We start from the raw sequence: 81,286 nt of genomic DNA on the forward strand, positions 1-81,286 counted from the left end.
TATACTGCTCAGGAATTAGATGTCGACTGGTGTTTCGCTGATCCCTATAGTGCATGGCAGCGAGGAACAAATGAAAATACCAATGGATTGATCAGACAATATATTAGAAAAGGCAGTGACTTGAATGACTATACGGATGCATATATTGCAGAAATTACTCAACGATTGAATCATCGTCCAAGAAAAAGACTCGGCTTTAAAAGTCCGAGTCAGGTATTATGGCAACAACATGGTGTTGCACTTCAAATGCTAATCTAAGATGAATATAAGCATCCGGTGAACCCCAGTTTTTCTTACTTAGCAATACCAGGATACTGTCCAATTTATTAGGCCTTAATATAAATAATTTTCTTATGACTCACTTCTTTAATTCAGTTTGCTTCTTCATGACTGCTGCTTTTGCATTTTTCTTAGCTTAAGTCTCAAAATCATTTTCAGTCCGAAAATCGCTCTGAATTGATCTTGAGGAATGTAGAAAAGTAACATGGTGGGAGATAAGTTGCAATTTCTTTGTTGATTTTAAAGAAAAAATTCTAATCCGTAATTCAGGGTTAATCTCCTATTCTAACGTGCAATTCGAACTTCACCTTCTATCCCCTTTGGGCTGAATACGATTTGCCATAATTGTAATTCTCGTGCACGAAATGCTCCTGCACAGGCATTTAAGTAATAATTAAACATTCGCTTAAAGCGGATACTATAATTGGCTTCAATTTCTGGCCATGTTTGAATAAATCTTTCCGACCAAGCCCGAAGTGTTAAGTCATAGTCGGTACCAAAATTATGCCAATCTTCCATAATAAATTTGCCACTACTAAAATGAGCAATTTTTTCAATTGAGGGTATGTATCCATTGGGGAAAATATATTTACTTATCCAAGGATCAGTACTGATTCTTGTTATATTAGAACCAATGGTGTGCAATAAAAACAATCCATCAGCATTCAAATTACGTTGTACGACTTGAAAATAGGTGTTGTAATTTTTTAACCCTACATGCTCAAACATGCCTATTGATGCAATACGATCGAAGCGATCATTTAAGTTGCGATAATCCATGAGCAAAATTTCAACATCGAGTCCTTTACATCGCTCAACTGCTAGTTTTTGTTGTTCTTTAGAAACGGTAATACCTGTAACCGAAACCTGATAATTTTTAGCTGCATACTCGGCTAACCCTCCCCAACCACAACCAATATCTAATAATCGCATACCGGGTTTCAAGTCAAGTTTACGACAGATTAAATCGAGTTTTTGTTGCTGGGCTTGGAAAAGATTATCGGTATTTTTCCAGTAGGCACAGGAATATTGCATAGATGGATCAAGCATATGGGTAAAAAGATCATTGCCGAGATCGTAATGTTCTTCACCCACCTTCCATGCTCTTTTTTGAGTCTGTAAATTTCTAATTCGAGCAATCGCAATTCTGAGGATATCTTTTAAATTGTGCGGTAATTTTTCATCTAATTTGGCACGTAAAATTTTATAAAATAAAATATCCAACCTGTCGCAATCCCACCAGCCATCCATATAACTTTCACCCAGACCTAATGAGCCTTGCTGTAAGACACGGTTATAAAAATTATCATTATGTATGTGTATGTCATAAGGCTGGTCACCATTAATATGAATACCCGCTTCATCCAATAATTTTACCAACATATCTCTTAGGCCATCGTTTTTATGCCCAACATAGATATTCATATTCACTCCTATTTATTCTATTTTTTTTGAGTTTTATTAAATAGTTATTTAATTCTAGATTGTTCAACCTCTTGTGAAGTTAATTCCACATATCAAATCAAGCTTATTTTTTTAGCAGCAATTTATCAGCCATTTGAGAATCCGGACTTTGCGCTCTGAAGAGATTAGGTAATCATTGCAAAATTTTGGCTCTTAGACTGTTTTTCTAATGTTAAGAGATGGGGTTTCTATTGTAAGTAATTTATTAAAAAAGGATTTTCTCATCAATAGAGTCAGCGTCTGCTGAATCAGCGACCTATTTTTTAATTTTGATCGGGTTTGGCTCTGGTTCGGCTTTTTTCAAGTTAATTTCTTGGCCGCGATTCGCGGTTAACTCAATTTTCAATCATTATTAAAAATGAGCCTCATAAAAAAGAGAGTGGATAAAACCACTCTCTTTTTAATTGTCTGAATCAATAGTTACTGTATGTCTAAAGACTGAATACGCTTCTTCATCCGTGGTTTATATAGCAATTGATAAGTTACCCCAAGAATTATTAACCAAAGCGGACTAATCATTAGGGCTTTTAAAGTATCAGCCTCTAAACTCAAAATAATTAAAGCAAACAGCATGAAAGCTAAAATAATATATGACATCCATATCCCACCCGGCATTTTGAAAGTCGATTTGGCATGCAATTCAGGACTACGTTTTCTATAGCGAATGTAGCAGACCATGATCAGGCTCCAGATACTAATGAACAGGATTACGCATAATGAACTGGCCAAGGTAAACGCTTCAATAGTATTCGGTATGAAATACTGCAATGCTGCGCCCGCCATAATAAAGCAGCAAGAAAAAATAAGTCCTTTGGCTGGAACTGCACGTTTGGACAACTGGCTTAGAGTTTGCGGTGCCTGACCATCTTTGGCCAAACCAAACAACATCCGGCTGGTAGAGAAGACGCCACTATTCATGGAGGACATCACTGAAGATAAAACCACCAGATTCATAATAATGGCAGAGGTTGGAATTCCAGCATGCAGGAATAAAGTCACAAATGGACTCTGATCTCCGGGAATCTGGTTCCATGGTGTAACTGACATCACTACAAAAAGGGACAGAACATAAAATAGAATAATTCGCGTCGGAATTGCATTAATTGCTTTAGGCAGATTCTTTTCAGGATCTTTAGTTTCCGCTGCCATGGTTCCAATCAGCTCTACCCCGACAAAGGCAAATAGTGCAATCTGGAAGCCGGCTAAAAACCCGCTTGCGCCTTTCGGGAACATGCCACCATGTGACCAGACATGACTAAAGCTTGCTACAGCACCTTGCGGTGGCTGGAACTGCATGAACACCATATATCCGCCAATACCAATCAAGCCCAAAATGGCTAAAATTTTAATCAGCGCAAACCAGAATTCAATTTCACCAAACAGTTTTACGGTCAGCAAATTAATACCTAACACCAACAGTACACAGCCTGCACTGATGGCGGCCTGCCCCATAGGGGTAAAAGCTTCTCCAGCCGGCAGCCAAAAACCGAGATAATTGATAATGGCAGCCAAATCCGCAATACCAACTAACACCCAGCCCAGCCAATACGACCAGCCGATATAATAACCCGCAGCCGGGCCAATCAGATCATGCGCCATATCGATAAAGGATTTGTAATGCAGGTTGGAAAGCAAAATTTCACCTAATGCGCGCATCAGGAAAAAGAACATCGCACCAATAATCATGTAGATGATCAGAATAGACGGTCCAGCCAAGGAAATGGTTTTCCCGGAACCCATAAACAAACCTGTACCAATGGCGCCACCAATGGCAATCAACTGTAGATGACGGTTGGAGAGTTTCCTTTGTAATTCATGCGGAGAGGATGAATCATCCAATTGATTCGTTTTCATATTTCAACATCCTTATAGCACTGTATAAATCAGGCATTCTGAATTGAGTGAAAGCTTCCACTGCACTCAATCCTGCCTCTTGATAAATTTCTGCTTTAATCAAGACAGTTGCACTATTCCTTATCTGGTTGTGGGAGAGTATTAAAAAATAAAAGTTAAAAATTACTTTTGCGCTGCGGTCACCGCAATTTCAATCAACCAATCCGGATTCACCAGATTCGCCTGAATGGTGGCACGCGACGGCGCTACGCAGCTTTTTAGCCAATCGACCCACACTGTATTCATAGTTTTAAAATCTTCAAGGTTTTTTATGTAAATCTGCGCTGATAATAATCGTGACTTATCACTATTGGTCTGCGCCAACAAGCTGTCAATTGTGGCAAGAATATCCTGAGTTTGCAGTTCAATATCCTGTGCTGTGGTTTTTGGAACCTGCCCAGATAAATACACGACTTGATTAAAAATCGTGACTGCGCTCATGACTTCAGTACTGTTGATTTTTTGGATATCTGAATGTGACATATTAATTTCCCTATTGTGAATAACTGGATCTTGAATCAATAAACTTTTAAATTCTAATGCTCAATTTCAAATTGAACCCGAGCCGTGACTGCACACATTAATTCGTAGCCCACCGTCCCTGAACTTGCTGCCACATCATCAATGGCTAAAACCGCACCTGTTGAGGAGGTCCCCCAAAGCACGACTTCACTGCCAATTTCAGAATCGGGAATGTGGGTCAGATCAACTGCCAGCATATCCATACTGACCCGACCTAGCGTTTGGGTTCGAACTGAATTGACCAGCACAGGCGTGCCGGTTTTCGATATGCGCTGATAACCATCGGCATAGCCACAGGCAACAATGCCAATCTTTAAGGGTTCGGTAGCAATAAAATGTGAACCATAACCAATACTTTCACTGGCTTTGACTTCTTGCACAGCAATAATTTTACTTCGCAGGGACATGCTCGGTTGGAGCTGCCAGTCCTGAATGCTATGTGTAGGATAATCGGGGGAACTGCCGTAGAGCATAATGCCGCTGCGGATATAATCGGAATGTAGCTGTTGGGAATAACGCAGGATGGCGGCACTATTACTGATCGAGCATTTTCCCGGTAAATCTTTGATGATTTCTTCAAAGATCTGCTGTTGATAGAGAATACCCGGCTCACCCAAGCGTTCACCATCCGCGTCGGAAAAATGCGTCATATGCGTTACAGATTTTACACACCCAAGTTGCTTCAAACTGTGCCATGCCGCTTGATAGGCTTCAGGATTAAAGCCCAAGCGATTCATGCCACTGTTCATTTTCAGAAACACATCAAACTTTGCGGAACCTTGAAACTGCTGCAACCAGTCTATTTGATACTGACTGTGGACGGTAAAACTGAGATTTAATTCGGCACAATCATGCAAATCCTGAGCATCAAACAGACCTTCGAGAAGCAAAATCTGACCCTGCCAACCCAGTCTGCGAATACGCTTTGCTTCCGCAATATCGAGTAAGGCGAAACCATCTGCCTGTTGAAAAGCATCGTAAACACGCTCGATGCCATGACCATAGGCATTGGCTTTGACCACGGCAAAAACCTGACTGTCAGGCATCATTTGACGTGCAACCGCTAAATTATGGCGTAATGCCGGCTGATGGATCACAGCAGTAATGGGACGTGACATCTATTCATCCTTGAATATGGATTTGAGGTAAATTAAGCCGCGCTCGGATAACGCTGAATCGATAAACCTTCGGTATTAATATCGGTTTTATGATTGAGTACTAAATCACTGATCAATTTGCCTGAACCACACGCCATGGTCCAACCCAAGGTGCCATGACCGGTATTTAAAAACAGGTTACTGAAACGGGTCGCACCAATAATTGGTGTGCTGTCCGGTGTCATTGGACGTAAACCGGTCCAGAATGTCGCCTGTTGCATATCACCACCCGGGAATAAATCCTGAGTCACCATTTGCAAGGTTGCACGGCGATTTTCATTTAAGCCATGATTGTAGCCGCTGAGTTCTGCCATACCGCCGACACGAATACGCTCATCAAAACGGGTAATCGCAATTTTATAAGTTTCATCAAGTACCGTAGATTGCGGAGCAAAAGCCGGGTCTACAATTGGGATAGTGAGTGAATAGCCTTTCACTGGATAAACGGGTAAATCCAGATTCAGCGGTTTTAAGAAATCACGTGAATAACTACCAAAAGCCAGTACATAACGATCTGCGGTGAGCACTTTTCCATCTACCACCACACCTTTGATTTCATCACCTTCGACCACCAGTTTTTCAACGCTCTGGTTAAATTTAAAATCGACACCCATATTTTTGGCAAGGTTGGCTAAGGCATTGGTAAACAGGTAACAATCCCCTGTTTCATCATTCGGCAAATGCAAGCCACCCACCAGTTTATCTTGGGCAAAGGCTAAGGCAGGCTCGACTTTAGCTAAATCTTCTTTAAGCAGTAATTCATAATCCACGCCGCATTCTTTCAGTACTTGAATATCACGCTGTACAGCTTCAAGTTGTGCTTCATTACGGAAGACTTGCAGAGTGCCTTTAGAACGGTTTTCATAGTGAATACCGGTGGCTTTACGCAAGTCTCTTAAGCAGTCGCGACTATATTCGGCCACGCGTGTCATACGTTCTTTGTTAATCGCATAACTTTGCGGGTTACAGTTTTTCAGCATTTGCGCCATCCACTGCAACTGCCACATGCTGCCATCCATATTGATGGCGAGCGGTGCATGATGTTGAAACATCCATTTCACTGCTTTAAAGGGAATACCAGGTGCTGCCCATGGCGTTGAATAGCCGGGAGAGATTTGACCTGCATTACCAAAACTGGTTTCTTCTGCCGGGCCTGCCTGACGGTCTAACACAGTCACACTTGCACCTTGCTGCGCGAGGTAATACGCACTTGCAACGCCAATAACACCACTACCCAATACAATTACGCGCATTTCAAATCCCTCGAGCAACATCTAGTTTATTTACCTAGTATATTTTCGGTTTAATAGTTTTTTTCACTGTTTTATTGACTATAATCTAGGTAATTCGATGGATTTATCGTGAAAAAAATCTAAAAAAAGGAAAAAACTGATGCGTAAATTAGACCGTACCGATCATCAGATTTTAGACATCTTGCAAACAGATGGACGGATTGCGATTAGCGAATTGGCGGCTCGGGTAAATTTATCTACCACCCCCTGTTCAGAACGGGTGAAACGTTTAGAACGCGATGGCATTATCATGGGCTATTACGCACGTTTAAACCCGCAACTGGTCGATCGGAATTTGCTGGTGTTTTTAGAAATCAAATTATCTGCCAAATCGGGAGATGTGTTTGATCAGGTGGCACGTGATTTAGTGGAAATTCCGGAAGTCTTAGAATGTCATCTTATTTCAGGCGAGTTTGATTATCTGGTCAAAGCACGACTCAAAGAAATGAGTGCCTATAGACGCTTGCTGGGTGACTTATTAAAAAAATTGCCTTCGTCTGCTTCCTCGCACAGTTATATCGTCATGGAAGAAGTCAAAGAAACTTTATATCTGGATCTGGGTTGATTCAGTGAATGTTTATTTTAATTCTAGAAATTAAAAAGGATCAGCAGATCCTTTTTAGGGATTGAAAAATAAATTTTAATTTAGCGTTCAAGCTAGTTTAAATGATCCAGCAACTCGGCAAAGCTCTGTATTCTGGCTTTCGGTTTTGCTGCAGTGAGTTCCTCATCTGCACCATAGCCATATTCTACGGCGATGGTTTCGATTCCATTGTAACGCGCCCCAAAAATGTCATGTTCACGGTCTCCGACCATTAAGCATTCTTCAGGCTTTAATTGCTCTTTTTCAATAATATAAGCAATTAATTCGGCTTTATGGGTACGCTCGCCATTGAGCTCGCTGCCATAAGGATGCACGAAATATTGCAACAACTCGAAATGCTCTAAAATTTGTCGTGCATATACTTCAGGCTTCGCGGTAGCTAAAAATAAACGATAGCCTTGTTGCTGCAAGGTTTTTAAAGTTTCAGCCACATCATCAAATACATGATTTTCATATAAACCCGTGACAGCAAACCGTTCCCGGTACCCCATCAAGGCTTGTTCAGCCAAAACATCATCAACGGCCACATTTAAAATTTTTGCCAAGGAAGCTTTGAGCGGCGGGCCAATGATCCAGTCAATATTGACATCATCTGCAATCGGATGACCCACTTTATTTAAGCCATAACGTGCGCTGGTGGTAATCCCCACTTTTGGATCGGTTAATGTTCCATCTAAATCAATCAAAATATTTTTAATCACAGACTGACCCTTTCCTCTTAAATTTTTACTTCACAAATACTATCGAGACTTGGCTCAAAGTTGCCTATACTAACGCAAATTTTGTAAAGAAGGACATCATTGTGCGCCCTACTGTACTTTGCTTTTCTGGTTTAGATCCCTCGGGTGGAGCTGGCTTGCAGGCAGATATTGAAGCGATTGGTCAAAGTGGGGCACATGCAGCAATTGCCTGTACTGCCCTGACCATTCAAAACTCGCAACAGGTGTTTGGCTTTGAAGCAACTTCAAAAGAATTACTGCTGGCTCAGGCCAATGCAGTCGTGAATGATTTACCGATTAAATGCGTTAAATCTGGCATGTTAGGTACTACAGATAATATTGCAGCTTTAGCCGATTTTTTACGCGAACATCCTGAATACCTCTACGTTCTTGATCCGGTGCTGGTCGCCAATAGCGGTGGCTCACTGGGTAATCAAGAAACACTGGTAAAAGCTTTTATAGAGTTGATTCCGCTTGCCACAGTCCTTACCCCCAATACGGTAGAGCTTCGTGCATTAACTGGCGTTGAAGACCTTGATCAAGCGACCGCCAAGCTGTTTGAAATGGGTGCCAAAGCCGTGTTAGTTAAAGGTGGACATGAAAACACCCCAGACTATATCCGCAATGCTTTATATATAGATGGCAAGCTGGTTTCTGAAACCCAATGCCCTCGCCTTGAAGGTGAATACCATGGTTCGGGTTGCTCACTCGCAAGTTTCATTGCCGGTCGTTTAGCGCAAGGTGATGATTTGAAACAAGCGGTAAATCATGCTGAAACCTGGTTGTTTGGAGTACTTAAAAAAGCCGAAATACCTGTACCAAACGGACAACGAATTCCTAAGCGTTTCTAAAAAACATGAATGATAAACCTGATCATCAACTGCTTTATATCCTTGGAGATCAGGTTTTTTGTATTTACTTTTAGTGGCTAAACTCTGGATTTTATGAGGCCACTAAAAAATAAGACATGAATGAAATATGCTTTATGATGTTCATCATTTAAAACTAGACTATAAGTTCTTTAATCTTGGTCGTTGATCCATTTTTTTTGACTGATTCTATGCCTTTCTCACGTGATTGCTCACTTGAATAAAATCGACTGCGTCCAATAATCTGATAATTCACAGCTTTTAAATTGAAATAAGGCTTACCATTTTTCGCTTCTAAGCGTTCGTAATGGCTGTCATTTACGCTATTTCTCCGAACTGATTCAATGCCTATATGTACGGAAGATTTTGCCTTATATAATTCACTGCTCAGAATCACTTCGCCATTTCCAGCTTTTAACACAAAGCGATATTGTCCATCATCTGTTTTATTAATCTCATACCATCCCGCCATATATAAACCTTTCTTATTATTTTTAAATTTATAGGGAAATTATAGTCTTAGTTCTAAAAAATATTATTGTTTTATAAAATATAAATAATTATTAGTTTTTAATAGGGTTATTTTGTAATCAAAAATGGTTATGGTTAGGTTCAATAAAAGTTCATTCTACACAACTAAATTTGGCTTAAATCTCTTAAATAAAAAAACAAAGATCAAGAGAATAAAGGAATATCTAATCTCTTGATCCCTACTCAGATCTAGATAATTTTCTTGGAATAAGTGGCTTTCTGCATTTCTAAAATTTCCACACAAATCTGTAAGCTCACTTGGCTTTGTTTGGGTAAGTACTGCTCGAGTGTGGTTAATAACAATTGTGAAATTTCCTGTTGTAATTCCACACTGCGACCAGTCAATAAAGAAACTTTGGCATGTACATAAGCTTGTGAAGCATCTCCCGCACCAATCACATAATCGTGCTGGCAAATGGCACGACTTTTGACTTCATTCGCAGAACCTACATAGGCGCCATCTAAGAGAGCTTGATTTAAAGCCAGCAGGAGAGGCTTGGTTTCCAGGTTTTCAATATTGTCTGAATATTCAAGGTGGATATGGGGCATAATAAAAATTCTTTAAAATGATTTCTAGTGTTATACCATGCCATTTTCTCAATCATAAAGGCAATCAATGTTTAATCAACAGTGCCGATGTTTATAAAAGAAATAATAAGAATAACTGCCGCCTTTTAATAAAACTAAATCTAAAAATATCTATCCACAAAAATAACGGTTCAAAAATTAATTCCAGCCTCATAAAAAAGCCCTAGCATTTCAGCTAGAGCTTTTAAATTTCTATCTGTGTGAATTAAGCTTTTTTCACAAATTCAGATTTTAATTTCATTGCCCCAAACCCATCAACCTTACAATCAAGATCATGGCCATCGCTTGAGTCAGGTAATAAACGTATGTTCTTTGCCTTGGTTCCCACTTTAATAACAGATGAAGAACCTTTAATTTTCAAATCTTTAATTAGGGTAACAGTATCGCCATCAGCCAGGACATTACCATTTGAGTCTTTAATAATGGTTGTTTGCTCAGCGCTGCTTTCATCCTCTTTCCACTCATAAGAGCATTCTGGACAAATCAGCAAATCGCCATCTTCATAGGCATATTCTGAATTACATTTGGGGCAATTTGGCAAAGACATAAAAAACCTCAAAAAGTCTACTATAGCATTTTATAAACCAATCTCTTGCTTAAAACCCTATTTATTTTATGGAATAAAAGCAGGTAAGATGAATATCAACCTTGTTCCAAAACCTGTTTAAGTACAATTACATGGTTATATTCTTCACTTTTGGCAGCAGTAATTAAAGTCACTGGTTGCTGCTGAGCCATCTCTCGAATTTGCTGCAATATTTCCGGTTGCTTAATCAATTCTGCCTTATAGCAGCGTTGAAATACTTCCCAATATTCTGGATCATGCGCGTACCATTTTCGCAGTTCAGTCGACGGTGTAATTTCCTTGGGCCATAGATCAATTTTAGCATTTTCCTTTTTGAGGCCTCTGGGCCAAAGTCGATCGACTAAAATTCGTTTGCCATCTGAGGCTAAGACTTTAGCATAGGCACGTTTGATCTGAATTTGCGTCATCTATATTGCATTCATTTCTATTAATCTGGTATTTCAGGAGTAATTAATAAAGTGAGCAGTTGCAAAGATTCCTGCCATCCTAAATAGCAGGCTTCGACTGGAATCACATCGGGTATACCCGACTGGGTGATATTCACTTCAGTGCCTACAGAAACAGGATTTAATTGAATAATGACTTCAATTTGACCGGGTAAATTTGGATCATCAAACTGGTCGGTATAACGCAATAATTGGTTTGGAATCAGTTCATGATAAGTTCCACCAAAGGACTGGCTTGAACCGGTAGAAAAATTATTAAAGGACATTTTATATGTTCCACCGACTTTAGCTTCGAGATGATGAACTTTGGCAGTAAAACCATTCGGCGCCATCCACTTGACTAAGGCATCAGGATCAATAAATGCCTTAAATACCCGTTCAGGGGGCGCGTTAAATACACGGTGAATTTTGACAGTATTAGGCATTTCTTATTCCCGGATTTTTATTGTTTTGTTTCTTCAGTCTACTGCAGTCGCTACATAAATCTGTATTGCTTTGGTAGGAGTCTGATTATTTTTTTCATAAACAAACAGATGAAATTTACCCACTTTTTATTATTAAAAAGTACAGATGAACGAGTTTAACTGCCCAGTTTCCTTGATCATTTATAAGTCTAAGCGATAGCATTCGTCAGCTAGACAAACCCTGTATAGGCTCTGCTTGTTGTAACTTGGAAATTTCTTCTAACTTTTGGGTTTGTGCCTTGTCACTACTCAGGGTCTGAATTAAATCGTCTGCAAGCTGGTTCAATAAAAGCAAATCATCTTCACTCATCTGCCTTACCTGTTTATCCAGAATACATAAACTGCCTAACACCAAGCCTTGCTTATTGCGTAAGGGTACACCTGCATAAAACTTAATTTTATTTTTATTCAACTCTGGATTATGGCTAAAACGCGGATCCCGGTCTATATCCTCAATAATCAGTGCTTCATTTTGATGAACCAAATGGGTACAAATAGATTCCTCGCGAGGAATGCCAGCTTCTATCGGATTCTGATTTTCATCTGCCAGTGGACTGGCTGGAGTATTCACCCATTTTTCATCGACCAGGGAAATTTGCGCATATGTCACATTAAATGCCTGACAAGCTTCTTCAATATATTGCTGATAAATTAATAAAGTTTCAGGTTCAAGTAATTGTAATTCATGCAAAGCTGCCAAACGTTCTGGTTCATTTTCAGCAAGCAATTCACGTGCAGGGTTTTCACCGTGTTGTAGCATGAGAGCATCAATGCTCAACATCAATTCGTTCACTGTAGAGACTACGGCATCCGGTTGGAAACGGTTTTGAATTTCTTCCCTCAATTCATCGCTGGTATTGCCCCATGTGGCAAAAATAATTTTTGTATTGGGTAACTGTTTACGGATGCGATGATTCAGTAATCGAATTTGCGCCAAAGGCTGTTGATGAAATATAGAAATGCACATCACCTGAATATCTTGTGGCACTGACTCAAGCACATCTGTTTTTGATTGAATCAGTACTTCACTATGACTTTGCGCTGCAATTTTTCTTAAGTTTAAACCATGGGCCAACATAGAAGATGCCAGCACATCAATTTCCCAACGTGCACCCAGGCAAATGACTTGTACTGAATCATTTGTCTTTGGACTTGGATACTTGTTTTGAAAATCATGATTAAACAATTTCAAACCTTGGTGCATCCTTAAACGATGCTCCGCGCTTGCTTCAGTACTATGTCCTTGGGAAAATAAACGAATTGCGGGAATGGCAACATCATCATAAAAGCTTATGACCTTACGAACGACGACTTCTTCACTGGGCTTTTTCGGTAATTTTTGTTGAATATAATCCTGTGCAACTTCAAGCGCATCATCTACATCATCCGCAACCAAACGCTGGTAAAACCGTTCCGGTGGCGTCAGTACCGGTTCACTGCCAATCAGAATTTTAATAAATCCCAAAGCCGGAATATAATTGGACAATACCAATAAACATGCTGTCACTGGAGTCGAGAGAATCAGGCCAGCTGGCCCCCATAAGGTGGTCCAGAATGTTGCTGCTAGAATAATCGCCAAAGTGGAAAGACCGGTACTTTCTCCATATAACCACGGCTCAATCATATTGTTACTAATCAACTCAAGTAACAGAATCAGCCCAATGGTCCATAGCACCATATCCCAGCCCGGATCGACTGCAAATGCCAAAGTAATGGGAAATAAGGCCGAGATCATTGGACCGACATAAGGAACGAAGCGCATGCCTATAGCCACAATCCCCCACATAATTGCAGCAGGCACACCAATCAGCCATAAGCCTAATGCCATAGGAAGACCATAAGTGACATTCACCAACAGTTGCATCCGCAGATAGGTTCCGATCCGGTCTGCTGCTTCATCTAATGCATCTGTACCGACATTTAAATTGCCACCCAGCAATTTCAATAGACGGTCATGCAAGTCTTTACGGCTCAGTAAAATCAGCACCACAAACAGAAAAACAATACCGGCAGTCGCCAAAGGACTGAGGATTTTTGATCCCCACTGCAGAGCCGCTTCAGCGTCACTTTGTTGCTGCCCCACCACCTCTACCTGTTGTACATCCTCTTTTTTATTAACCGGAGCCACATCCTGTATTGAACTTTCCACCGTATCAATGGTCTTGATAGCACCGTCCCATACACTTGGCCCAGAAGTAAAACTTTTTACCGAATCGAGTTTGTGTTTAATGGTGTCCTGATATTGGGGCAACTCCTGACTTAAATTCCCCAATTGATAACCAAGATAAGTTGCGGCCCCACCCAAGACACTTAAGGCAAATAGCACCACCAGTGCAATCGATGGCAGTTGCGGTAAGCCCCATTTTTTTAAGCGTGCCACTAAAGGTTCAAGTAAAAATGCCAAGAGCACCGACAGCGCCAAAGGAATTAAAATATCTTTTCCAAAGTAGAGGGCTAAAATAATCAACGCAGCAATCACAAATCCCGCCATTACACGTAAAATATGCTGGGTTTGAGTTTCATCATTTACTGGAGGCAATGGAGATTCTGAATTTAGAGTTTTTCCCTTATTCACGTTAATATCCTTATTATTTTTTATCCCTACCTCTCTATTTAAGATTTTTTTGTGCTGAAATTCTAGAGAGTTACTGTAAATAAAAGCCTTTTCTCTCACCTCATTTTTAGTTAAAAGGCATTATTTTTGCCAAATCTGGAAACATAAAAACACCCTAACCATTTGCATCGTCAGGGTTGCTTGGTCTTTCACTCAACAAGCGGAAATTTGACTTCAGCTTTATTTGAATTCAGACACTATATTTGGACTATTATTCAGTGATTTGAATTAGCTTTGAAGTTCATCTTCCAAGTCTTCGTCGTCATAGACATAAGCCATACAACCCCAGCCATCATATTCACCGCCGTGTTGTTCAGCTATTTTAGTGAACCATTCCTCAATATCGACAATGTCTGAATAGTCAGGTTCCATATACACATAAATAGTGATAATCCACTCTAACGTATCGGCTTCTTCATCTTCAAACAGACTGATTTTCTGTTCTTCTTTCAGCAAATAAAGTGCACATTTTTCGGCTTGTTCTTGGGTTTGAAAAGCAATAGAAAATTCAATTTCATGTGCTTCAGTCAGGTCATCGCCATCTTCAGCCATTTGCCAAAGTACGTTACCATTTTCGTCATCTGGGAATTGTTCAAAATCGCGTGTCATGGGTATTTCCTTATCGTAATCATTTAAATCTGTAATATTGTACCCAGATTAGCTCAAGTTTGTTTCATTTTAGCGATTCAAAAGATTCTTTCTCTTGCTCATTCGTTAAAGTCACTTTCCGTTTTATCCGTTCAAACTGGTATTTACTTCTTCATCCCTGCAGCATCTGTACCTGCACTGGGCTTTGTTACTTTCGTTATTTTTCTTTCACCCAATTTATTGCACGGTAAAACCATACTGCTAAAATAATTATTGTGATGACCCTTATAAGAGATAGGTAAATCATTATTATTATCCAAAAAAAACCCCACCCTACAGTAGTCATTTTTGATCAATTTTCAATCACTGAAACAAGAGATATTATTTCTATTTTTATCGGATAAAATTAAGAAAAAACACACTTTTAAAGTTATTAATGATTTAAAAATATTTTAAATTTGCTTATTAAGCATCCACAATCCCAGTCCGTAGAACAGTGTTTACTCCAACCAATGCATCCTAGACCAGCTATAATTCCTGTCATACGGGGTTGTATTTTGATTCCTAGATCAGAAAGGTACATTTCCTTTAATTTCAACATTCGCTCCTGTAAAGGGTTGCTTAAATGCCAAATAACTCGCATGTAAAGCCATACGTTTTAATGGGCTTTGGTAAGGTTCGGGGTGATACAGCTTATCGCCAGTAATCGGATGTCCGATATATTGCATATGCACCCGGAGCTGATGCGAACGTCCGGTAACAGGAGTGAGCAATACACGGCTAATATCTTCAGCTTCCGAATAATCCAAAACCTGATATAGGGTTTTGGCCGCTTTGCCCAATTCAAAATGCACCATTTGACGGGGACGGTTTTCCCAATCTGTAAGCAGTGGAACTTCGACACTTCCCTCACCCGCAAGCTTGCCTTGTACCAAAGCGATATAGTTTTTTTGTACGGTACGCGCCTGGAACATTTTACTGACCGCGACTTCTGCATCCCGGTGTTTGGCAAACATAAGTATGCCTGAAGTTGCCATATCTAGACGATGGGTGATTTTGGCGTGAGGGTATTTTTCCAGAACACGTAAATAGGCACTGTCCTGATGTTCAGGCAAACGCCCCGGTACGGACAACAACCCTGCAGGTTTTTCGATGACCACCAGATCTTCATCTTCATAGACAATAGCAAGCGGTTCTTGCGGTGGCATATAAATAAAGTTTTTGTTAATGGGCATGTGCGGATAGTGTTTGAGAGAATGGGCGCAAAATAACAAGGTGAGATAATGCTGTCAATCCAACTTCAACCTAGGGCTAAAATTGAATTATTTATTGTTTGCACCTGATTTTCCAAATGCAGGTTTAAGTTGATCTGAGAGATCATCTTCAATCAATTGCAGTACTTGATTTTCTACCTCATATTGCTGAATGGTAATTTTAAACTGACCCTGAAACCATTGATTTAAATGCAATGCATAAGTCCCTTTGTGACCTAGTCCCAAATGTTGTTTCAGCCGATTTTTAAGTCCGGTAATTGATGACCCCACATACATGACTGCGCAAGGTGCATTTAATTTTGCACAAGCATGGGTTGCCTGTTCTTTAAAAGTAAGAAAATGATTAAATGTCTGGTTAATATCGCCGTCTACTTGTTCAATGATATAAATTGCTTTAGAGATTTTGGGTAAATCATCCAATGTTGAAAATATAAACTCCTGAACAGGTAGAGCTGTTTTTGCAATGTAGCACTGTTGAATAAGCGTATCTAAATAACCCATATGATTTTATTACAATACAATGATTTATTTAATATTTTAGCAGCTAAAAAATAGAATTTAACGGTATTTTTTATTTTAAAATTTCAAAGGATTAAGTAAAATTCTACTGAAATTTTATCCAAACTCCCCCTTCAATCATCCCGTTCACATACTTCTATCCATTAATCTGCAAGATAATAATCAACCGTTGAAACCACGCGTACTTTTTTCAAATACGGCGTATTACTGTCTCGGTCTTCAATACTGAACAAGCCCTGATTGGCTGACTTAATTTTACCTAAACCGCTTTTAGAATCAGCAGCAAATTTTTCCGCAACACTGCGGGCATTTTCGGTGGCTTGTTCAATCATGGCAGGTTTGATGTCATTAAGTTTGGTAAATAAATATTCGGTTCTTTGCCCAGAATCATCTCCGCCAAAGGCAATGCCTTTTTTACCTAAAGCCACCAAGCGACTTTGTGCAGCACGTACCGCATCTATTTTGTGGGTATATACAGTTATAGTTTGATGTGCGGTATAACGGAGTGCAACATTTTCATTACCGCCATATTGCTGGGCATATTTATCCGTTGTACTGGGTGAAGCGGTAGTAATTTCCTCGGCAGTAAAACCTTCATTTTTCAAGAATGCCTGAATTTGCTGAGTGTTTATTTCCATGCTGTCGTACAACTGAGTCAGGTCCTGGCTGGCAGAGCTAAAGCGAATGGGCCAAACCGCTACATCGGCTTTCACTTCGCGTTCAGACAAGCCTTTGACCGAAACAATACGTTCATATTGTTTAATTTTCAGTGCGCTGCTGCCTAAAATCCATCCTGCAATAATCATCCCTAGGCAAATAAAAACGCCTAAAATAAGTGCGGGTTTGAACTGATTCATTGGACTAAATTCCTTTTTAGCATGACTTTAATTTGAGTTTTACGGTGGTTATTTTTATCGCATCAGTAGGAAAGTATTAATTAAATTATTGTGATAGTGGTATGTTTGACTGTGTACTTAGATGTTGAAATACAGCGTTAAATTTTAACTTTTACCCATAAAGTATAAAGCAATCAAAGGCACTAAGTTAAACAGTAGAATACCTACTTTATAGACCGCCATTCCCCCATAATGAATTGCATCAAAAGTCGCATCTGACAGATTGAACCATTTTCCATGGACTTGTTTAATCCAGTCACGCGCAAAAATAATAGCCAAAAACCAGATCATTAATATGATGTAATTGATGAGTACTGCGGAAAGCAAAAAACGACACCAAAAATCAAGATTCATATTGATTCTCTACGTGGTAGCTCATGATTTCTAAAATAACAGATTTAATATGCTGAAACGAGTTGCTGATTTGTATCTACATTATCAGGGTTAAAGTCTATTGCAGGTTTATGATTTTTAATTTTTTTATATTTTAATTGTTTTTTATTCGCTAGAAAATTCTTGAGGGTGTTAGGGAAAACATAATGTTTAACTTCAACAATTATAGCTTTGTAAGCGATAACCTTATGCCTATAAACTTGTGATCTATAGCGTCCTAAGCCGAATCGAGACCTTTTGGGTAAGTACTACACTCACGTTATACGTAACTAGTAGCAATCTACTCTTTTCGATCCCCGTCACACCCTTGAGATATAATTTAACAAGTTAGGCTCGGGATTAATTTCCTAAGATTTGTCTATTTCAAATTATTTTAGGAAAATTTCCCTTCAATAGCGTATTAAAAAGAATTTTTTATTAAATTTAAGTACATTATGGTTTTTTATTACGGTTTAATTAAGTTTATTGAAATTAATTTCAGGCTATTTTTCCTGTAAAAAATATGGTGCATAAAAAAACCTGCCCAATGGCAGGTTTTTTTATGCACGTTAAATCAGTGATCGTGATGTAAATACTCAGGTTCTTTCGGTAGAGCAAAACTACACAAGAAGCAAATTACCAGCATTACCACGACATAAACAAAGAAGAGATTTTCAATTCCGGCATCTTTAAACTGTAGCGCTACAGCAGGCGCCGTTCCACCAAATATCGCATTACCTACAGCATAAGAAAAGCCAACACCGAGTGCACGTACATGCGGTGGGAACATTTCCGCCTTAACCAGACCACTAATAGAGGTATAGAAACTTAGCAGCATCATCATAAAAATTAGCAACAAGGTCACAATGACTGGCGAATAGCTAAAGTATGGCATGGCAATCACCATCACTGGATAGATAAAGATTGCCACGGACGCACTGAATGCCAACATTGCAGCACGACGCCCAATACGGTCAGAAATCGCACCAAAAAGTGGTTGTGCCACCATAAATATAAACAGGGCCGCAGTCATCATGTAACCAACAGTTCTACCCTCAATCCCCAAATTGGTCATATAGGTTTTTGAGTAAACGGTCAGCACATAAAAACTTAAAGAACCTGCGGATGTATAACCGACCACCAGCAAGAAGGTTCTCCAGTGCTTTTTAAATAACTCACGCAAACTTCCCGCTTCTTCTTTACCTTCGTCTTTTTTGGACAAAGTCTCCTCTAAGCGACTACGTGCCAGCAATGAAATAATGGCAGCAACACCACCCACTACAAATGGAATGCGCCAGCCGCCATCCATTAACTGTTGTTCAGTCATTAGCATCAGCAAGATAACGCCCAATAAGCTTGCTAATAACTGCCCGCCAGATAAAGTCACATACTGGAATGAAGCAAAAAAGCCACGTTGCCCTTTGAGTGCAATTTCGCTCATATATGTTGCAACTGCGCCATATTCACCGCCTACCGATAAGCCTTGTAACAGACGTACCAAAAGCAACAAGAACGGTGCAGCCATACCCACCTGCTCATAGGTCGGTAATAAAGCAAACAAGAATGAACTGACTGCCATTAAACTAATGGAAATCACCATCGAGTTTTTACGACCATGTTTATCGGCAATACGTCCGAAAATCCAGCTCCCAATAGGGCGCATAAAGAAACTGGCAGCAAAAACACCCCAAACGTAAACCCCTTGGGCTGAAGAACTCATATCTGGTGCAGTTAACGCATGCTGAAAATACATGGCAAAAACAGCATAAATATAGAAGTCAAACCATTCGACCAAGTTACCCGAAGAAGCTCCTATAATCCCTCGAACGCGTTTGCTCTTCTCTTCTTTACTATAAACTATCTCACTCATTGCTGTTCCTTTGTCCCATTTATAATTATTGACAGAGCATGACTCCCACAATAACTTGAATTTTCCACTTTTAATTTTACAGTTCAATAGTAAATTACATTTAAGTCAAAACTCTTTACTTAAATATTGGCTTACTGGATTAACCCATATTTCTTTTAGATAAAAATTTTGAATACTGAGGCTGTAGAGCGAATCTGCTCGATACTTTACATATAGATAAGTATCTAACTCCTATAAAATTAAATGAATTTTTTAGTTGTATTTCTATGAATGAGAATGGGCACTTTTCAGTGAAGATAAATAATCTTGTATAGAATTTATTGATTATTCTAATTTTAGCAGCGAAAGGATAGTTAAATTTAACTAAGGCTCAGTTAAAAATAAACAAACAGCAAAGCCTGTTTAAATCTAAGAAAAGTAAATGCTGTGATACCGGTATTTAAATGAAGTAACAGGCAAGTCAGCTATCTAGCAAATAAATGACGGGTATGCTGATTGATATAGGCATTTAAGCCATCCCCATACTGGGCCAGTTGTTTCATGTTCTCGACATGCTGATAGCCTGCACTGGTATAACTATAGGTATAAGTTTTTGATCTTTTCTTGAATTGAACCCGAATAAACTCATTGCCAATTTCATAGTTGGCCACACCGGAGTCGTGATTAAGGTCAAGATAATGTTCCAAATGAGCAGCCCTGAAAACCGTGAATTTCTTGTTTTATATGGGGTGAATTGATCATTTTTCAAACAAAAATAGCGAATAAACACATATGCTGAAGTAATAAAAAAGCCCTATTGAGTAATAGGGCTTTTGTTCAAAACAGAGGGTAGCTGTTTTTATATGTGCTGCTTAGGCAATTTTGTTGTTAAATATATTGCCAAGGCATTTGGTACACGGGGGTAAACGATCTGTACCAATTTCTAAGTAAGTGCGTTTTCCGCACTGAACACAAAAATAGAAGCCTGTTCCGGGTTTTTCGCCAGCAGTAACCATTTTTGTTCTCCATGGGTTTTAGAAATGGTAGAACCAGTATATCCTTATTATGATGAATGTCTATTGTCCATTTCGACAGATGATAGTGGCGTTTGGGCGAAGTTTTCTAACTGTCATTACTCGCTTTTGCAGGAGTTATAGAATCAATAACATCTTCGACCTTGTTCACTATTCTTTCTCCAACCTTATTCAGACCTGTTTTTTCTATAACCTCATGAGTAGGACTACCATGATTTACAGAATCAACCAATCTCAATGGTGCTTCTTCAAGCCTAGTCAATGCAACATTAAATAATCGAGCCTCAAACTCTTCATCGATTTTTGCAGCTTCTTTTTTATACCCTTCATATGCTTTTGCTACTGATGCCTTGAAATCATAATCTTCTGCTAATTTGAAACGTTGACTAATTTGTTTCGTCGCTAACCAAGCAAACCACAAAGGCGCAATAACACTCGTCATTGATAAAATTATTTGTATCCAAATGATCCCCCAATTTAAATTCTGAGATAATAAGGAACTCGTTAAAATTTGTATTCTTTCGTGCCCAATCCAAGCGCCTACGGCTAGAGCAAATAATAATCCGCCAACCCATAATCTCATTGAATTTTTAAGATCTTTTGCTCTTTGATCAAAAGCTGAAGCTAACCCTTTTGTGGTTGTTATTCGGTATGCATCTTCACAATTCTCTATTAACTTTTTAGCTTGTTTATGTAATTCATTAATAGATTTAAGTTGTGCTTCTACAGAGGCTTTATGTTCAGTAATCTTTTTTCTATCAAAAGATGAGTCTTCATGAATTTCTGAAATTTTTATTCTAGCTTCTTTTAAACTTTGTAAATCAGTGGGTAACGATTCTGCTGCCTCTGTAGCTTCTTTTATTAAATCAATTTGTTGTGATAGGTCATCTTTATTAGGAATAAGATTATCTAATTCCGTCTGAATCCCCCTTAATCTACGGTTAAGTGCAGGTGGCAATGCTTTAGAATCTTGTAAAATTTCCCATGAAAATAATGGCTGAATAACTTTTTCAACTCATTGTAAGGTTGATAGATAAGCTGGTATAGCCTGATTACCATGTCCATTAAACATATAAGGAATTGTATCTGAATACATAACCTGTAAACGTGTAGGTATCAATGATATTAATTCGACTAATTCAGCATCGATAACTTTAATTTCAGAGTTTCGGATGCTCATCGATAAATTTTTAGGAATATTTGCTAAATCATGTCTCGTTACCGCAGGATGATGCCATCCAAAAACATTTTTTAAAACTTGATCATCATTCCATGACTTTAAAACAACTTGCGATAGCTCATCTAAAGCATCACATAGCTTAATTAAGGTTTTATCCATATCTCCCCCTCTTTAATCGTATAATTTTTTTACATTTCGCATAATATAAGAATTTAGCCCATTACCACTCTTAGCTAACACTTTCATTTTTTCTATATGAAATTGACCTGCTTTATAATAACTATAAGTATAAGACCTAGCAGTTCCTTGAAACCAAACAGTTATATACGTACTTCCAATTTCGAAATGAGTAACATTTGAATCATTATCTATGTCTTTATAAATTTCCAAACTTAGCCCCCCTTAATAAAAAACCCCACTTCACAGTAGGGTTTTTTTACAACAATATCAATAACTTTTAGTCTATGTTTATGAAGTATGGCAAGCCGCTGCACACCAATAACAACCATTAATTCTATTGCTAGGCCAATTCGATTTAGCTTGAGCAACCGCTTGCTGACAATTAGAAAAATTGCCTAGTTCAATTTGATTCTCTGCAGCCGGCAGATAGCTACAACCTTTTGTGGCATTGTGTACTTCATGATCACCACTAGATTGTGAGTTCTTATTAATAATATATTTATCCATTGACTTTCCCCATTCAAAAAATTTAAGTGACATTAAAAATAAAGCCATATTAATAATATGGCTTTATTGGTTAAAAATCAAACACCTTTATAAATAGTTAATTACGCCACTTGCCCTTCCAAAAAGTCCTGTGCAAAGCGTTGCAATACACCACCCGCTTCATACACATGCACTTCTTCTTCGGTATCCAAACGGCAGGTTACCGGCACTTCAGTAATCTGATTCTTGCCATCATCTGTGGCACGTTCAATCACTAAAGTTAAGGTTGAACGTGGCGCAATATTACCAATCACGCTATATAGCTCAGTACCATCCAGCTTCAATGTTTTACGGTCTGTGCCCGGTTTAAACTCAAGCGGCAATACACCCATGCCGACCAGATTGGTACGGTGAATACGCTCAAAACCTTCTGCAACAATCGCTTCTACACCAGCTAGACGCACACCTTTGGCAGCCCAGTCACGGCTTGAACCCTGACCATAGTCTTTACCGGCAATCACAATCAAAGGCTGCTTACGGTTCATGTAAGTTTCAATCGCTTCCCACATACGCATTACTTCGCCTTCCGGCTCTACACGCGCTTTCGAACCTTGCTTAATTGTACCGTCGGAACGAACCACCATTTCATTAAACAGTTTCGGATTCGCCAGTGTCGCACGTTGTGTAGTCAGGTGATCACCGCGGTGCGTCGCATAAGAGTTAAAGTCTTCTTCAGGCACACCCATTTTTTTCAGGTATTCGCCTGAAGCACTGTCGAGCACAATCGCATTCGATGGAGATAAGTGGTCGGTGGTAATGTTGTCACCCAAAATTGCCAGCGGACGCATATTTGCAAGTGTACGCGGTGCAGCCAATGCCCCTTCCCAATACGGCGGACGGCGAATATAGGTACTTTGCGGACGCCAGTCATACAGTGGACTGACTGTCTTTTCATTCTTGCCTAGATCGAACATTGGAATATAGACTTGACGAAACTGTTCAGGCTTCACTGACTTTTGCACCAAAGCATCAATTTCAGCATCGGATGGCCAAATGTCTTTTAAGTAAATTGGATTACCGTCTTTATCGTTGCCAAGTGAATCTTTTTCGATGTCAAAACGAATAGTGCCGGCGATTGCATACGCAACCACGAGCGGCGGTGATGCCAAGAATGCCTGTTTTGCATAAGGATGGATACGACCATCAAAGTTACGATTACCCGATAACACCGCAGTTGCATACAGGTCACGGTCAATAATTTCTTGCTGAATTTTTGGGTCTAACGCACCAGACATCCCGTTACAGGTGGTGCAGGCATAAGCCACAATACCAAAGCCGAGTTTTTCTAAATCGTGCAATACACCCGCCTCTTCAAGGTAAAGTGCTGCCGTTTTAGATCCTGGTGCAAAAGATGATTTCACCCAAGGTTTACGGGTTAAACCCAACTCGTTTGCCTTACGCGCAAGCAAACCTGCTGCAACAGTATTACGCGGGTTTGATGTATTGGTACAAGACGTGATTGCAGCAATGATCACTGCACCGTCCGGCATTAAACCATCGGTACGCTGCTCAACCACGCCGGCAATGCCTTTTTCTTTTAAGTCAGCTGTAGATACACGTGCATGCGGATTCGATGGCCCGGCAATATTGCGGGTCACAGTCGACAAGTCGAAACGCAGTACACGCGGATATTCTGCTTGTTTCATTTCGGATGCCCAAAGCCCAATTTCTTTGGCATAGGCTTCAACCAGTTTCACTTGTTCTGCTTCACGACCAGTCAAGGTCAGATAATCAATGGTGTTCTGGTCAATGTAGAACATGGCAGCCGTTGCGCCATATTCAGGAGTCATGTTGGAAATCGTGGCACGATCCCCCACCGACATGCTGTCCGCACCTTCACCAAAGAATTCAAGATAGGCACCCACGACACGCTCTTTACGCAAAAATTCAGTTAGTGCCAATACGATATCGGTTGCAGTAATACCGGCTTGACGCTGACCGACCAGTTCCACACCAATAATGTCTGGCAGACGCATCCACGATGCACGGCCCAGCATCACATTTTCAGCTTCCAAGCCACCGACACCAATCGAGATTACCCCCAAAGCATCGGTATGCGGAGTATGCGAGTCTGTTCCTACGCAGGTATCTGGATACGCCACGCCATCACGGTTTTGAATCACCGGAGACATTTTTTCCAGATTGATCTGGTGCATGATGCCGTTGCCCGCAGGAATTACATCGACATTTTCAAAGGCTGTTTTGGTCCACTCAATAAAGTGGAAACGGTCTTCATTACGACGGTCTTCAATGGCACGGTTTTTCTCAAAAGCATCAGGATCGGAACCGCCATACTCCACTGCCAATGAGTGGTCAACGATGAGCTGTGTAGGAACAACTGGATTTACCTTGGACGGGTCTCCGCCCTGATCAGCAATCGCATCACGTAAGCCAGCCAAGTCGACCAGTGCGGTCTGACCCAAGATGTCATGACAGACTACACGTGCCGGATACCAGGGAAAGTCGTGATCTTGTTTACGTTGAATAAGTTCTTTTAATGACTGCTCTAAAATGGCTGGGTCACAACGGCGTACCAACTGTTCTGCAAGTACTTTAGAGGTATAAGGAAGTTTGGCATATGCGCCTGGCTGGATATCTTCTACGGCTTGGCGCACGTCAAAATATTCGAGCTGGGTGCCTTGCAGTAGTTTACGGTAGTTGTTGTTCATAGCTTACCTGCCTCTTAAATCATTTTTTTACTGCGTAATTGTTGTTGACTAGTCACACTCGTTTGTTAGCATTGTACGCTGTGAAAAAGCCATTTCCCAAATCACATATATTTCAAAAGCTTAGGTATAAAATTGGCATTTTAGAAATATTTAGTTACATAAAATTTAGAATATTTGCCCTAAATGTGCTTTTTTTTGCAAAATAGCGGAAAATACAGCTAATTCTTTAGTATTAGATCCAGTATTGGTGGCCAATAAATGAGTAATCCAGCTTTCTCCTTATTCACGCTAAACGGTGTGGATGCGCAAAAATTCCTTCAAGGTCAAGTGACTTTAAATACCGAAGCCTTAACAGAAAACCTAACTCGATATACAGCAATCTGTAGTTTAAAAGGTCGTATTCAGTTTGGTTTATGGCTCAAAAAAATTAATCCGGAAAGTTTTGAAATTGTTGTGACTGCCGATCAAGCCGAAGAGTTTGCCAAGCATATTAAAAAGTTTGGTGCATTTTCTAAAATGAAGCTGGAAGAAGTCGGTTCAGTGTTCCCTACTCTAGATGGCGACAGCACTAATTTTTCTGCGGCTGAAACTGATATTGCAGTATGGCAACTGCAAGCGATTGAATCCGGTCAAGCCTGGATTGAAGCAGCAACGGCGCATGAGTTCCAACCGCAAGAATTACGTTTACACCAACGTGAAGGCGTGCATTACGACAAGGGCTGTTATATTGGTCAGGAAATCATTGCGCGCCTGTGGTTTAAAGCCAAGCCTAAAAGCTGGTTACATTTGGTTCAAGGTACAGGTGCAACACCTGCTTTGGCAACAAAGTTAAATAATGATGTTGAAGTGGTAAACAGCATTGCGATTGATGGCGGTTATAAAGCTTTAGTGGTCGCTAAACCTGCAGCACTTGAAGAACTAGGTTTAGCCGTTTTAGATTTACCAGAGGCTTTAAAAGGCGATGTGGCACGTCCGTAATAATATTCAAGTTTACTAACTCCATTAAAAAAGCCTCCCAAATCGGAGGCTTTTTAAAATCATAAATTAAAATCGTGAAAAAGTTTGTTCATGTCTTTAATGACATACTCTTTAAAATGAAATGCACGCGCATGTTTTGCATCAATACGTGCCGTCTTACCCTCATGTTCAAAGATATAAACACGGTCGTCTTTGCTCACCAAAAAGTTTTTGCCTAATCTCATTAACAATGCATCAAATTTATCTTCATCCGGAATGCTTTCATCCAGATTAATCTGATCATATGCCCGTTTAATCGCTTTGATGAACATTCATATACTCACAATTTTATTCAGCCGCGATTTAAACAAACATTGAGGAAAAAGCAAAGTGCTGTTGATTTCGTGACGCCTTTTTTATGTCATGAAATTTTACTTAAACTAAAACTTTAACTTTAACTTTAGAAGAGCAATTCACGTTAATACAAAAAAGCCTTAAGGCTGATTTAAGCTACTCATTATTTACTTAAGCCCTTGCTCTGCAAATATCAAAAAAAATTGTTGCAGTACACAAATCATATATTTACATTCACACAATTAAACTTATGATGTTGTATTGAGTCTTCCACATACATTCTTAAACACATAAATGGAATTATGTGATTGTTTATAAAAAGGTTATTAAACTATGAAAAAAATTATACTTGCCAGCATCATTGCGCTGTCTTCACATCTTGCAATGGCAGAGATGGCAACAAACTCTGTTGATCCTGCATTTGCTAAAATTGAAACATTAATCAAATCCAATAATATGAAGGATGCTTACCAAGAATTGGAAAAATTGGCCAAAACGGGGAATGCTCAAGCCATTTATAACTTAGGCTATCTGACTCAAACCGGTCAAGGTACAGCCAAAGATGAGAAAAAAGCCATTAAGCTGTATGAAGAGTCTGCAAGCAAAGGCTATCCTGTTGCCAACTATGTATTGGGTAAAAATTACATGGGTGGAACTCTAGGTCTTAAACAAGATACTAAAAAAGCCAAACAGTATCTAGAAAAAGCCTCTAATCAGGGTTTTGCTGATGCGACTGTCGATTTAGCCGTTTTACTTTTTGCTGAAGGTACACCTGCTTCAGAAAAACTGGCATTGCACAAATTAGATCCTTTAATTAAAAAAGATAACTATCAAGCAATTCATGCCAAAGCGTTATATGACATTAGTTTGGGTTTTAAAAATAAAAATGAAGCACCCATTAAACAAGGTTTAAAAAGCATTCAAGAGTTGGCGCAAAAAGGCTATATTCCAGCCTTGATGGCCGTGGGCAATATGTTTGCAAATGGCAAAATCGTGCCGCAAAACTTGCCTGAAGCGAAAAAGATATTCTCTGCGCTAGCAAAAGAAAATATACCGCAAGCCAAAGAATCTTTAGCAGTAGTGGATAAAATGATGGCTGAACAAGCAAAAGCTCCTGCAAAGGCTGAAAAGAAAAGCTAAGTTTTCCTCATAAAAAAAGCCCTCAGTTAGGGGCTTTTTTATTGCCGTTATCATCATTTACCACCAAATTGCAATTAGACCACTCAGCAGCATAAAACCCAATATTGTACTGAGCATTAGAGCGCTCAGTGCTTTATCACCAAGTCCATAGTTCTGTCCCAAAATACCGAACGCAATCGGCATGGGTAATGCAGCAAGCAATGTGCCGGCATACAGCATTTCCTGACTGACATTGGGTGAAATACTCAGTAAGGCAAAAATAGTCAGTGGCATCAGTACAATTTTTATTAGCACCAAAGTCATGCTCTGTAAATCTACAGCTTTTAAACTCATTCCAACCAGACTTCCCCCAATGACAAATAAAGCAATCGGAGATGCCGTTTTGCCTAACATCTCTAAAGCCTGAGCAATGGAAGATGGAAGTTGGATCTTCAAGATCACACATAACATGCCAAACACGATCGACAGAATAACCGGATTTTTAATGACGTTATATAAAGTCTGCTTGAGCAACTGAGATTTCGCCCGATGTTGATGAATACCTGCTTCAGCAATAATCAGGGTCAAAGTCATAATTAGCAGATTTTCAATAATCAGGGTCAAGGAAAGATAAATTGCTGCATGCTGTCCAATCAACATCATAAGTATGGCTGTACCAATAAACCCGGTATTGGACATGGATGCGCCCATAGACAATACGCCAGATTCGGTCAAACGACATTGAAAATATTGACGGTACAACAAAAATGCAAAGGCAAAAACAAGCAGTGATCCCCCGCCATAAGCGATGAAATAACTGGGATGCCAAATTTCATCAAAACGCTTACTGGATAAGGCTTGCAATAAAAATGCCGGCAAGGATATTTTAAAAACAAACTGACTTAAACCTTTTATATGCTCGGCTAAAATAAATTCGAACTTTACGCAGATAAATCCCAATAGAAGCAGCAGGCAAATCGGTAAAATTACACTTAAAACCACAACTGCTCCTTGTTTTTAAATCAAATTATTTCAGCTCAATCACTACCATTTGAACCATTCAATTTTGGTTTTGAAAAGGTTTAAACAGTGATTTCAAACCATGCGGCTGACAGCGCAAATATTGCGGTGAAATTTCAATATGTGCATCCAATGTCGCAGCAGCATGCCAAGGCCAACGCGGATCGTAAAGCATGGCACGTGCAAGACCAATGGCGTCTGCTTGTCCGGTTTGTAAAATATGTTCAGCTTGCTGCGCTTCAGTAATCAGTCCTACTGCAATGACCGGAATATGAACCACTTTCTTTATTGCTTCAGCAAAAGGCACCTGATAGTTGGCACCAATTTGAATCTGTTGCTGGGCATGCAAACCACCACTGGATACGTGAATATAAACTGCCCCCAACTGCTCTAGAGCTTTGGATAAACCGACCGAAGATTCCACATCCCAACTGTCTTTTCCATCGATCCAATCGGTCGCCGAAATACGCACCCCGACCGGATAATCTGCAGGTACTGCATTTTTTATGGCTTGCAGTACTTCAAGCGTCAAGCGAATCCGGTTTTCAAAACTGCCCCCATATTCGTCATCCCGGGTATTGGAGAGTGGTGACATAAACTGGTGCAGCAAATAACCATGCGCTGCATGTATCTCAATTATATCAAAACCTGCATCCACGGCGCGTACGGCTGCATCAGCAAAGTCCTGAATCACTTTCTGGATTTCATCTTTACTCAGCGCATGCGGTGGGTGATCAGTTGGATTAAATGGCAAATCACTGGCAGAAACAGTTTGCCAGCCGTGTGCTTCTTCCGGTTTAAATTGGTCTTTTCCAGCCCAGGGTTTATCGGTAGATGCTTTACGGCCTGCATGCGCCAATTGAATACCAAAAGGCATAGGAGATAAAGATTTTACTTTAGCCAACAGCGCTTTTATTTGAGCACGTTGCAAATCATTCCAAAGCCCTAAATCTGCATAACTGATTCGCCCTTCAGGCTGAACCGCAGTGGCTTCAATAATGCATAAACCTGCACCCGACAAGGCATAGTTCGCCCATTGCTGTTCGTGCCAATAGGTCACTTCCCCTTGTTCAGTTGCTGAATACTGACACATGGGTGCAATCACGATTTTATTATTAAGTTTTAATGTTCCAAACTGAATATTTTCAAATAATAAAGCCACACTTTCTCTCCTTAAAATGCTTTAGTAACACTTAAACCTGCGCTCCAGTTCGCACCATCCGCAGGTTCAAAGAAACGACCATTGCCATCATTGACAATGACTGAGCCTACATACTCTTTATCAAATAAATTATCGACCCGGGCAAAAGTCCGCACTTTCCAGTCTGCATTTTTCCAAATATAACCCACATTGACACTGGTTACGCTATAGCTTGGTGCAGCATCAGAATTGAGATCATCGACATATAATTTGTCAATATAGCGAACATCTAGCCCAGCGTTAAAACCAGTTTCCGGCTGCCAGCCCAAAGATGCAAAAGCCTGATTTTTAGCTACACCTGGAATGTAATTCCCTTTCGCTACTACCTTTGCAGGGTCAGTATTTGGGATATCGGCATCAAAAGTTGCATCGATAAAACTATAACTTGCTTGCGCAGTTAACTCACGCCATAGCTTTTTATTCCATGAGAGTTCCACACCTTGTCTTAGCGTTTTATCGGCATTGCGGAAAGTATTCCGTCCATTGTTCGATTCAGCTGAAACGATGTCGTTGTGCGTTTCACTTTGGAAAATAGCAGCAGTAAAATTACCGAAACGATTTTGAGATTTTAAGCCCAGTTCATAGTTATCACTGGTCGCAGGGTTTAAGTCAAAGTTAATTCCCGATGTCGCCACTGTTGGATAAGCCATTTCAGTAAAAGTCGGGGTTTCAAAACCTTTGGCATAACTGATATAGGTCGAAAATTCTGGAGTAATGTTCCAGGTCAATGCGGCAGAAGGTAAAAATTTTTGATAATCCGTTTTACCGCTGTCGTCTCCATTATCTGTGACAATATAATGATCTTTAGATTCATAATGCACATTGCTATAACGTAAGCCAGTATCTAATGTCCAATTGGGTAAAAAATCCCAAGAGGCTTGCAGATAAGGGTCTAAATTCCACAGCGTATTATTTTCATCACGACGTAATTGGCCTTTTTGGCCTTTATTAATATCTGAAGCAGGAGTATCAGCTGCGGTTCTAGTAAAGTTTTCATAACCTTGACGATCTTCGGTCATTGCATCAAAAGCAAAACCGGCGGTAAAACGTGTATTGGGTAATAAGTCTTTAGCTGTCCAACGCAAATCAGTACCGTAATAATCACGGCTAAAATCGATCACTCCACCGGCATGTGTTGCGCTATTGCGTTGTGCTGTATTTGGTATTGATTGGTATTGAACAACTTCTCGGTGTCCTATATAAGCCATACCATACAATTCATGTTGGTCATTTAAAGGCTTAGTCCAATTCAATCCTGTTTGAGTTTGATTGATTTCCTTACGAACATTGTATTCATTAACAATATCGGCAACCTGCTTAGGATTAGCTTTCCATTGCGCTCGGGTCAAGCCCTGTGGATCATCAGCGTTAATATCCACATGATTCACAATCCAGTTCAGTTTAGAACCGTCATCTAAATCCCAAGTCAGTTTGGCATTGCTTAATACTTTTTTGGCAGCGCTATGCTCACGATAACCATCGGTATCAAAATAAGATGAACTCACTACATAACTTGGCTCACTGGCTTTATCTGCCCCACCTTGCAAGACAATATCCGTACGACCTTTGTTATGACTCCCCAGCGAGTAGCCTAACTGGATAGAGTCACGGCCCTCGCCTTGTTTAGTGGTGGTTAAAATCGTACCACCCGAAGAGTTACCATAAAGTGATGAAAATGGTCCACCCAAAACTTCAATATGATCCAAGCTGCTTAAATCAATATTCGAGGTTTGTCCCTGACCATCAGGCATAGTTGCAGGAATGCCATCCACATATAAACGTATGCCCCGCACCCCAAAAGTTGAGCGTGCGCCAAAGCCACGCATCGAGATTTGTAAATCTTGGGCGTAATTTTCACGGTTATTCAGTTGTAAGCCAGGCACACCTTTTAAGGTTTCAGATAAATTAATGCCCAGATTATTTTCATTGTTGTTCTGATCAACTCGATATACCGAAGCTGGTGTTTGCAACCAGTCTGTATCAGTACGTGTTGCTTCAATTTTTAAGGTAGGCAACAAAACAGGTTCCGTAGAACCTGCTTCAGCATAAAGGTTTTGGCAGATGCATGCCGTCAGGCAAAGTAAAGTCATATTGATGGGCATCAGGTGATATTTACCTTGCATGGGGACTCTCTATGTCATATTAAAATACTACTTTAGAGCTTAAACCAAGAACCAAGGCATCGTCCACGTTATTTGTAGTGCCTGGGTTAATAACATATTGAATATTCGGACGAAGCATTAACCATTTGGTTGGGTAATAGCTATAGTTCAATTCAACATTGTATTCGGCACTGGCATTAAATGCAGGATGAGGGATACGGTCATTTACATGTACACGGTTTATCCCCAGGCCTAAAATGTCATTAGGTTGAGAATCCAGTAAACCAATATATTTCACCCCGATTTGTTGTGAATTATCGACTTTATTGGTGGTACGGTCATGCCAGGTAAAGTTGGCAAAGCTATGCAAGCCCTGTTTACCCGAACCTGTCGAGGTCAATTGCTGTTCGACTGCCAACCAGCCAGCATAAGTACGATCTTCGCCCATTGTGCCTTTAGCATAGGCAACATTATATTGATTCTTAGCTTCATCGGCCGTGTTGTATATACCACCTACCCGGTAGCTGCCCGGCAAACCGTTCACAAATGATTTCGGCTGCCATACTACTTCCACGGGAATAGTCACACCATCGGCATGATCAGTATCCAAGTTCCAGCCATGACGTTCCAAGGCATTTTCAGGGTTATATTCATACACACCGACTTGAGTAAATACTTCAGGCGTTACCTGATATTTCAGACGGCCACCCCATTGTGAAACAGGCGTGTTCATCCAGATATTACCTTGCCATTTCCCCATTTGCGCCGCACAAAATGCTGTGCTCTGGAAATCACACGCCATCACGTTAAAGTCCATTCCTAAACCTAAACGACCGACTTTGACACTCACGCCTTGCGCTTTAAAATTCTTTTCAATCGACAATTCACTTAAACGTGTTTTTTGGTTACCACGGCCAAAGTTCGCCTGAACATTGGCAAGTTGCGGCACCTCACCCTGCAAATCATCGACTGTGGTATTTTGTCCTTGACGTGCACTCATCACAGCACGAATTGTCACCCCATCCCAGCCTGCAAGTTTTTCCATATCGAAAGTTGAGCCTAACCATAATTGGCTCGCTACAGTCGGATCATTGCCATCATCACGACCGCCATCGGCTAAATAGGCAACATCAGCAGCAATATTGGCATCAAATTTCATGCCTCTAGCTGCAAGTTCAGTACGTTTACCGTTCCAGTCACCTAACAAATACTGACCATTTAGGTCAAATGCTTCAACAGCTTGAGTTTGGGCCATGGCAACCATCATCAAAGTTGGTAACAGAGCTAGACTAAATTTTTTCATAAGGAAAACCACAGCAACATTTAGAGACTACAATTCAAAGAAATTGCATATATTGTGTGAAAATTACATAATTTATAAACATTAATCTCATCAATTTTTTTATCATATAAAAAACAAAAAGTTATATATAAAGTAAAATAAATAACAATTAGTTTAATATAAATTAAATTTATTAATAATTTTCAATAATTTAATGAAAAATCAATTTTAAAAAATAACTATCTATAATAAAAATGGAATTTAAAATTAGACTAAAGGGTATATGTTTAATCAATTTAAAAGAAAGGTATTTAGAAGATAAATCACAAATCTCACAGATTGGAATTCAAAATAAAAACTTGCATTCACTACCTCGTAACCCGATATTAGCTTTATCTACTCACACTAAAATCCAACATGCCTGAATTACCTGAAGTCGAAACCACCAAAACCAGTTTATTACCTTTAATTGACCAAAAAGTCTTAAAAGTTGAAGTGCATCAGTCTAGTTTACGCTGGCCTATCCCTGAAAATATTCAGAAATTGAAAGGACAAAAACTGCTTAAGCTGACCCGACGTTCTAAATATATTTTGGCAGAGTTTGAGCACGATACTATGCTCTGGCATTTAGGCATGTCGGGGAGTTTCCGTCTTTGCGATGCCCATACGGAATTACGCAAGCATGATCATTTAATTATTCAATTTGAAGATATCGAACTGCGTTATCACGACCCGCGCCGTTTTGGCTGTATTTTATGGCTAGATCCCAACTCGCAAAGCAAACTGATTGATACTTTAGGCCCTGAACCTTTAAGTGATGCCTTTAATACGGATTATTTAGCGGAAAAATTTAAAAAGAAAAATGTCGGTGCCAAAGTGGCGATTATGGATAATCATATTGTTGTCGGCGTAGGCAATATTTACGCAACTGAGAGTTTGTTTAATCTCGGTATTCACCCTGCCCAGCCCGCTTCAAGTTTAAATCGCACACAAATTGAAAAACTGGTCATCGAAATTAAACGTATTTTAAAACAGGCGATTGATTTAGGGGGCTCTACCCTGCGTGACTATAGTAATGCGATGGGTGAAAATGGTTATTTCCAGCAAACCTTGTTGGCCTATGGGCGCGCCGGTGAAATGTGTATTAACTGCGAAAGCACTTTAGAAAATTTAAAGCTTGGACAACGTGCCAGTGTATTTTGTCCGCAGTGTCAGCCTTTAAAAAAAGTTAAAATAGTAACCAAGACACCCTCTAAAGTGAATAAAGCATGAAATCTGCCATCGTCCGTCATATTTTAGTCAAAGATAAAGAATTGGCTGAACAGCTGAAAAAGAAAATTAAAGCCGGTGCAGATTTTGCCAAAATTGCCAAACAGCATTCAACTTGTCCGTCGGGTAAAAAAGGTGGTGAACTGGGTGAAATTAAAAAAGGTCAGTTGGTTGGCCCAATTGATAAAGCTGTTTTCACTTTAGCTGAACGTGAATTACATGGCCCGATCAAAAGTCAGTTTGGCTGGCATTTATTGGAAATTAAGTTCCGGATGGATTAGCAATCTATGTTGCTCCTTCCTACTTTTAGGAGGTGAGGAATATATTCCGCAAGGGGATGGAGGTGATTTACCATTATAGAAAACTCACCTCTCCCCAGCGCTCACTTGCGCTGCGTTTTAAAAGAGTGCTTTAAAACTTGCTCAAGAGAGAGAATAAATAAGGTATAAAAAACGGCGCATTTAGCGCCGTTTTTTATGAATAAAATTAAAGTTGTGGACGTTTTTTCAATTCATCACGAATTTCACGCAGTAATTCGATATCGGCGGGTGTTGTCGGAGTTTCCTCTACCGGGCCTTCTTGTTTACGTAAACGATTCATAAATTTAACCAGCAAAAATACCACCCAGGCCAAAATTAAGAAGTTAATTAAAATCGTTAAGAAGTTACCATAAGTCAGAACATTTACACCCGCCTTAGTTAAAGCATCTAAAGATTGTAAATTATCGGGGTTCTTGCCTAATACGAAGAATTTTTGCGTAAAATCGACACCACCACCAGTGATCACCGTGATTAAAGGCATAATAATGTCTTTAACCAATGAGTCAATAATCTTACCAAAAGCACCACCGATGATGACACCAATGGCTAAATCCATCATATTGCCTTTAATGGCAAATTCTTTAAATTCTTGAACAATACTCATGTCTGTCTCCAGTTTATCTTTAAAGCTATTCTTTATTAATATATTTTGGGAACTGTATGATGCGGTAGTGCATTTATAACAGCTTATAATTCCTTCTAATTTACTCGGAATTATTTATGTTGAATATATTGAATTGCCAATTGTAAACAAAAAAAATGCTACCAATAAATTGATAGCATTTTTTCAATCATTTAATTCAGTTCAAACTGATTAAATCATTATTTACCAGAACGGTTACGTTTACGTTCGTTCTCAGTCAAGTAACGCTTACGGATACGAATTGACTTAGGAGTTACTTCAACTAATTCATCATCTTCAATGAATTCAAGCGCTTGTTCAAGCGTGTATTCAATTGCAGGTACTAATGTTAACGCTTCATCTGTACCAGATGCACGTACGTTAGTTAACTGTTTCGCTTTAGTCGGGTTAACTGTCATGTCGTCAGAACGTGAGTTAATACCAATGATCATACCTTCGTAAACTTCTAACTGTGGTTTAGCGAATAGACGACCACGGTCTTGAAGAGTGAACAGTGCATAGCCAAGGCAAGTACCTTGAACCATAGAAATCAACACACCATTTTGACGTTTCGCAACAGTACCTTGTTTCATTGGACCGTAGTGCGAGAAGCTTGACGTCATGATCCCTGTACCAGAAGTCATGGTCAGGAATTCTGAACGGAAACCGATCAAGCCACGTGAAGGAACAGTTGCTTCAATACGGATACGGCCTTTGCCGTCAACTTCCATATTGGTCATTTCGCCTTTACGGTGACCCATTTGTTCCATTACAGAACCTTGGTGTTGTTCTTCAACGTCGAAAGTCACGTTTTCGTACGGTTCTTGTTTTACACCGTCAACTTCTTTCAAGATTACTTGCGGACGAGATACACCCATCTCGAAGCCTTCACGACGCATGTTTTCAATCAGAACTGAAAGGTGAAGTTCACCACGGCCAGATACTTTGAAACGGTCTGGAGAATCAGTATCTTCAACACGTAATGCTACGTTGTGAATCAATTCGCGGTCTAGACGTTCACGGATATTACGTGAAGTAACGAATTTACCTTCTTTACCAGCAAACGGTGAGTTGTTTACTTGGAATGTCATGGTTACTGTAGGTTCGTCTACAGACAATGGCGGTAAAGCTTCAACATTTTTAGGATCACAAATTGTGTCAGAAATGTTAAGTGCATCAATACCAGTTACACAAACGATGTCACCAGCATTTGCTTCTTCAATATCTACACGGTCTAAACCATGGTAACCCATAATTTTTAAGATACGACCGTTACGAGTCTTACCTTCTTTATCGATTACAGTAACTTGCGTATTTAATTTTACTGAACCACGTTGAATACGACCCACACCGATAACACCTACGAAGCTGTTATAGTCAAGTGAAGACACTTGCATTTGGAATGGACCATCAACGTCAACTGCCGGCGGTTCAACGATGTCTACGATTGTTTGGAACAATGGAGTCATGTCATCAGCAAGTTCTTCTGGAGAAGGACCTGCAACACCACGTAAGCCTGAAGCGTAAACAATTGGGAAGTCTAACTGTTCGTCAGTAGCACCCAGGTTGTCGAACAAGTCAAATACTTGGTCAATTACCCAGTCTGGACGCGCGCTTGGCTTGTCTACTTTGTTAATGATTACGATTGGCTTTAGACCGCTTGCAAAGGCTTTTGATGTCACAAAACGCGTTTGTGGCATTGGACCTTCTTGAGAGTCAACAAGAAGCAATACACAGTCAACCATTGACATTACACGTTCAACTTCACCACCGAAGTCTGCATGTCCCGGGGTGTCCACGATGTTAATGCGATATTCAGTGTTTGTACGCGCATCTAACCATTTAATTGCAGTGTTTTTTGCAAGAATGGTAATACCACGTTCACTTTCAATAGCGCCAGAATCCATGACACGCTCGATCTCACCCGCGCGATCACCGAGAGCACCTGATTGTTGCAAAAGTTTGTCTACAAGAGTGGTTTTACCATGATCGACGTGCGCAATAATGGCGATGTTACGGAGAGTTTTAATATCTGACATGTATATTCGATGCATATTTAATTTGAGGGCAAATTATACAGAAAAATACAAAGTTTTAGTAGTGACAGTTCAGTGACAGTTACAAGTTTTTTTGACAAATCAGGCTTTTTTTCATTTGTAATGTCCTGTAACTCGATTAGAATAACGGCAAATTGCTGCTGTACCTTCTTACATGTCTGATTTAAATACCCCTCCCGAACAAAAAGAGCGCCTTGATTTGGTCTATGGATTGAATGATCGCCCTCAACCCGTCATCGCGTTTTTGGCTGCACTGCAACATTTACTTGCAATTATTGTCCCGATTGTCACGCCCGGTTTGCTGATTTGTTTAGCCCTCGGTGTTTCAAAAGAAGACACCAATATGATTCTTTCAATGTCATTGGTGATCTCGGGCATTGCCACCTTTTTACAATGTAAGAAGGTCGGTCCTTTTGGGGCAGGTTTGCTGATTGTTCAAGGTACCAGCTTCAACTTTATTGGCCCAATTATAGGGATTGGCTCGGCAATGGTCGCTGCGGGTACCCCGGTTGAAGCCGTCATGGCCTCTATTTTTGGTGTGGTGATTGCTGGCTCATTTATTGAAATGGGTGTTTCACGCGTCTTACCTTGGGTGAAAAAGCTCATTACTCCGCTTGTTACGGGTATTGTTGTTCTGCTGATTGGTTTGACCTTGATTAAAGAAGGTCTAATTAGTATGGGGGGCGGTTATCAGGCAATGAGCGATAAAACGTTCGCTAACGCTGATAACCTGATCATGTCATGTAGCGTTCTGGCGGTTATTATTATTTTGAATCGTATCCGTATTACTTGGGTAAAAAGCTCGGCGATTCTAATTGCTTTAATCATTGGCTATACCCTTGCAGGCTTCATGGGACATCTTGATTTTTCCGGCTTAAAAGATGCACCAATTGTTCAAATTCCGACCCCGATGCACTTTGGTTTAAGTTTCTCCTGGAGCTTGTTTATTCCAATGGCATTTATTTATCTGGTAACGTCGCTAGAAGCGATTGGTGACATCACCGCAACTTCTAAAATTTCAAACCAACCGGTAGATGGTCCGAAATGGATGGAACGTATTAAAGGTGGTGTACTTGTAAATGGTGCAAACTCTTTCTTAGCCGGTATTTTTAATACTTTCCCAAGTTCTGTATTTGCACAAAATAACGGTGTGATTCAACTGACGGGTGTTGCCAGCCGTTATGTCGGTATCTGGATTGCAGCTTTATTGGTGATTCTTGGATTGCTTCCTGCGGTTGCGGGTGTCATTCAAGCGGTTCCTCAAGCCGTGTTGGGTGGTGCTGTTATGGTAATGTTTGGTGCTGTTGCAGCTTCTGGGATCAATATCCTTTCAGGTGTGCAACTTGACCGTCGTGCGTTATTGATTATTGCAATCTCACTTGCCCTCGGTTTGGGGGTTGCACAAGTGCCACAAATTCTTGAACACTTGCCTGAATTATTCCGTAACATCTTCAGTTCAGGTGTGGCTACAGGGGGTATTGCAGCATTGTTATTAAATATTATTCTTCCTGAGTCGAAGAAATAATTTCATTTCAGCATCAACTCTGCCCAGCATTGTCTGGGCAGAGTTTTTCAATGGCGAGATAAAAAAATGGATCCAAGAAGTGAAGTTGTCATTCGACAGCATGAATATCTTTCAGGACGTATATTGTTGGTTAATGCACCAACAGATGACTTACTTTCCAATTTAGAGAAAGACATTACTCCCTGTTTATGGACATGGAATTATAATGAATTTCAATATTTTCAGTCACAACAAGCCAATGTCCATTTTGGTGTCGACCTTCCTGAGGCTGATTTTGATCAAGCGATCATTTTTGTGCCGAAGTCAAAAGAATTATTAAATTATATCTTACACAATGTCGTAAGCCGTTTAAGTTTAGGTTCTTCTATCTTTCTGGTTGGTGAAAAAAAAGCCGGTGTCGAACGCGCAGCCAAACAACTGCAACCTTATGGCAAAGCCCTTAAACTCGATAGCGCACGTCATTGTCAAATGTGGCAACTCACCATTGAATCAACAGTGACTGCGAAAACTTTGGCAGATTGGGCGCAGCAATATACGGTCGCGACGCCTAGAGGTGATTTAACCATCTGCGCTCTTCCGGGTGTATTTAGTCAAAATCGCTTAGATCTAGGCACAGCCGTATTGTTGCCTTTTTTATCGCAAGTGACTTCAGGTAAAATTGCTGACTTTGGCTGTGGTGCGGGGGTAATCAGTGCTTATTTAGCTAAACTGAATCCTAAAAACCGAATTTTCGCGATGGATGTCGATGCCTTTGCGTTGGCGTCTACCCGAATGACCTTTGAAAAAAATGATCTTGCACCAGAACAACTTGAAATTACCGCAGTGACAGGTATTGAGGATGCTCCTCTCTTCTTGCATGCCATCGTCAGCAATCCCCCTTTCCATCAGGGTATTCAAACCAATTACAACGCCAGTGAAAGTTTATGCAAAACTTCACGACGTCATTTAAAATCGGGCGGCGAATTATGGATTGTAGCAAACCGCTTTTTAAATTATCCATTATTAATTGAGCAGAATTTTGGTCAGTGTACAACCAAAGCCGATCAACAAGGCTTTAAAGTGTTGTTCGCCAAAATGCAAAAAAATGTTAAGGAACAATGATGAGCGAAACAGATCAACCCCACCTGCAGCGTAAGCTTGGTGCTCGCCATCTCAATATGATTGCCATTGGCGGTTCCATCGGTACAGGATTATTCTTGGCTTCTGGTGCAACCATTGCAAATGCAGGTCCTGGCGGCGCATTACTTGCTTATGCCCTAATTGGTTTAATGATTTATTTCTTAATGACGAGTTTGGGCGAGTTGGCCACACACAACCCCACTTCAGGTGCATTTTTCACCTATGGGACTAAATATGTGGAAGGTGGTTTTGGATTCGCTTTAGGCTGGAACTATTGGTACAACTGGGCCATCACCGTTGCTTTTGAACTGGTTGCGGTACAGTTTATTATGAAATTCTGGTTCCCTGATATTCCAGGCTTCTACTGGAGTGCCATTTTTCTGGCCATTATTTTTGGTATTAATGCCCTGACGGTCAAAGGCTTTGGTGAAACTGAATTCTTATTCTCTTTGGTCAAAGTCATTGCGATTATTGTCTTTATCATTATTGGTATTGCCATGATTGCCAAAATCATGCTGACCCCGGATATGGTCACTTTCTCCAACTGGACTAAAGGTGATGCACCGTTTGTTGGCGGCTTACAAGCCATGATTGGTGTGGCCATGATTGCCGGCTTCTCGTTCCAGGGAACCGAGATGGTGGGGGTTGCAGCGGGTGAATCTAAAGATCCTAAAAAAACTATCCCTGTTGCCATCAAGCAAATTTTCTGGCGTATTTTATTGTTTTACGTAGTGTGTATTTTCATTATCGGCACCTTAGTTGCTTATGATGATCCACGTTTATTACAAGCCGCTGCCAGTGAAAATATCACCCTTTCACCCTTTACATTGTTGTATGAAAAAGCAGGTTTTGCCTTTGCTGCAGGTTTAATGAATGCGGTGATTCTGACTGCAATATTGTCTGCAGGTAACTCAGGTATGTATTCATCTACGCGTATGCTATTTGATATGGCACGTCAGGGACGCGCACCGAAATGGTTTGCTAAACTCGACCCTCGTGGCGTACCGATGAATGCGCTTTATGCCACCACTGCAATTGCTGCACTCTGCTTTTTGACGACATTTATTGGCGAACAAGAAGTGTTTAACTGGCTGCTGAATATGTCCGGGATGTGTGGTTTTATTGTCTGGTTAGGTATTGCCATTTCACATTACCGTTTCCGTAAAGGCTATTTAGCACAAGGCTATAAACTTGAAGATTTAGCTTATACAGCCAAGTTTTTCCCTTTTGCACCATGGTTCGCCTTCATTCTCTGCTCGATCATTATTCTAGGTCAGAACTATGAAGCATTGATTGGTGGAAAAATTGACTGGTTAGGTTTGCTTTCAACTTATATCAGTATTCCGCTCTTTCTTGTGATCTGGTTAGGGTATAAATGGAAACATAAAACCAAACTGATTCCATATCAAGAAATGGATGTTCAACCTGTAAATGTAGAACGTGATTGAGCTTTTATTTAAAAAAACAGCCTTAGGGCTGTTTTTTTATACTACTGTCCTTGCCACTTGAATGCACTTTTATAATACCGAACCTGCTGCAAAAAATTGTTTTAAAGCAAAACTAACTTCATTCTTATGCGTAGTACACAAACCATGTGAAGCGCCTTTAATTTGCTCCTCTACGCCGTGCTTTAAAAGTTTTAATGTGTGTTGACTACAAATTTCTGGAGGTACAATTTCATCTGCAGTCCCATAAAGCACCAAAGTCGGCACCGTGATCTGTTTTAAATCTTCGCGCAAATCTGTTTCTGAAAAAGCCTCAATACAATCATAATGTGCTTTGATCGACCCCTGCATAGCGATACGCCAAAAATTTTGCACTACACCTTCAGATTTTTTATTGAATAATTTGTCGTAACCATAAAACTTCTTAGCAAAATCCAGATAAAAATCAGCTCTGTTATCCAATAAATTTGCACGCATTTCATCAAATACTTCTGGATCAACTCCGTCTGGATAATCCTCTCGCTTAATCATTAAAGGAGTTACAGCAGCAATTAACGCAAGCTTAGTGACCTTCTGCTGTCCATATTTTGCCGTATAACGGGTGACAACTGCTCCACCGGTAGAATGCCCAACTAAAGCAAAATTATCTAAATTCAAATGTTCAATCAATTGATGTAAATCTTTTGCATATTGGTCAATAGTATGTCCAGCCCATGGTTGACTTGACCGCCCATGTCCACGCCGATCAAATGCAATGACCCGATAGCCATGTTCAGCTAAAAATAACATTTGGTCTTCAAAAGCATCACTGGATAAAGGCCATCCATGTGAAAAGACAATTACAGCACCCTCCCCCCAATCTTTATAATAAATGGAGCTGCCATCTTCAGTCGTTAGCATCTGTGTCATTGCTTACCCTGTTTTTATTGTATAGGAATATTTATTAGAACAAGATAAAAATAAAACAGTGTATTAAACAAGTTATGCTTATGTAGCGAGTATAAAAAAAGCAGCCCTAAGGCTGCTTTTTTCAGATCAGATCAATAATTAATTATTGAGCTTGAGTTGGTTCAGCAACAACTGTGCGGCTACCAGAAATTGTCGCGAATACACGACGGTTCATAGCACGGCCTTCTTTAGTGTTGTTGTCAGCAATCGGTTGATCCCAAGCGAAACCTTGAGTAGACAAACGAGCTGGATCTACATTGTATTCATTTACAAGTGAAGATTTAACAGAGTTAGCACGAGCTAAAGATAAACGTTCGTTCAATGCACGTGGACCAGTGTTATCTGTATGGCCTTCGATGCGAGCAGTAGCGTTTGGATATTCAACTAACTTCTCAGCAACTTTAGCAATTTCTGGTTTGTACTGATCTTTGATGTTTGATTTGTTTGTATCAAAGAACACACGAAGTTCCATGTTAAGGTCTTCGGTCAACTCTTGTGGAGCTGGTTGAACTGGAGCTACAGGTTCAACTGGCGCAACTTCAACTACAGGAGCAGCTGGCTTCAAGTGACCACCAAGAACTACGTTAAGACCAGCTAAAGCTGTATAGTTCCAGAAATCTTCATCGATGTTATAGGTAGCACGAGCTTCAGTACGAAGAGATAAAGCATCGTTTAAGCGCCAGAAAGCACCAAGACCAGCATTACCTAAAGTACCTTCTTCTTCAAGACCACGTGTATCACGACCAGCAGCACTATCAAGCTCATATTTATAGTGACCAGCACCTAACAATACATATGGCTTGATTTTGCTGTCGTAATTTTTAGTGATCAAATCAGAAGTAGCATAGAAGTTACCATTGATTTGAGTTTGTTTATATTCACCCTGGTTGAAATCTGAATCACCTTTAACTTGGTTATATTCAGCTTCAAAACCTAACCATGGAGTTAATTCAACACCAAGTGCAGCACCAACGAATAAATCGTCTTGAAGCTCTTGGCCACCATTTGTTAGGTTGCCACGGCTGTTATTGTGTTGAGTGTCTTGGAAAGTGTAACCAAGCATTAATGGTGTAATAGTTACGCCAGCGTTAGCAGCAGCTAAAGGTGCAGCAACGAGCATTGCTAATGCAATACGACTCATTTTCATGGAATTATCCTCCAGAGATAACAATTGTTGTTCAAGCTCAAGCCTAAATTTGGGCTATCCTGAGATAGGCTTTCCAATACCCCAGTTTTATTTTTAAGCCATTCACTTTGAATCATACAAACACTTTATTTTTTTTCCAAGTGCTTGATAATTTTAATCAAGTAAATTATTGACAAAATTACTTACAATTTCCGTTGTAATTCGGTAATTTTTTACTCAATTTATTCTTATGAATAGCTTATTGTCACTTGCTAAATTATTTTAACAGCTTTCTTAAAAGTTGAGTAATAAATATTAGCTTTAAAAAACCATTAAAAAACAAAATATTAATAACACAAATAACTAAAATAATATATTACAAGGTTAATTTAATGATTTCCAAACAAAAAAATGGTTTTACGCTCGTTGAACTCATCGTTACGCTCGCTATTTTAGCGATTATGACGACCATCGCTTTACCTTATTTTCACGACATAATGGCAAGACAAGAAGTCAAAAATATTACAAACAAATTGATTTCAAGTATTCAATTAGCAAAATCCCATGCTGCCATACATCACACCAATGTCGTGCTCTGTCCTAGCCAAAATAAAGTGAGTTGCCAAGCAAGTCATTGGAATTCAGGTTTTATTGTTTTTTTAGATAGTAATAAAAATAGACAGGTGGATGCGGATGAAAAAATTGTCTTTACGGAATCAACTGAGCTGAAATATGGAAATTTAGATTGGAGAGGTACGTTAAGGACGCCAAGTGTAACTTTTCAAGCTGAAAATGGGCTTCCGAATGGATCAAATGGCAGTTTTTATTATTGTTCTCATTATCAACAAACTCACTATAAAATTTTATTGAGTAGGATGGGACATACCCGTATTGAGAATCCACTCACTTGCTAAAAACTTATCAGTCTAAAGGCGTAGAACAAACAGACTTTATTCCTGTTCATTTTTCCATATACTGCTTATGTTTGTAAAACAATCCCCTAAAAAGTAAATCTCGGAGAGAACAAAAATGACAGACATCGTAATTGTAAATGGCGCACGTACAGCTATGGGCGGTTTTCAGGGTAGCTTAGCGGGTTTAACAGCGCCTGAGCTTGGTGCAGCTTCAATTAAAGAAGCAATTGCGCGTGCAGGATTACAACCAACGGATGTCGAAGAAGTCATTATGGGCTGTGTACTCCCTGCCGGTTTAAAGCAAGGCCCTGCGCGTCAAGCAATGCGTCAAGCCGGTCTGCCTGATTCAACTGGAGCAGTCACCATCAATAAACTCTGTGGCTCGGGCATGAAAGCTGTCATGCAGGCTGCCGATATGATCAAAGCAGCTTCTGCTGAAATTGTGGTGGCTGGCGGTATGGAATCAATGAGCAATGCACCTTATGTGTTGACCAAAGCACGTGCAGGCTATCGCATGGGCCATGGTGATGTGAAAGATCACATGTTCCTCGATGGTCTAGAAGATGCTGAAACAGGCCGCTTGATGGGTTCATTCGCTCAAGACATGGCAAACAATAAAGGCTATACCCGTGAACAAATGGATGATTTTGCCATTCGTTCTTTAAAACGTGCTCAGACTGCTATTACTGAAGGCTATTTTGCCGATGAAATTGTTCCAGTTACCGTGAAATCTCGTAAAGGCGATGTGGTTGTAGATAAAGATGAGCAACCTTTTAATGCCAATATCGATAAAATTCCAACTTTACGTCCTGCATTTGCAAAAGACGGGACAATTACTGCTGCAAATGCCAGCTCAATTTCAGATGGTGCTTCTGCCCTAGTATTGACCTCTTCAGAACATGCTACGGCAAAAGGTTTAAACCCTTTGGCAAAAATTGTGGCATATGCTTCGAATTCACAACATCCTTCTGAATTTACTATTGCTCCTGTAGGTGCAATTCAAAAAGTTCTAGATAAATCGGGGTGGAAGGTTGAGGATATTGACCTATGGGAAATTAATGAAGCCTTTGCAATGGTAACGATGTGTCCGATCGACGAATTCAAGTTAGATCCTGAGAAAGTGAACATCAATGGAGGAGCATGTGCTCTCGGTCATCCTGTCGGATCTACTGGTTCGCGTATAATCTTAACCTTAATCCATGCGTTGAAACGTACAGGTGGCAAACGTGGTATTGCGGCACTGTGTATCGGTGGCGGTGAAGCAACTGCTGTGGCGATTGAATTGCTTTAACTTCCTTGCGAAGCAGTGTTCCTCATCTCTCCCCTAAGGAGAAAGCATAAAAAAATCTCTCCACTTGGAGGGATTTTTTTATGCTTACACTTTTTCATATTTTTATTATCAAAATTTAAGCTTAAGCCTGCTAAATTAAATCTGAACAAAACAACAAAAACAGGCTTTTCCATGCAACTCAATCATTACCTCAACTTCCAAGGTGAAACAGAAGCTGCTTTCAACTTTTATAAGTCAGTTTTTGGTGGCGAATTTTCGAATCTTACCCGTTATGGCGAGCTACCTGCTGAAGAAGGTGTTACGCTTTCTGAAGCGGATAAAAATCTTATTCTGCACGTTTCGCTACCCATCAATGAATTTACAGAACTGATGGCATCCGATACCAATGATCAATTCTGTGCGCAAAAAAACACTGTTTTCACTAAAGGCAATAATCACTATATTTCGATTAATCTAAATGCCGATGAACAAGTTGAAGCACAACGCTTGTTTGAGGCTTTATCTGTCAATGGACAACTAGAAATGCCCTTGGAAAAGACGTTTTGGGGTGCGTTATATGGTGCATTTACAGATCAGTTTGGGATTAAATGGATGATTAACTGTCAACTCGAAGCAATGTGAGATTAAATTCCTCTAAATATCAGACCTAAAAAAGCCGGAATTACTCCGGCTTTTTTTAATTTTCACGGCAACTTAATTCAAATTAAGCACCTGTTTGATAACGTGCTTGTGCAACGGCAGTAGATGCTTGATACGGATTTTTAAAATCATTTAAGCCTTCAGCCGCTTCCAAAATATCTTTACCTTCTTTAACCACGAAAGTATCGAAGCCTGAACGTTTTAAATAGTTCAACACATCTTTAAAGATATCGCCAGTCGCGCGAAGTTCGCCTTGATAACCTTGACGACGCAACAAGGCTGCAAATGAATAACCACGGCCATCATTAAAGCCTGCAAACTCGATAAAGATTGCATCTAACTGGTCAAGCGGGAATTCATTGACTTCAGGAGAAGCATCAACAGTAATGTACAAAGCTTTTTTGCCAGATACATTTGCCAATTGATCAAGCTGTTCTACAGTCAGAACCACGTCACCTTGCGGTAAAATCCCATCTTCACCAATCAATTGATAAGTGTTGTCTGCAATCGTGCCATCTTTAGAGAGCACTTTTAGCGCAGTATTAAGCATATGCACGCTCCTTAAACGGTTGAATGCCAACACGACGGTAAGTTTCGATAAATTCTTCCCCATCAGCACGCAAATCGAGATAAGTATTCAAAATTTCTTCTACTACATCCGGTACACGATCCGCTGCAAATGATGGCCCCAAGATATCACCAATTGAAGCATCATGATCGGCATTCCCACCTAAAGTAATTTGGTAGAATTCAGCGCCTTTTTTATCAACACCTAAAATACCAATATTACCAACATGGTGATGACCACAGGCATTCATACAACCTGAAATATTCAAGTCGATGTGACCGAGGTTATATACGGTATCTAAGTCATCAAAACGACGCGAGATCGCTTCAGAAATTGGAATTGATTTTGCATTTGCCAGCGAGCAGAAGTCACCGCCGGGGCAGCAAATGATGTCCGTTAAGAAACCAATGTGTGCACGTGCAAGGTTGTTTTGCTCAAGAATTTGCCACAATTCAAACAAGTCTTTTTGCGGAACATCAACAAGCGAAATATTTTGTTCATGTGTGGTACGAAGTTCACCGAAAGTGTACTTGTCTGCCAAATCAGCAATCAAATTCATTTCTTCAACGGTCATGTCACCTGGTGCAATACCAGCACGTTTAAGCGAAATCGTTACAATACGATAGCCTTTTACTTTATGTGCATTGGTATTGATATTGAACCATTGCTTGAATTTTGGATGCGCAGCAAACTGTTCAGTGAAGTCTTCATCTGCATAAGCTTGATAATCAAATGGCGTGAATTCTTCATCCAGCTTTTTCAAGATTTCAGGCTGAATTTTCAAAGTCTGAATAGTATGAGCAAATTCGGCTTCGACTTTTTCAGCAAATACAGCAGGCGTTAAAGCTTTCACTAAAATTTTGATACGTGCTTTATATTTGTTGTCACGACGGCCATGCAAGTTATAGACACGAAGGACGGCTTCAAGATAAGCAATTAAATCTTCGCGTGGCAGGAAGTCACGAATAAAGCTGCCAATGACTGGGGTACGGCCCAGACCACCACCGACTTTAATTTTATAGCCGATCTCGCCTGCTTCATTTTTCACGATATACACACCGATATCATGGAATGAAACCGCTGCACGGTCTGTTTCAGCCAATGCAGACACCGCAATTTTAAATTTACGCGGCAAGAAAGCAAATTCTGGATGGAAGGTTGACCATTGACGAATCAATTCACAGGTTGGACGCGGATCGGCAATTTCACCAGCAACCACCCCTGCATACTGGTCAGTTGTGGTATTACGAATACAGTTACCCGATGTTTGAATGGCATGCATTTGAACTGTTGCCAGTTCTGCCAACATGTCAGGTACATTTTCTAGTGCAGGCCAGTTAAACTGAATGTTTTGACGTGTTGATACATGTGCATAACCACGGTCATAGTCTTTAGCCAAATCCGAGATTTTACGGAGCTGGTTCGAGTTCATCAGACCATAAGGCACAGCAATACGTAACATTGGCGCATAACGTTGCACGTATAAACCATTTTGGAGACGTAGCGGACGGTATTCATCTTCCGTCAATTTACCCGCTAAATAACGTTCCGTTTGGTCACGGAACTGTGCAACACGTTCATTGATCAGTTGCTGATCGAAATCAGTATATAAATACATGGCGTACAGCTAGTAGGTTCATTATAACGGCTGACAGCATAACGAGATTTAACCTATCAACAAAATGCGTTTTTTACATATTTAATAGCGGTTTTATTGATAAGCATGTCTGGATTTCACTGATATAGCCACTTACAGCCGAATCCTGCTACTTCTAATCAGATTTGATGTTGTTTTCACTTGTTTATCATTATTTTTCATATAGAAAATAATTTTTGAAATTCTCCCCTGTAAATACTCCTATTTTTATATGAAAAATTTAAGTTTTTTAAAATGATGAAATTAATCCATAAAAAAAGCCTGATGAATCAGGCTTTTTATATTTTAATGATTATTTCTTTTGATCAGGTAAAGCATAGGCTACTAAATAGTCGCCCATTTTTGTCCCGAATGAACCATGCCCACCGGCCATAATCACAATATACTGCTTACCGTTGATTTCGTAAGTCATTGGAGTTGCCTGTCCACCTGCTGGTAAGCGTCCTTCCCACAACTGATCACCATTGGTCACATTAAAGGCACGAATATAGTTATCTTGCGTACCCGCAACGAACATCACGTTACCCGCGGTAGAGATTGAACCACCCAGACCCGGAACACCAATTTTAACTGCGGGCAACTGGAACAAGTTCGGCAAGCTGTCACGGATTGTACCAATACGTTTTTTCCAGACCACCTCATGGGTATTCAGATCCACACCCGCTACAAATCCCCAGGCTGGCTGTTTACAAGGTAAACCCAGTGGTGACAGGAATGCTTTAATTTCCACACCGTAAGGCACGCCGTACATCGGTTGAATCCCCGCTTCTGTACCCGCACCTTTCGCGGTTTGTTTGCGGTTTGGATCTTCAGGAATCAGTTTAGACACAAATGGCAAGCCGATTGGATTCATCAACGCAACCTGACGGTCTTGGTTGACAGACATACCGCCCCATTCAAATACACCTAGATTACCCGGGAAAACCAGAGTACCGTTTTCAGAAGGTGGGGTATAAATGCCATCGTAGTTTAATGACTTAAAGTAAACGCGACACATCAACTGGTCAAACATGGTTGCGCCCCACATTTGCTTGTCGGTCAATTTATCTTGTGGCGCAAGATCAAAATCAGAGAATGGCTGAGTTTTAGAGTAGAACTCGCCTTTGGTTTGTGGACCACGTTTCACAGTTTGTGGTACAGCACGCTCTTCAATCGGAACGATTGCTTCACCTGTACGACGGTCTAGAACGAAGGCATTTCCTGTTTTAGTCAACACATAGATTGCAGGAACAATATTGCCTGATTTATCTTTGATGTCAGCTAGAGATGGCTGTGATGGCACATCCATATCCCACAAATCGTGATGTGTGGTTTGGAAATTCCAGACCAATTTACCTGTAGATGCATTCAATGCAAGCATTGAGTTTGCATAACGCTCAGCAAGCTCAGTACGGTTCCCCCCCCAGATGTCCGGCGTACCCACACCTGTTGGTACATATACAATGTCTAGTTTTTCGTCATAAGCCAGAGGTGCCCAGGCATTTGGTGAGTTTTGAACATATTTTTGACCCGGAGCCGGGATGAGATTCGGATCTTCTGCGCCGGTATCAAATACCCAAAGAAGCTCACCGGTGTTTACGTCATAACCACGGATTACACCAGAAGGTTCTTCGGTTGAGTAGTTATCAGTTGTTGAACCACCAATAATGATGGTGGTACCGGTAATCACTGGCGGTGAAGTTGGGATGTAGCCACCTGGATACGGGAATGGCATATCTTTTTGAAGATCGACTTCACCATTTTTACCAAAGTCGGTACAACGCTGACCATTGTCTGCATTGATTGCCACAAGACGACCATCATTCACAGGAAGAATGATTTTACGTGGGCAAAGTACAGAGCTTGATTTTTTACTTTCTAAACTTTTTGCGAATTGAATCGTGTTGTTCGCATCAAAATAAGATACACCACGACATGTTAAATGCTGGAAGGTGTTATCCGCTTTCAACTTCGGATCGAAACTCCATTTTTCCTTACCTGTCGCAGGATCAAGTGCAATCAAACGTTGATGTGTAGTACACATAAACATGTTGTTGCCAATTTTAATTGGCGTTACCTGATTGGTGGTTTCGCCTGAGTCCTTATCGGTTTTCATTTCACCAGTACGGAAGGTCCAGGCAACTTCTAAATCTTTAACGTTATCGCTGTTAATTTGATTTAACGGAGAATAGCGCACACCAGCTTGAGTACGACCATAAGCAGGCCAGTCTTCAGGGGCTACACCAGTAATGGCTTGCGCTTGTTTTGGCTGTGCAGTTTTAATTTCACCCTTAATTTCTTGTGGATCATTAAAAATTGCATAAATCATCACTACAATGGCGAGGATTAAAGTACTCGCTAAAGCAATTTTAGCTGTTTTCGCCTCAGCAATTCCGCGAGAAACTGCCGGAATCAATAACCATAAACCCAGTAAACCTAAAATATCGAGACGTGGTGCAAGTGCCCAGAAGTCAGTACCTGCTTCCCAAACACCCCAGATAACTGTACCCAGCATTAATGCGGCATACACCCAAAATGCTTTGGAATCCGATTTCTTCAGAAGAACCGCTGTTGCCAACAACAATAAACCGGCAATGATGTAATAAATTGAACCGCCTAGCACTGCTAGCCAGATACCGCCTATCAGCAGGATCAACGCAAATATCGCCAAGATAATGACGCTAAATGTACGCATTCCCGTTCCTGTAGATGGATTATTCATATTAACCACCTTAATCTTTAATTTTTAGTAAGGTTAATCAAAAAGATTCTTCACAACCCTTTTGATTAACCGTATGTACATCAGCTACAAAAATCAGACTCTTTAAAAAAAATTAGAGGTAATCACTGTTGATGATGACCTCTCATTTTTTAAGGCTCTGAATCACCCCTAGAAAGCAGTTTGGAATTTGACTCCGCCAACCCAAGCATTTTCACCGTTTTTATATGCACCAACATGACGAATATACTGAACGTTTGGACGGATCGTTAACCAATTGGTTGCATGTAAACCGTAATAAACTTCTGCATCAATTTCCTCACTACGTTGATCATTCAGACCATCATTCATATTGATACGTGCAACACCAACTGCAATTTCATCTTTAGGACGAGAATCTATTGCACCTTTATAAACAAGACCTAGGTTTTGCATATCGCTTACAGCATTTGTATCTGAATCATGAACGGTTAAATTCACGAAACCCGTTAAGCCACGAGAAGCATCCCCTTTATGTGCGATCAGCTGTTGTTTCACAACTACCCATCCGCCTTGCTTATGTGAAGTTTGTAGAGGCTGGCTAATTTCTTGCGCGTCAGCAGTGCTGTAGTAATAACCGGCACGGTATTCACCCGGAAGTTTTTGCTCGCCAACTTTTGGTGTCCAAACTAATTCTGCAGGAATAATTGCACCATTAGAACCATCCGTGCTCAGGTTAAAACCTTTGCCGCGTTCTAAATTTTCAGGGTTATATTCGTATATACCGACTTGTGCATAAACGTCTGGAGTGACATTGTATTTCACACGTGCAGCCCATTGTGATACAGGCCAGTTGTACCATTGATCACCCACCCAGTTCCCCACTTGTGAACCACAAAGGGCCAGGTTTTGAAAATCACAGTCAAAGCTATTGAAGTCTTCACCTTCACCGAAACGACCGACTTTAATATCCAATTTCTGCTCTAAGAATTTTTTCTTGATCCAAAAATCAGTTAAACGCCAAGTTTGACCACGGCCCCACACTTCTTGTGTAGAACTTAAATGACCACTTGCTACACCAGTCGATTGACCATTTAAAGCATCGGAAGTATTAGACAGTGAATGACCATTACGCTCAGTAATGTTAATTTGAGCTTCAGTATCTTTCCATCCAGAAATCTTTTCCAAGTCTAAGTGCACACCAATTGCAAACTGGTCTGCGTATTCAGTTCCGTGACTTGAGGCATATTTTGCATTGAGTAAAGTTGCCATTTCACCCGTGTAACCGAAGCTGAAATCGTAGCCTTGTTTTTGCAGTGTAGTACGCTGACCGTTCCAGTCACCGAGCATCCTCGGACTTTCTGCATCAAATGCATCACTTGCATGTGCTGCCGCAATACCAGATAAAAAAGCAGTTAATGCAACTGAAACCGCCTTTACTTTAGGGGATAAGTGCATATAAGTAACCATAATTTATTTATATGTATTTTGTATATGTTACGCCTATTTTATGTGAGACTGGTCAATTTTTTCTTCACATTCTTTTAACTTTTTGATTAGAGGTTTTTAACCATTTGATAAAATAAGAGAAAAATAATCACCATTTTCCTTCCCCGAGTCGCTGTCCAGCGAATTTATAGACATTTTCTGATCGGGAGAACTTAATTGGACAACTTAACTGTTGCTCTGTCTGTTCTGAATTTGTATCCAAAGGTACTTCAACTGTCCATTGTCGTTGCTTGGCAAGTTCAGAATGTAGTGCTTCATCCAAATGCAGTACAGGCTCAACACAAATGTCTTGCGCTGCGAAAACCGTCTGCCACTCAGCAAAATCTTTAGATTTTATTTTGTCCTGAATCGCTTGCTTAACCATTTTTCGATCTAACTCATCGAAAGAAGCACCTTTTTCTAGAAGGACTGGAAGTTCTAAAATTGTGGCCAAGCCGGACATAAATTGCGGTTCTAAACTCCCCACAGACAAATAACGGCCATCTTGAGTCTGATAATAATCATAAAAAGTACCCCCATTTAAATGCCCTCTTTCCGCAGACTGTTTGCTTTTTCCAGCCAGTGATGCGGCGGCTGCCATATTATTTAAGGTGGCCACACAGTCGGTCATCGAAATATCAATATATTGTCCCTGTCCGCTACGTTGACGTTCAATTACCGCAGACAGAATTCCGATTACTGCGTGTAAAGAGCCCCCGGCAACATCTGCAATTTGAATGCCCATCGGGGGTGGACCACTGTCTTGCCGACCGCTATGACCTGCAATTCCAGACAGCGCAAGATAATTGATATCGTGGCCGGCTTTATCTTTATAGAGTCCGGTTTGCCCATAACCGGTAATGGAGCAATAAATCAGTCGCGGATTAATTGCGGCAAGGCTTTGATAATCCAAGCCGAGCCGTTGCATTACCCCGGGTCTGAACTGCTCAATCACAATGTCAAATTCAGAAATTTTCTGTTTAATGGACGCAATGTTGTGAGGATCTTTTAAATCCAGCGCTATGGATTGTTTATTTCGATTCAAATAACTATGCGCAGTCGCTTGTCCATTGGCATAAGGTGGCAATAAACGGATTAAATCCGGACGTGTTGGCGATTCCACATGAATAACCTCTGCACCCAAGTCAGCTAAATATAATGTCGCGAACGGTCCTGGCAAAAGGGTAGAAAAATCGAGAACTTTTAATCCTTTTAAAGCAGCTTCCATGTAATTTTTACTCTTTTATGTTGATTTTTTTCCCATATTAGAAATATAAATGCAACAAAACAATGTCATGTTCAGCCATTTACCTTGATCATTTCGGCAATTTAATATGTAGATAAGGTAAAATATATATTGTAAATTGCCACCCAAACATTTTTTAGTGTCATTTAGGTCAACTACAAGTGAATATAAAATTAGGTCAACTGCCAGTGAATATAAAAGATAAAGAAACTGAAGACTTTAATATAAGTCGCGATACAATTAGTATCCACTTCGTAAATGCGGCTTTAACAGGCGTAAAACGTCTAGGTATGGACGTCGAAACTTTATTGTCACATGTAGGCATTGAACCCGACTTATTACGTCAACCTAAAGCACGTATTTCTCCTGAGCAATACACCCGATTTGTCAAGATGTTATGGATGGTGACTCAAGACGAACATATGGGCTTTGATATACAGCCACGTCGCTTGGGCACTTTTGCCATTATGTGTCAGTTGATTATTCACGCGAAAACGCTAGGAGACGCTTTAGATCTTTCTGCACAATTCTATAAACTGTTTGGTGATGAATGGTCGGTGACTATAGAACGTGATAAACACGAAGCACGTCTGGTTCCTCATGTTCCCCAAAGCATGGATCCCGACCATTTCATTACCGAAAGTATGTTGATGATTTGGCACGGTTTAGCTTCTTGGCTAATTGAACGCCGTATTCCACTAGAACGTGTGCACTTCGGCTATCCACGCCCTGCACATGCCGATGAATACGATGCACTGTTCTTTGCCCCGGTGATGCAGTTTGATGCAGCACGCACCGAAATTACCTTTGCAGCTGATTATCTGGATTTACCACTGCGTCAAACTGAAGAGAATCTGGAAGAATTCTTAAAAGCCGCACCGGCTCAATTACTGGTTAAATTCAAAAATACCAACTCTTTAACTTCACGTATTCGTGACGTCCTCAAGAGCCAAATTGGTGAAGAAATGCCAACCTTGAATGATGTGGCGTCTATGCTGTACTTGTCGCCACAAACTTTACGTCGTCGTTTGGCTGCAGAAGGCAAAAGCTATCAAGGTGTTAAAGATGCATTACGCCGTGATGCTGCCATTCACCTTCTACTTAACCCAGGTTTAACCCTGGAAGATGTTGCACAACAAGTCGGTTTCAGTGAAACCAGTACTTTCCACCGTGCATTTAAGAAATGGACTGGAGTAACACCTGGACTGTATCGCCAATTACACGGCTATCATTAATCATTTAGCTGCATAACAGTTTCTCCGCCCAGACTAAATGTCTGGGCTTTTTTATTGGCTAAAAAACTCATTTGATCTGATCCGTTCTTGTCATTGCACTTCAAAAATTAATCATTACACTCGAAAAGTATAACAATTTAAAAGTCATAACAAGGGAACAGCTATGAGCGAGGCCTACATCATTGATGCCATTCGCACACCACGCGGAAAAGGAAAAAAAGAGGGTTCGCTGTATCAAGTGAAACCGATCACATTACTCACTACCTTACTGAATGAACTGAAAGACCGTCACCAGCTCGACACCTCTAAAGTCGATGATATTGTGCTGGGCTGTGTAACCCCGATTGGTGATCAAGGTGCGGATATTGCCAAAACAGCTGCGATTGCCGCAGGTTGGGACAATGATGTGGCGGGTGTGCAAATCAACCGTTTCTGTGCATCTGGACTTGAAGCGGTGAATATGGCAGCCATGAAAGTCCGTTCCGGTTGGGAAGATATGGTGGTGGCGGGTGGTGTGGAATCGATGTCACGTGTGCCAATGGGTTCAGATGGTGGCCCTTGGGCACTGGATCCAGAAACCAATATGGCATGCGACTTTGTTCCGCAAGGCATTGGCGCTGACCTGATTGCGACCATTGACGGCTATACGCGTTCAGAGGTCGATACATTCGCAGCTGAATCACAACGTAAAGCTACCGCAGCTCAAGCCAGTGGCTATTTCAATAAATCGATTGTGCCGGTTAAAGACAAGGCTGGCGTGATGATTTTAGTCCAAGATGAATTTATTAAACCAACGACCACTGCTGAGGGTTTAGCCAAACTGAATCCAAGTTTTGCCATGATGGGACAAATGGGCTTCGATGCGATTGCCCTGCAAAAATATCCAGAAGTCGGGCAGATTAATCATGTGCACCATGCAGGGAATTCATCCGGCATTGTCGATGGTGCAGCGCTTGTTTTAATTGCTTCAGAAAAAGCAGTGAAAGAACAAGGTTTAAAACCGCGTGCCAAAGTTTTGGCTACTGCATTGGTTGGCTCTGATCCAACCATCATGTTGACCGGTCCTGTCCCTGCAGCACGTAAAGCCTTAGAAAAAGCTGGTCTAACGATTGACGACATCGACCTGTTTGAAGTCAATGAAGCATTTGCCGCAGTAGTGATGCGTTTTATTACTGAACTTAATGTTGACCCGGCTAAAGTCAATGTCAACGGTGGGGCTATTGCGATGGGACATCCACTCGGTGCAACTGGTGCGATGATTCTGGGAACGTTGCTGGATGAATTGGAACGTCAAGGCAAAAAACGTGGTTTAGCCACTTTATGTGTGGGTGGCGGTATGGGCATCGCAACCATTATTGAATTGGTATAAGGAGAACAACAATGAGCGCAATTCAATATGAAAAAAATGCGGATAATATCGTCATTTTAACCTTAGATTCTCCCAACCAGTCTGCCAACACCATGAATGCGGATTTCCGTGTGGCGCTGGAAGATATTGTTTTAAAACTTCAAGCAGATGCAGAAATTTCCGGGATTATTTTCCGTTCAGCGAAAAAGACCTTTTTTGCCGGGGGTGACCTGGATGAACTGATTGAGGCAGAGCCGGAGCATGCCACAGCCTTCTTCAACATGATTGAAGAGATGAAAGCCAAACTACGCTATATCGAAACACGTGGTATTCCAGTAGTTGCAGTACTCAATGGTACGGCGCTCGGTGGTGGCTGGGAACTGGCTTTGTGTTGTCACCATCGTATTGCACTGAATGACCCGAAAGCTAAATTTGGTTTACCTGAAGTGACTTTAGGATTATTACCAGGCGGTGGCGGGATCGTGCGCATGGTACGACTGCTCGGCTTGCAAAATGCTTTTCCACTGCTGATGGAAGGCAAACAGTTTACTGTCGATAAAGCCAAATCTTTAGGCTTGATTCACGAGATTGTGGAAACTGAACAAGAACTTTTAGACCAGGCGGTTACTTGGATCAAAGCCAATCCAATCTCGCAACAACCATTTGATGTGAAAGGCTACAAAATTCCTGGCGGTGATCCCAAAACACCTGCTGTTGCTCAAATGCTTGCGATTGCACCTGCCATGCTGCGTGACAAGACCAAAGGTTGCTACCCTGCCCCTGAAGCCATTATGGCAGCAGCAGTTGAAGGTGCACAGGTGGATGTCGATACCGCACTGACCATTGAATCACGTTACTTTACTTATCTGGCGACCGGCCAAATTTCCAAAAATATGATTGGCACCTTCTGGCATGGTCTGAATGCGATTAAATCAGGTGCCAGCCGCCCAAAAGACGTTGCGAAATGGAAAGCCACTAAAGTCGGTATTTTAGGCGCCGGAATGATGGGTGCAGGGATTGCTTATGCCACCGCATCGAAAGGCATTCCGGTTATTTTAAAAGATATATCAATAGAAGCGGCAGAAAAAGGCAAAGCCTACAGCCAAAAGTTGCTGGATAAAAAAGCCTCTCAAGGTCGTTTAACGGCTGAAAAACGCGATCAAGTTTTAAGTTTAATTACAACCACAGCTTCTGCGGAGGATTTGCAAGGTTGTGACCTGATTATTGAGGCGGTGTTTGAAAATCCAGAACTCAAAGCCAAGGTCACCCAGGAAGCGGAAAGTTATTTGGTAACTGGCGGCGTGATGGCATCGAATACCTCTACCCTGCCAATTACCGGACTCGCCAAAGCTTCTAAAGATGATAGCCACTTCATTGGTCTGCACTTTTTCAGTCCCGTCGATAAGATGCAACTGGTAGAAATCATTAAGGGCAAAAATACTTCAGCTGAAACTTTGGCTAAAGCCTATGACTATGTCCAACAAATTGGTAAAACCCCAATTGTGGTGAATGACAGTCGTGGTTTCTTTACCAGTCGTGTCTTTGGCACCTTTGTGCAAGAAGGTTTAAGACTTCTTGCTGAAGGCGTGCATCCTGCCAAAATTGAAATGGCAGCTCTCAAAGCGGGTATGCCTGTTGGGCCACTTGCGATTCAGGATGAAGTGTCTTTAACACTTTCTGAACATGTGGCTGCTGAGACGCGTAAAGCCCTGCAAGCTGAAGCTAAAGACCTGCCACGTTCCGCTGCGGATGAGGTGATTGAAAGCATGCTTCATCAATTCAACCGTAAAGGTAAAGCTGCGCGAGCAGGTTTCTATGAATACCCTGAAGCTGGGAAAAAACATTTATGGGCGGGTTTAAGCCACTGGAAAAAAGACATTGATATTTGCGAACAGGAAATGATTGACCGCTTCCTGTTTGTCCAAGCGCTGGATACTTTGCGCTGCCTTGAAGAAGGCGTGTTGGAGTCGGTTGTAGATGCCAATATCGGTTCTATTTTCGGGATTGGTTTTGCCCCATGGACAGGTGGAGCCATACAGTATCTGAACCAGTATGGTCTAGAAAAAGTCTTGATCCGCGCCAATATGCTTGAAGCCAAATATGGTGAGCGTTTTAAAGCGCCTCAATTGCTCAAAGATAAAATGCATTCTGGCGAGAAAATTTCATAAACCCCCTTCAGTCATAAAGCATTAACGCCCTTTCTTTGGATTGAAGATAAGGGTGTTAATGCATTCAAGGGGGCTTTTGATCATTTAGAATACTTACCTATTTTTTAAGCCTGAATATTTATACCGCTATAAACTTTGACTTCACTTAAATAGAAACCAGCTCCTTGAATTCATTTCACTCGCTTATTTAAATAATGGTTGAGTCAGTTATGAGTCGGATTTCATTCTATTCTGTGTTATAAAGTTACATAGATTCTGATTTATTTTTATCCATTTTGGTATTTTCTCATGACTGACAATTCTTCTCCTGAAAAATCACCTTGGGGCTGGAAAGCGCTGATTATTGCTTGTATTTTAGGTGCTATTTTCATGGGTTTTTTCTACCTTGCCGTAAGCAACGAACCAGATTACATGCCGAGCCAACAGCAAAAAAACACCCAACAACATGCTTTTAAAAATGCACCTGCAATGTCTGAAGAAGCTTTAGCAGAAGCTAAAAACCGTAAAGAGGCGGGTGCAGCAAAAGCCACCGCTGAAGATCATCACATGGCTGCAGAAGAACATGCTGCAATGACTGAAGCGGAAAAATCAGCTGAACATGAGTCTGGTCATTGATTCTAAGATTCCTGAAAATAAAAAAGCCACTTTTTAGTGGCTTTTTTATTTTCGACACTGAAATTTTAAATATCTAAGAGCAAGTGAATAGCAACCGCATATCGATATGCGGAATACCGCAATCCAGATATTGCTCACCTTCAACTTTAAAATCCAAGGCTGCATAAAACTGAATGGCATGCACTTGTGAAGACAACTTTAAAAATTTGCGCTGTTCATATTTGGCTTGCTGAATAATCCGCTCCATTAGCAATTTTCCAATCCCTACACCGCGATGCGACCTCAATACAGCCACACGTCCGACGCTGTTATTTTGCAATAATCGTGCTGTCGCAATCGGCTGATCTTGATCATAAACTACGAAGTGTAAGGATACTGCATCCTCAACATCCCATTCATCTTCAACCGCAATCTGCTGTTCCTGAATAAACACTTGCTCACGAATTAGTTTTGCATCATCTTGCAGCTCATCCCAACTGCCTGGACGTATGGTAAATTGGCTCATCAAAAATCATCTTCCTAAAATAAAAGCAGTCTTGCGACCGCTTGATCCATTTTAAACTGGTTTTAAATTAACACTTGCAGCCAATATCCTGCTGATCCCACTGGTTGTTGAGCAATAATTCAAGCGAATGCTTTTGAATGCCATACATCTCTTTTAGAGCGTGAATCTGAGCCAATACTGTCTGATCCGGCTCTTGATAATCTTTTCGTTTGGTCGCCAGAATCATCTTATTTTTACTGGTATGCTCGAGTGCTACAAACTCAAATACTTTGGTTTCATAGCCATAGGCTTTAAGCAATAAGGCACGAATGGTATCGGTGAGCATTTCTGCCTGTTGACCCAGATGAATGCCAAATTGCAACATCGGTTTCAGCACTTCCGGGCTTCTGAGCTGGGGACGCAATTCCTTATGACAACACGGCGCGCACATAATCATCTGTGCATTTAAACGAATACCCGTATGAATGGCAAAGTCCGTCGCCACATCACAGGCATGCAAAGCAATCATTACATCCAAGTGTTTTGGTTCATAAGTGCGGACATCGCCTTGGAAAAAGTCCAGTTGCTTAAAATTGGAAGCTGCCGCTACATTTTGACAAAACTCTACCATTTTCGGATTCAGTTCCACTCCGGTAACAAAGGGCGTTTGACCCTGCTTTTCCAGATAATCGTATAAGGCAAAGGTCAGATAACCTTTGCCCGAACCAAAATCTACCACACGCAAAGAATGATCTTGCTGTGTGATCTGCTCTAAAGCACCCGAAAAAATTTCCACAAATTTATTAATCTGTTTCCATTTACGCGCCATGCTTGGAATAATTTGCGCTTTCGCGTTAGTAATGCCTAAAGGTTGTAAAAAACAACTGTCTTGATCGACATAGCGATGTTTGGTGCGGTCATGTCCGTGCTGATTTTCTATATTCTGGGGCCTTGATGCAGATTTATTTTTACTCACCGTCAACAGGGCTTTTTTCTTATTCTTTTTGAGTTGTAGCTCTTCTTCATTGGTAAAAAGATTGGCTTGTTTACATTGGACTAATAAATCCTGAACCAGCTGGCTGGCTTCTGTTAAAGGATAGTTTTTGGTGACATCCTGAGTCTTGTAACGATACAAACAACTTAAAACCGGCTGCCCTTGCAGTGAAATGACTCGCAAGATCATTTTCTCCAGATTTTCAAGTTCGCCTTTATACTGGCTAAGAATCATTCGATCAAAACTTTGTGTTTCAATGGCTTGCTGAAAAGCATCTAAGAATTGTTGTTCCTGAATAAAAGGAGAAGCCAATTGAGACATATAGATCACTCGAGTAAATTAAGTGGTCAGTGTAAAACTTCTTACTTTAAAGGTAAAACTTCATTACTATACAAGTGTATTTTTAATTATAGAAAATAAGCAATGAGCATATCTAACTTGCAGACCTACGATCCACATGAAGAAAAAATAAATGCGATCAGTCATGCACTTGGCGCAGTTTTGGCAGCTGTTGCCAGTATTTTCATGCTGATTAAAGGTAGTTATTTGCCGCTTGGGCAGTTTATTGGCTTATGTGTCTATGCCCTGAGCCTGATTTTACTTTTTGCCGCCTCAAGCCTATACCACTATGCTGAATCGCCGCAGCGTCGCGGCTGGTACAAAAAACTGGATCACACCGCAATTTATTATTTGATTGCTGGAACCTATACCCCCTTCTTGTCTATCGCGATTCCCACAGCAAAAGCGCAGTATCTATTAATTGCACTTTGGGTGATTGCGGGAATTGGTACACTATTCAAGTTAATTTTCATTCATCGTTTCCAGAAGATTTCACTTATCGCCTATCTGGCTATGGGATGGCTTGCATTACTGGTCATGGATGATATGCAACGCTTTTTAAGCGATCAAGCATTAACCTATCTCATCATTGGTGGACTGGCCTATACCATTGGTGCATTGTTTTATGCATTAAAAAGAGTAAGATATACGCATGCTATCTGGCATGTTTTTGTATTGATTGGCGCTGGATCACATTTCTTAGCGATCTGTCTTTACGTGATCTAACCCTCTATTTCTGCATTTTTTAGTAACCCTAAATCCGTAGACATGAGCCGGTATTTCGTATTTTTTTAAGAAATTACGCCTTTTTTAAAAAGATTACGCTTTTAAAACTAAGCTTTTTTATTTTTAGTAAGTGTAAGGTTTCTTATGGCGTCATCAAATTCTATACCTGCTTCGGAAGAAGTAGCGACAAATTCAAAATTCCGCGTACTGACTGCAAGTCTTGTTGGTACCACAATCGAATTCTTCGATTTTTATATTTATGCCACTGCGGCAGTCATCATTTTTCCGTATTTGTTCTTCCCGGCAAGTACCGATCCAATGACTGCAACCATTCAATCGCTTGCAACTTTTGCGATTGCCTTTATTGCCCGTCCGATTGGCGCGGCACTGTTTGGGCATCTGGGTGACCGGATTGGGCGTAAAGCCACATTAGTCGCGGCACTCCTAACTATGGGTATTTCTACCGTATGTATTGGTTTATTACCGACATACGCTCAAATCGGTATTGCAGCTCCCCTATTGCTTGCACTTTGCCGTTTGGGTCAAGGTTTGGGTCTAGGGGGTGAATGGTCGGGTGCCGTTCTGCTCGCAACGGAAAATGCGCCTGAAGGCAAACGTGCCTGGTATGGTATGTTCCCGCAACTGGGTGCACCCATCGGCTTTATCTTGGCTACAGGTTCGTTCCTTACTCTGGGTGCATTCATGTCTGAAGCAGACTTTATGCAATGGGGCTGGCGCATTCCGTTTATCTCAAGTTCATTATTGGTGATTGTCGGTTTATGGATTCGTTTAAAACTGCATGAAACACCCGCGTTCCAAAAAGTATTGGACAAGCAAAAAGAAGTTAGTATTCCATTTAAAGAAGTAACCACTAAACATTGGCGTATGCTGATTTTAGGCACGATTGCGGCAATCTGTACTTTCGTTGTGTTCTACTTGACCACAGTATTTGCATTGCAATGGGGTACCAAACAGCTCGGCTATAGTCGTGAAGAATTCTTACAACTACAGCTGGTTGCGACCTTGTGTTTTGCTGCATTTATTCCGCTTTCTGCCGTGTTTGCAGAGAAGTTTGGTCGTAAAACCACCTCTATTGCAGTGTGTATTGTATCTGCCATTTTCGGTCTTTTCTTTGCCGATATGCTGGAATCCGGAAGCACGCTCGTGGTATTTTTATTCTTATGTATTGGTTTAGCGATCATGGGTTTAACGTATGGCCCAATCGGTACCGTACTTTCTGAAATTTTCCCGACCTCAGTTCGTTACACCGGTTCTGCATTAACCTTTAACCTTGCAGGTATTTTTGGCGCCTCTTTCGCACCACTAATTGCGACCAAGCTTGCGACCACTTATGGTTTATATGCGGTCGGTTATTATTTGACTGCGGCATCTATCTTGTCACTTTGTGCATTCCTGCTCATTCGTGAAACCAAAAATGATGATGTAAACAATCAGGTTTAGTTTCATCAAAACATAAAAAACCAGCGTGATGACGCTGGTTTTTTATGTTGTTTTTTTAGATCTGTTCATCACTTAACATTTCCTGATAAAGCTCTTCAAATACCTTTCGATCGCCCCCCGCATTGTAATAACTCGGCACAATGTAAGTCACAAGTTGACGGTATCTTTCCGTTGCATACAAATGATCCAGGAAAGCTTCCACATTATTTTCATCAATAGCAAATGCCGTAATCAGTTGCTGAAACTTTTGATAAAACCTGCTGGCAAATGCGGGTGTGTTGACCACATCGCTTTCGGCTTGTTGAAAAGCCTGTTCTAGAGCAATCAAACCCGCTTCAAGCTGCGCCGACTGAGGTTCTGTTAAAGAAAAAAACTGACCGACCTCTTCTGCAAAAGACATACCCTTCTCCTATTTTGTTCTCATTGTTATAAATCAATCTTATTTTACGCTATGTCAAAATTGTTCCAGTAATCGATCTTCAAGCTTTAAACCAGCTCAATGATATCAATTGTCGGCGGTACCCGAAAACGAAAGGGCACTCCGACCATTCCTGTCCCAACCGTGACAAATACATCTGCCTGTTCATGCTGATATAAACCTTTCTTATGTCCCAGTATAGACACTTTTTTCATAATGTAATTGGTCAGCCAAGGCAGCTCAACTTGCCCGCCATGCGTATGTCCAGACAGCATTAATGGCCGTGTTGGCAATTGCGGCACCATATCCACAGTGTCGGGATTGTGCGATAAAATCACCCAGGGTTTATCTTGAGGCAATTCAGGCATAAAACGCATATCAGTTTTGCCTGCCCATAAATCACCTACCCCCAACAAACGAAATTCATCAAATTCCACCATCTGTCCTTCAATATCAATCACATCATTGACCTTTAAGGCATGTCTTAATAATTGCTGAATCGGGGGGCCAGGATATTGTTCATCATGATTGCCATTAACAGAATAAACCGGTGCATTAATCTGTTTTAAAATCGCCAGTTCATCTGCCAATTTATTTTCAGGTTCATAAGTCCAGTCCCCTGCCACCACCACCAGATCAGGATTCTGCTGGTTAATTTTCTCGACAATAATCTTCAATTGGCGTTCATGCCCCGAAAACAGACCAATATGTAAATCGGCAATCAAGGCCAGTTTGACCGGACGCTGCATGTTCTGCTCTGGATTCAACTGATATTGCAGGGTCTTAACCATCACATGCTGCGGTTCAATAAAACGTGCATAAATCAGCACACCACTCAGCAGGAAAATAAAAATAGCTTCATGAATGGAGTAATAGGCACTCCAACCGGCATAAATACTAAAGAAAAATAAAGGAATCAATAAATAAGATAGATAAAATGCCAATAAATGTACAAAAGCTTTGAACGGATGAATAGTTTCAGTACGCGTTTGACTCAGCCATGCCTGTGCCACCCCCCAAACTCCAAGCACAAAAAAAATCATATAAAAATAAAAAACAACCGCGTGTGTATCCCACATAATAATTTCTCTAACGATAACGAAGACATGACATCATTCATCTATTCTCATATTTATCTTTTCACAGCTGGCAATTATACTCAAACCAAATTTTGGTATTGTTTATAACTTATGGCGCAATCTTCCTCTGCTAAAACTCAATCAGATACTTATAAATTGCGTAGCTCTATCTCCACTAAAACTGCAGTATTATTAAGTTGTAGCATGATTTTGGGGGTTCCCGCCTGTAGTACCCTGCCGAAACAGATACCACAACCGATTGAATATGCGTTTGATACTGAAACCAAACAAACTGCATTGGCGCAAATCGTTTTACCGTTACGAGAGCAAAATCCCAACCTTACCGGTTATCGGGTTTTATACGACCCCTTGGAGGCTTTAACGGCTCGTATACATCTTATTGATAAAGCAGAAAAAACTTTAGACTTACAATACTATATCTGGGATAACGATAGAATTGGCGCACTCGCATTGGATTCTATTATCAAGGCAGCTGACCGTGGTGTAAAAGTCCGTTTGTTGATGGACGACAACAATGCCAAAAAGATGGAAGGTATTTATCTAGCCCTTGATCAGCATAAAAATATTGATGTCAGGTTATATAACCCTTACCGTTTTAGACATTACCGTGCCATGGATATGGTGCTGGATCTAAAACGTATTAACCGCCGTATGCATAACAAAAGCTTTATTGCAGATAACCAGATTGCTTTAATTGGCGGTCGCAATATGAGTAACCACTATTATAACGTCAGTGACAATTATCAGTTTTCTGATGTTGATGTGATGCTGGTAGGCTCTGCATCAGATGAAATCATTCATTCGTTTGATGAATATTGGAATGATGATTATGCATTTCCAGTTAAGCAAATCGTTAATTCAAGACATTATTCCTTACGTTTTGAGGGTTTAAAACAGCAGCTGGATGAACACTCTCAAAGTATTAATGTTCAAAACTATCTAAATTTAGCCAATCGATCACACGCCTTTGAACAATGGCTCAATAGTGGTATCCAACTTGACTGGGTCAAAGCTGAAGTGGTAAATGATTCACCGAGTAAAATCAGAGCTAAGGCGAAAAAAGAGCAACATCTGAATTTTCAACTGTTGAAGCATTTAGAAAAACCGGAACAAAGTGTCGATATTATTTCAGCTTATTTCGTCCCTGAAAAAAAAGGTGAAAAGGCGCTGAGTGAGCTGGCTCAAAACAATATTCATGTGCGGGTACTCACCAACTCTTTTAAAGCCAATGATGTCTCTTTAGTGCATGCTTTTTATAGCAAATATAGAAAAAATTTGTTAAAGGGTGATGTCGAGTTATATGAGTTTCTGTCTGTACCTGAAACTGAAAACCTGAATGCCAATACCGATGAAATCGCGGAAAAAGCCAAAGTGAGCTTAAAAGGTTTAAGCCGTTCAAGCCTGCATGCCAAACTGATGGCAATTGATCAAAAACAGGTTTTTATTGGCTCTTTCAATTTTGATCCGCGTTCTGCGTATTTAAATACAGAAATTGGCGTATTGCTGGATAGCCCGAATTTAGCCCAGTCTGTGCACCAGACCATGGATCAGAATTTATCTAAATATGCTTACAAGCTGGTTTTAAATGCCAACAATAAAATCAACTGGAAAATTAAACGTCATGATGGCAGTACCAAAACCTATCTAAAAGAACCTAAAATGAAATGGTGGCAAAAGGCAGGTATTAAAGTGATTTCATGGTTGCCAATCGAAGGCTTTATGTAAGCCTTTGCTTTGACTGGCATTCATTTTGGTTAACCGTTCAAGTTGAACTTTTAAGCACTTTTTGCTGTAACTGCATTAAACCTTCAGCCATTTTGGTTTGAACTTCTTGGGTCAACGTTTCAACCGTATGTCCTTCAGGAGATATGGCCGGCAAGGCCATTAAATGTGCTTTCACTTTAGGCATTTCCAAGACATTTCTAACATGATCGGCAAAGCTTATCTCATTAATAAACGGCGCCACCAGATCCAGTTGTCCATGTTGATTCACATAACAAATCAAACATATTTGCACAGGGCGGTTGGCTTCAATGGCAGCACCTAAAATACGTCCATAGATTTTTTTTATTCTTGAGCCATCTGAAGTCGTTGCTTCAGGAAAAAATAATACCGGAATATCATGTTTTAAAAATTCGGTAATTTGCTGTTTAATTTTAACCGAATCGCCGGAACCTCGTTTAATAAATAGTGTTCCACCACCCTTTGCCAGTTTTCCAAGTAACGGCCATTTTTCAATTTCAGCTTTCGCTAAAAAGAAAACTCGAGCACCGGAACCCAAAACCGCGACATCTAACCAAGAAATGTGATTACTTACCCATAGCGCCGGCTCACGTGGAATGATTCCATGCACCTGAATCTCAAGGTTAAAAACTTTGCATAATTGACGGCAAAAATGCTGCACATAACGCGTATTACATGGATTATTCGGATCTTTATATAAACGGTGACGAAAAACCAGATAAAATCCTTGGGTAATTGCAGCTATAACCGCCAATAATTTTTTACTATATAAGAAAAATTTGGACACACTATTTAACGATGAAGTTTCAGATACAGAGGATTGAGTCATAGATTGGTCACTAATTACCAGATACGGCGTTTAATCATTTATATCGCATTATTCTATACTGTTCATTTTGATCTTGCATTGATCATAAAACATCAGTCCTGCTTTTTAATGAAATGCTGCAAACTAATCTACACAATACTTTTATCTAAAACAAAAATTATACGAATGAATCTACATCATTTAACAATCCTAGTATATAAAAAAATATAAATATTATCAATTATTTAAAATTAATTTATGGAGGATGTATTTTATATTTGGACAGAATATTTTTATTTATTGGAGTTTTGCTTGCGTTAGTTTGACAAGGGCGGTCTATTTTTTACTATCCGTGCTTATTTTCTACTAGAATAAAGTTTTCATTTAGTTGAGATAACATTTAGTGGAATATTTTGAGCGACATCAAGGTGGCGAACGTGCCCTATTAATAAGTGTCTCTGTACAACTTTTAGATGACCTTGATGCAGAAGAATTTCGCTTATTGGCCCAGTCCGCAGGTGCGGAAATTGTAGAACATATCACTGCTCAACGGATCAAACCGGATCCAAAACTGTTTATCGGCTCTGGAAAAGCAGAAGAAATCGCAGAGCGAGTCAAAGAATTAGAAATAGATTTGGTCATTTTTGATCATTCCCTCAGTCCTTCTCAAGAACGCAATTTAGAAAGAGTCATTCAATGCCGCGTGATTGACCGTACCCGGCTTATTCTGGACATCTTTGCCCAACGTGCCCGTACTCATGAAGGTAAACTTCAAGTTGAATTGGCACAATTGGATTATCTATCGTCACGACTGGTCGGGAGCGGTATCAGTTTAGATAGTCAAAAAGGCGGTATCGGTTTACGCGGACCAGGGGAAACACAACTGGAAACGGATCGTCGTTTACTGCGTTTACGTATTGGACAGCTAAAAGACAAACTGGAAAAGGTTCGCCAAACCCGTATGCAAGGTCGTTCTGCACGCCAGAAAGCCGCTATTCCTACAGTATCTCTTGTCGGTTATACCAATGCAGGTAAATCGACATTGTTTAACCTCTTGGCACGCTCTGACGTTTATGCGGCCGACCAACTGTTTGCAACACTCGATCCAACTTTACGCCGTTTAAATTGGGATGGGATTGGTGCTTTGGTTCTGGCCGATACCGTGGGTTTTGTCCGTAACTTAGCTCATGCCCTGGTAGAATCCTTTAAAGCCACACTTGAGGAAACGGCTGAGGCGACTTTGCTGCTGCATGTTATTGATTCCAGCAGTCCCGATATGCAGGAACAAATTGAAGCCGTAGAATCGGTTTTAAAAGAAATTGGGGTCGATGTTCCGGTACTGCGGGTTTATAACAAAATTGACCTGAGCGGTGAAGATGCCAAAATTGTGTATGCCAAACCGCATTTGCCTGATCGTGTCTATGTATCTGCACATGCCAACCAAGGTGTTGACTTGTTACGCCAAGCCGTTCAAGAATGCTTGATGGGACACTTGCAAAGTTTCGAGCTGGTGTTAAAACCCGAATATGGAAAATTGCGTACTCAACTGTATGCGCTCAATGTCATTCAAACTGAAAATCATGATGAAGATGGCAATCTGCATTTGCACGTCATTATTGCCCCACAAAAGCTGGAGCAACTGATTAAACAGGCACATTTACCGATTGATGAAATTCTGGGAAAAAAAGCCACCCAATTTAAAAAACCGCTTGAGGAATTTGAAATCAAAAGATAAATCGGTTAAAACGTGATAAGTATACTTTTAAAGTTTGGTAAAAATGGACGGAATAAAAACAATCGACTGGCCAGCATGGATTGGTACACTGGCATTGATTATCTGCTTTCGTGAGGGAGCAGTATGGTTAATGACGCAATTTAATCATCCTGAACTGGGTAATTTGGTTGGCTTGATTAGCTTATTGCTGACTCTGCTTATTTGGAGAAATGTCCACAAATTACCTGCGCGTTTAGTCGATACCAATAATAAAATCATGAAAGAAAGTGCCTTTGCTTTTTTACCTATTAGTGCAGGTTCACTGATTATGCTGGTACACATGGGAAAGGAAATTCCTGTTTTCCTGGTAGTGATGTGTATCAGTACCCTCATTCCATTATGGGTCTACGCAAAAATGGCCAAACGCTGGTTATAGAGGATATATCATGTTAGCAGTACTCTACGGTTTTATATTGACTCTTTTCGCCTATCTGATTGCCAAACCTTTAAATAAAAAGCTTCCACAAGTTCCAGTCATTGTCATCGGCATGTTTTTCATTATTGGATTATTATTTGTATTTGGGATTCCTTACGAATCTTATATGACCCAAGTCAATCCACTCTTCAATCATTTACTCGGCTATGTCACTGTTGCCTTGGCTATTCCACTTGCAGCCATGCGTTATGATGACTTACCCCTCAAGGCCATTGTCGGCATTCTGGTCTTTGCCAGTATTAGTGCAGTTGCTTTACCGATGGGACTCGCCTATTTATTGCATATGTCTGACGCAAGCATTATGGCCTTCGCAACTCGAGCGGTCACTACTCCTATTGCCATTAATATTGCTACTTTATTACATGCTCCTCTTACTCTGGTGATTTTAATTGTCATTTTATCGGGCGTGATTGGCGCAGCTTTTTCTCCATTTATTTTGCGTCATATTCACGATGAGAGAGCTTCCGGTCTGGCATTGGGCTTGGCTGCACATGCAATTGGTACGGCGCAAGCTTGGCAACGAGGCAGTGTGGCAGGACGTTACGCAGCTTTCGGCATGGCGGTGAATGCAGTTTTTACCGCAATCTGGTTACCTGCCTTCATACTTTATTTACAAAAAATGTGATGAAATAAACATTAATAAAGGATTGCTTGGTACAAAAAATAAACATAAAATGAACGTGTATTAACATTAATAGAAAGGATTTTTTAATGGGAAAATTTAAATTTTTAACGGCGTTGGTTTTTTCTTCATTAAGCGGTCTTGCTTTTGCAGAAGATATTTCAGGAATGTGGAAAAATATTGACGATAAAACAGGTTCGTCAAAAGCAATTCTGGAAATTCGCCAAGAAAACAATGGTACATATACAGCTAAAATTATAAAAGTTACACCGCGCCCAGGCTATACACCGAAAGAAACCTGCGTAGATTGTCCGGCACCTTATACCAATAAACCTATTTTAGGTTTAGATGTTTTAACGGGGTTAAAACCAGCCGGTGATAACAATTTTGTAAATGCCAAAGTTCTTGATCCACTCAGCGGCAGAATCTATAGCGGTAAGGCAAAATTAAGTGCGAATGGTAAACGTCTCACTTTACGCGGTTATGTCGGTGTATCAGCACTGGGGCGTAGCCAGACCTGGATTAAACAAGATTAAATTATGCTAAATTCAATTCAGCATAGAGGGTTAGTGTCGTACGAATGAGAGCTTAAAATTTTTGTCCAATAAGACTGCTTAATTTCGTATTTCTCCCTCATCTTGAAATAAGTCAACAGGATAATAGACTTATTTAAATAAGGAAATTTTATGAAAAAAATAGCAATTAATACTGCATTTTTTATAGCTTTATTAGGCAGTTTTCCAGTTTTTGCTCAAGAGATAACCGGTACATGGATACAAATCGATGATAAAACTGGTTCACCTAAGGCACTGATTGACATTCAGAAACAACCCAATGGATCTTATTCTGGCAAAATTATTAAAATTACGCCCCGCCCAGGCTATACGCCCCGAGAAACATGTTTCCACTGCCCGCCCCCTTACACAGATCAACCCATACTAGGCTTAGAAGTGTTTAAAGGCTTACAGCATGCCAATGGGAACAATTATGAAAACGGTCGTATCCTTGATCCTTTAACAGGCAAAACCTATGGTTTGAAAGGACGAGTTTCCGCGAATGGTAAACGTTTTATATTACGCGGTTATATTGGAATTTCTGCTTTGGGTCGTACTCAAACCTGGATTAAAAGCGATTAATTCTGACAAAAAGCCGCACGATGTGGCTTTTTATTTATCTTTATTTAAACATTTCACATTATTTTAATTTTTTATGATGCACTAGCTTGACTAATTTTTAAACGCTCATAATATGTTCTTATGGATAAAAAAATTACTCTCCACATTCAAAGGAATTGATATGAAAAAGAATATTTTTCTCGCGACTTTCGCTAGCTTATTTTTCAGTGGGAATGTATTGGCACAAGACCTGTCGGGAACGTGGCAACAAATTGACGATAAAACCGGTTCACCTAAAGCGATTATTGAAATTCGTAAAGAAAGCAATAATACTTTTACAGGAAAAATCACCAAAGTTACCCCTCGTCCAGGTTATACACCGCGTGAAATCTGTAACAAATGTCCAGCGCCTTATACCAATAAAGCAATTTTAGGCATGGATGTGCTCACCGGTTTGAAACACGTGCCTGATACAAATAATTATGAACAAGGACGTATAATTGACCCGCTTGCAGGCAAAATTTATGATGCCAAAGTTAAGTTAAGTACCAATGGTAAACGCTTAACCTTACGCGGTTATATCGGTATCTCCGCACTAGGACGCAGTCAAACTTGGCTTCGGATAGACTAATCAGAAGTTAAGCTCAATAAAAAGCCACACTAAAGTGGCTTTTTTTACATTAGTCAATAAAATGCTCTCATTTTTTGCACACTCTCCAGAATATTGACTAATTACATAATCATTCTAATATACCGACTCAACAAAAAGCATTCGGTTATGGAAAGGTATTTTTATGCAAAAGAATATATTGCTTGCAACTTTGGCGGGTGTACTTTTTAGTGGCAATATTTTTGCTGAGGATATTTCCGGAACTTGGCAGCAGATTGATGATAAAACCGGTGCTGCCAAAGCAATCATTAAAATTGATAAAGAAGCCAATAATACCTATACAGGTAAAATTGTTAAAATCACCCCCCGTCCTGGTTATACTCCCCGTGAAACGTGTAATAAATGTCCTGCTCCATATACCAATGATCCAATTTTAGGTATGGAAATCATTAAAGGTTTAAAACAAGTGTCAGGAACCAATAACTATGAAAAAGGTCGTGTGATTGATCCATTAGCAGGTAATGTTTATGATGCCAAAGTTAAATTAAATGCGACAGGCAAGCGTCTAACTTTGAGAGCCTATATGGGTATTTCAACTTTGGGACGTAGTCAAACCTGGATTAGACTTGACTAAATAAGGAATAATAAAAAAGAGCCACATCATGTGGCTCTTTTACTTTGTAAATTATCTCAACATTACATCATTGGATTATTAACTTTAAATATTTCTTTATCTTCCAGACGATAGGCAATCAACTGATTACCCCAAACACAGCCGCCATCGACATTCTGAATCTGTGGATTAATGCTTTTACCCTGTAATGCAGCCCAGTGTCCAAAGATCAATTGATGTGTTTTCGCAGCTTCCGATTCAAATTCAAACCACGGTTTAAAGCCTTGAGGCATGGGATCATCAAGTGAATCTTTAAAGCTAAACTCTAAGCGACCTTGGCTATCGGTTAAACGCATACGAGTCAAATAGTTGGTAATACAACGTATGCGTGCATTACCTTCTAGATCATCCGACCAGAGGTCAGGTTCTGTACCGTACATTTCGGCCAAGAAAGCATCGAGCACAGCAAAGTCTTCATGACTGATGATCGCTTCAACTTCTTTTGCCAAAGCAGAAGTTTGTTCTGCTGACCAGATGCATGGAATACCCGCATGAGTCAAAATAGTTTGATCATTCGGGAAAAGACACAATGGCTGTTTGCGTAACCAGTCAATTAAATCATCACTATCAATCGCATCAATCACATCACGGGTATTATCTCGATCTTTCAACTCTTTCAAACCACGCGCACAGGCTAAAAGGGTCAGGTCATGATTACCCAATACTGTTGCGGCTACTCCACCATCAACAAGTTTTTTAACAAAACGCAATGCACCAAGCGAGTTTTCACCACGTGCAACCAAATCACCTGCAAACCAGATAAAATCTTGATCGGGATCGAACTTGATTTCTTTTAGCAACGCTTTTAAGGCTTCAAAACAGCCTTGAACATCACCAATTACATAGTTATATCTAATCTCGGAGCGTGTCACTTAAGCCACCATTTGATCTGACAAAGCCACAAATTGAGCCATGGTTAAAGTTTCTGGACGAGCCATCGGATCGATGCCTACATTTTCAAAAGCTTCTTCTACCAACATCCCTTTTAAACTATTACGCAAAGTTTTACGACGTTGGGTAAAGACATGCGAAACCAAACGTGCCAAAGCTTTTTCATTTTTAGCGATCACAGGTTTCACAGCATAAGGCTCTAAACGGAACACCGCAGAAGTCACTTTCGGTGGTGGGTTAAAAGACCCAGGCGGTACTTCAAATAAAAACGTCGGTTTACAGTAATACTGAATCATCACCGATAAACGACCATATTCTTTCGTATTTGGTGAAGCGGTAATACGATCAACCACTTCTTTTTGTAACATGAAGTGCATGTCTTTTACTTTGTCACCAAATTCCAAGAGATGGAACAAAAGCGGTGTCGAAATATTATAAGGTAAGTTACCGACTACACGTAGCGGACGATCTACCTTAAATAATTCAGTAAAATCATATTTCAATGCATCAGCTTCAACAATGGTTAAACGCTCGGGATGCGGTACACGACCCGGCAACCCTGCAGCCAAATCACGATCCAGCTCGATCACAGTCAAAGCATCACATTCACCAATTAAAGGTGAAGTTAATGCAGCAAGACCTGGGCCAATTTCGACGATGTTATCGCCTGTACGTGGATTAACTGAACGGACAATTTTTGCAATGACACGTTGGTCATGTAAGAAGTTTTGACCAAAACGCTTGCGCGTGTGATGCCCTTCATCTTTTGGGTTTAAGGCATTAATTTGATACATAAAAACATTTCCAACGTGAGTAATTAAAAATCAATGGCGAGCCAAATCTAGGGCTAAATCGACAGCAACGTGCAAACTTGAACTTTTTGCCCGTCCAGTACCTGCAAGGGAGAGCGCTGTGCCATGATCTACTGAAGTACGAATAAAAGGTAAGCCTAAAGTAATGTTAATGGCTTCACCAAATCCTTGAGATTTTAACACAGGTAAGCCCTGATCGTGATACATCGCCAGAACCGCATCGGCATCTTTTAAATTTTCAGGAGTAAACAGGGTATCTGCAGGCAGGCTCAGGCTCATATTAATCCCTTGTGCTCGATAGTTTTCAAGCACCGGATTAATCACTTCGATTTCTTCCATACCCAAATAGCCATCCTCACCGGCATGTGGATTGAGTCCACAGACCAAAATATGCGGATGCTCAATTTTAAACTTGGTTTTTAAATCATGAATCAAAATATCAATCACTTGATGTAACCGTGGTCGAGTAATAGCATCTGGAACATCGCGTAAAGCGAGATGGGTGGTTGCGAGGGCAACACGCAAAGTTTTGGTTGCCAGCATCATCACTACACGTTCAACACCCGCAAACTCTTGGTAATACTCGGTATGCCCGCTAAAGTGAATGCCGGCATCATTAATAATTGATTTCTGTACCGGTGCTGTGGCAACCCCGACACTTTTACCTGACATCGCATAATCAGCGGAACGACGGAGTTGTTCTAATACATAGGCAGAATTTTCAGCATTCAACTCACCCAATACAACATCCGTATTTAATGGAATATGCTCAACATATAGCTGACCTTGGCCTGAAGATTCTAATTGACCTTCATATTCAATAATTTCAACCGTTTGATTTAGAACTTCAGCGCGTTTTTTTAATAGATTGATATCAGCTAAAACGACAATGGGACGTTCATCAATACGTATTGCCAGACTTAGGCAAATATCAGGACCAATACCTGCAGGTTCACCACTAGTGACATATAAGGGAAGCATATTCCGTCTCTTTTACGCTGTAATCTAATCTCACCATTATATACGCCTTTACTCACTCGCATATTTTGAGCCATCATCATTTTTAAGCTTAAAATATTTAGATTCAATTGAATTTTTAAGCCGTTAAAGACGTTTCATTTCCCTTTGTCGAAAAATTAAAAAATTATCTGTGGTTATTCTGTGCATGACGGTATTTTTACTATACAATATAGCGCTTGAAATTTGCTTTTTCATTTGTGGTTCTTCACGTATTCGTTTAGAATCGCGTCTCCTTTTGTTTGGACAGATTCCATAGTCCAAACCAACTATAATAGGTAGTGGTTTAATGAAAACTCTCAGCGCTAAGCCAGCTGAAGTTCAACACGACTGGTATGTTGTTGATGCTTCTGGCAAAACTTTAGGTCGTCTTGCGACTGAAATCGCTCGTCGTTTACGCGGTAAGCATAAAACTTCTTATACTCCTCACGTTGACACTGGCGATTACATCGTTGTTATCAATGCTGAAGAAATTACTGTAACAGGTAAAAAAGCTCAGGATAAGAAATACTATCGCCATACTGGTTTCCCTGGTGGTATCCGTGAGACTAACTTTGAAAAGTTAATCGCACACAAACCTGAAACAGTTTTAGAAAAAGCTGTAAAAGGTATGTTACCAAAAGGTCCTCTTGGTTATGCAATGATCAAAAAAATGAAAGTGTACGCTGGTTCTGAGCATCCTCATACTGCTCAACAGCCACAAGTTTTGGACATCTAAGGGATACAGCACATGGCTACTAATTATGGTACAGGTCGCCGTAAGACCGCAACTGCACGTGTTTTCTTGTCAGCTGGTACAGGCAAACTCGTAATTAACAACCGTTCTATCGAACAATATTTCGGTCGTGAAACTGCTCGTATGGTTGTTCGTCAACCACTTGAGCTTTTAGAAGTTACTGAAAAATATGACCTTTACATCACTGTTGCTGGTGGTGGTATTGGTGGTCAAGCAGGCGCTATCCGTCACGGTATTACTCGTGCATTGATCGCTTCTGACGAAACTTTAAAACCTGCTCTTCGTCAAGCTGGTTTCGTTACTCGTGATGCTCGTGAAGTTGAACGTAAGAAACTTGGTTTACGTAAAGCTCGTAAACGTCCTCAGTTCTCTAAACGTTAATTCGTTTACCGAAGTGGACAAAAAGCCTTGGTTTATCCAAGGCTTTTTTATGTGCTGCAAATTTATGAGCAATATCTAATTTTTTATTGCTCATGTACATCTTTACCCCATACGCCCTCATGAAACCAAAAAGATTTACTCAGATAATAATTTGCAAAACCTATTAAAATAAAAAGCATTAATAAACCCAGTTTAATTATCATATTTTCTTACTCCAGTCGTTTTTCTTATAATCTACCTCTTCTTCAGTCGATTCATCTTTTATGCTTCGTGCTTTTTAAGTTGAATTTTAGTATCCTATTCTATTCATTTTTGCTTTGTTTGGGATTATGTCCGTCGAAACCGCACCTGTTCAAGGAATTACACTCTATAGCCATGCAGATGACTTTCGTTCCCACTGGATTCGTTACGTCCTTGCCGAAAAGCAAATTAAATATCATCTGATTATTGTAGATGAAGACGATGAAGATCTCGCCAGCTTAAATCCATATAACCAAGTTCCGATGCTGATTGAAAATGAGCTTAAACTGTTCAATACCAGCATTATTTCCGAATATCTAGATGACCGTTATCGTCAAAACAAGTTGTATGCCGATGCTCCCATGCCACGTTCAGAACAGCGTCAATACATTTGGCGGTTCGAACAAGATTGGCTACAACTTGCAGATATTATGTTACGTCACTCTGACAGTTTAAATGAAAAAGATAAAGCCAAAGCGCAAAAACAACTGCGCGACATACTGATCTCCCTGACACCACTATTCCAGCATTTTCCCTATTTCATGTCAGAAAATTTTACAATTTTAGATTGCATGTTAGCGCCAATTTTTTTACGGTTACATTCAATGGGGATTGAACTCCCTAAACAACATTGCCGCCCCATTTTATTATATTGCCAGCGTATATTTACTCGTCCTGCTTTTAGCAAGTCTATGACCATGCAGGAAAAAAATAAATATCGTGAAATTTTAGTGAATCAATAGAGTATTTTTCAATGTCTGATCAGGAATTAAACCTCACTCCCACCCGACCTTATCTCGCCCGTGCAATTTATGAGTGGATTTGTGATAATAACCTTACCCCACATTTACTTGTTGATGCCACACAACCCAATACCCTGGTTCCGGAACAATTTATTCAAGATGGCCAGATTGTTTTAAATATAGCGCCTCATGCCGTACATAAATTGAATATGAGTAATGATGCAATCACCTTCTCCGCTCGCTTTGGCGGAGTTTCACGTGATATCTATGTACCCTTAAATGCAGTGATGGGCATTTATGCACGTGAAAACAGTCAAGGCTTATTTTTTGATCCAAATGAATATCAGGATATCCAAATCCCTGAAGATACTTTAGAATCGACAACACTTTCAGAAGAAGCTGAACAACCTAAGAAAAAACCGAGCTTGCGGTTATTAGACTAAAATAATATGGAGTAAATTGATGGCTTTTGATTTAGTACAATATTTTGCTGAGCAGATTAACAATCAAAAGCCTCAGCTTCTTGGACAATATTCTAGAGAAGAGAGAAAAGAGTATTTATCAGAGATAAATGCGCTCGTTTTGGGTAAACTGATTACACTTTGGCGCTCTGATGACAAAAAAGTTTATCAAGAAATCTCTTCACCTGATGAACTCTTTATTCAAGAGGTTGCGCGCCATCTAACCACTTCATCAAAAAACCAATCTACCCTGCCTAAGAATGAATTAGAACCAACGGTTACCGAAATATTAAGATTACAACTAGCTGAGCTTCATCAACTGAATGCCATTGGTAATCTTGAAGTCCGTGGATTACATGAACTCCTTTTAGGGCAAATTGAACACCTCTCGGGTCAGGCTCCTGATTGGGTTTGGTTAACAAATGATCTGTTAGAGTTGAAAGGTTCTAAACCGATTGTGCAAGAAGATATATCATTAGACTCGACAATGAAGGAGTTTAATCAAATGGTTAGTCAAAAACATACTGATGTTACTGAAGATCAACACGATGCAGTAGTAGTAGCAAATACTACAGTTCCAGTATGGGCAAAAATTTTCGAACCTATAGTTGCCATTATTATTCTGTGGATTTTATATTCTGCAGCAACTCAAATGTTCAACTAAAAGAGTTAAGAGATTAGTTTAAAAAACAAAAATCGCCTAAATGGCGATTTTTATTTGCAAATAATTCGGCAATTTAGATTTATAAATAATAAATATAGAGGATAGATATCTTTTATCAATCAAAAAATAAACGTTTTTTTCACTATTATCCATACCAAAAGATTTACCCTATTCATGCATAATCTGCGTATGAAATATATCGGCTCAAAGAAGCGTTCTGAAACACAGTTCAAGTAATACACCGGCACTCATGCTCAACCTTCTATTTAGGCGTTGAGCAACTAGAACTACATGTCCTTAACAAAGACAGATCACCTCAGAGCCAACAGCTTCATGAACTGTACGTCGTGTTGAAAACTACCTGATTCAGTCAAATCTGTTTAATCTACCGAAGAGTTTTCCTTTTATATACTTTCAACTAGAAATAAAATGCTAAGACATTGATTGGGATATTGTGATCATGGATGCCATAGAAATTTCCATCCAATGGCTTAAAAATAGAACAAAGCTATCGCGGCAAAAAAAAGCCCTATACCTTTTAAGGAAAAGCCATGATTCACTACGAGACTCAGCAAATACAGAGTTTATGTGCCAGCCGTGGTACAGTGCATGATTTCAAGCTATTCAACCCTAATTTACAGCAGATTCCTTGCAGGTTGTTTTATCCTTGCAGATAAAGGCTATCAAAGGAGTTATAAGGTGTATTCCAAGCACCTGTTGCCCTTAAAAGCCAAGACGCGGTGCAAATTGGATCCGGCGCTAAATACGGTAACCGGGAATTAAATAAAACAAGAGTAGCGATTGAACAGGTATTTGGCAGTCTAGAAACCTTCAAAATCCTTTGTGGAACGTTATCAAAACAGAGATAAAAGACTCAGTTTGAGATTCAATTTAATTGCTAAAATTTACGACATAAAACTGAGCAAAAAATGCTTTATGAAAAAGGTCTAATAATTAACAACCTCCTATATATTAATATAACCCGACTCCTGTTTAAGCCAATTACCCCAAAATTTGGATTTTCGGCTTATTTTGATCATAAAGCTAATAATATAATGAGGCATAGATTCTGGATAAATAGCCAATAATACTACGAAATGTACTGGTTAATAGGTAAAATTCTTCCTTTAACAAGCTGAATAAGGTTTCTAATTTATTGCGTGGTTTTAAATGATATTTATCTGCTTTGGATAAACTAAAAGCTTACCTATTTTTAATAGAATATTTAATTAAATCAAAATCTTGATTCTCCACTCTTCTAATTCTTGGCTGATACTACCGTAATCAGCATAGAGTTCGTCTTTGAAGCCTTCTATTCACTGCTCAACCATTTTAATACTGCTGTATGCCCATTTGATAAGATTGTACTGAGCAGATTTGCTGACTGATGCAGCTTACAGCCAAAGAACTATGGTCGAGCTTTTACCATATATTGCAAGCTGCCATGGATTTAGGACATTAAATCCTAGGATTTTTACATACAAACAGCATAGTTAAGTCGATCCCTAAATGCCTACTTTGAAGATTTTTTATCAAGACAAATATAGAGTATGCAATACTATTAATGGGCATTACTGAAATAATCTATCTACTAGTAATATGACAAGCATCTAAGCAAATGAATTTTATTACGTTTTAAGGAGAAAAAGAAAACTTTAAAGTTATTAAAATATGAACATTTATCCCCCAATAACAATGAATAAAATTTCTTCAATGACTAACAGAGAGGAACACATTCTCAAACATTTTTTGCTTTAAAAAATTTAGATAGATTGAATTCAAATTTCTGAAATAAGTCACCAATAATGTAAAACAAGGATGTATGAACTCTATATTACGTAAGGAATATGGGGGGAATAGAAATGTAGATATAGATGGTATAGTAACTTCTACTGGTATCTATTCATCTTTTTTCAACCAATTGAAATATCAAGTTAATTACACCACGAAATTAAAAGTTACTGGTTCTGCGATAGATTTTCTATTTAGTGGTAATGAATAGTTTTTCGGATGACAAATAATTGTTCATTCTTTGAACTTAATAATAAATAATTAAAAAAAATGAAGGACTTCAAATATTTGATTTAAAAAAGTTCAGATTCTGCTAGGAGTAGTCCAAAAGCTAAGGAGTGTATAGCACAATTCCTTAAGATCAATATTAATTATTTTTTTCTTAATTATTTATCAAAGCTTTAATTAATTCATTTGCACCAGCTTACAACAACCACCTATTTTAAAATGAGGTATAAAAAGTAAATTAGCGCTGTCGTCCCCCTTAACAACTTCTAGCACTTAGAAGTACCTAAGGATTAATATTGTCATTTTCTAACAGTAAAGATTTGACCTAAGAAATTCGATAGTTATTTTCTTCAATATACTTAACACAAGAAAAAGTGCTGTATCAAATTCCTTCTTTTCTTCCAGCATAAAAAAAGCCCCGCTATTGAGCGGGGCTTTTAGGGAATAATGAGCTGGCGATGACTTACTCTCACATGGGTAACCCCACACTACCATCAGCGCAAAGAGGTTTCACTTCTGAGTTCGGGAAGGGATCAGGTGGTTCACTCTTGCTATTGTCGCCAGCACAACTG

The 81,286-nt window shown here is 40.1% G+C and carries 79 protein-coding genes and 1 rRNA gene; 32 read left to right on the forward strand and 48 right to left on the reverse strand.

Translation table 11 applies throughout. The annotated features are described in order from the left end of the window. The coding region (locus E0H89_RS12540) for an IS30 family transposase (RefSeq protein ID WP_131217608.1) at positions 1-258 on the forward strand (258 nt) is incomplete at its 5' end. 306 nt (positions 259-564) lie between these two features. On the opposite strand, the gene cfa is transcribed toward E0H89_RS12540, so the two are convergent. The 5 genes from cfa to E0H89_RS12565 all read right to left on the reverse strand — a co-directional run bounded on the left by cfa (position 565) and on the right by E0H89_RS12565 (position 6,568). Beyond that, a complete protein-coding gene (gene cfa, locus E0H89_RS12545; protein ID WP_131217610.1) occupies positions 565-1,704 on the reverse strand; it encodes a cyclopropane fatty acyl phospholipid synthase in 1,140 nt (379 codons plus the stop codon). 459 nt (positions 1,705-2,163) lie between these two features. Next, positions 2,164-3,597, reverse strand: coding sequence for an amino acid permease (locus E0H89_RS12550; protein ID WP_131217612.1), 1,434 nt, complete (start codon positions 3,595-3,597; stop codon positions 2,164-2,166). 162 nt (positions 3,598-3,759) lie between these two features. After that, complete coding sequence (locus E0H89_RS12555) at positions 3,760-4,119, reverse strand: RidA family protein (RefSeq protein ID WP_131217614.1); 360 nt, start codon at positions 4,117-4,119, stop codon at positions 3,760-3,762. A 53-nt stretch (positions 4,120-4,172) separates the two neighbouring features. Next, on the reverse strand, positions 4,173-5,276 hold the full coding sequence (gene alr, locus E0H89_RS12560) for an alanine racemase (RefSeq protein ID WP_131217616.1): 1,104 nt from the start codon (positions 5,274-5,276) through the stop codon (positions 4,173-4,175). A 32-nt stretch (positions 5,277-5,308) separates the two neighbouring features. Then, on the reverse strand, positions 5,309-6,568 hold the full coding sequence (locus E0H89_RS12565) for a D-amino acid dehydrogenase (protein WP_131217618.1): 1,260 nt from the start codon (positions 6,566-6,568) through the stop codon (positions 5,309-5,311). A 139-nt stretch (positions 6,569-6,707) separates the two neighbouring features. Between E0H89_RS12565 and E0H89_RS12570 the strand changes: the two genes are divergently transcribed. Further along, positions 6,708-7,172 carry an Lrp/AsnC ligand binding domain-containing protein gene (locus E0H89_RS12570; protein ID WP_131217620.1) on the forward strand — a complete coding sequence of 155 codons (465 nt, stop codon included), beginning with the start codon at positions 6,708-6,710 and terminating at the stop codon, positions 7,170-7,172. 92 nt (positions 7,173-7,264) lie between these two features. Here the strand turns inward: E0H89_RS12570 and E0H89_RS12575 are convergent, their stop codons facing one another. Further along, complete coding sequence (locus E0H89_RS12575; protein WP_131217622.1) at positions 7,265-7,912, reverse strand: HAD-IA family hydrolase; 648 nt, start codon at positions 7,910-7,912, stop codon at positions 7,265-7,267. A 101-nt stretch (positions 7,913-8,013) separates the two neighbouring features. On the opposite strand from E0H89_RS12575, the gene E0H89_RS12580 reads away from it, so the two are divergent. Further along, positions 8,014-8,781: a hydroxymethylpyrimidine/phosphomethylpyrimidine kinase gene (locus E0H89_RS12580; protein WP_131217624.1), complete on the forward strand. Its 768-nt coding sequence runs from the start codon at positions 8,014-8,016 to the stop codon at positions 8,779-8,781. Between the two features lie 154 nt (positions 8,782-8,935). Here the strand turns inward: E0H89_RS12580 and E0H89_RS12585 are convergent, their stop codons facing one another. The 19 genes from E0H89_RS12585 to acnD all read right to left on the reverse strand — a co-directional run bounded on the left by E0H89_RS12585 (position 8,936) and on the right by acnD (position 25,135). Beyond that, a complete protein-coding gene (locus tag E0H89_RS12585; protein ID WP_131217626.1) occupies positions 8,936-9,271 on the reverse strand; it encodes a YegP family protein in 336 nt (111 codons plus the stop codon). A 248-nt stretch (positions 9,272-9,519) separates the two neighbouring features. Next, positions 9,520-9,879, reverse strand: a complete 360-nt coding sequence (locus E0H89_RS12590; protein ID WP_131217628.1) for a 5-carboxymethyl-2-hydroxymuconate Delta-isomerase — start codon at positions 9,877-9,879, stop codon at positions 9,520-9,522. Positions 9,880-10,123: 244 nt separating this feature from the next. Then, a complete protein-coding gene (locus E0H89_RS12595; RefSeq protein ID WP_131217630.1) occupies positions 10,124-10,465 on the reverse strand; it encodes a zinc ribbon domain-containing protein YjdM in 342 nt (113 codons plus the stop codon). A gap of 95 nt (positions 10,466-10,560) precedes the next feature. Then, a complete protein-coding gene (locus E0H89_RS12600) occupies positions 10,561-10,911 on the reverse strand; it encodes a DUF488 domain-containing protein (RefSeq protein ID WP_131217632.1) in 351 nt (116 codons plus the stop codon). 20 nt (positions 10,912-10,931) lie between these two features. Continuing rightward, positions 10,932-11,375, reverse strand: a complete 444-nt coding sequence (locus tag E0H89_RS12605) for an SRPBCC family protein (RefSeq protein ID WP_131217634.1) — start codon at positions 11,373-11,375, stop codon at positions 10,932-10,934. A 205-nt stretch (positions 11,376-11,580) separates the two neighbouring features. After that, positions 11,581-14,013 (reverse strand): AI-2E family transporter, encoded by a 2,433-nt coding sequence (locus E0H89_RS12610; protein WP_502698410.1) that lies wholly within the window; start codon positions 14,011-14,013, stop codon positions 11,581-11,583. Between the two features lie 243 nt (positions 14,014-14,256). Beyond that, positions 14,257-14,637: a ribonuclease E inhibitor RraB gene (locus E0H89_RS12615; RefSeq protein WP_067723624.1), complete on the reverse strand. Its 381-nt coding sequence runs from the start codon at positions 14,635-14,637 to the stop codon at positions 14,257-14,259. A 548-nt stretch (positions 14,638-15,185) separates the two neighbouring features. After that, positions 15,186-15,851, reverse strand: coding sequence for an RluA family pseudouridine synthase (locus E0H89_RS12620; protein WP_131217637.1), 666 nt, complete (start codon positions 15,849-15,851; stop codon positions 15,186-15,188). 87 nt (positions 15,852-15,938) lie between these two features. Continuing rightward, on the reverse strand, positions 15,939-16,391 hold the full coding sequence (locus tag E0H89_RS12625) for a GIY-YIG nuclease family protein (RefSeq protein ID WP_131217639.1): 453 nt from the start codon (positions 16,389-16,391) through the stop codon (positions 15,939-15,941). 161 nt (positions 16,392-16,552) lie between these two features. Continuing rightward, positions 16,553-17,266, reverse strand: coding sequence for an SIMPL domain-containing protein (locus E0H89_RS12630; protein WP_131217641.1), 714 nt, complete (start codon positions 17,264-17,266; stop codon positions 16,553-16,555). A gap of 144 nt (positions 17,267-17,410) precedes the next feature. Beyond that, positions 17,411-17,659, reverse strand: a complete 249-nt coding sequence (locus E0H89_RS12635) for a DUF6868 family protein (RefSeq protein ID WP_131217643.1) — start codon at positions 17,657-17,659, stop codon at positions 17,411-17,413. A 592-nt stretch (positions 17,660-18,251) separates the two neighbouring features. Then, positions 18,252-19,538 (reverse strand): MFS transporter, encoded by a 1,287-nt coding sequence (locus tag E0H89_RS12640; protein WP_171459167.1) that lies wholly within the window; start codon positions 19,536-19,538, stop codon positions 18,252-18,254. 473 nt (positions 19,539-20,011) lie between these two features. Then, positions 20,012-20,233 (reverse strand): hypothetical protein, encoded by a 222-nt coding sequence (locus tag E0H89_RS12645; protein ID WP_131217647.1) that lies wholly within the window; start codon positions 20,231-20,233, stop codon positions 20,012-20,014. Positions 20,234-20,398: 165 nt separating this feature from the next. Next, positions 20,399-20,542 (reverse strand): zinc ribbon-containing protein, encoded by a 144-nt coding sequence (locus tag E0H89_RS12650; protein ID WP_081408354.1) that lies wholly within the window; start codon positions 20,540-20,542, stop codon positions 20,399-20,401. Between the two features lie 106 nt (positions 20,543-20,648). Beyond that, positions 20,649-21,518: a hypothetical protein gene (locus E0H89_RS12655; RefSeq protein ID WP_250697871.1), complete on the reverse strand. Its 870-nt coding sequence runs from the start codon at positions 21,516-21,518 to the stop codon at positions 20,649-20,651. A gap of 57 nt (positions 21,519-21,575) precedes the next feature. Beyond that, positions 21,576-21,899 (reverse strand): hypothetical protein, encoded by a 324-nt coding sequence (locus E0H89_RS16750; protein ID WP_250697872.1) that lies wholly within the window; start codon positions 21,897-21,899, stop codon positions 21,576-21,578. Positions 21,900-21,911: 12 nt separating this feature from the next. Further along, positions 21,912-22,130 carry a hypothetical protein gene (locus tag E0H89_RS16755; RefSeq protein ID WP_131217649.1) on the reverse strand — a complete coding sequence of 73 codons (219 nt, stop codon included), beginning with the start codon at positions 22,128-22,130 and terminating at the stop codon, positions 21,912-21,914. Between the two features lie 78 nt (positions 22,131-22,208). Further along, on the reverse strand, positions 22,209-22,427 hold the full coding sequence (locus E0H89_RS12665; protein ID WP_131217651.1) for a hypothetical protein: 219 nt from the start codon (positions 22,425-22,427) through the stop codon (positions 22,209-22,211). A 101-nt stretch (positions 22,428-22,528) separates the two neighbouring features. Beyond that, a complete protein-coding gene (acnD, locus tag E0H89_RS12670) occupies positions 22,529-25,135 on the reverse strand; it encodes a Fe/S-dependent 2-methylisocitrate dehydratase AcnD (protein ID WP_131217652.1) in 2,607 nt (868 codons plus the stop codon). Between the two features lie 258 nt (positions 25,136-25,393). On the opposite strand from acnD, the gene ygfZ reads away from it, so the two are divergent. Beyond that, complete coding sequence (ygfZ, locus tag E0H89_RS12675; protein WP_131217653.1) at positions 25,394-26,113, forward strand: CAF17-like 4Fe-4S cluster assembly/insertion protein YgfZ; 720 nt, start codon at positions 25,394-25,396, stop codon at positions 26,111-26,113. Positions 26,114-26,172: 59 nt separating this feature from the next. On the opposite strand, the gene E0H89_RS12680 is transcribed toward ygfZ, so the two are convergent. Further along, a complete protein-coding gene (locus tag E0H89_RS12680; RefSeq protein WP_131217654.1) occupies positions 26,173-26,424 on the reverse strand; it encodes a hypothetical protein in 252 nt (83 codons plus the stop codon). Between the two features lie 355 nt (positions 26,425-26,779). Between E0H89_RS12680 and E0H89_RS12685 the strand changes: the two genes are divergently transcribed. Next, a complete protein-coding gene (locus tag E0H89_RS12685; RefSeq protein ID WP_131217655.1) occupies positions 26,780-27,586 on the forward strand; it encodes a tetratricopeptide repeat protein in 807 nt (268 codons plus the stop codon). Positions 27,587-27,643: 57 nt separating this feature from the next. Here E0H89_RS12685 and E0H89_RS12690 read toward each other — a convergent pair whose 3' ends face one another. The 4 genes from E0H89_RS12690 to E0H89_RS12705 are packed head-to-tail and all read right to left on the reverse strand — an operon-like array spanning position 27,644 to position 33,191. Continuing rightward, the gene (locus E0H89_RS12690) at positions 27,644-28,567 is read right to left on the reverse strand and encodes an AEC family transporter (RefSeq protein ID WP_131217656.1); all 924 of its coding nucleotides are present in this window, start codon (positions 28,565-28,567) and stop codon (positions 27,644-27,646) included. Between the two features lie 58 nt (positions 28,568-28,625). Further along, positions 28,626-29,747: an NADH:flavin oxidoreductase/NADH oxidase gene (locus E0H89_RS12695; RefSeq protein WP_131217657.1), complete on the reverse strand. Its 1,122-nt coding sequence runs from the start codon at positions 29,745-29,747 to the stop codon at positions 28,626-28,628. 11 nt (positions 29,748-29,758) lie between these two features. After that, complete coding sequence (locus tag E0H89_RS12700; RefSeq protein ID WP_131217658.1) at positions 29,759-31,909, reverse strand: TonB-dependent receptor domain-containing protein; 2,151 nt, start codon at positions 31,907-31,909, stop codon at positions 29,759-29,761. Between the two features lie 19 nt (positions 31,910-31,928). Next, positions 31,929-33,191, reverse strand: coding sequence for a carbohydrate porin (locus tag E0H89_RS12705; protein ID WP_131217659.1), 1,263 nt, complete (start codon positions 33,189-33,191; stop codon positions 31,929-31,931). Between the two features lie 396 nt (positions 33,192-33,587). On the opposite strand from E0H89_RS12705, the gene mutM reads away from it, so the two are divergent. Next, complete coding sequence (gene mutM, locus E0H89_RS12710) at positions 33,588-34,442, forward strand: bifunctional DNA-formamidopyrimidine glycosylase/DNA-(apurinic or apyrimidinic site) lyase (protein WP_131217660.1); 855 nt, start codon at positions 33,588-33,590, stop codon at positions 34,440-34,442. Next, positions 34,439-34,720 carry a peptidylprolyl isomerase gene (locus E0H89_RS12715; RefSeq protein WP_131217661.1) on the forward strand — a complete coding sequence of 94 codons (282 nt, stop codon included), beginning with the start codon at positions 34,439-34,441 and terminating at the stop codon, positions 34,718-34,720. The genes mutM and E0H89_RS12715 overlap by 4 nt, the downstream gene beginning before the upstream one ends. Positions 34,721-34,925: 205 nt before the next feature. Here the strand turns inward: E0H89_RS12715 and mscL are convergent, their stop codons facing one another. Both mscL and typA read right to left on the reverse strand, forming a co-directional pair. Then, positions 34,926-35,363: a large conductance mechanosensitive channel protein MscL gene (gene mscL, locus E0H89_RS12720; RefSeq protein ID WP_131217662.1), complete on the reverse strand. Its 438-nt coding sequence runs from the start codon at positions 35,361-35,363 to the stop codon at positions 34,926-34,928. A 218-nt stretch (positions 35,364-35,581) separates the two neighbouring features. Further along, complete coding sequence (typA, locus tag E0H89_RS12725) at positions 35,582-37,420, reverse strand: translational GTPase TypA (protein ID WP_131217663.1); 1,839 nt, start codon at positions 37,418-37,420, stop codon at positions 35,582-35,584. Between the two features lie 172 nt (positions 37,421-37,592). Between typA and E0H89_RS12730 the strand changes: the two genes are divergently transcribed. The 3 genes from E0H89_RS12730 to E0H89_RS12740 all read left to right on the forward strand — a co-directional run bounded on the left by E0H89_RS12730 (position 37,593) and on the right by E0H89_RS12740 (position 41,530). Then, positions 37,593-38,963, forward strand: a complete 1,371-nt coding sequence (locus E0H89_RS12730) for a uracil-xanthine permease family protein (protein ID WP_131217664.1) — start codon at positions 37,593-37,595, stop codon at positions 38,961-38,963. Between the two features lie 66 nt (positions 38,964-39,029). Beyond that, positions 39,030-40,064 (forward strand): methyltransferase, encoded by a 1,035-nt coding sequence (locus E0H89_RS12735; RefSeq protein WP_131217665.1) that lies wholly within the window; start codon positions 39,030-39,032, stop codon positions 40,062-40,064. Beyond that, complete coding sequence (locus E0H89_RS12740; RefSeq protein WP_131217666.1) at positions 40,064-41,530, forward strand: amino acid permease; 1,467 nt, start codon at positions 40,064-40,066, stop codon at positions 41,528-41,530. Before E0H89_RS12735 ends, E0H89_RS12740 begins: the two co-directional genes overlap by 1 nt. A gap of 69 nt (positions 41,531-41,599) precedes the next feature. Here E0H89_RS12740 and E0H89_RS12745 read toward each other — a convergent pair whose 3' ends face one another. Both E0H89_RS12745 and omp38 read right to left on the reverse strand, forming a co-directional pair. Beyond that, positions 41,600-42,436, reverse strand: coding sequence for an alpha/beta fold hydrolase (locus E0H89_RS12745; protein ID WP_131217667.1), 837 nt, complete (start codon positions 42,434-42,436; stop codon positions 41,600-41,602). Between the two features lie 142 nt (positions 42,437-42,578). Beyond that, complete coding sequence (gene omp38, locus E0H89_RS12750; protein ID WP_131217668.1) at positions 42,579-43,622, reverse strand: outer membrane protein Omp38; 1,044 nt, start codon at positions 43,620-43,622, stop codon at positions 42,579-42,581. A gap of 371 nt (positions 43,623-43,993) precedes the next feature. Between omp38 and E0H89_RS12755 the strand changes: the two genes are divergently transcribed. The 3 genes from E0H89_RS12755 (at position 43,994) to E0H89_RS12765 (ending at position 46,427) form a co-directional block, all read left to right on the forward strand. Beyond that, on the forward strand, positions 43,994-44,515 hold the full coding sequence (locus E0H89_RS12755) for a GspH/FimT family pseudopilin (RefSeq protein ID WP_131217669.1): 522 nt from the start codon (positions 43,994-43,996) through the stop codon (positions 44,513-44,515). A gap of 115 nt (positions 44,516-44,630) precedes the next feature. Beyond that, positions 44,631-45,806: a thiolase family protein gene (locus E0H89_RS12760; protein WP_131217670.1), complete on the forward strand. Its 1,176-nt coding sequence runs from the start codon at positions 44,631-44,633 to the stop codon at positions 45,804-45,806. A 171-nt stretch (positions 45,807-45,977) separates the two neighbouring features. Beyond that, positions 45,978-46,427: a VOC family protein gene (locus E0H89_RS12765; protein WP_131217671.1), complete on the forward strand. Its 450-nt coding sequence runs from the start codon at positions 45,978-45,980 to the stop codon at positions 46,425-46,427. A gap of 82 nt (positions 46,428-46,509) precedes the next feature. On the opposite strand, the gene E0H89_RS12770 is transcribed toward E0H89_RS12765, so the two are convergent. The 5 genes from E0H89_RS12770 to E0H89_RS12790 all read right to left on the reverse strand — a co-directional run bounded on the left by E0H89_RS12770 (position 46,510) and on the right by E0H89_RS12790 (position 54,063). After that, positions 46,510-46,995, reverse strand: a complete 486-nt coding sequence (locus E0H89_RS12770) for a DUF934 domain-containing protein (protein WP_131217672.1) — start codon at positions 46,993-46,995, stop codon at positions 46,510-46,512. Then, positions 46,988-48,631 (reverse strand): nitrite/sulfite reductase, encoded by a 1,644-nt coding sequence (locus E0H89_RS12775; protein ID WP_131217673.1) that lies wholly within the window; start codon positions 48,629-48,631, stop codon positions 46,988-46,990. Before E0H89_RS12775 ends, E0H89_RS12770 begins: the two co-directional genes overlap by 8 nt. A 331-nt stretch (positions 48,632-48,962) precedes the next feature. Beyond that, positions 48,963-51,371 carry a glucose/quinate/shikimate family membrane-bound PQQ-dependent dehydrogenase gene (locus E0H89_RS12780; protein WP_131217674.1) on the reverse strand — a complete coding sequence of 803 codons (2,409 nt, stop codon included), beginning with the start codon at positions 51,369-51,371 and terminating at the stop codon, positions 48,963-48,965. A gap of 168 nt (positions 51,372-51,539) precedes the next feature. Beyond that, positions 51,540-52,805, reverse strand: coding sequence for a carbohydrate porin (locus tag E0H89_RS12785; protein ID WP_131217675.1), 1,266 nt, complete (start codon positions 52,803-52,805; stop codon positions 51,540-51,542). A gap of 139 nt (positions 52,806-52,944) precedes the next feature. Further along, entirely contained in the window at positions 52,945-54,063 is a 1,119-nt protein-coding gene (locus tag E0H89_RS12790; protein ID WP_131217676.1) for a CaiB/BaiF CoA transferase family protein, read from the reverse strand. 242 nt (positions 54,064-54,305) lie between these two features. Here E0H89_RS12790 and E0H89_RS12795 point away from each other — a divergent pair, with 242 nt between their 5' ends. The 4 genes from E0H89_RS12795 (at position 54,306) to E0H89_RS12810 (ending at position 59,447) form a co-directional block, all read left to right on the forward strand. Further along, positions 54,306-55,316, forward strand: a complete 1,011-nt coding sequence (locus E0H89_RS12795) for an AraC family transcriptional regulator (RefSeq protein WP_131217702.1) — start codon at positions 54,306-54,308, stop codon at positions 55,314-55,316. 163 nt (positions 55,317-55,479) lie between these two features. Beyond that, positions 55,480-56,685, forward strand: a complete 1,206-nt coding sequence (locus tag E0H89_RS12800; protein ID WP_131217677.1) for an acetyl-CoA C-acetyltransferase — start codon at positions 55,480-55,482, stop codon at positions 56,683-56,685. Between the two features lie 11 nt (positions 56,686-56,696). Next, a complete protein-coding gene (locus E0H89_RS12805) occupies positions 56,697-58,832 on the forward strand; it encodes a 3-hydroxyacyl-CoA dehydrogenase NAD-binding domain-containing protein (protein ID WP_131217678.1) in 2,136 nt (711 codons plus the stop codon). A 288-nt stretch (positions 58,833-59,120) separates the two neighbouring features. Next, a complete protein-coding gene (locus E0H89_RS12810; RefSeq protein ID WP_131217679.1) occupies positions 59,121-59,447 on the forward strand; it encodes a hypothetical protein in 327 nt (108 codons plus the stop codon). A 73-nt stretch (positions 59,448-59,520) separates the two neighbouring features. Here the strand turns inward: E0H89_RS12810 and E0H89_RS12815 are convergent, their stop codons facing one another. Continuing rightward, entirely contained in the window at positions 59,521-59,952 is a 432-nt protein-coding gene (locus E0H89_RS12815) for a GNAT family N-acetyltransferase (protein ID WP_131217680.1), read from the reverse strand. A gap of 67 nt (positions 59,953-60,019) precedes the next feature. Continuing rightward, positions 60,020-61,246, reverse strand: coding sequence for a class I SAM-dependent methyltransferase (locus E0H89_RS12820; RefSeq protein ID WP_131217681.1), 1,227 nt, complete (start codon positions 61,244-61,246; stop codon positions 60,020-60,022). Positions 61,247-61,348: 102 nt separating this feature from the next. Between E0H89_RS12820 and trhA the strand changes: the two genes are divergently transcribed. Together trhA and E0H89_RS12830 are read left to right on the forward strand one after the other, a co-directional pair. Further along, positions 61,349-61,990: a PAQR family membrane homeostasis protein TrhA gene (gene trhA, locus E0H89_RS12825; protein ID WP_131217682.1), complete on the forward strand. Its 642-nt coding sequence runs from the start codon at positions 61,349-61,351 to the stop codon at positions 61,988-61,990. Between the two features lie 144 nt (positions 61,991-62,134). After that, the gene (locus tag E0H89_RS12830) at positions 62,135-63,451 is read left to right on the forward strand and encodes an MFS transporter (protein WP_131217683.1); all 1,317 of its coding nucleotides are present in this window, start codon (positions 62,135-62,137) and stop codon (positions 63,449-63,451) included. A gap of 55 nt (positions 63,452-63,506) precedes the next feature. Here the strand turns inward: E0H89_RS12830 and E0H89_RS12835 are convergent, their stop codons facing one another. Together E0H89_RS12835 and E0H89_RS12840 are read right to left on the reverse strand one after the other, a co-directional pair. After that, positions 63,507-63,851 carry a hypothetical protein gene (locus tag E0H89_RS12835; RefSeq protein WP_131217684.1) on the reverse strand — a complete coding sequence of 115 codons (345 nt, stop codon included), beginning with the start codon at positions 63,849-63,851 and terminating at the stop codon, positions 63,507-63,509. 86 nt (positions 63,852-63,937) lie between these two features. Beyond that, positions 63,938-64,948: a metallophosphoesterase gene (locus E0H89_RS12840; RefSeq protein ID WP_131217685.1), complete on the reverse strand. Its 1,011-nt coding sequence runs from the start codon at positions 64,946-64,948 to the stop codon at positions 63,938-63,940. Positions 64,949-65,116: 168 nt separating this feature from the next. On the opposite strand from E0H89_RS12840, the gene E0H89_RS12845 reads away from it, so the two are divergent. Then, entirely contained in the window at positions 65,117-66,694 is a 1,578-nt protein-coding gene (locus E0H89_RS12845) for a phospholipase D family protein (RefSeq protein ID WP_502698411.1), read from the forward strand. A 37-nt stretch (positions 66,695-66,731) separates the two neighbouring features. Here the strand turns inward: E0H89_RS12845 and E0H89_RS12850 are convergent, their stop codons facing one another. Further along, positions 66,732-67,541 carry a lysophospholipid acyltransferase family protein gene (locus E0H89_RS12850; protein ID WP_131217687.1) on the reverse strand — a complete coding sequence of 270 codons (810 nt, stop codon included), beginning with the start codon at positions 67,539-67,541 and terminating at the stop codon, positions 66,732-66,734. Positions 67,542-67,923: 382 nt separating this feature from the next. On the opposite strand from E0H89_RS12850, the gene hflX reads away from it, so the two are divergent. The 7 genes from hflX to E0H89_RS12885 all read left to right on the forward strand — a co-directional run bounded on the left by hflX (position 67,924) and on the right by E0H89_RS12885 (position 72,711). Next, positions 67,924-69,255 carry a ribosome rescue GTPase HflX gene (gene hflX, locus E0H89_RS12855; protein ID WP_131217688.1) on the forward strand — a complete coding sequence of 444 codons (1,332 nt, stop codon included), beginning with the start codon at positions 67,924-67,926 and terminating at the stop codon, positions 69,253-69,255. 43 nt (positions 69,256-69,298) lie between these two features. Next, positions 69,299-69,670 carry a hypothetical protein gene (locus E0H89_RS12860; protein WP_131217689.1) on the forward strand — a complete coding sequence of 124 codons (372 nt, stop codon included), beginning with the start codon at positions 69,299-69,301 and terminating at the stop codon, positions 69,668-69,670. A 10-nt stretch (positions 69,671-69,680) separates the two neighbouring features. After that, entirely contained in the window at positions 69,681-70,355 is a 675-nt protein-coding gene (locus E0H89_RS12865; protein ID WP_131217690.1) for an LrgB family protein, read from the forward strand. An 86-nt stretch (positions 70,356-70,441) separates the two neighbouring features. Continuing rightward, the gene (locus tag E0H89_RS12870; protein WP_131217691.1) at positions 70,442-70,888 is read left to right on the forward strand and encodes a DUF2147 domain-containing protein; all 447 of its coding nucleotides are present in this window, start codon (positions 70,442-70,444) and stop codon (positions 70,886-70,888) included. Between the two features lie 150 nt (positions 70,889-71,038). Beyond that, complete coding sequence (locus E0H89_RS12875; protein ID WP_131217692.1) at positions 71,039-71,488, forward strand: DUF2147 domain-containing protein; 450 nt, start codon at positions 71,039-71,041, stop codon at positions 71,486-71,488. Between the two features lie 160 nt (positions 71,489-71,648). Then, entirely contained in the window at positions 71,649-72,098 is a 450-nt protein-coding gene (locus E0H89_RS12880) for a DUF2147 domain-containing protein (RefSeq protein ID WP_131217693.1), read from the forward strand. A gap of 163 nt (positions 72,099-72,261) precedes the next feature. Then, the gene (locus tag E0H89_RS12885) at positions 72,262-72,711 is read left to right on the forward strand and encodes a DUF2147 domain-containing protein (protein WP_131217694.1); all 450 of its coding nucleotides are present in this window, start codon (positions 72,262-72,264) and stop codon (positions 72,709-72,711) included. Between the two features lie 62 nt (positions 72,712-72,773). Here E0H89_RS12885 and E0H89_RS12890 read toward each other — a convergent pair whose 3' ends face one another. From E0H89_RS12890 to pdxA, 3 genes are read right to left on the reverse strand one after another with little or no spacing between them, the layout of a single operon-like run. Continuing rightward, entirely contained in the window at positions 72,774-73,622 is an 849-nt protein-coding gene (locus E0H89_RS12890; RefSeq protein WP_131217695.1) for a symmetrical bis(5'-nucleosyl)-tetraphosphatase, read from the reverse strand. After that, positions 73,623-74,435 (reverse strand): 16S rRNA (adenine(1518)-N(6)/adenine(1519)-N(6))-dimethyltransferase RsmA, encoded by an 813-nt coding sequence (gene rsmA, locus E0H89_RS12895; protein WP_131217696.1) that lies wholly within the window; start codon positions 74,433-74,435, stop codon positions 73,623-73,625. Positions 74,436-74,465: 30 nt separating this feature from the next. Beyond that, entirely contained in the window at positions 74,466-75,434 is a 969-nt protein-coding gene (gene pdxA, locus E0H89_RS12900) for a 4-hydroxythreonine-4-phosphate dehydrogenase PdxA (RefSeq protein ID WP_131217697.1), read from the reverse strand. Positions 75,435-75,759: 325 nt separating this feature from the next. On the opposite strand from pdxA, the gene rplM reads away from it, so the two are divergent. The 5 genes from rplM to E0H89_RS12925 all read left to right on the forward strand — a co-directional run bounded on the left by rplM (position 75,760) and on the right by E0H89_RS12925 (position 78,695). After that, positions 75,760-76,188, forward strand: coding sequence for a 50S ribosomal protein L13 (gene rplM, locus E0H89_RS12905; RefSeq protein ID WP_004647928.1), 429 nt, complete (start codon positions 75,760-75,762; stop codon positions 76,186-76,188). Positions 76,189-76,200: 12 nt separating this feature from the next. Further along, positions 76,201-76,587, forward strand: coding sequence for a 30S ribosomal protein S9 (gene rpsI / locus E0H89_RS12910; RefSeq protein WP_067864908.1), 387 nt, complete (start codon positions 76,201-76,203; stop codon positions 76,585-76,587). 329 nt (positions 76,588-76,916) lie between these two features. Further along, complete coding sequence (locus E0H89_RS12915; RefSeq protein ID WP_131217698.1) at positions 76,917-77,570, forward strand: glutathione S-transferase N-terminal domain-containing protein; 654 nt, start codon at positions 76,917-76,919, stop codon at positions 77,568-77,570. A gap of 11 nt (positions 77,571-77,581) precedes the next feature. Further along, the gene (locus tag E0H89_RS12920) at positions 77,582-78,013 is read left to right on the forward strand and encodes a ClpXP protease specificity-enhancing factor (RefSeq protein ID WP_131217699.1); all 432 of its coding nucleotides are present in this window, start codon (positions 77,582-77,584) and stop codon (positions 78,011-78,013) included. A 19-nt stretch (positions 78,014-78,032) separates the two neighbouring features. Next, positions 78,033-78,695, forward strand: coding sequence for a hypothetical protein (locus E0H89_RS12925; RefSeq protein ID WP_131217700.1), 663 nt, complete (start codon positions 78,033-78,035; stop codon positions 78,693-78,695). Positions 78,696-81,164: 2,469 nt separating this feature from the next. On the opposite strand, the gene rrf is transcribed toward E0H89_RS12925, so the two are convergent. Then, a 5S ribosomal RNA gene (gene rrf / locus E0H89_RS12940) occupies positions 81,165-81,279 on the reverse strand. Positions 81,280-81,286: the final 7 nt, after the last annotated feature.

The organism is Acinetobacter sp. ANC 3781, from assembly GCF_004331285.1.
In the GTDB taxonomy this organism is placed as follows: Bacteria; Pseudomonadota; Gammaproteobacteria; order Pseudomonadales; family Moraxellaceae; genus Acinetobacter.

Coding starts and splice junctions, on each gene's coding strand:
- E0H89_RS12620 (WP_131217637.1), bottom strand. CDS start 15,851: ATGCCCATTAACAAAAACTTTATTTATATGCCACCGCAAGAACCGCTT.
- pdxA (WP_131217697.1), bottom strand. CDS start 75,434: ATGCTTCCCTTATATGTCACTAGTGGTGAACCTGCAGGTATTGGTCCT.
- E0H89_RS12630 (WP_131217641.1), bottom strand. CDS start 17,266: ATGAATCAGTTCAAACCCGCACTTATTTTAGGCGTTTTTATTTGCCTA.
- E0H89_RS12865 (WP_131217690.1), top strand. CDS start 69,681: ATGTTAGCAGTACTCTACGGTTTTATATTGACTCTTTTCGCCTATCTG.
- E0H89_RS12860 (WP_131217689.1), top strand. CDS start 69,299: ATGGACGGAATAAAAACAATCGACTGGCCAGCATGGATTGGTACACTG.
- cfa (WP_131217610.1), bottom strand. CDS start 1,704: ATGAATATCTATGTTGGGCATAAAAACGATGGCCTAAGAGATATGTTG.
- E0H89_RS12770 (WP_131217672.1), bottom strand. CDS start 46,995: ATGCTTAATACTGCGCTAAAAGTGCTCTCTAAAGATGGCACGATTGCA.
- E0H89_RS12585 (WP_131217626.1), bottom strand. CDS start 9,271: ATGGCGGGATGGTATGAGATTAATAAAACAGATGATGGACAATATCGC.
- E0H89_RS12730 (WP_131217664.1), top strand. CDS start 37,593: ATGTCTGATTTAAATACCCCTCCCGAACAAAAAGAGCGCCTTGATTTG.
- E0H89_RS12680 (WP_131217654.1), bottom strand. CDS start 26,424: ATGTTCATCAAAGCGATTAAACGGGCATATGATCAGATTAATCTGGAT.
- E0H89_RS12745 (WP_131217667.1), bottom strand. CDS start 42,436: ATGACACAGATGCTAACGACTGAAGATGGCAGCTCCATTTATTATAAA.
- E0H89_RS12840 (WP_131217685.1), bottom strand. CDS start 64,948: ATGTGGGATACACACGCGGTTGTTTTTTATTTTTATATGATTTTTTTT.
- E0H89_RS12875 (WP_131217692.1), top strand. CDS start 71,039: ATGAAAAAAATAGCAATTAATACTGCATTTTTTATAGCTTTATTAGGC.
- E0H89_RS12760 (WP_131217670.1), top strand. CDS start 44,631: ATGACAGACATCGTAATTGTAAATGGCGCACGTACAGCTATGGGCGGT.
- E0H89_RS12570 (WP_131217620.1), top strand. CDS start 6,708: ATGCGTAAATTAGACCGTACCGATCATCAGATTTTAGACATCTTGCAA.
- alr (WP_131217616.1), bottom strand. CDS start 5,276: ATGTCACGTCCCATTACTGCTGTGATCCATCAGCCGGCATTACGCCAT.
- trhA (WP_131217682.1), top strand. CDS start 61,349: ATGAGCATATCTAACTTGCAGACCTACGATCCACATGAAGAAAAAATA.
- E0H89_RS12835 (WP_131217684.1), bottom strand. CDS start 63,851: ATGTCTTTTGCAGAAGAGGTCGGTCAGTTTTTTTCTTTAACAGAACCT.
- E0H89_RS12920 (WP_131217699.1), top strand. CDS start 77,582: ATGTCTGATCAGGAATTAAACCTCACTCCCACCCGACCTTATCTCGCC.
- E0H89_RS12830 (WP_131217683.1), top strand. CDS start 62,135: ATGGCGTCATCAAATTCTATACCTGCTTCGGAAGAAGTAGCGACAAAT.
- E0H89_RS12665 (WP_131217651.1), bottom strand. CDS start 22,427: ATGGATAAATATATTATTAATAAGAACTCACAATCTAGTGGTGATCAT.
- E0H89_RS12635 (WP_131217643.1), bottom strand. CDS start 17,659: ATGAATCTTGATTTTTGGTGTCGTTTTTTGCTTTCCGCAGTACTCATC.
- E0H89_RS12740 (WP_131217666.1), top strand. CDS start 40,064: ATGAGCGAAACAGATCAACCCCACCTGCAGCGTAAGCTTGGTGCTCGC.
- E0H89_RS12820 (WP_131217681.1), bottom strand. CDS start 61,246: ATGTCTCAATTGGCTTCTCCTTTTATTCAGGAACAACAATTCTTAGAT.
- E0H89_RS12590 (WP_131217628.1), bottom strand. CDS start 9,879: ATGCCCCATATCCACCTTGAATATTCAGACAATATTGAAAACCTGGAA.
- E0H89_RS12625 (WP_131217639.1), bottom strand. CDS start 16,391: ATGGGTTATTTAGATACGCTTATTCAACAGTGCTACATTGCAAAAACA.
- E0H89_RS12925 (WP_131217700.1), top strand. CDS start 78,033: ATGGCTTTTGATTTAGTACAATATTTTGCTGAGCAGATTAACAATCAA.
- E0H89_RS12735 (WP_131217665.1), top strand. CDS start 39,030: ATGGATCCAAGAAGTGAAGTTGTCATTCGACAGCATGAATATCTTTCA.
- E0H89_RS12780 (WP_131217674.1), bottom strand. CDS start 51,371: ATGAATAATCCATCTACAGGAACGGGAATGCGTACATTTAGCGTCATT.
- E0H89_RS12550 (WP_131217612.1), bottom strand. CDS start 3,597: ATGAAAACGAATCAATTGGATGATTCATCCTCTCCGCATGAATTACAA.
- E0H89_RS12685 (WP_131217655.1), top strand. CDS start 26,780: ATGAAAAAAATTATACTTGCCAGCATCATTGCGCTGTCTTCACATCTT.
- E0H89_RS12765 (WP_131217671.1), top strand. CDS start 45,978: ATGCAACTCAATCATTACCTCAACTTCCAAGGTGAAACAGAAGCTGCT.
- E0H89_RS12565 (WP_131217618.1), bottom strand. CDS start 6,568: ATGCGCGTAATTGTATTGGGTAGTGGTGTTATTGGCGTTGCAAGTGCG.
- E0H89_RS12595 (WP_131217630.1), bottom strand. CDS start 10,465: ATGTCTTTGCCAAATTGCCCCAAATGTAATTCAGAATATGCCTATGAA.
- acnD (WP_131217652.1), bottom strand. CDS start 25,135: ATGAACAACAACTACCGTAAACTACTGCAAGGCACCCAGCTCGAATAT.
- mscL (WP_131217662.1), bottom strand. CDS start 35,363: ATGAGTATTGTTCAAGAATTTAAAGAATTTGCCATTAAAGGCAATATG.
- E0H89_RS12715 (WP_131217661.1), top strand. CDS start 34,439: ATGAAATCTGCCATCGTCCGTCATATTTTAGTCAAAGATAAAGAATTG.
- E0H89_RS12800 (WP_131217677.1), top strand. CDS start 55,480: ATGAGCGAGGCCTACATCATTGATGCCATTCGCACACCACGCGGAAAA.
- E0H89_RS12810 (WP_131217679.1), top strand. CDS start 59,121: ATGACTGACAATTCTTCTCCTGAAAAATCACCTTGGGGCTGGAAAGCG.
- rplM (WP_004647928.1), top strand. CDS start 75,760: ATGAAAACTCTCAGCGCTAAGCCAGCTGAAGTTCAACACGACTGGTAT.
- E0H89_RS12885 (WP_131217694.1), top strand. CDS start 72,262: ATGCAAAAGAATATATTGCTTGCAACTTTGGCGGGTGTACTTTTTAGT.
- ygfZ (WP_131217653.1), top strand. CDS start 25,394: ATGAGTAATCCAGCTTTCTCCTTATTCACGCTAAACGGTGTGGATGCG.
- E0H89_RS12805 (WP_131217678.1), top strand. CDS start 56,697: ATGAGCGCAATTCAATATGAAAAAAATGCGGATAATATCGTCATTTTA.
- E0H89_RS12870 (WP_131217691.1), top strand. CDS start 70,442: ATGGGAAAATTTAAATTTTTAACGGCGTTGGTTTTTTCTTCATTAAGC.
- rpsI (WP_067864908.1), top strand. CDS start 76,201: ATGGCTACTAATTATGGTACAGGTCGCCGTAAGACCGCAACTGCACGT.
- E0H89_RS12775 (WP_131217673.1), bottom strand. CDS start 48,631: ATGTATTTATATACTGATTTCGATCAGCAACTGATCAATGAACGTGTT.
- E0H89_RS12555 (WP_131217614.1), bottom strand. CDS start 4,119: ATGTCACATTCAGATATCCAAAAAATCAACAGTACTGAAGTCATGAGC.
- E0H89_RS12755 (WP_131217669.1), top strand. CDS start 43,994: ATGATTTCCAAACAAAAAAATGGTTTTACGCTCGTTGAACTCATCGTT.
- E0H89_RS12705 (WP_131217659.1), bottom strand. CDS start 33,191: ATGAAAAAATTTAGTCTAGCTCTGTTACCAACTTTGATGATGGTTGCC.
- E0H89_RS12785 (WP_131217675.1), bottom strand. CDS start 52,805: ATGCACTTATCCCCTAAAGTAAAGGCGGTTTCAGTTGCATTAACTGCT.
- E0H89_RS12880 (WP_131217693.1), top strand. CDS start 71,649: ATGAAAAAGAATATTTTTCTCGCGACTTTCGCTAGCTTATTTTTCAGT.
- E0H89_RS12915 (WP_131217698.1), top strand. CDS start 76,917: ATGTCCGTCGAAACCGCACCTGTTCAAGGAATTACACTCTATAGCCAT.
- typA (WP_131217663.1), bottom strand. CDS start 37,420: ATGTCAGATATTAAAACTCTCCGTAACATCGCCATTATTGCGCACGTC.
- E0H89_RS12615 (WP_067723624.1), bottom strand. CDS start 14,637: ATGACACGCGATTTTGAACAATTCCCAGATGACGAAAATGGTAACGTA.
- E0H89_RS12815 (WP_131217680.1), bottom strand. CDS start 59,952: ATGAGCCAATTTACCATACGTCCAGGCAGTTGGGATGAGCTGCAAGAT.
- E0H89_RS16750 (WP_250697872.1), bottom strand. CDS start 21,899: ATGGATAAAACCTTAATTAAGCTATGTGATGCTTTAGATGAGCTATCG.
- E0H89_RS12650 (WP_081408354.1), bottom strand. CDS start 20,542: ATGGTTACTGCTGGCGAAAAACCCGGAACAGGCTTCTATTTTTGTGTT.
- E0H89_RS12605 (WP_131217634.1), bottom strand. CDS start 11,375: ATGCCTAATACTGTCAAAATTCACCGTGTATTTAACGCGCCCCCTGAA.
- E0H89_RS12700 (WP_131217658.1), bottom strand. CDS start 31,909: ATGCAAGGTAAATATCACCTGATGCCCATCAATATGACTTTACTTTGC.
- mutM (WP_131217660.1), top strand. CDS start 33,588: ATGCCTGAATTACCTGAAGTCGAAACCACCAAAACCAGTTTATTACCT.
- omp38 (WP_131217668.1), bottom strand. CDS start 43,622: ATGAAAATGAGTCGTATTGCATTAGCAATGCTCGTTGCTGCACCTTTA.
- rsmA (WP_131217696.1), bottom strand. CDS start 74,435: ATGTATCAAATTAATGCCTTAAACCCAAAAGATGAAGGGCATCACACG.
- E0H89_RS12850 (WP_131217687.1), bottom strand. CDS start 67,541: ATGACTCAATCCTCTGTATCTGAAACTTCATCGTTAAATAGTGTGTCC.
- E0H89_RS12790 (WP_131217676.1), bottom strand. CDS start 54,063: ATGGAAGCTGCTTTAAAAGGATTAAAAGTTCTCGATTTTTCTACCCTT.
- E0H89_RS12600 (WP_131217632.1), bottom strand. CDS start 10,911: ATGACGCAAATTCAGATCAAACGTGCCTATGCTAAAGTCTTAGCCTCA.